The following is a 105,014-nucleotide window of genomic DNA, read 5'->3' on the forward strand; positions in this document are numbered from 1 at the left end:
CGAGGTGGATCCTCTTCGGCAGCTTGTCCCAGCCGAAGATCCACAGGCCGATGAAGGTGGACTCGAAGAAGAAGGCGATCAGCGCCTCGAAGGCGAGCGGCGCCCCGAAGATGTCACCGACGAACCGCGAGTAGTCGGACCAGTTCATGCCGAACTGGAACTCCTGGACGATGCCGGTGACGACACCCATCGCGATATTGATCAAGAAAAGCTTGCCCCAGAACTTCGTGGCCCTGAGGTACTTCTCCTTCTCGGTGCGCACCCACGCGGTCTGCAGGCCCGCCGTCAGCGCGGCGAGCGAGATCGTCAGGGGTACGAAGAGGAAGTGATAGACGGTGGTGATGCCGAACTGCCAGCGCGCCAGTGTCTCCGGCGCCAAAGCTAGGTCCACGTCCTCGTCTCCTTCGGGTCGCCGTGGTCGCAGCGGCAGCCCGCCCGCGCATCCCCCCATAGCGGGAGGAAACAGGCGAGCTTGTGAACGCGTTCACATTCACAAGCATTATGTCCTACCGCTTTCGGCCACCCGCATCCGGGGTACCCCCTGGTGAATCGATTCAACAGATTGTTGAATCTGGTCCATGAGAATCCGCATCAGCTGGCCCGCGGGCCAGCTCACCGCCACCCTCGAACCCACCCCGACCAGCAAGGCACTGGCCGAGGCCCTGCCGATCTCCGCCTCCGCGCACACCTGGGGGGAGGAGGTCTACTTCGACACCGGCGTCTCCGTGGCCCTCGAATCCGGCGCCCGGCAGGTCGTCGACCCGGGCACGGTCGCCTTCTGGACCGAGGGCGACGCCCTGGCCCTGCCCTACGGCCCCACCCCGATCTCGCGCGGGGACGAATGCCGCCTGGCCTCCCCGTGCAACGTGCTCGGCTCCTTCGACGGGGACCCCCGCCTGCTCTCCACCGTCCGCGACGGGGACCCCGTCCGCGTGGAACTCGCCTGACGGACCCGGCCCCGGGTAAAGGGCAGCAAAGCGGAAGGCGGCGGGCGCGGCCCGAAGCCGCCACCCACCGCCCTCATCCGGCAGAACCGGAACCTCACATCTCCTTGAAGAACGCTTCCGCCGTGTGCAGGAAGATGTCGTTCGCCTCGGGCTCACCGATCGTGATCCGCAGGCCCTCGCCCGCGAAGGGCCGGACCACCACACCGGCCTTCTCGCAGGCCGCCGCGAACTCCACCGTCCGCTCCCCCAGCCGCATCCACACGAAGTTCGCCTGGGTGTCCGGCACGGTCCAGCCCTGGGCGAGCAGCGCCGCGTGGACCCGCGCCCGCTCTCCCACCAGCGCCCCGACCCGGCCCATCAGCTCGTCCTCGGCGCGCAGCGAGGCCACCGCCGCGTCCTGCGCGAGCTGGCTCACGCCGAAGGGGACGGCCGTCTTCCGCAGCGCCGCGGCCACCCGCTCGTGGGCCACCGCGAAGCCGACCCGCAGGCCGGCGAGCCCGTACGCCTTGGAGAACGTACGCAGCACGGCGACGTTGGGGCGGTCGCGGTACAGCTCGATGCCGTCCGGGATCTCCGTGTCGCGCACGAACTCGCGGTACGCCTCGTCCAGCACCACCAGGACGTCCGAGGGCACCCGGTCCAGGAAGCGCTCCAGCTCGGCGCGGCGCACGGCGGTGCCGGTGGGGTTGTTGGGGTTGCAGACGAAGATCAGCCGGGTCCGGTCGGTGATCGCCGCGGCCATCGCGTCCAGGTCGTGCACATCGCCATCGGTCAGCGGGACCTGCACCGAGGTGGCGCCCGAGATCTGCGTGATGATCGGGTACGCCTCGAAGGAGCGCCAGGCGTACATGACCTCGTCACCCGGGCCCGCCGTGGACTGGATCAGCGACTGGGCCACGCCCACCGAGCCGGTGCCGGTGGCCACGTGCTCGACCGGGACGCCGAAGCGTTCCGCGATCTCGTTCACCAGGCCGGTGCAGGCCATGTCGGGGTACCGGTTGAAGTTCCCCGCCGCCGCGACCGCGCTGTCCAGCACACCCGGCAGCGGCGGGTACGGGTTCTCGTTCGAGGACAGCTTGTACGCGACGGGCCCGCCCGCGGCAGCCGGCTTGCCGGGCTTGTATGTCGGAATGCCGTCCAGCTCGGCGCGCAGCTTCGGGCTGTTCTCGCTCACCGCAGGTCCTCCTCGACCGTCCCGTCCGACGTCGCCGTCGACTCAATACTGCTCACCTTATGAGGATTCCGCCGTCCCGAGAATGGGGGCGCCTGGAATGAGGGGGAGCGCACGCATATATGCGCGCGCCGGTGGCCCGCGCCGTGGCGCGCATCCCTCGTGCAGGTGAGTTGATGCCGGCGCCGCACGGCCCCGTTTTGGCATGCCCGGTCCCGACGACAAGCCCCACCCTCGCCGACGACCAGCAAAAGTCTTTGTTTCCAAGGTCATTGACGGTGGCGAACCATGCAGAAACGTGCCTGTCAACGCCTGCATATGCACCCGGACCGACCACCCCACCGAGCCCTACTATCGGCTCGCCATGACAGCAGCAGGGAAGCATCAGGTGAGCCGGACCGAGACCACCCGGCGGGCCGCCGGCCGACAGGGCCGGGCCGGCATCAGGGACGTGGCCGCCGCGGCCGGCGTCTCCATCACGACCGTCTCCGACGCGCTCAATGGCAAGGGACGGCTGCCCGACGCCACCCGCCGCCACGTTCGCGAGGTGGCCGACCGGCTGGGCTACCGCCCCTCGGCCGCCGCCCGCACTCTCCGTACCGGCAAGTCCGGCCTCATCGGCCTGACCGTGACCACGTACGGGGATGAACCTTTCACCTTCACCGAATTCGCCTACTTCGCCGAGATGGCGAGGGCCGCCACCTCGGCCGCGCTCGCCCGCGGCTACGCCCTCGTCATCCTGCCCGCCACCTCCCGCCACGACGTGTGGTCCAACGTCGCCCTCGACGGCACCGTCGTCATCGACCCCTCCGACCACGATCCCGTGGTCACCGAGCTGGTCCGCCAGGGCCTGCCCGTGGTCTCCGACGGCCGCCCCGCGGGCTCGCTGCCCGTCACCGCCTGGGTGGACAACGACCACGAAGCGGCCGTGCTCGGCCTGCTCGACCACCTCGCCGCCGCCGGCGCCCGCCGGATCGGACTGCTCACCGGCACGACCACGGACACCTACACCCGGCTCTCCACCACCGCCTACCTCAGCTGGTGCGAGCGCGTGGGCCAGGACCCGGTCTACGAGTCCTACCCCGCGCACGACCCCTGCGCGGGCGCCGTCGCCGCCGACCGGCTCCTCGCCCGCCCCGACCGGCCCGACGCCGTCTACGGGCTGTTCGACCCCAACGGCACCGACCTCCTCGCCGCCGCCCGGCGCTACGGGCTACGCGTACCGGAGGACCTGCTGCTCGTCTGCTGCAGCGAGTCCACCGTCTACGCCAACACCGAGCCCCCGATCACCACCCTGTCCCTCAAGCCCCGCCGCATCGGCACCGCCGTGGTGCAGCTGCTGATCGACGCGATCGAGGGCGTGGACACCGGCCGCCCGGTCGAACAGGTGGTCCCGACCGAGCTGATCATCCGTACGTCCTCGCAGCGCAGGCAGGCCCGTACGACCGTCAGCCCGCCCCGATCTCCGGCCAAGGACTGACCGGCAGACCGTCCGGTCGGGCCGCTCCGCCGCCCGGCCGTGGATCTTAGGTACGCCTAAATCGGGAGGAAAAGGTAGGAACGATACGCTCCGCAAAGGATTCACCACCCCTGGTGCGTCACACAGCGCGAGCCGCATTCCTATGATGGGCGCACGACATCACGGACCCTCCTCACCGGAGGTCAGGAGGGTCCGCAGGTGTACGGCAGCGCGACGGTGGTGGAGGGGTCGATGACTCAGGGGGCCGGTCAGGGACCCGCGATGCGGACGGAGACGCTGCGGGACTTCCGGGTGCCAGTCACCGAACCCGCGGCCTACCCCGCGCCCACCGGACTGCCCGGCGAGGGCTCCGCGTACGGCGAGGCGCCGGTGTACGGCGAATACCCCGCCTACTACGAGGCCGGCACCCCCGGCGTACCGGCCCAACCCGGCGTGCCGGCCCAGCCCGGCGTGCCGCCGCAGCCCGGCTACGCGCCGCCGCCCGCCGCGCCGCCCGCGCCCCCCGCCCCTCACCGCGATCCGCGCCGCGAGGAGCACCCGCACGGGCACGCCCAGGACCCCGCGCACGGCCACCCGGCGCACGCGAGCGTCCAGGGCCCGGAGGAGGAAGAGCCCGAGGGCTACACGCCGACCTTCCGCGACCTGCCCGTCATCGGCCGCGGTGCCCTCGGCGGCCCCGGCGACACCGTCCAGGTCCAGTACGTCCCCCAGGACGCCGCGGCCTCCGGTCCGGGCCCGCTGTACGTCGTCGGTGACGTCCACGGCTACCTCGACGAGCTCGTCGCCGAACTGCACGCCCAGGGCCTGATCGACACCGAGGGCCGCTGGTCCGCGGGCAACGCCCGGCTGTGGTTCCTCGGCGACTTCACCGACCGCGGTCCGGACGGCATCGGCGTCATCGACCTCGTCATGCGGCTGTCCGCCGAGGCGGCGGCCGCCGGCGGCTACTGCAAGGCCCTGATGGGCAATCACGAGCTGCTGCTCATCGGCGCCAAGCGCTTCGGTGACACCCCCGTCGTCTCCGGTGCCGGCACCGCCACCTTCCAGGCCGCCTGGCTCCTCAACGGCGGCCAGCGCACCGACATGGAGCGCCTGCAGGACGTCCACCTCCAGTGGATGTCCCGCCTGGACGCGGCCGTCCTGGAGGAGGGCCACCTGCTGCTGCACTCCGACACCACGGCCTACCTCGACTACGGCGACTCCGTCGAGGACGTCAACGACACCATCCACGAGCTCCTCAACCGCGGTGACGTCGACATCACCTGGGACCTCTTCCGCAAGTTCACCAAGCGGTTCGCCTTCCGCGACGAGGAGACCGGCCCGCAGGCGGTGCGCGAACTGCTCGACACCTACGGCGGCAGTCGCGTCGTGCACGGCCACAGCCCCATCCCGTACCTGCTGGGCGAGGTGGGCACCGAGGACGGCGACGACGCGCGCGGACCCGAGGCGGTGGACGGCCCGCACGTGTACGCCGACGGGCTCGCCATCGCCATGGACGGCGGCGTGACGATGGCCGGCAAACTGCTTGTCGTACAACTCCCGCTGAGCGACTGAGGGCTCACGGAGCGGGGTATTTCCGGAAAGCCCCTGTCACCGCGTGGTGGGGGCGCTCTACCATCGCTCTATCCGTAGCAGGCTCTCCTCCGTTCAGGCCGGTCGCCCGGGGTCTACGCGGGCATACCGGCTTCCACGGAGCATCGGGGGATGCACATGACCAGCGCTCCGCACCTGCTGACCGAAGACCGACCGGAATTCGACCGGCTGCTCGACGAGGCCCTGCGCGCCGCGAGTGAACGGCCCGAGCTCGCCACCCTCGGCGAGCGGCTGAACGCCGAGCAGCTGCGCACCATGGCCCAGGGCGCCAGCGCCCTGCTGGTGGCCGCGGCCGCCGCCGAGTACGGGCACTACGTGAAGATCCGCGGGGAGCGGCGCGAGGAACTGCTCCTGGGGCCCGCCGCGGCCTCCGCCGGCGGGGACGAGGACGAGGAGCGGGGCGGTGGCGGAGGGGCGGGGATCAGCGCCGTGGTCGCGGTGCTGGCGCCGGTCCTGGCCGGGACCGCCATGCTCATCTTCCTGCTGGTGGGCTACATCCTGAAGATGATCGAGCCCGAACCGGCCTTCGCGGAGACGATGCTGACGGCGGGTTGGCTGTTCGGCGCGCTGACGGCCGCGGCCCTGCTCTGCGCGGTCATCGGGCTGCTGGTGACGGCGGTCCGCAACAGCGCGACCGAGGTGGCGGCGGACGAGACCGAGGCCGTACCGGACGAGGTGGCGCGGGCCCGCGAGGCATGGCGGCACGCGCTGCTCGAACGCGGCATCATCCCCTTCCTGCGAGACGCCCTGGCCGACCCGAGCGCGGGCCCGGGCTTCCCGACCCCGCGCACCCCGGAGGCCGGGCGCATCCCGAGCCTGGGCTACACCCGCCCCGACTTCACCAGCCCGGGCTCCGCCTCGGAAAGCCCCCGCCCGGGCTACACCCCGCCGGACTTCACCAGCCCGGACTTCGGCGGCCCGGAACGCGAACCCCAGTAGGAGAACAGGGCTCCGGGGGGCGTGGCCTCCCGGAGCCCCGCCCCCCGTCGGCCGTGCTCAGTCCGCCAGGGGCAGGTAGACGCGGTTGCCCGAGGCGGCGAATTCCGCGGACTTCTCCGCCATGCCCGCCTGGATCTCGTCCGCCTTCAGGTCGCCGCCGTGTTCGCGGCGGATGTCCTGGGAGATCTTCATCGAGCAGAACTTCGGGCCGCACATCGAGCAGAAGTGCGCCGTCTTGGCCGGCTCGGCGGGCAGGGTCTCGTCGTGGAACTCACGGGCCGTGTCCGGGTCGAGGGCCAGGTTGAACTGGTCCTCCCAGCGGAACTCGAAGCGGGCGTCGGAGAGCGCGTCGTCCCACTCCTGGGCGCCCGGGTGGCCCTTGGCGAGGTCCGCCGCGTGCGCCGCGATCTTGTAGGTGATCACGCCGGTCTTGACGTCGTCCCGGTTCGGCAGGCCCAGGTGCTCCTTGGGCGTGACGTAGCAGAGCATCGCCGTGCCCCACCAGGCGATCATCGCGGCGCCGATGCCCGAGGTGATGTGGTCGTAGGCGGGCGCGACGTCCGTGGTCAGCGGGCCGAGGGTGTAGAACGGCGCCTCCTCGCAGATCTCCTGCTGGAGGTCGATGTTCTCCTTGATCTTGTGCATCGGGACATGCCCCGGGCCCTCGATCATCGTCTGCACGTTGTGGCGCTTGGCGATCGTGTTCAGCTCGCCCAGCGTCTTCAGCTCCGCGAACTGAGCCGCGTCGTTGGCGTCCGCGATGGAGCCGGGCCGCAGCCCGTCACCCAGCGAGTACGTGACGTCGTACGCCGCGAGGATCTCGCACAGCTCCTCGAAGTTCGTGTAGAGGAAGTTCTCCTTGTGGTGCGCGAGGCACCACGCGGCCATGATCGAGCCGCCGCGCGAGACGATGCCGGTCTTGCGGCGGGCGGTCAGCGGCACGTACGGCAGCAGCACGCCCGCGTGGACGGTCATGTAGTCGACGCCCTGCTCGGCCTGCTCGATGACCGTGTCCTTGTAGATCTCCCAGGTCAGGTCCTCGGCGCGGCCGTCGACCTTTTCGAGTGCCTGGTAGAGCGGCACGGTGCCGATCGGGACCGGGGAGTTGCGCAGCACCCACTCGCGCGTGGTGTGGATGTTGCGGCCCGTGGACAGGTCCATGACCGTGTCGGCGCCCCACTTGGTCGCCCAGGTCATCTTGTCCACTTCCTCCTCGATGGAGGAGGTGACGGCGGAGTTGCCGATGTTGGCGTTGACCTTCACCAGGAAGCGCTTGCCGATGATCATCGGCTCGATCTCCGGGTGGTTCACGTTCGCCGGAAGCACCGCGCGACCTGCGGCGATCTCCTCGCGCACGACCTCGGGGGAGACGTTCTCGCGGATCGCGACGTACTCCATCTCCGGGGTGATCTCGCCCCGGCGCGCGTACGCGAGCTGCGTGACGGCGGCGCCGCCCCGGCCCCGGCGGGGCAGCCGCGGCCGGCCCGGGAAGACCGCGTCGAGGTTCTTGAGGCCGCCGCGCGGCGAGGTGTGCTTGATGCCGTCGTCCTCGGGGCGCACGGGACGGCCCGCGTACTCCTCGGTGTCGCCGCGGCTGATGATCCAGTTCTCGCGCAGCGGGGCGAGGCCGCGCCGTACGTCGGTCTCGATCTGCGGGTCGGTGTACGGACCTGACGTGTCGTAGAGCGTCACGTCCTTGCCGTTGGTGAGGTGGACCTGGCGGACGGGCACCCGGAGGTCGGGCCGGGAACCCGCCAGGTAGCCCTTGTGCCAGCCCGGCTGGCGCTCGGTGCGGTCGTCGGCTTCCGTGCCGACGGCAGGCGTGCGTGCGTCCTGAATGGTCATAAGACCTGATCTCCCTACGCCGGCATTACCCGGTAACAGGTTCGGCGGTCGACGCAGCCTCCTCCCGTACGCATCCGTGATGCCCGTACGGTGATCAGCGCCCTCTCAGCCCGGTGCTCCGAGCTCCCGCGTTGTGCAAAGTAGCCCCCACGCTAGCGTCATCCATGGCGTGCTGAACAGTGGGCCCCCTCATCTCTTGCGATGATCTGCTGGTGACGCCCTCCCCGCAGCCTCCCATCGAGCCCACGGAACACAGCGACCACTCCGGTCACGCACACGCGGACCACGGCCCTTCCCCCGGCCCCGTCCCCGCCCCCGCGCAGCCCCACGGACACAGCCACGGGCACGGGCACAGCCACGGCCCCGCCGCCCCCGTCTCGAAGCACCTGCGCAAGGTGATCGCGGCCGTGCTGATCCCCTTCGCCACCGCCGTCTTCGTCGGCATGGCCGTGCTCTGGCCCGGCGGCGCCCCCGGCCACGAGCGCACGGGAGTCGGCTTCGACCGGCAGACCCAGCAGGCCAAGGTGGTCGCGCTGGAGCAGGTCGACTGCAAGTCCGTGAACGCCGCGCAGGTCCCGCCCACGAGCGAGGTGTCCACGCCCTCCGGCCGCGAGGCCCGCGCCGCGCAGACCGGCGACTGCAAGAAGGCGACGGTCGAGATCGGCACCGGCCCGGACAAGGGCCGCACCTTCGTGGAGATCGTCCAGCCGGGCGCGCCGCGGCAGTTGGCGGACGGCCAGGAGGTGGTGGTGGCGTACGCCCCCGACGCGCCCCGCGACCTCCAGTACTCGGTCATCGACGTGAACCGGAAGCTGCCCCTCGCCGTCCTCGCCGGCATCTTCGCGCTGGCGGTGGTCCTCGTCGGCCGGATGCGCGGGGTGTTCGCGCTGATCGCGCTGGTGGTCAGCTTCGGCGTGCTGACCCTCTTCATCCTGCCCGCCATCCTCCAGGGTTCGAACCCGCTGGTGGTGGCGGTGGTCGGGGCGAGCGCCATCATGCTGATCGCGCTCTACATGTGCCATGGGCTGACGGCCCGTACCTCCGTGGCGGTCCTCGGCACGCTCGTCTCGCTGCTGCTCATCGGGCTGCTGGGCTCGGTGTTCATCGACTGGGCGTTCCTCACCGGCAACACCGACGACAACACCGGTCTCATCCACGGGCTCTACCCGGAGATCGACATGAGCGGCCTGCTGCTCGCGGGTGTGATCATCGGATCGCTCGGTGTGCTGGACGATGTGACGGTCACCCAGACCTCGGCCGTCTGGGAGCTGCACCAGGCCGATTCCACACTGGGGCCCCGCGGCCTCTACCGGGCGGCCATCCGGATCGGGCGCGACCACATCGCCTCGGTGGTCAACACCCTGGTGCTGGCCTACGCGGGCGCCGCGCTGCCGCTGCTCCTGCTCTTCTCCATCGCCAACAGCAGCATGGGGGCCGTCGCGAACAGCGAGCTGGTCGCGGTGGAGATCGTACGGACCCTCGTGGGCTCGATCGGCCTGGTCGCCTCGGTCCCGGTGACGACGGCGCTGGCCGCGCTGGTGGTCTCGGCCGACCGGCCGGAGTCCCGGACCGCCGCTCCGGCCGCGGGACCGGTGCGCGGCGGCCGGGGCCGGCGGCGCAAGCGCTGAGCGCTCTCCTCAGGGGTGTTCTGCTCAGCCGGCGTTCTACCGGTCGGCGTTCTCGCCAGCCGGCGTTCTCGCCAGCCGGTGTTCTCGCCAACCGGTGTTCTCGCCAACCGGCCTTCTGCTCAGCCGGCGTTCTGCTCGTTCTGCCGCGCCTCGGCGAGGATCTTGCCCAGCGCCTCGTCGAGGTTCTCCTCGAAGTCGCCGGTGTTGCGCTCCTGTCCGAGCGGAACGATCCGGTCGGTGCGGTCGAGGAACGCGACGAGCGGCGCGGCGCTGGCGCGGAACAGCGCCCGGTCGCCGCCGACCTGAAGTCTGATGTGGACGTCGGACAGCTCCTCGGGATCGGTGGGCGCGATGTGCACATCGCCGTCACCGCAGGGCTTGTTGATGCCGTCGAGCAGCAGCTCGCGGCCGAACGCCCAGGTCACGGGCGCGTCTCCGGGAAGGTGGAAGGTCAGGCGGACTGCGTAGGGATCACGGGCGTCGTACCGGAGTTCCACCGGAATCCGGAACGAGAGCTCCTCGGAAACGAGGAAACTCATCATGACTTCTGCCTGTACCGACTCGCGCATTGCCTACCCCGCTGTAGTGGAAGTGGCCAGGAATGATCCCCCAGGCTCCTCTTGACAAGAGTGGTGTAAGTGGATGCAGATCACAAGGAGTGAGTTTTCAGATACTGATAGAGAAGGAGAGGGTGCTCAACAGCGCGCCTACTTCACTCTGTAGTCGTTTGACTACATAGGGCAACCGCTCTTGCTGGTGCAGGGGTAGGGAAATGGCCATGGTCGCGGCCGCGTCCCCCGCTGTGATGGGAAGCGCGGCGCATACCGTGCCCAGGGCATATTCCTGGCGTTCGGTCACTGTCTGCATCGGCCCGAGGCTCCCGATCCGGTTTTCCAGGGCCCGCAGATCCCGCACCGTATAAGGGGTGATCGCCTCGACCGGATGACGGTCGAAATACTCCCTGCGCGTCTTCTCGTCGAGCTGTCCGAGCAGGCACTGCCCGATGGCGTGCGCGTGGCCGGTCTCGCGGAAGTCGGCCCACTCCTCGCAGGCGGGGGTGGCCGGGGTGTCGGAGACGCCGACCACCTCGATCTCACCCTCGCGGTAGACCGCGAAGTAGACGGGCGCCCCGACCGCGTCGCGGAAGTGCGCGAGGGAGTCGAGGATCATGCTGCGACGTTTCTGCTGTAGTCCCCCATGGGCCAGCCGGGCCGCGGCCTCGCCGAGGACGAAGACCCCGCCCTCCCTGCGCAGATAGCCCTCGTGCGTCAGGGTGCGCAGCAGGTGGTAGGCGGTGGGCAGCGGAAGCCCGGCCTCGCGCGCCAGCTGCTTCGCCGGGGCTCCCCCGGTGTGCGCCACGGCGGCTTCGAGCAGTCTCAGCGCTCTCTGCACCGAACCGATCAGCGTCGGCACACCGGCATTGTGAAGCGGATCCACAGCTCACCCCCAGGCATGGCGGCGGGCTTCGGGGGAGGCCCGCCCTGCGGGGGCCGCCCCCGCGCGCGCCACCGCTCCTGGGGCTCGTGCTCGGCGGGTCGTCAACAGCGCCGCGGCTCAGGGCGGGCAGTACCGGCTTCCGGTGCCCAGGGGAGCGGCACTGCTCGGCACTCTATCGGCCTCTTCCGGAGGTGCGAGCGGCCGAGAGCGCCGCCTTCCCTCACATGGCTCAATCGGCCGGCGACCGGCTCCGGCCGGCCGGTCTGGCCCCGCTCGCTACCAGTCGGAGGAGGACTTCGTCCGTCCGCCGCCGGCCTTCTTCACCACGAAGACCAGGCCGGCGACCAGGGCGACGAAGAGGAGCAGCTTGAAGACGAGCGAGATCAGCGCGCCCAGCACGCTGGTGATGACGCCGCCGAAGACGAACAGCGCGATGAGCGGGACGGCGACCCACTTCACCCACCAGGGCATGCCTGCGAATATCTTCCGGATCCCGTCCATGTCCTCGACCTCTTCCTCGGCTTCCCCGTACCTGACCTTCCGCTTCCGATGCTAGGAGGGCGCGGGCGCCGAGCGGGGCCCGCGAGCCCCCGGAGTCCCCTGATCCGCCCCTTAGGGGGATCAGGGGAACGACCCTCATCCGAGGGCCCGCTCACGCCTCCGGCGGGGAGAACACCACCATCACCCGGAGGTCCTCGGTGATGTGGTGGAACCTGTGCGGGACGCCGGCCGGGACATAGACCACGCTGCCGCGCGCCACGGTGGTGGTCTCCTCGCCGACCGTGATCGAGGCCCGCCCGCTGACGACGAAGTACACCTCGTCCTGCCGGTGGGGCTGCTGCGGATCGGTCCGCCCGGCGTCGAGCGCGTACAGCCCGACCGACATGTTCCGTTCGCGCAGGAACTGCAGATAGGCGCCGTCGTTGGCGGCCCGCTCCGCTTCGAGCTCGTCAAGCCGGAACGCTTTCATCGTCGTTGTGCCCCTTGTACTCGGTCGTGCCCGCGCATCCGCTGCTCCCGCGGATGTCCCACCGGGATCTTCTCTGCCACGATCAGACACATGACGAATTTTGTAGTCAAGACGCTCGCCAACGCGGCCGCACTGGCCGTCGCCATCTGGCTGGTCGCCGGCATCACGCTGGACGACGGCAGCAGCACGGGCCGCCGGACCCTGACCCTGATCCTGGTCGCCCTGCTCTTCGGACTGGTCAACCTGATCGTCAAGCCGCTGGTGAAGCTGCTCTCGCTGCCGCTGTTCATCCTCACGCTCGGCCTGTTCACCCTCGTCGTGAACGCGCTGATGCTGCTGCTGACCTCGTGGCTGGCCGACCAGTTCGACCTCAGCTTCCATGTGGACAACTTCTGGTCGGCGCTGATCGGCGGCCTGATCATCTCCATCGTCTCCTGGGCCCTGAACCTGGTCCTCCCCGACAACGACTGAGCGCGGCCGCCCTCCGGCCGAGGCGGCGCACGCCCCGGCCCGCCGGATGTCCGTACGCGAGGCAGTGAAGGAGCCCCACCGCGTGAACCAGTACGACGGCCTCGGCGACGGCACCCGCGCCGTCCGGGCCGGGCTGCCCGAGCCCGTCAAGAACGAACCGCCGCTGCCCGGACCGGTGTTCGCCGCCCACTTCCATCTGCCGGGCGAGGTCGAGGGCCCGTACGCCTACGGCCGCGACACCAACCCGACGTGGACCCTCCTGGAGCGGGCGATCGGGGAGCTGGAGGCCCCGGGCCAGGAGGTGGACACCGTCGTCTTCGCCTCGGGCATGGCCGCGATCTCCGCGGTCCTGCTCTCCCAGGCGCGCGGCGGCGACACCGTCGTCCTGCCCGACGACGGCTACCAGGCCCTGCCGCTGCTGCGCGAGCAGCTGGAGGCGTACGGGATCCACGTCCGCACCGCCCCGACCGGCGGGGACGCCCAGCTCGGGCAGCTCGACGGGGCCCGGCTGCTGTGGATCGAGACCCCGTCCAACCCGGGGCTCGACGTGTGCGACGTACGGCGGCTGGTGGCCGCCGCGCACGCCGGCGGGACCCTGGTCGCCGTCGACAACACCCTCGCCACCCCGCTCGGGCAGCGCCCCCTGGAGCTCGGCGCGGACTTCTCCGTGGCCAGCGGCACCAAGGGCCTCACCGGCCACGGCGACCTGCTGCTCGGCTACGTCGTCTGCCGCGACCCGGAGACGGCGGCGCGGGTCCGCCGGTGGCGCAAGATCGTCGGCGCGATCCCGGGCCCCATGGAGGCATGGCTCGCCCACCGCTCGCTGGCCACGATCCAGCTGCGCGCCCAGCGCCAGTGGACCAACGCCCTGGCCGTGGCCGAGGCGCTGACCGGCCGCGCCGAGGTGACCGGGCTGCGCTACCCGGGGCTGGCCACGGACCCCTCGCACCCGACGGCGGCCCGCCAGATGCGCGGATTCGGCTCGGTGGTCTCCTTCACCCTGCCCGACCGGGCCCACGCGGAGCGGTTCATGACCGCCCTGCACCTCGTCGAGGACGCCACGAGCTTCGGCGGGGTACGGTCCACCGCCGAGCGGCGCGGGCGCTGGGGCGGCGACGCCGTGCCGGAGGGCTTCATCCGCTTCTCCGCAGGCGCCGAGGACACCGCCGACCTCGTCGCGGACGTGCTGCGCGCCCTGGACTCCGCCCGCTGATCCGCCTCCGGCGACCGCCGGACGGATCGCGGCGGGAGCGGTCCGAGCCTCCCCCCAAGTGGCTCGGACCGCCCTGGGTTCCGCTCGCGAAGAACCACGCCACAAGGCTAATTGACTCCGTGTCAGAGTCCAATCACGGTAACGACAGGGACCTATCGGGAAATTTATAGTGGTAGGCCCCCATCGAGAGGTGCCGCTATGGATCTGGCCCTGCTGCGCACCTTCGTCACCGTCCACCGGGCCGGTTCCTTCACCCGCGCCGCCGCCCTGCTGGGGCTCTCCCAGCCCGCGGTGACCTCGCAGATCCGCACCCTGGAGCGGCAGTTGGGGCGCCCGCTCTTCCACCGCCGGGCCCGCGGGGTCACGCCCACGGCCGTCGGCGACGAACTCGCCCACAAGGCGGCCCCTCACCTCGACGCCCTGCTGCGGATCACCGAGGCCGAGCGGGAGGACGCCGGCGCGCTGCGGTCCCTGCACATCGCCGGGCCGCCCGAGATCCTGTCCCTGCGCGTGCTGCCCGCGCTGGCACCGCTCGTGGGCCAGGGCCACACCCTGCGCGCCACGCTGCTGGCCGACTCCGGGACCGCCCTGGACGGGCTCGCCTCCGGCCACCACGACCTCGTCGTCACCACCGCCCGCCCGCGCGGCGGCCCCTTCACCGCCACCGCCCTGTGCGACGAGGAGCACGTGCTGGTCGCCGCGCCCTACTGGGCCGCCCTCGTGGACACCGGCCGGCTGCGGGAGGAGGGGCCCGCCGCGCTGGACGGCATGCCGCTCGTGGAGATCCACGAGACCCTGCCCCTCGTCACCCGCTACTGGTGCGCCGTCTTCGACACCCCGCCGGACGCCCGCTCCCTGGCCGCCACCGTCGTCGTCCCCGATCTGCGGGCCGTCCGGGAATGCGTGCTCGGCGGTGCGGGGATCGCCGTCCTGCCGCGCTATCTCTGCCAGGACGCCCTCGACGCCGGGCGGCTCGTGGCCCTGGCCGAGCCGTCCGTACCGCCGCTGCGCACCTGGTTCCTCGTCGTACGGACCGGCAGCCCCGCGCTGGCCCATCTCGGCCGGGCGCGCGACCGGCTGCTGAGTGCCGCCGCGCACTGGTGAGCCCCCGCTTTCCGCGCGTGCCGCGTTTCAGAAGCGGAGCGGTGGGCCACTCTTCTCCCATGACCGAACGTCCCGTGGTCAAACGCACCGCCCGCGCGATCCTGCTCGACGGTGACGACCTGATCCTCATCAAGCGCACCAAGCCCGGCGTCGACCCGTACTGGCTCACCCCCGGCGGGGGCGTGGAGCCCTCGGACACCACCGTCGTCGACGCCCTCCACCGGGAGGTCCACGAAGAGCTCGGCGCGAAGATCACCGATGTCGTGCCCTGCTTCGTCGACACCGTGGAGCACATCGCCGAGCAGGGGGTGACCGGCGTGAAGGTGCAGCACTTCTTCGTCTGCCGCCTCGAATCGATGGACCCGAGCCAGCGGCACGGCCCCGAGGTGGACGAGCCGGCGGGCGAGTACGAGATCGTCCGGGTGCCGTTCAGCCGGGTGGGCATCGCCGCCGTCCACCTCGTCCCGCTCTCCCTGCGGCACTACCTCGACGGGAACATCGAGGGCGTACGCGCCATGCACGCGCCCGACCTGGGCTGAGATCCGGCCGGCCTCGGCTGAGAGCCGGCGCCGGCCTCGGCCGAGTGCCGGCCGGCCGGTCCGGGAGCCGGCCGGAGGCAGCGCGGGCCGAGCCGGGCGGGGCGCCGTACCCCGCTCAGCTCGCGATGCCCGCCAGTTCCTCCACGGCGTCGTGCCGGATCCGCTCCCCGGGGATGCCGATCCGCAGCAGCTCGTGCACCCCGTTGCGGATCATCGCCGGGGGCCCCGAGACGAAGGCGTCGTACGAGCTCCACGGGCCGTGCTCGCCCACCGCGTGCGGCAGCTGCCCGGCCAGCCCGTCACCGACCACCGGCCGCACCGACAGCCAGGGGTGGGAGCGCTGGAGGCCCAGCAGGGTGTCCTTGTCGTACAGGTCGCTGTCGCTGCGCGCCCCGAAGAACACCTCCACCGGCCGCCGTTCGCCGTGCTCGGCCACGTCCTCGATCAGCGCCTTGATCGGGGCGATGCCGGTACCGCCGCCCAGGCAGAGCATCCCGTTGTCCGTGCTGTGGTCCACCACCATCGACCCCGCTGGGGGTCCGAGGCGCAGGACGTCGCCCGGCCGGGCGTGCCGGACCAGCGCGTTGGAGACCCAGCCGGCCGGGACGGCCTTGACGTGGAAGGACAGCAACCCGTCGGCGCGCGGGGCCGAGGCGAAGGAGTAGTGCCGCCAGACCCGCGGCCACCACGGGGTCTCCAGGGTCGTGTACTGGCCGGCCACGAAGGGGTAGGGCTGGTCGGGGCGGACCGTCAGCACCGCGATGTCGGGGGTGCGCAGTTCGTGGGAGACCACCTCGGCATGCCACCAGGCAGGGGCCCGGGCCTCGTCCTGCGCCGCCGCGTCGATCATGATCTGGGAGATCGCGGTGTACGCCCGTACCCACGCGGCCTGGGTCTCCGGCCCCCAGCTCTCCGAGGCGTACCGGGCCAGCGCGCCCACCAGGGCCTCACCGACGGCCGGGTAGTGGGCGGCCATGGTTCCGTACTTGCGGTGCCCGGCGCCCAGGCGGCACAGGTAGGGGGTGAGCACGGCCGGGTCGTCGATGTGCTCGGCGGCGGTCAGCAGCGCCTTGAGCAGCCGGTCGCGCTGCGTGTCCATGGCCACGGGGAACATGTCCCGCACCTCGGGGTGCCCGGTGAAGACCAGGGCGTAGAAATAGGAGGTCACCTTGTCGGCGACGGGGGCGATCTCCGCGAGGGTCCGGCGGATGAGCACGGCGTCCGGTGAGGGGCCGGTGGCACCGCCCTCGGACGGTATCCGGCCCGCGTCGGGTCTGGCCGGTCTGCTGGGCGGAGCGTCCATGCGTGCCTCGCTTCGAGCATCTCGTCGGTCTGCACACGCCACGGCCTGTGAATCCGTGGTTCCAGGATTCACAGCGTGCCAGCCGCCCCAGGAGGCTGCGGGGAAACGGGGAAAATCCGCGATTCGAACCCACTTTCCTCCTAAGATGTCCCCACTCCCGGGCGTGCCACCTCCAGCAGCTGGTATGCCTCGCGCAGATCCCGGCCCTCGTAGACGTGTGTCGCGCGTTCGGCCAGGTAGGGCCGTGCGTTGACCGCCACCGACACCGCGACCGCCTCGAAGAGGTGCGCGTCGGACACCGAGTCCCCATATGCGACGCAGTCCTCCCGGGTCACCCCGAACCGCGCCCGCAGCTGCTCGGCCACCGTGACCTTGCCCAGCGGGGTGAGGATTCCGGCGGCTTCCACGGGCCGGGTGAAGGGCACCTCCGGGAACACCGAGCCGTGCGCGGCGTCGGCGCCCCATTCGAGGAGCAGTTCCACGAAGAAGGAGGGCGAGAGGGAGATCACCGCGCAGTAGTCCCCGCGCCGGCGGATCTCCTGCCAGACCTCCCGGATGCCCGCGAGCCAGGGCGCCCCGTCGAACGCGGCCCGGACATGCGCGGCGGTGAGCCCCGCCCACAGCTCGTGAACGGCCACCGAGAACTGGTGCGGGCCGATCTCCTGCGCGATGAAGGCCCGGTCCAGGGCGGCCAGCTCGGCGCTCACGCCGAGCTGTCGGGAGATTTCCGCCGGCGACGAGGAGCCGTACATCAGCGTTCCGTCGAGGTCGAAGAGGTGCAGGAGCGGCATAGCCCCTGAGGTTAGTGGCTCGGTTTCACGTGAAACAGCGTGTTTCACGTGAAACATCGGCCGTGAGCGCGCGAGCGGGGCGGGCATGTTTCACGTGAAACATCCAACTCGGCAATCCCCTGGACGGAGCCCGATCCATGATCCAGTCTGGCCCGGTGACACCACCACACATCACCGATCTACCGATCCGGGCGCTGACCGTGGACGATCTCCACTACTGCGCCGACCTCTCCGAAGATCGTGGCTGGCTCCGCGAGGACCACAAGTGGGGGCTGCTGCTGGCCGCCGGGAACGGCTACGGAGTCGACGCACCGGACGGCCGGGGACTGGCCGCCGCCTGCGTCGTCACCCGGTACGGCAGTGCCCCCGCCGGACCCGATCTCGCCGCCATCGGCATGGTCCTCGTCGCCGACCGCTACGCCCGCCAGGGGCTGGGCCGCGCCGTGATGAGCCATATCTGCGACGAGGTCCTCAAGGGCCACCCGCTCACCCTGCACGCCACCCCCTTCGGCCGCCCCCTCTACGAGGAGCTGGGCTTCGAGGTGACCGGCCGCGCGGAGATGCTGGTGGGCACCTTCCGGCCCGCGCCCGAGGACACCCCGGCCGCCGACGGCGGCATCCGGATCCGGCCCGCCGTCGCCGAGGACATCCCCCGCATCCTGCGCCTGGACGCCGAGATCTTCGGCGCCGACCGGACGCACATGATCACCCGGCTGCCGGCCTTCGCCGACCGGCTGGTCGTCGCGGAGGACCCCGCCGCGGAGGGCTCGCTCACCGGCTACGCGGCCGCCTGGCCCAATATGCACACCCACGTCATCGGCCCGCTGATCGCCCACGACACCGCGACCGCCCGGGCCCTGGTCACCGCGCTCGCCCTGACCACGGACCGCCCGCTGCGCACCGACATCGACGTGCGCCACGAGGAACTTCTCGGCTGGCTCAAGGGCCGCGGTCTGGAGTCCGTGGCCTTCAACGCCGTCATGACGCGCGGTATCCCGGGCCTGCCCGGCGACTGGACCCGGCGCTGGGCGCCCCTGACCGTGGCCGCGGGCTGAGAGAGGACCTTCGTGGACCTTCGCATGACCGACCCCTCCGAGCTGACGATCCGGCCGGCCACCGAGGCCGACGTCCCCGCGATCGTGGCCCTGCTGGCCGACGACCCGCTGGGGGCCACCCGCGAGTCCCCGGACGACCTCACCCCGTACCTCGCGGCCCTGGAACGCCTCACCGGAGACCCGAACCAGCACCTCGTCGTCGCCGTCCGCGACGGCCGGGTGGTGGGGACGCTCCAGCTGACGATCGTCCCGGGCCTCTCCCGCAAGGGAGCCACCCGCTCGATCATCGAGGGCGTCCGCGTCCACGCGGACGAACGCGGCAGCGGCCTCGGCACCCGGTTCGTCGAATGGGCCATCGAGACCTCCCGCGCCGAGAACTGCTCGCTGGTCCAGCTGACCTCGGACGTGACCCGCACCGACGCCCACCGCTTCTACGAGCGGCTGGGGTTCACCGCCTCCCACGTCGGGTTCAAGCTCCCGCTCTGACCCGGCGGCCGGATCTGCCGGACCGGGCCGCGATGTCGGCGGCCCGGCCTACGATCGGGAGGATGAGCCCCCTTCCCCTCATCACCACCGCCGAGCGCCGCGGCCGGCTCGGCCTGCGCCACCGGCTGGCCCCCTCGGCCCGCGCCACGACGGTCGACGAGGCGGCGGACTCCGTCGTCGCCCTCCATGCCACCGACGCCGCCACCGTCTTCCTCTCCGCGCGCGCCCGGCTGGCCGGGGGCGGCCCCGGGGCCGTCGAGCAGGCGCTCTACGAGGACGTGGGCGTCGTACGGCTGCTCAGCATGCGCAACACCCTCTTCGCGGTCTCCACCGCGCTCGCCCCGTACGTGGACGCGTCGACGGCGCGGGGGATCGCCGTGAAGGAGCGCCGCACCTTCCTCAAGCACCTCGACGAGGACGGGCAGGGACTGGACGCGGCCTGGCTGGCGGAGGCCGAAGCCGCCGCACTCGCCACTCTCGACGTACAAGGTCCGCTCACCGGAAGCCAGTTGTCCGCCGCCGTCCCCGCGCTGCGGCAGAAGATCACCATCGGCCGGGGCAAGAAGTACGAGACCGAGACCGGCGTCGCCACCCGCGTGATCCGCCTGCTGGCCGCCGACGGCCGGATCCGCCGGGACCGGCCGCGCGGCTCGTGGACCTCCAGCCAGTTCCGCTGGGTGCACACCGCGCCCTGGCCCGCCGTGCCCGCCGCCGAGGCCCGCGCGGAGATCGCCCGCCGCTGGCTGTACGCGTACGGCCCGGCCACCGAGGCGGACCTCAAGTGGTGGACCGGCTGGAGCCTCACGGACGTCCGCAAGGCGCTGGCCGCCGTCGGCCCGGACCAGGTGCGGCTCGACGACGGCGGCACCGCCCTCGTCGCCCCGGGGGACACCGCCCCCGTCCCCGCGCCGGAGCCCTGGGCCGCGCTGCTGCCCGGCCTGGACCCGGCGGGCATGGGCTGGGCCGACCGCGGCTTCCACCTCGACCCCGCGCACCGGCCCGCGCTCTTCGACTACGCCGGCAACATCGGGCCCACCGTGTGGTGGAACGGCGAGATCGTCGGCGGCTGGGCCCAGCGCCCCGACGGCGAGATCGTCTGGCGGCTGCTGGCCGACCACGGCCGCGCCGCCGAGGAGGCCGTCGCCGCCGAGGCCGCCCGGCTCGCCGCGTGGGTGGGAGCGGCCCGGATCACCCCGCGCTTCCGCACCCCGCTGGAGCGCGAACTCGTCTCCTGAGCCCGGGGCTTCGGCCCGGCGGCGGTCAGCCGATGCCGCGCCAGCCCCGCGGGTCCACCCCGCCGGGCACCGGCGCCTGGGCCTCGTACGGCTCCCGCGTGAACACGAAGGACGCCAGGTCCAGATGGCTCACCGAGCCGTCCTCGCGCCGCACCGCCCGCAGGGTCTCCCCCGTGTAGTAGCCGGAGAGCCCCGTCCAGCTGCCGTCGGGCTCGGCGCGGAAGCGGGCCGTACGCCCCGTCGCGGCGACCGGAGCCAGCTCCAGCGCGCCGTCCGCGAGCAGCCGGACCGCATGGGCGGCGGTCCCCCAGTACCAGGGGCCGCACAGCTCCAGCGGCAGCCGCGCGGCCTCGGCCTCCGTGAACGGCCGCCACGGCTGCGGGAAGCGGGGCTCGGCGTCCGCGACGATCGCCACCAGGTCCACGGCCACTCCCGAAGCGGGCACCCCCGAGGTGCAGTTGGCCAGGACCACGGCGGCCACATCGTCCGCCTCACTCAGCCACAGCCCCGCGACGAACCCCGGCAGCGAACCGCCGTGCCCGGCGAGCCTGCGCTCGCCGTGGGCCGCCAGCTGCATGCCCAGCCCGTAGCCGAGATCGGCGAGGCCCGGCTCGGGCGGTGCGGACGGCCGGCGCATCTCCCGTACCGACTCCGCGCCCAGGACCCGCTCGTCACCGCGCAGCAGGAAGCCCGCGAAACGGGCCAGGTCCCGCGTCGTGGACCACAGCTGGCCGGCGGCGGCCATCAGCCCCAGGTCCTCCAGCGGCTCCGGCATCATGACGTCCGCCCACGGATGCACCGCCCAGCCCCCGGCATGCGGGGCCAGCGGCGCGGCGCTCGTACGGTCCAGGCCCAGCGGCTCCAGCACCTCCGCGCGCAGGACCTCCTCCCAGGGCCTGCCGCGCAGCGCCTCCACCAGCGAACCCAGCAGGGTGTAGCCCGGGTTGGAGTAGTGGTGCCTGCTGCCCGGGGTGAGCTTGAAGGGCTCCTCACCCAGCACATCGGCGAGCGCAGGACGCAGCGCGCCGGGGGTGCGCTCCCACCACGGGCCGGGGGTCTCCGCGGCCAGCCCGCCGGTGTGGGAGAGCAGCTGGGCCACGGTCACCCGGCCCACGCCGGTCCCCGGCAGATGCTTCTCCAGCGGGTCGTCGAGGCTCAGCAGCCCCTCGTCCCGCAGCCGCATCACCATGACCGCGGTGAACGTCTTGCTGATCGACCCGATCCGGTACTGCACGTTCCCGTCCGGGCCGTGCCCCTCCACCGAGGTCCGGGCCCCCTCCCACACCACCTCGCCCCCGCGCAGGACGGCCGCCACCACCGACGGGGCGCGCCCCGCGCTCTGCGCGACGGCGATCCGGTGCCTCAGCGCACGACGGGTCGCGGGAAGGAGTTCGAGGTCCTCGGCAAGCTCATCCATGATCTGTAGGTTCTCACTTTCGATGTCACTTCCTCAGACGGTCCGGCGGTCTGGACCATCGCCCAGGAGCATCACGAACCTGCTTCGGCACCCGTCCGTTCCATCCACTCGCGGACGGTTACTGCCCGCTCGATGTGGCTGACGATGTCCTTCTTGAGCCGTGTCCAGGGTCTCCGGGATCTTGTCGAAGGCCGGGCCGGGATGCAATCCGGCAACGGGCAGGACCCCAGACTTCCTCGAACTGCTCCAAGGTGAGTTGTTCGGGCTCGTGGCCTTCCCACTCCGAGACGGGCGACTCGGCTGTGATCCCGAACCTGCTGTCGTACTCATCGAGGCGGCCTGCATCGCGGGCCCCCTGCCACTCGGCGAGGGAGGCAGCTGCGATCGGGATCAGCTCAGGCCCTTCGAGTTCGACCTGCCGGGTCACCCAGCCGTCGGCGTCGACCTCGAAGTAGAACCAGGTGTCTTCCTCGTCCCAGTAACAGCGCATCCATGTCTTCACGAGCCCATGATGGCGGCGGCCTGCGCGCCAGCCGCTGCGGTGTCCCATTCCAGTGGATCGTCATCTGGACTGCTGGGATGCTCATGCTGTGACCACCACGACGAGCGAACCACAGACCGGCGGCGGATGGGACGGCCCCTATTACCGCGTCCTCGCCGCAGGCTTCGAGGCCCTGTTCCTCCCAAACCCTGACGAGGTGCTCGATGAGGTGTGCAATGTGGATGTCGAGGTCCACCTTCCCGATGGCTCTCGCTGGAGTGCGACGATCTTCACCCTCGCCGAGGTGGACCGGCTGATGAGGAGATGGGAGGGGACCGGAGAAGCCGCAGGAGGCCGGTGCTTCTGGTGCTCGGACGGGCTGATCGTCCGAGAACCTGGCATCCGAGGCATGGTGAGCGTGATCGCCAAGCTGCTGGCGTCGGACGAGTTCGACGGAGCCTTTCATCGCCTGTCCGACCCGGAGTGAACTCCGGATTCATGACGCCGCACCATCTTGAGACGTTCGAATAGCCCTGAGCACCCTCCTGAGGGTCTTGACCTGCCAGTCTCAGACCCGTGTCAGGTATGCCATCGCTCGGCCATCGCTCGTGAGATGTGGCCACGCAAGCTGAGGCCCTGCATGATCGGATGCTACGTGTTGGCCATGTCCACGAAGCGCGAGTAGTGGCCCTGGAAGGCCACGGTGATGGTGGCCGTGGGGCCGTTGCGGTGCTTGGCGACGATCAGGTCGGCCTCGCCGGCGCGGGGGGACTCCTTCTCGTAGGCGTCCTCGCGGTGCAGCAGGATCACCATGTCCGCGTCCTGCTCGATGGAGCCGGATTCACGCAGGTCGGAGACCATCGGCTTCTTGTCGGTGCGCTGCTCGGGGCCACGGTTCAGCTGGGAGAGCGCGATCACCGGGACCTCCAGCTCCTTCGCCAGCAGCTTGAGGTTTCGGGACATGTCCGAGACCTCCTGCTGGCGGCTCTCGGGACGGCGCGAGCCGCCCGACTGCATCAGCTGGAGGTAGTCGATGACCACGAGCGAGAGGTCGTTGCGCTGCTTGAGCCGGCGGCACTTGGCGCGGATCTCCATCATCGACAGGTTGGGGGAGTCGTCGATGTAGAGGGGGGCGGCGGACACGTCGGGCATCCGGCGGGCGAGCCGGGTCCAGTCGTCGTCCGTCATCGTGCCCGACCGCATGTGGTGCAGCGCCACCCGGGCCTCCGCCGAGAGCAGGCGCATGGCGATCTCGTTGCGCCCCATTTCGAGGGAGAAGATCACGCTCGGCAGGTTGCTCTTGATGGAGCAGGCCCGCGCGAAGTCCAGCGCGAGCGTGGACTTACCCATCGCGGGACGGGCGGCGATGACGATCATCTGGCCGGGGTGCAGGCCGTTGGTCAGGGAGTCCAGGTCCGTGAAGCCCGTCGGGACGCCGGACATCTGGCCGCTGCGCGAGCCGATGGCCTCGATCTCGTCGAGCGCGCCCTCCATGATGTCGCCGAGCGGCAGGTAGTCCTCGGAGGTCCGCTGCTCGGTGACGGCGTAGATCTCCGCCTGGGCGCTGTTGACGATCTCGTCGACGTCCCCGTCGGCGGCGTACCCCATCTGTGTGATCTTCGTACCGGCGGCGACGAGGCGGCGCAGGACGGCCCGCTCGTGGACGATCTCCGCGTAGTACTCGGCGTTCGCCGCGGTCGGCACGGACTGCACCAGGGTGTGCAGGTACGAGGCCCCGCCCACCTTGCTGATCTCGCCGCGGCGGGTGAGCTCGGCGCCCACGGTGATGGGGTCGGCCGGCTCGCCCTTGGCGTACAGGTCGAGGATGGCCTGGTAGATCGTCTCGTGCGAGGGCCGGTAGAAGTCGTGGCCCTTGATGACCTCGACGACATCGGCGATGGCGTCCTTCGAGAGCAGCATGCCGCCCAGGACGGACTGCTCGGCGTCCAGGTCCTGCGGGGGGACGCGCTCGAAGCCGCCGCCGTCGCCGCCCTCCCAGGAACCGCCCTCGCGGCCCCGGTCGTGCTGCTCGTCGCCGCGGCCGCGGCCCTCGCCCTTGCGGCGCGGACGGGCGGGCAGACGGTCGCTCGGACCGCTGTCGGCCCAGGGGTCGTCCATGGGCTCGGCCATGCTCACCGGGCCGCCTCCTCCCGTCCGCAAAGCGGACCTTGCCGTGCCACTCTTTCTACGACACGGCTCTGACATATGGGGCACCCGAACCGGCTCTCGGCGAGTCGGGCAACGCACCACGGTAGGGCCGCGGGCGGCGTCAGCCAATCTTGTTATCCACAGGGTCTGTGGATGAGATGTGGATGACGGCGCCAATGCTGTGGGTAACTCCCCGGAAGCTGTGTACGGACCGGGGGAGGACGCTGTGGACAAAATCACCCGGGGCACCCCCGCACCCCATCTGAGCTGCACTTTTGCTGTCCACGGGGCTGGGGGAAGAAATTTCTTCGGCGGCTTCGCGAGATCCCTCCCAACGAGGTGGGAGGAACGTGCAAGTCAGCGCCTTGGTAAGGACTCAAAGACAGTTGCGTCCATTACCTGTGGAAGATTAGATTGAGCACATGACACAGGCCCTCACAGCACCGCCGGCAGGGCCGAGACGGCACGACCGGGAGATCCTCGCCCTCGCGGTCCCCGCCTTCGGCGCCCTCGTGGCCGAGCCGCTCTTCGTCCTGGCCGACAGCGCCATCGTGGGACACCTCGGCACCCCCCAGCTGGCCGGTCTCGGCATCGCCGCCGCCCTGCTCACCACCGCCGTGAGCGTCTTCGTCTTCCTCGCCTACGCCACCACCGCGGCCGTCGCCCGCCGGGTCGGCGCGGGCGATCTCCCCGCGGCCATCCGGCAGGGCATGGACGGCATCTGGCTCGCCCTCCTGCTGGGCGCCGCCGTGGTCGCGGTGGTCCTGCCCGCCGCGCCCTGGCTGGTCTCCCTCTTCGGCGCCTCCGACGTGGTGGCCCCGCACGCGATCACCTACCTGCGGATCTCCTCGCTCGGCATCCCGGCGATGCTCGTGGTGCTCGCCGCCACCGGTGTCATCCGCGGCCTCCAGGACACCCGTACCCCGCTCTACGTAGCCATCGGCGGCTTCGCCCTCAACGGAGCCCTGAACCTCGCCCTCGTCTACGGCGCCGGCCTCGGCATCGCCGGCTCCGCCTGGGGCACGGTGATGGCCCAGTGCGCCATGGCCGCCGCCTACCTCTTCGTCGTCGTCCGCGGGGCCCGGCGGCACGGGGCCTCCCTGCGCCCCGACGCCGCGGGCATCCGGGCCTGCGCCCAGGCCGGTGCTCCCCTGCTGGTCCGGACGCTGTCGCTGCGCGCCATCCTGATGATCGCGACCGTGGTCGCGGCCCGGCTCGGCGACGCCGACATCGCCGCCCACCAGATCCTGCTCTCCCTGTGGAGCCTGCTCGCCTTCGCCCTGGACGCCATCGCGATCGCCGGGCAGGCGATCATCGGCCGGTACCTCGGGGCGGGGGACACCGACGGCGCCAAGGCCGTCTGGCGCCGCATGGTCCGGTGGGGCATCGTCACCGGCCTCGTCCTGGGCCTGCTCGTGGCCCTGTCCCGGCCCGTCTTCATCCCGCTGTTCACCAGCGACCCGGCGGTCGAGAGCGCCCTGCTGCCGGCCCTGCTGGTCGTGGCCCTCTCCCAGCCCGTCTCCGGGATCGTCTTCGTGCTCGACGGGGTGCTGATGGGCGCGGGTGACGGGCCCTACCTGGCCCGGGCCATGCTCGTGACCCTCGCGGCGTTCACCCCGGTCGCCCTGCTCGTACCGGCCCTGGGCGGGGGCCTGACGGCCCTCTGGGGCGCCATGACGCTGATGATGCTGGTCCGGATGGTCACCCTCCAGCTGCGGGCCCGCTCGGGCCGCTGGGCGGTCGCGGGCGCCACCCGCTAGCTGTTTCACGTGAAACATGCGGGCGGGCCGCGCGGTGTTTCACGTGAAACCAGGAGCGGTGTTTCACGTGAAACACCGCCCCGAGTCCCGGAACCCGTAGCCCGGACACGACGAAGGGCCGCACCCCGGAGGGTGCGGCCCTTCGCTGTGCAGCCCTTAGGCGGCGACGACCTCGAGGCCCACGTTCGCGGACACGTCGGCGTGCAGACGCACGGAGACCTGGTACGAACCGAGGGTCTTGATCGGGGAGCCCAGCTCGACGCGGCGCTTGTCGACCTTCGGGCCACCCGAAGCCTCGATCGCCGTGGCGATGTCGGCCGGGGTCACGGAACCGAAGAGACGACCGGCGTCACCCGCGCGGGTGGCCAGACGGACCTTCACGCCCTCGAGCTTGGCCTTGACCTCGTTGGCCTGCTCGATGGTCGCGATCTCGTGGATCTTGCGGGCGCGGCGGATCTGCGCCACGTCCTTCTCGCCACCCTTGGTCCAGCGGATCGCGAAACCACGCGGGACCAGGTAGTTGCGAGCGTAACCGTCCTTGACGTCGACGACATCGCCGGCGGCACCGAGGCCAGAGACCTCGTGGGTCAGGATGATCTTCATTATTCGGTCACCCTTTCCTTATCGCGCGGTGGACGTGTAGGGCAGCAGCGCCATCTCACGGCTGTTCTTCACGGCCGTGGCGACGTCACGCTGGTGCTGCGTGCAGTTGCCGGTGACGCGGCGGGCACGGATCTTGCCGCGGTCGGAAATGAACTTCCGCAGCATGTTCGTGTCCTTGTAGTCCACGTACGCGGTCTTGTCCTTGCAGAACGCGCAGACCTTCTTCTTAGGCTTGCGCACAGGCGGCTTCGCCATTGTGTCTCTCCTGTGTGATCAAGAAGTGTGAGGGGAGCTGCCCTTAGAAGGGCGGCTCGTCCGAGTAGCCACCGCCGGAGCCGCCGGAGCTTCCGCCCCAGCCGCCCCCGCCGCCGCCCTGCTGCTGGCCACCGGCCGGCGCGCTGGACGCCCACGGGTCGTCGGAGGGAGCTCCGCCGCCCTGCTGGCCCTGGCCGCCGCCGGAGCTTCCGCCCCAGCCGCCGCCACCGCCGCCGCCCTGCTGCTGGCCGCCGCCGTACCCGCCCTGGCCACCGCGACCGGTGGTCTTGGCGACCTTGGCCGTGGCGTTCTTCAGGCTGGGGCCGACTTCCTCGACGTCCAGCTCGTAGACCGTGCGCTTGACACCCTCACGGTCCTCGTACGACCGCTGCTTCAGCCGGCCCTGCACGATGACGCGCATGCCCCGCTGAAGGGACTCGGCGACGTTCTCCGCCGCCTGCCGCCACACCGAGCAGGTCAGGAACAGGCTCTCGCCGTCCTTCCACTCGTTGGTCTGGCGGTCGAAGGTGCGGGGGGTGGACGCGACACGGAACTTCGCGACCGCCGCACCCGAGGGGGTGAAGCGCAGCTCGGGGTCGTCGACGAGATTGCCGACGACCGTGATGACGGTCTCGCCTGCCATGGATGAACCTCTCGGCGGGGATTGCTGCTGGGCTGCTGTGCTACTCGGTCCCGATTACCGCTGAACCGGAGTTCAGTGGGTCTCGGGGCGAAGGACCTTGGTCCGGAGAACCGACTCGTTCAGGTTCATCTGTCGGTCAAGCTCCTTGACGACCGCAGGCTCGGCCTGGAGGTCGATGACCGAGTAGATGCCCTCGGGCTTCTTCTTGATCTCGTAAGCGAGACGACGACGGCCCCAGGTGTCGACCTTCTCGACCTTTCCGTTGCCCTCACGGACGACGGAGAGGAAGTTCTCGATCAGCGGGGAGACAGCGCGCTCCTCGAGATCGGGGTCGAGGATGACCATCACTTCGTAGTGACGCATGTGGAACCCACCTCCTTTGGACTCAGCGGCCACGGTCGTTCCGTGGCAGGAGGGTCGTGATGCGTAGAGCACGGCGTCCGCAGAGCAGACACCGCGCAGCTGTACAGACTACCTGCTCGACTCCTTCCGGTTGAAATCCGCCGGGGAGGGGACACAATCGGTATCCATCGGGTGTGCTCGGTGTGCTAGGTCCCCGGCTCCGCCGGAGACGGCTCCCCGCAGCACCGCCGCTCCGCTTCACCCAGGAGGTGCCTTCCGATGGCACAGGCATTCCGGCCCCAGGCGTCCATCTCGCTCCTCGCGACCGACGGCAAGCCCCACCCGCTGCAGGACACGCTGATGGTGGTCACCGTCGTCCTCGGCGCCGTGGCGTTCGTCACGGCTTTCTTCCACAACCTCCACCTGCTCACCTCGTGGGCGGGGCTGATCGGAATCCTCACCGGCGCGTACGGACAGTTCATCTCCGTCACGACACGCGAGCGCTTCGCGCTGATCATCGGCCTTGGCGCGTCTGCCATCGGCTTCTACCTCGGCATGGCGCACGGCGGCCTCTTCGGCGCCTGAGCGGGCCGGCCGGGACATCTCCGCGGCAGGGCGCCGGCCGGATACCGGTCCGGGCCCACGGCCCGTCCCCCAGAAGGGTGGCGCCCTTGTCGCAGTAGGCTTCGCGCCATAGCCAGCGAAGCCGCCGGAGGAGACGCCCCGCATGAGCCTGTCCCTGAGGACCATCAGCCGAGAGCAGCATCTGGGTTACCTCCAGAGCCTGCCCTCGGCGAGCCACTGCCAGGTCCCGGCGTGGGCCGACGTGAAGAACGAGTGGCGCTCCGAGAACCTCGGATGGTTCAACGAGTCCGACGAGCTGGTCGGCGCCGCCCTCGTGCTGTACCGGCAGCTGCCCAAGGTGAAGCGGTACCTCGCCTACCTCCCCGAGGGCCCGGTCATCAACTGGTACGCCCCCAACCTGGAGGAATGGCTCCAGCCGATGCTGGCCCACCTCAAGCAGCAGGGCGCCTTCACCGTGAAGATGGGCCCGCCGGTCGTCATCCGGCGCTGGAACTCGGCCGCCATCAAGGCGGGCATCCAGGACCCGGACGTCAAGCGCCTGCGCGACGTGGAGGCGTCGGTCATCGAGCCCCGCGCCTTCGAGGTCTCCGACAAGCTGCGCCGCATGGGCTGGCAGCAGGCCGAGGACGGCGGCGCCGGCTTCGGTGACGTGCAGCCCCGCTACGTCTTCCAGGTGCCGCTGGCCAACCGCTCGCTCGACGACGTCCTCAAGGGCTTCAACCAGCTGTGGCGCCGCAACATCAAGAAGGCCGAGAAGGCCGGCGTCGAGGTCGTCCAGGGCGGCTACGAGGACCTGCCGACCTGGCAGCACCTCTACGAGATCACCGCCGAGCGCGACAAGTTCCGCCCGCGCCCCCTCAGCTACTTCCAGCGCCAGTGGACGGCCCTCAACGCCGAGGACCCCAACCGCATGCGCCTCTACATCGCCACGCACGAGGGGGAGCCGCTGGCCGCCGCCACGATGCTCACCGTCGGCCAGCACGTCTGGTACTCGTACGGCGCCTCCGCCAACCACAAGCGCGAGGTCCGGCCGTCCAACGCGATGCAATGGCGGATGCTGCGCGACGCCTACGCCCTGGGCGCCAGCGTCTACGACCTCCGCGGAATCTCTGACACGCTGGACGAGAACGATCACCTGTTCGGTCTGATCCAGTTCAAGGTCGGTACGGGCGGCGAGGCCGTGGAGTACGTCGGCGAATGGGACTTCCCGCTGAACAAGGTGCTGCACAAGGCGCTCGACATCTACATGTCGCGTCGCTGACCCACCGATCACCCCGCATCCCCCACACACAGTCCCGCTGCACCACGCAGCTCCACAGGAGAGGTTCCGGACGGGCATGGCGCTCACGCTCTACGTCGACACCGCGCGCTGGCGTGCGCACCAGAAGCAGGTTCAGGACCAGTTCCCCGGGATGATCCCGGTCTGCAAGGGCAACGGTTACGGCTTCGGACACGAGCGGCTGTGCGAGGAGGCCACCCGGATGGGCGCCGACGTGCTCGCCGTGGGCACCACGTACGAGGCCGCGAGCATCAAGGACTGGTTCAGCGGCGACCTGCTCGTCCTCACCCCGTTCCGGCGGGGCGAGGAGCCGGTGCCGCTGCCGGACCGGGTCATCCGCTCGGTGTCCTCGCTGGAGGGTGTCCGCAGCCTGGTGGGCGCGCGCGTGGTCATCGAGTGCATGAGCTCGATGCGCCGCCACGGGATCTCCGAGCAGGACCTCGGCCAGCTCCAGGGGGCCATCGAGGACGTACGGCTGGAGGGCTTCGCCCTGCACCTGCCGCTGGACCGCCCCGACGGCTCGGACGCCGTCGAGGAGGTCATCGGCTGGATGGACCGGCTGCGCGCGGCCCGGCTGCCGCTGCACACCATGTTCGTCAGCCACCTGCGGGCCGAGGAACTGGTGCGGCTCCAGCAGCAGTTCCCGCAGACCCGCTTCCGGGCCCGCATCGGCACCCGGCTGTGGCTGGGCGACCATGAGGCGACCGCGTACCGCGGCTCGGTGCTCGACGTCACCCGCGTGGCCAAGGGCGACCGGTTCGGCTACCGCCAGCAGAAGGCCGCCTCCGACGGCTGGCTGGTCGTGGTCGCTGGCGGCACCTCGCACGGCGTCGGGCTGGAGGCGCCGAAGGCGCTGCACGGCGTGATGCCGCGGGCCAAGGGCGTCGCCCGGGCCGGCCTGGCCACGGTCAACCGGAACCTTTCGCCGTTCGTGTGGGCGGGCAAGCAGCGCTGGTTCGCCGAGCCGCCGCACATGCAGGTGTCGATCCTGTTCGTGCCCTCGGACTCGACGGAGCCCAAGGTGGGCGACGAGCTGGTGGCGCACCTGCGGCACACCACCACGCAGTTCGACCGGATGCTCGACTCCTGATCCCGCCCGGTCAGTCCTGGGGCCCGGAGCCCCAGGCGACCCGCTGTCCCTCCGAGGGCGCCGCGTCCTGCGGCGCCCTCGCCGCGTCCGACAGCACGAACACGTCCTCGGCCCCGTCCAGGACACCGCCCGAGGGGTCGTCCGAGCCGTCCCGGCGGACGACGTCGTGCTCGGGCAGCAGGATGTCCCGGACGACGACGGCGCACAGGTACAGGGTGGCCAGCAGGTGCGCGGCGATCGCCACCTGGTAGCCCTCCACGGGCAGGCCCTGGTGCTTGTCACCGCTGTTGATGTAGGCGAGGTAGGACCAGATCCCGAGGAAGTAGACGACCTCGCCGGCCTGCCAGATCAGGAAGTCCCGCCAGCGCGGCCGGGCCAGCACGGCCAGCGGGATGAGCCACAGCACGTACTGCGGCGAGTAGACCTTGTTGCAGAGGATGAAGGCGGCGACGACCAGGAAGGCCAGCTGGGCGAAACGGGGGCGCCGGGGGGCCGTCAGGGCGAGCAGGCCGATGGCCCCGCACAGCAGGAGCGTCAGGCCGGTCGCGTACGTGTTGGCGTCGTGCAGGGGGTTGCCCGAGCGCTGGGAGATCAGCAGCCAGACGGAGCCGAAGTCGATCGGCCGCTCCTGGCTGAAGGTGTAGAACTTCGTCCAGCCCTCCCAGGCGAAGAGCATGACGGGCAGGTTCGCCACCAGCCAGGCCCCGGCCGCGCCCAGGACGGCCCCGCCGAAGGCCCGCCATTTCCCGGCCCGCCAGCACAGCACGAACAGCACCCCGAGCAGCAGGACGGGGTAGAGCTTGGCGGCGGTGGCCAGGCCGATGAAGACGCCGAAGAGGACGCTCCGGCCGCGGGACCACAGGAGCATGCCGGCGGCCGTGAGGGCGATGGCCAGCAGGTCCCAGTTGATCGTCGCCGTCAGGGCGAAGGCGGGGGCCAGGGCGAAGAGCAGGGCGTCCCAGGGGCGGCGGCGGTGGGTGCGCGCCACGCAGACGGCGATGACGGCGGCGCAGGCCATCAGCATGCCGGCGTTGACCATCCAGTACATCTGCTCGCGGTGCTGCATGGTGCCGCCGCCGGGCGTGAGCCAGGAGGCGATCTCCATGAAGAGCCCGGTGAGGACCGGGTACTCCAGGTACTCCATGTCGCCGGGGATCCGGTCGAAGTACGGGGTCAGGTTGTCGGCGAAGCCGCGTACGGCGTACAGGTGCGGGATGTCGGAGTAGCAGGCGTGGGCGTACTGCGAGGTGGCGCCCTGGAACCAGGCCCAGTCGTAGCAGGGCAGCTTCTGCACCATGCCGAGCGCGAACATGCCGATGGCGACGAGGGCCACGACGCGCACCGGGCCGAGCCAGTGCCCGCCGAGCCGGGCGTAGCGGCCGAGCGGGCCGCCGAGGAGCTCACTGCCCGCTGCGGCGACCTCGTCCTGCTGCGTGGGCGGTACGGGGTGGTCCTCGTGCACCTTCGTCATGGGGGTCATCCTGCCGTACGGGGCCCGGCACGCGGGAAGGCCGCCGCACCAGGGGTGCGACGGCCTTCCTCGGACGGCCTTCCTCGGACGGCCTTCCTCGGACGGCCTTCCCGGAAACCGGGGGCGGCGGAGCGGGTCAGTCGCCGCCGGTGCCGCTGTTGCTGCTGCTGAATCCTCCGTTGATGCCGCCCGGACGGCCCGGCCTGCCGGTGCCCGTGGGCGACGGCGGTCCGCTGGGGCCGCCGTTCGTGCCGGTGATGGTGCCGGTGTTGGCGCCGCCGTCCTGGCCGCCGTTGTTGTTCCCGCGCACGGTCTCGGGGTCGCAGTACAGCTTCCACGGCGGGCAGGACGGCTTGCCGCCCTTCGACGGGGAGGGCGACGGCGACGGCGAGGTGGTCGGCGGGAGCGTCGACGGGGACGGGGAGGGCGAGGCGGGCGCCGCGGGGGAGGGGCTGGGAGCGCCCGCGCCGTCCGCGACGACGCCGATGTCCTCCGCCGCCGGGAACTTCGTGACGGGCACGTCCTTGAGCGCATCGCGCATGTACTCGGTCCAGATCTCCGCCGGGATGTCACCACCGTGGATGGACGGGATGTCTCCGACGCCCTTCATGGACTTGAGCTTCTTGTCCGCCGAGTTGGGGTCGGTGCGGAAGAGGGCCACGGCGGTGGACAGCTCCGGGGTGTAGCCCACGTACCACGCGGACTTGTTCTCGTCCGTGGTACCGGTCTTGCCCGCGGCCGGCCGGCCGAGCTTCTTGACCTTGGTCGCGGTGCCGTTCTGGACCACGTTCTGCAGCACCTTGGTGATGTTGTCCGCGATGGAGTCGTCCATGACCCGCTGGTCCTTGGGCCGCTCGAAGCCGGTCAGCTTGTCGCCGTCCTTCATGACCTCGGTCACGGAGAAGGGCTCGCGGTGCGTGCCGGAGGCGGCGAAGGTGGCGTACGAGTCGGCCATGCGGATGGCGCTGGGGGTGGAGGTGCCGAGCGCGAAGGAGGCGTCGTTGTTCGGGTTCAGCGACTCCTCCAGGAGGCCCGTGGACTTGGCCACCGTACGGACCTTGTCGTGGCCCACGTCGAAGACGAGCTGGGCGAACGGCACGTTGATGGACTTCTCCATCGCCTCGTTGAGGGTCACGTAGCCGAAGGGGGTGGGGCTCTCGTTCTTCTGCTGGAACGGCTTGCCCGCGGCGTCGCGCAGCGGCTTGCCCTCCCGGTTGTTGATCACGGTGAGGTCGTTCGCCATGTACTTGCTGTCGGCCGAGATGCCCTTGCCGTTGGAGTTCTGGGTGCCGTACTCCATCGCCGCCGCCAGGACATAGGGCTTCCAGGTCGAGCCGACCGGGACACCGCTGGTGTTGGCGTTGTTGCTGAAGTACTTCTTGTCCCAGCCCGGACCGCCGTACAGGGCCACCAGCGCGCCCGTCTTGACGTCCACCGAGGCCGCGCCGAACTGCACGAAGGAGTCGGTGTCGGGGCGCTTCTTCTCGTCGATGAACCCGTCGCGGGTGTCCTCGACCGCCTTGGCCAGGGCGTCCACCCGCGGCTTCTCGAAGGTGGTCCGGATCCGGTAGCCGCCCATGGCCATCTGCTCGACGGTGATGCCCTTGGTCTTCATCACGTACGCCTTGGCCGTGTCGACCAGGTAGCCGATCTGGCCGGTCATGCCGCGGGCCTGCGCCGACTCCACGCGCGGGGGGAAGTCGGTGTCCTTGTACTTCGCCCGCTCGGCCTTGTCCATCCGGCCGACCGTGACCTGCCGGTCCAGGACCCAGGACCAGCGCTCCCGCGCCCGCTGCTCGTTGAGCTCGGGGGTGGCCGCGGCGCCGATGCCGCCGTCCGGGTTGTAGAGGTTGGGGCCCTTGAGCACGGAGGCGAGGAAGGCGCACTCGGCCGGGTTCAGGTTCTGGCTGTCCTTGCCGAAGTAGGCGCGGGCCGCGGCCTGGATCCCGTACGCGTCGCGTCCGTAGTAGGCGGTGTTGAGGTAGCCCGCGAGGACGAGGTCCTTCTCCTCGGTGACGCCCAGCCTTATCGCGATGAAGAGCTCGGTGGCCTTGCGCTTGAGGGTCTGGTCGGAGTCGAGGTAGGTGTTCTTCACGTACTGCTGGGTGATGGTCGAACCGCCCTGGGTGGAACCGCCCGTGGCCATGTTCCACACGGCGCGGGCGATGCCCATCGGGTCGACGCCCTTGTCCGTCTCGAAGGACTCGTTCTCCGCCGCGATGACGGCGTCCCTCATCGACCGGGGGATGCTGGAGATGGGCACGATCTGCCGGTTCATCGAACCGCCCGTGGCCACCATCTGGCTGCCGTCGGCCCAGTAGAAGACGTTGTTCTGCGCCTCGGCCGCCTTGTTCGGGTCGGGCGTGCTCACCATGGCGATGCCGATGCCGGTGCCCGCCACGATCACCGCGAAGAAGCCGAGGGCCGTGCCGGCGACGAACTTCCAGGAGGGCACGAAGCGCTTCCAGCCGTCCTTGTCGGACCGCGGGTAGTTGATGAGCCGCTTGTCCGGGCGGCCCGCGGCGGCACCGGCACCCGCGCCGGCACCGCGTCCGCTGCCTCTGCCTCTGCCCGCCGGGCCTCTCTGGGCGGCCCGGCGGGCGTCTGCGCGGCTTCCCTTGCCGGGCTGCGGTGCGTACGGGCCGCTGTAGGAAGCGGTAGGGACGTCGCGTCCGTCCGGCGCGCCCCGGTGGGGACGCTGCTGGGCGGCGCGTCGGGCCGACGCCCGCCCGCCGTCCTGGGGCTGCGGCGGTTTACGGCGGTGCTCGCTCATCGAACGACTACTCCTCGGGCAGGCGAGTGGCCTGGAAGCGGCAGATGAATTCCGGTTCCCCCCGGTGTCATGGCGCACAGACTACGCACGCTCAAAACCCGCCCAGTGCCGAAGTTCACCCCAAATCAGGCAACCTGGCTGGTGCGAATCGGTGATGTGACGCCGGTCACCACGTCTCCCCTTGTCGATGGAGGACGCCCGTTCTATCGTCTGGATGTATCGAGTCGATACATCAGCTCGGCATAAAGACTCAGGGGTGGAGGCGAGGCAGGCGGTGAGCAGACGCTCCGGCATCCTCGAATTCGCCGTCCTCGGACTGCTCCGGGAATCCCCCATGCACGGCTACGAGCTGCGCAAGCGGCTCAACACCTCGCTGGGGGTCTTCCGGGCGTTCAGTTACGGCACTCTCTACCCCTGCCTCAAGACGCTGGTCGCAAACGGCTGGTTGATCGAAGAACCGGGGAGTGCCCCGGAAGACGCTCTCGCCGCTTCACTCGCAGGGCGCCGCGCCAAGATCGTCTACCGGTTGACGGCCGCGGGGAAGGAGCACTTCGAAGAGCTCCTGTCCCACACGGGCCCCGAGACCTGGGAGGACGAGTCCTTCGCCGCCCGTTTCGCCTTCTTCGGCCAGACCGAGCGAGAAGTGCGGATGAGGGTGCTGGAGGGCCGCCGCAGCCGGCTGGAGGAGCGCCTGGAGAAGATGCGCGCCTCCCTCACCCGGACCAGGGAGCGCCTCGACGACTACACGCTCGAGCTGCAACGGCACGGCATGGAGTCCGTGGAGCGCGAAGTCCGCTGGCTGAACGAGCTCATCGAGAGTGAGCGGGCGGGACGGGATCTGAGACGACCCGGTCCGTCCGACGAAACCGAAAAATGAGGACTGCGTCGTGCAGACCTCGTCCGAGAACAAACAGGGAGCAACCGGAATGGGTTCGGTTCGCGTAGCCATCGTCGGCGTGGGCAACTGCGCCGCCTCGCTGGTGCAGGGCGTCGAGTACTACAAGGACGCCGACCCGGCGTCCAAGGTCCCCGGGCTGATGCACGTCCAGTTCGGCGACTACCACGTGCGTGACATCGAGTTCGTCGCCGCGTTCGACGTCGACGCGAAGAAGGTCGGCCTCGACCTCTCGGACGCCATCGGCGCCAGCGAGAACAACACCATCAAGATCTGCGACGTCCCGAACGCGGGTGTGACCGTCCAGCGCGGCCACACCTACGACGGTCTGGGCAAGTACTACCGCCAGACGATCGAGGAGTCCGCCGAGGCCCCGGTCGACATCGTCCAGGTCCTCAAGGACCGCGAGGTCGACGTCCTGATCTGCTACCTGCCGGTCGGTTCCGAGGACGCGGCGAAGTTCTACGCCCAGTGCGCCATCGACGCCAAGGTCGCCTTCGTCAACGCCCTCCCGGTCTTCATCGCCGGCACCAAGGAGTGGGCGGACAAGTTCACCGAGGCCGGTGTCCCGATCGTCGGCGACGACATCAAGTCGCAGGTCGGCGCCACCATCACGCACCGCGTGATGGCGAAGCTGTTCGAGGACCGCGGTGTCCGTCTCGAGCGCACCATGCAGCTCAACGTGGGCGGCAACATGGACTTCAAGAACATGCTGGAGCGCGACCGCCTGGAGTCGAAGAAGATCTCCAAGACGCAGGCCGTCACCTCGCAGATCCCCGACCGCGAGCTGGGCGAGAAGAACGTCCACATCGGCCCGTCCGACTACGTCGCGTGGCTCGACGACCGCAAGTGGGCCTACGTCCGCCTCGAGGGCCGCGCCTTCGGTGACGTCCCGCTGAACCTCGAGTACAAGCTCGAGGTGTGGGACTCCCCGAACTCCGCGGGTGTCATCATCGACGCCCTGCGCGCCGCGAAGATCGCCAAGGACCGCGGCATCGGCGGCCCGATCCTGTCGGCGTCGAGCTACTTCATGAAGTCCCCGCCGGTGCAGTACTTCGACGACGAGGCCCTGGCCAACGTCGAGAAGTTCATCAAGGGCGAGGTCGAGCGCTAGTCCGGAGCCCGGTTCTTCCGGACACCTGGACTTCGGCTGTTCTTCCGCGGAGGGTCCCCGGGCAATGTGCCCGGGGACCCTCCGCGTGTGTGACCCTTGCCCTCATGCCTGTCGTACGTGATCTGCGCGTACTCCTGCGCCTGAGGGACTTCCGCAACCTGCTCGCCGTACGGCTGCTCTCGCAGGCGGCGGACGGGGTCTACCAGGTCGCGCTGGCCACCTATGTCGTCTTCTCCCCGGAGAAGCAGACCTCGCCCGCGGCCATCGCCTCCGCCATGGCGGTACTGCTGCTGCCCTATTCGGTGATCGGCCCCTTCGCCGGGGTGCTGCTCGACCGCTGGCGCCGCCGCCAGGTCTTCCTCTACGGCAACCTGCTGCGGGCCCTCCTCGCCTGCGTCACCGGGATGCTGATCGTCGCGCACGTCCCCGACTGGCTGTTCTACGCCTCGGCCCTGTCCGTGACCGCCGTGAACCGCTTCGTCCTGGCCGGGCTGGCCGCCTCGCTGCCCCATGTGGCCGGTCCCGGGCAGCTCGTCACCGCGAACGCCCTGTCCCCCACCGCCGGGACCCTCGCCGCGGTGGCCGGCGGCGGGCTCGCCTTCCTCGTCCGGCTCCTGGCCTCCGGCTCCAACGCCCTGGTGGTGCTGCTCGGGGCGGGGCTGTACCTGTGCGCCGCCCTCGTCTCCCTGCGGCTGGCCATCGGCCTCCTGGGACCCGACCATCCCCCGGGCCGGGTCCGCCCCTCGGTGGCCGAGGGGATCGCGCTCACCGTGCGCGGCATGGCCGAGGGCCTGCGGCATCTCGCCGCCCGGCGCGAGGCGGCCCGGGCGCTCACCGCGATGACCATGATGCGGTTCTGCTACGGGGCCCTGTTCGTCATGCTGCTGATGCTCTGCCGCTACGCCTGGTCGGGGAGCGAGGCCGAGGGGCTGGCGCTGCTGGGCATCGCCGTCGGCACCTCGGGGGCGGGATTCTTCGCGGCCGCCGTGGTGACCCCGTGGATGGTGGGGCGGCTGGGCACCCTCGGCTGGATCACCGCCTGCGCGGCGGGCGCCGCGGTGCTGGTGCCGGCGCTCGGCCTGTTCTTCGCCCCCGGTCCGATGCTGGTCGCGGCCTTCGTCCTCGGCCTCGCCACCCAGGGCGCGAAGATCTCCACCGATACGGAGATCCAGTCCCAGGTGGACGACGACTACCGCGGGCGGGTGTTCTCCGTCTACGACGTGCTCTTCAACGTGGCCTTCGTCGGCGCGGCGGCGGTGGCCGCCCTGGTGCTCCCGGCCGACGGGCGGTCCGTGGTCCTGCTGGTCTGCGTATCCGCCCTCTACGCGGGCACCGCGGTGCTCCTCGGCCGGCGCCGGCGATGTTTCACGTGAAACATGCCTCCCTGAGCCGGACGCCGGGGACGGTGTTTCACGTGAAACACCGTCCCCGTCCGGGCCTCACGCCTGGGCGGTCCACCACTCCTTGAGCGCGGCGACGGCGGCCTCGTGCTCCATCGGCCCGTGCTCCAGCCGCTGGTCCAGCAGGAAGGCGTACGCCTTGCCGATCACCGGACCCGGACCGACGTCCAGGATCCGCATGATCTCGTTGCCGTCCAGGTCGGGCCGGATCGCGTCCAGCTCCTCCTGCTCCTGGAGCTGGGCGATGCGCTGCTCCAGCCCGTCGTAGGTCCGCGAGAGGGCATTGGCCTTGCGCTTGTTCCGGGTGGTGCAGTCGGACCGGGTCAGCTTGTGCAGCCGCTCCAGCAGCGGCCCGGCGTCGCGGACGTAGCGCCGCACGGCGGAGTCGGTCCACTCGCCGTCCCCGTAGCCGTGGAAGCGCAGGTGCAGCTCCACCAGCCGGGACACGTCCTTGATCATGTCGTTGGAGTACTTGAGAGCGGTCAGCCGCTTCTTGGTCATCTTCGCGCCCACCACCTCGTGGTGGTGGAAGGAGACCCGGCCGTCGCTCTCGAAGCGGCGGGTGCGGGGCTTGCCGATGTCGTGCAGCAGCGCCGCGAGCCGCAGCACGAGGTCCGGCCCGTCCTGCTCCAGGGCGATCGCCTGCTCCAGCACGATCAGCGAGTGGTCGTAGACGTCCTTGTGGCGGTGGTGCTCGTCACGCTCCAGCCGCAGCGCCGGCAGCTCGGGCAGCACCCGGTCGGCCAGCCCGGTGTCCACCAGCAGGCCCAGACCGCGCCGGGGGTTCGCGGAGAGGATCAGCTTGTTCAGCTCCGCCTGCACCCGCTCCGCCGAGACGATCTCGATCCGGTCGGACATGGCCTTCATGGCCGCCACGACCTCCGGGGCCACCTCGAAGTCCAGCTGCGCCGAGAACCGCGCCGCCCGCAGCATCCGCAGCGGATCGTCCGAGAAGGAGTCCTCCGGGGTGCCGGGGGTGCGCAGCACTCCGGCGGCCAGGTCCTCCAGACCGCCGTGCGGGTCGATGAACCGCTGCTCGGGCAGGGCGAGGGCCATGGCGTTGACCGTGAAGTCGCGCCGCACCAGGTCCTCGTCGATGGAGTCGCCGTAGGAGACCTCGGGCTTGCGCGAGGTGCGGTCGTACGCCTCCGAGCGGTAGGTCGTGATCTCGATCTGGAAGTTCCGCACCGTGCCGTCGCCGCGGGCGTTCTTCTGGGCGCCGACGGTGCCGAAGGCGATGCCGACGTCCCAGACGGAGTCGGCCCAGGGCCGGACGATCTTCAGGACGTCCTCGGGGCGGGCGTCGGTGGTGAAGTCGAGGTCGTTGCCGAGACGCCCGAGCAGCGCATCGCGGACCGAGCCGCCGACCAGGGCGAGGCGGAAGCCCGCCTCCTGGAACCGGCGGCCGAGCTCGTCGGCGACAGGAGCCACCCGCAGCAGTTCACTGACCGCGCGGCGCTGCACCTGACTCAGGGCACTGGGGTTGTCTTCATTGGCGTTCGGCACAACAGAAAAGGGTACGTGCCCGGCCCGGCGGCGGCCGCCCCGTTTAACGGCCACCCCGGTACCCGGCCGGGCCGGGGCGGAGCCGATCATGTGGACCAAGGTGCGGCACTCGCACACAGCGCACCTCGTTACCATGCGTGGACGCAGAAAAGACGACCACTGACACTTCTAGGGACGGGCTAGCGCGTGGCCGAGGCGGCAGACATCCAGGGGGCTTCACCTGCTCCTGTCCGGCGCCGGTGGCTGCGGCGCGCGATCGTGCTGCTCGCCGGGACCCCGGTGCTGGCCGGTCTCGTCTACGCCCCCGCCCCGGAGGCCGAGGCGGCCGCCGCCTCCTCCGCCGACGTCCAGCTGATCTCCATGAGCCCGAACGCCCCGGTGAAGGGCGACACCCTCACCATCGAGGGCACCGTCAGCAACACCGGCTCCGAGACGATCACCGACGCGCACGTGGGCCTGCGGGTCGGCCCCGCCCTCGCGGACCGCTCGTCCATCGACGAGGCGGCCGAGCGCAACGGCTTCCGGGCCGGCGCGGACCCGGGCGAGATCGACCCGGCCCACGCGGTGAAGATCGACTCCCTGCCGTCGAAGGCCAGCAAGCCCTTCACCCTGTCCGTCCCGGTGAACAAGCTCGAACTCGACAAGGACGGGGTCTACCAGCTGGGCGTCTCGCTCTCCGGGGCCACCGAGAGCCGCCCGTCCGAGCAGGTCCTGGGCATCAAGCGGACCTTCCTTCCCTGGCAGCCGGAGGCCGCCTCCAAGCGCTCCCAGCTGACCTACGCCTGGCCGCTGATCTCCGGCACCCGGGTCACGGCGGAGACCGGCTCCGACGAGCTCCAGACCCCGGTCTTCCTGAACGAGTCGCTCGCCGACGAGCTGCGGGCTGGCGGCCGGCTGGAGCAGATGGTCACCCTCGGCAAGGACCTGCCGATCACCTGGGTCATCGACCCCGACCTGCTGTACACGGTCGACGCGATGACCAAGGGCTACCGGGTGCGCGGTCCGAACGGGAAGACCGTCCCGGGCAAGAACAAGGCGCTCGCCGAGCAGTGGCTGAGCTCGCTGGAGACGGCCGTCCAGGGCAAGAAGGTCGTCGCCCTGCCCTTCGCCGACCCCGACCTCGCCTCCCTCGCCCACCACGGCAAGGACGTCTCGGGCACCCTGGGGCAGCTGCGGCCCGCCACCGACAAGGCCAAGCAGGCCGTCGAGACGGTCCTGCACGTCCCCGCGTCCACCGACTTCTCCTGGCCCGTGGACGGCGCCATCGACCCCTCGATCGTGAACGTGGCCACCTCGGCCGGCGCGCACAACGTCCTCACCCGCAGCGACAGCCTGGTGGAGACCGGCGCCCTCGGCTACACGCCCTCGGCCGCCCGGCCCATCGGCTCCGGCACCACGGCCGTCGTGGCGGACGCCGAGCTGTCCACCGCCTTCGAGGGCGACATGGTGAACGCGGGCAGCTCCACCCTCGCCGTGCAGAGGTTCCTCGCCCACACCCTGGCCCTGAACCTGCAGCGGACCGACGAGCAGCGCAGCTTCGTCGTGGCCCCGCAGCGGATGCCCTCGGTCAGCCAGGCCCGCTCGATGGCCGCCGCCGTACGCGGACTCCAGGCGGGCCGCTGGACGCAGCCCGCGGACCTGGAAGCGGCGGCCGCCGCGAAGCCCGACCCCGGTGCCGCCACCCAGGTGCCGGGCGCCGGGCAGTACCCCGACGGCCTGCGCAAGCAGGAGCTGCCGGTGGCCGCCTTCGAGAAGATCCGCACCACCCAGAACACGCTCGACCGCTTCAAGGTCATCCTCGCCGCGCCCGACCGCGTCGAGATCCCCTTCGGCAACACGATCAACCGCGAGATGTCCACCTCGTGGCGGGGCCACGCCGAGGAGGCCGGCCTCTACCGGGACCAGGCGCAGGAGTACCTGACGGGTCTCACGGAGAAGGTCAAGGTCGTCCCCAAGTCCGACGCGACCCTGTCGGGACACAGCGCGACCATCCCGGTCAGCGTCCAGAACAGCCTGGTCCAGGACGTGCACGGGCTGGTGCTGCGGGTGGAGTCCGCCAACCGGACGCGCCTGATGTTCAGCGACAGCGAGCAGCCGGTCACGGTCCAGGGCGACCACACGCAGACGGTGAAGTTCACGGCCAACGCCAGCGCGAGCGGCCCCGTGGAGGTCACGGCGCAGCTGTTCACCAAGGACGGCGTCCCCTACGGCAAGAAGCGCACCTTCACCGTGGAGGCCACCGAGATCACCCCCACCGTGATGCTGGTCATCGCGGGCGGTGTGCTCCTGCTGGTCCTCGCGGGGATCAAGATGTACGCGAGCCGCAAGCGCGTCGCCGCCCGCGCGGCCGCCGAGGAGAGCACGCAGCCGAGTGACGAGTCCCCGGACACCGGACCGCAAAGCACCGAGGGGTCCGGCACGAGTGAGACAGTGGACCGTTGAGCGATGCCGTGGCCGGTCGGCCTGGGGACGATGAGGTGGGGTTTCGATGAACGCGCCGTACGACGGTGACCGCGCGCAGGGCACTGGCGGGCCCACGCCCTCCCAGGGCACTGCCCCGGGCACTCCGGTGCCCGGGCAGGTTCCCGCGCCCGCGCCCGCGCCGGACCACGACCCGTATGTCCAGGACGCCTACGACTACGACCCGTACCGGTCCCAGGACCTGTCGGCGCAGGACCCGGTCGCCGAGGTCCTGTACGACCGCGCCTCGCACCCCCCGCCGCCGCCCGGCACCTACCAGGAGCCCGGTCCGCTGTACGCGGCGCCGGCCGCGCCCTCGTACGCCCCCGACCCGCACGTCTGGGCCCAGACCCCGCCGCCCGAGCCGGACGGTCCCTCGCGGCACCTGCCGTACGGCGACAGCCCCGCGACCACCGAGTTCGTCGGTGTGGACTCCCTGGTGACCCGCGCCACGGAGGAGCAGCCCGAGCCGGACGCCTTCGCGCACCTGTACCGGGACCAGGAGGCGGCTCCCCGTACGGCCGTCGAGGACGCCCCCGTGGCAGCCCCGGCGCCGGCCAAGCCCGCCGGGCGCGCCGCGAGCCTGCTCAAGTCCAGCGCGCTCATGGCCGCGGGCACGATCGTCTCGCGCATCACCGGCTTCCTGCGGACCCTGGTGATCGCCGGCGCGATCGGCGTCGGCACCTTCAACGACACGTACCAGATCGCCAACACGCTGCCCACGATGATCTACGTGCTGGTCGGCGGCGGCGCCCTGAACGCCGTCTTCATCCCGCAGCTGGTCCGGGCCATGAAGAACGACGACGACGGGGGCGAGGCGTACGCCAACCGGCTGCTGACCCTCGTCGTCGTCCTGCTCGCCGCGATCACCACCATCTGCGTGCTGGCCGCACCGGTGTTCATCACGATGATGTCGCCGAAGATCGCCTCCGACCCGCAGCAGATGGACGTGGCGGTCGCCTTCGCCCGCTACTGCCTGCCCACGATGTTCTTCATGGGCATCCACGTGGTGCTCGGTCAGATCCTCAACGCCCGCGGCCGCTTCGGCGCGATGATGTGGACCCCGGTCCTCAACAACATCGTGGTCATCGCCACGTTCGGCGCCTTCATCTGGGCCTTCGGCGGCTTCACCACCTCCGGCGTCAGCGCCGCCACCGTCACCTCCGACGGGGTGCGCCTGCTGGGTCTGGGCACCCTGCTCGGCCTGACCGTCCAGGCCCTCGCGATGCTGCCGTACCTGCGCGACGCCGGCTTCACGCCGCGGCTGCGCTTCGACTGGAAGGGCCACGGCCTCGGCAAGGCCGCCCGCCTGGCCAAGTGGACGTTCTTCTTCGTCCTCGCCAACCAGGTCGGCCTGGTCATCGTCACCCAGCTCGCCACCTGGGCGGGCGCGGTCGCCGAGAAGCAGGGCCACCCCGGTACCGGCATCACCGCCTACAACTACGCGCTGCTGCTCTGGCAGATGCCGCAGGCCATCATCACCGTCTCCGTCATGACGGCCGTCCTGCCCCGCATTTCGCGCTCCGCCCACGACGGGGACGCCGCCGCGGTCCGCGACGACATCTCCTACGGGCTGCGCACCTCGGCCGTCGCGATCGTGCCCTGCGCCTTCGCGTTCCTCGCGCTGGGCGTCCCGATGGCCACCCTGCTGTACGCGGGCTCCGGCGCCGGCGCCCAGAACATCGGCTACGTGCTGATGGCCTTCGGCCTCGGACTCATCCCGTACTCCGTCCAGTACGTGGTCCTGCGCGGGTTCTACGCCTACGAGGACACGCGCACGCCCTTCTACAACACCGTCATCGTCGCCGCGGTCAACGCCTCCGTCTCCGTGGCCGCGTTCTTCGTCCTGCCCGCCCGCTGGGCGGTCGTCGGCATGGCCGCCGCCTACGGCCTCGGCTACGCCGTGGGTGTCGGCGTGGCCTGGCGCCGCCTGCGCACCCGGCTCGGCGGCGACCTGGACGGCGCCCACGTGATGCGCACCTACGCCCGCCTCACCGGCGCCTGCGTCCCGGCCGCGGCCGTGGCCGGGGGAGCCGCCTATGGCATCACCCAGTGGCTCGGCAGTGGAGTCCTCGGTTCCGCCGCCGCGCTGGCGGGTGGCGGCATCGCCCTGGCGGCCGTCTTCCTCATCGCGGCCAAGCGGATGCGGATCGAGGAGCTCAACGCGATGGTCGGGATGGTCCGCGGACGTTTGGGGCGCTGATGCGCACAACCGTCGCCCCCTTTCGTGTGTCGTGCATAGCGTCGGACTGTGGGCACAATTGGCTTGGCTTCGCAGACTGACCCGGAGCGCGCAACGGATGGGGAGGCAGGAACGACGGTGGCGGAACGTAGCACGGCTGCCGTCGACGTGGCCGACAGCAGCGGCGACCAGCCGCTGGCCGCAGCAGCGGCACAGGCCACGTCCGACGGGGTGGACACCCAGAACGGACGAGCCGCGGACGGACCCATGCCCGACAAGGACGGCGAACGCAAGAGCGCGGCCCCCGCGGCCGCGCCCGAACTCCACAGCGGCCACAAGCTGGCCCGGCGCTACCGGCTGGAGGAGTGCGTCACCCGTGTGGACGGCTTCAGCAGCTGGCGCGCCATGGACGAGAAGCTGCGCCGGGCGGTCGGCGTCCACCTCATGCCCGCGGACCACGCACGGGCCCGTTCCGTCCTCGCCGCCGCCCGCTCCTCCGCGCTGCTCGGCGACCCCCGGTTCGTCCAGGTCCTCGACGCCGTCGAGGAGAACGACCTCGTCTACGTCGTCCACGAGTGGCTGCCCGACGCCACCGAGCTCACCGCCCTGCTCGCCGCCGGCCCGCTGGAGGCCCACGAGGCGTACCAGCTCGTCAGCCAGGTCTCCCAGGCGATGGCCGCCGCGCACCGCGAGGGCCTGGCCCATCTGCGGCTGACGCCCAGCGCCATACTCCGCACGTCGAGCGGCCAGTACCGGATCCGCGGCCTCGCCGTGAACGCCGCCCTGCGCGGCATCACCAGCGAGACCCCGCAGCGGGCCGACACCGAGGCCATCGGCGCCCTGCTGTACTCCGCGCTCACCCAGCGCTGGCCGTACGAGAACGACGCGTACGGCCTGACCGGCCTGCCCAAGGGTGTCGGCCTCATCGCCCCCGACCAGGTCCGCGCCGGTGTCCACCGCGGTCTGGGCGAGCTGGCGATGCGCGCCCTGGCCAACGACGGGGCCACCGCCTCCCGTCAGGAGCCGGCCTGCACCACCCCCGACGAGCTGGCCAAGGCCGTCGCCGCGATGCCGCGCATCCGGCCGCCGGAGCCCGCCTTCACGGCCCCGCCGGAGTACCAGCACACCACCTACCAGCAGGGCAGCTACGGCCGCCCCGCGCAGCCCGGTGTGACCACCGTCCTGCCCCACCCCGTCGTGCCCCCGCCGCCGCCGCTCCAGAGCCGCACCGGCCGCGCCCTCAAGTGGGGCGTCGCCGCCCTGCTCATCGCCGCCCTCGGCCTGGGCAGCTGGCAGCTGGCCGACACCCTCCTGGACCGCGTCAACCAGAAGGGCAGCAGCGGCACCAGCAACAACACGAAGACGGGCCCGGAGGACAACCCGAAGGCGCCCGAGCGGGTGACGGTGCCGATCAAGGCGGCCGCCGAGTACTACCCGGACGGCAAGCCCCAGGACATCGACGGCGTCCCCAAGAGCCACGACGACGACCCGAACTCGTTCTGGCGGACCTACCGCTACGACGACGGCCCGGTCATGGGCGCCTACAAGGACGGCCTCGGCCTCGTCTTCGACCTGGGCGAGGAGCAGGAGGTGAGCGCCGCCTCGATAGCGTTCCGCTACAACGGCGACCACACCACCGCGACCCTCTACGCGGCCCCGAGCATGTCCTCCTCGACCCCGGTCAAGAGCCTCCAGCAGATCGCCACGGGGACCACCTCCGACAAGCGGATGGAACTCACCGCGGCCAAGCCGGTCAAGGCGCGGTACGTGGTCCTGTGGCTCACGGCCATGCCGAAGGCGGGGGCCTCCGAGTTCAGCACCGCCGGATACAAGCAGGGCATCTCGAACGTGGTCTTCTCGCGGAACTCCTAGCGCTTCCGGCCCGCCCGGCGGGGCAGGCGGCATGCGGGGAGGCCGTGCCTCCCGGGACGGACCCGCAGGTACGACACGTGCACGGCTTCCGACAGGAGGGGAATCATGAGGCCCGCGGCTGACGACCCCGCCCCCGCCTCGGACCGGGAGCTCCTGGCGCGGCATGTCGCCGGGGATCCGGAGGCGTTCGGGGAGATCGTCCGGCGGCACCGGGACCGGCTGTGGGCCGTGGCGCTGCGGACGCTCCGGGACCGGGAGGAGGCCGCCGACGCGGTGCAGGACGCCCTCGTCTCGGCCTACCGGGCGGCGGGCGGCTTCCGCGGGGAGTCCGCCGTCACCACCTGGCTGCACCGGATCACCGTCAACGCCTGCCTGGACCGCGCCCGCAAGGCGTCCTCCCGCAGGACCGCGCCGCTCGACGACACCGAGCGGCTGGAGAGCCTGCTGGAGCCCCACGAGTCCGCCGAGGCCCCCGCGGAGCGCGAGGAGCTGCACCGCCAGCTCATCGCCGCCCTCGGCACCCTGCCCGCCGAGCAGCGCGCCGCGCTCGTCCTCGTCGACATGCAGGGCTACCCCGTGGCCGAGGCCGCCCGGATCCTCGACGTGCCCCCCGGCACCGTGAAGAGCCGCTGCGCCCGCGGGCGGGCGAAACTCGTGCCGCTGCTCATGCATCTGCGCTCGAATGCCGTGGATAACACCGCCGCGGAGCGGGGAAGGAACCGGACGCCGGGGACGTCCGTCCCACCAGCGGCAGACCCCAGGCATCCAGACCCAGACGCAGTGAAGGGCGGAGGTGGACGCACATGACCCCGGCGACCGGCACGCACGGCACGATCCGGCACCCGGAGGTCTCCGAGATCTCCGACCTGACCGAAGGTCTTCTCTCCCCGGCCCGTTCCGCCGAGATCCGCCGGCACCTCGACGACTGCGCCCTGTGCGCGGACGTACGGACCTCGCTGGAGGAGATCCGCGGCCTCCTCGGCACCCTGCCGGGACCGGCCCGGATGCCCTCCGACATCGCCGGCCGCATCGACGCGGCCCTCGCCGCCGAGGCCCTGCTCGACGCCACCCAGCCCGCGCCCCCCGCCGCTCCGGAACCGCGGCCCCGCGCCGGCGAGCGCGCTGTTTCACGTGAAACATCGCCCGCGGGTCACCCGAGCGGCCCAACGGGTCCCGGCCGGCGCCGCGCCCGCCGCCGGATCGCGGTCCTCGGCGGCCTGGCCGGAGCCGCGGCCTGCGCCGCGGGCCTCTTCCTCTTCGGCGGCATCTCCGGCAGCCCGGCCCACGACAGCGCCGCCCGTACGGAGGCCCCGGCCTCCGCCGACCAGCACTCGGCCGGGACGGCGGGCGGCCCGGACTACACCGGGCAGGGCCTCCGCGAGGGCGTCGGCCGTCTCCTCGCCCTCGCCCCCGGCGCCCGGACCGCCCCCGGTGAGGAGAACAGCACCTTCGGCACGGAGGACGCCGGCACCGAGGCACCCGGGGTCGCCCCCCGGGACAAGTCCGCCGCGGCGGAGGTGCCCGCCTGCGTGCGGGAGGCGACCGGCCGCACCGAGGCCCTGCTCGGCGCCGAGCGCGGCACCTACCAGAAGGCGGGTGTCCACCTCCTGGTCCTCCCGCACCCGAACGATTCCTCCCGCGTGGACGCGTACGTCGTCGACAGCGGCTGCGAGAACTCCGGCGCGGGCACACCGGGAAAGGTGCTCGTGAAGAACACCTATCCCCGGAGCTGACCCCTTCCGGGCGGCGGCGGGCCGGGGCGGGAATGCACGCGCCGTAGGATCCGTTGGGTGGGGTGAGAGTCCGCACCGGCCCCCGGTAGGCAGCACGCAGTCCGCAGAAACGAGGAAGCAACCCGTGAGCGACGTCCGAAACGTGATCATCATCGGCTCCGGGCCGGCCGGTTACACCGCCGCCCTGTACACCGCACGCGCTTCGCTCAAGCCGCTGGTCTTCGAAGGCGCCGTCACCGCCGGTGGCGCCCTGATGAACACCACCGACGTGGAGAACTTCCCGGGCTTCCAGGACGGCATCATGGGCCCGGACCTCATGGACAACATGCGCGCCCAGGCCGAGCGCTTCGGCGCCGAACTGGTCCCGGACGACATCGTGTCGGTGGACCTCACCGGTGAGATCAAGACCGTCACCGACACCGCCGGCACCGTGCACCGCGCGAAGGCCGTCATCGTCACCACCGGTTCGCAGCACCGCAAGCTCGGCCTGCCGAACGAGGACGCCCTCTCGGGCCGTGGCGTCTCCTGGTGCGCCACCTGCGACGGCTTCTTCTTCAAGGACCACGACATCGCCGTGGTCGGCGGCGGCGACACCGCGATCGAGGAGGCAACCTTCCTCTCCCGGTTCGCCAAGTCCGTCACGATCGTCCACCGCCGCGACAGCCTGCGCGCCTCCAAGGCCATGCAGGACCGCGCCTTCGCCGACCCGAAGATCACCTTCGCCTGGGACAGCGAGGTCGCCGAGATCCACGGCGACCAGAAGCTCTCCGGCCTCACCCTGCGCAACACCAAGACCGGTGAGACCTCCGCGCTGCCCGTGACCGGCCTGTTCATCGCCGTCGGCCACGACCCGCGCACCGAGCTGTTCAAGGACCAGCTGGACCTCGACGACGAGGGCTACCTCAAGGTCGAGGCGCCCTCCACCCGGACCAGCGTCACCGGCGTCTTCGGCGCCGGCGACGTCGTGGACCACACGTACCGTCAGGCCATCACCGCCGCCGGCACCGGCTGCTCCGCGGCCCTGGACGCCGAGCGCTTCCTCGCCGCCCTCGCGGACGCCGAGAAGGCCACCGCGGCGGTCTGACCGGCCCGACATCCCGCACCAGCCCCACACCCCACCCCGCAGGAAAGAAGGAGGCCGCTGTGGCCGGCACTCTCAAGACCGTGACCGACGCCGATTTCGAGGCCGAGGTCCTCAAGAGCGACAAGCCCGTCCTGGTGGACTTCTGGGCCGCCTGGTGCGGACCGTGCCGCCAGATCGCGCCCTCGCTGGAGGCCATCGCCGCCGAGTACGGCGACCAGATCGAGATCGTCAAGCTCAACATCGACGAGAACCCGGCCACGGCCGCCAAGTACGGCGTCATGTCCATCCCGACGCTGAACGTCTACCAGGGCGGCGAGGTCGCCAAGACCATCGTCGGTGCCAAGCCGAAGGCCGCCATCCTGCGTGACCTCTCCGACTTCGTCGAGGTCAAGACCGCCTGACGGCCGTTCTGTTCCACGTCGCACGGGCCCGCCCCTCCCCGGGGGCGGGCCCGTCGCCGTACGTCAGCCCGTCGCTCAGAGCGGGCGCAGCGCGGGCTCCTTGCGCGCCCCGCCCAGGAGCCGGTCCAGTGCCAGCTCCACGTCTTCCTTCCACGACAGGGTCGAGCGCAGCTCCAGCCGCAGCCGCGGATGCACGGGGTGCGGCCGTACGGTCTTGAAGCCCACCGCGAGGAGATGGTCCGCGGGCAGCAGGCACGCGGGCCCCTCCCAGCGCGCGTCCCCGAACGCCTCGATGGCCCGGAAGCCCCGCCGCAGCAGGTCCTTCGCCACCGTCTGCACCATGACCCGCCCGAGGCCCTGCCCCTGGTAGCCGGGCATGATCCACGCGGTGATCAGCTGGACGGCGTCCGGCGACACCGGGCTGGTGGGGAAGGCCGTGGCCCGGGGGACGTAGGCCGGGGGTGCGTAGAGCACGAAGCCCACGGGGACCTCGTCCACCAGCACCACACGGCCGCAGGACCCCCACTCCAGGAGGACGGCGGAGATCCACGCCTCCTTCTCCGTCGCCGCGGTGCCCGCCTTCACGGCCGCCTCACCGCTGACCGGATCCAGTTCCCAGAAGACGCAGGACCGGCAACGCCGCGGCAGATCCTGGAGGTTGTCCAGCGTGAGCGGTACCAGCCGACGACCCATGACCGCATCGTATCCACTGGCCCCTCGATCTTCGACAGCAAAGCGAAGGGGCGGACCGCGCCGGTTTTTCACCGGTACGGTCCGCCCCTTCGTACGCCTCGGAGCTCAGTCCGCGGACTGCCCCTGCTCCAGCACCCGGCCCTCGCCCGGCGCCAGCGTGCCCAGGATGCGCTCCAGATCCTCCATCGAGGCGAACTCGACGGTGATCTTGCCCTTCTTCTGGCCCAGGTCCACCTTCACCCGGGTCTCGAAGCGGTCCGACAGCCGCGTCGCCAGCTCGCTCAGCGCCGGCGAGACCCGTGCTCCCGCACGCGGGCCCTTGGGCTTCACCCCGCTCGACGGCTCCGAGGCCATCAGCTGCACGATCTCCTCGACCGCACGCACCGACAGCCCCTCGGCCACGATCCGGTACGCCAGCCGGTCCTGCTCCGCGGAGTCCTCCACCGGCAGCAGCGCCCGCGCGTGCCCGGCCGAGAGCACACCCGCGGCCACCCGGCGCTGCACCTGCGGGGACAGCTTGAGCAGGCGCAGCGTGTTGGACACCTGCGGGCGCGAGCGGCCGATGCGGTCGGCCAGCTGGTCGTGCGTGCAGTGGAAGTCCTGGAGCAGCTGGTCGTACGCCGCGGCCTCTTCGAGCGGGTTGAGCTGTGCCCGGTGCAGGTTCTCCAGCAGGGCGTCCAGCAGCAGCTTCTCGTCGTCCGTCGCGCGGATGATCGCGGGGATGGCATCGAGACCGGCCTCGCGGCAGGCCCGCCAGCGCCGTTCACCCATGATCAGCTCATAGCGGCCGGGGGCCACCTGGCGCACCACGACCGGCTGGAGCAGACCCACCTCCTGGATGGAGGTCACCAGCTCGGCGAGCGCGTCCTCGTCGAACACCTCGCGCGGCTGCCGCGGGTTCGGGGTGATCGCGTCCATCGGCAGCTCGGCGAAGCTCGCCCCCGCCACCGCTCCCGCCGCACCCTCGGCCTCGGCCACAGGCTCGGGCTCCGCGGCCGGAGCCGCCGCGAGCGATGTTTCACGTGAAAGATCGGCCTGCGCCAGCGAGGCGAGCTTCGCCGCCGCCACCCCGCGCTCCGCGGGAAGGACCGGCACCGCCGAGGGCGAAGCCGACCCGGGGCTGACCACCGGGGCCGGCACCTTCTCCTGCGTGGCCGCGGGGATCAGCGCGGCGAGCCCTCGTCCCAGACCTCTACGTCGATCGCTCATTGGATCCCCTCCGCCACACTCTGCGTGCTGTTCATGCCCGGGCCCAGATGGGCGTGCCGGGATTCGTAGTGCATTCCGACCCCCCGGAACGCGATCTCGCGGGCCGCCTCCAGGTAGGAGAGGGAGCCGCTGGAACCCGGGTCGTACGTGAGCACCGTCTGCCCGTAGCTCGGCGCCTCGGAGATGCGCACCGACCGGGGGATGCTCGTCCGCAGCACCTCCTTGCCGAAGTGGCTGCGCACCTCCTCCGCCACCTGCGAGGCCAGCCGGGTCCTGCCGTCGTACATCGTCAGCAGGATGGTGGACACGTGGAGCGCCGGGTTGAGGTGGGCGCGGACCAGATCCACATTGCGCAGCAGCTGGCCCAGGCCCTCCAGCGCGTAGTACTCGCACTGGATCGGGATCAGTACCTCCGCGCCGGCCACCATCGCGTTCACCGTCAGGAGACCGAGCGAGGGCGGGCAGTCGATGAGGATGTAGTCGAGGGGCTGGTCGTACGCCTGGATCGCGCGCTGGAGGCGGCTCTCCCGCGCCACCAGCGAGACCAGCTCGATCTCCGCGCCGGCCAGGTCGATCGTGGCGGGCGCGCAGAACAGGCCCTCCACGTCCACCACCGGCTGCACGACCTCCAGCAGGGGCCGGCTGTCCACGAGCACGTCGTAGATGGACGGCACCTCGGCGTGGTGGTCGATGCCAAGGGCGGTGGAGGCGTTGCCCTGCGGGTCGAGGTCGACCACGAGGACGCGGGACCCGTTCAGGGCCAGCGAGGCCGCCAGGTTCACGGTGGTCGTGGTCTTGCCCACGCCGCCCTTCTGGTTGGCGACCACGATGACCCGGGTCTGCTCCGGCCGGGGCAGCGGCTCACCGGAGCGCCCCAGGGCGTCCGCCGCCGGCTGGGCGGCCCGGCCGAGAGGGGTCTCGTTGTCCACGAGGGGTGGGGACGATGTTTCACGTGAAACATCGTCGCCCGCCGATTCAGAGCGGGGACCGGGGACCGGGTCGGCCATCGGCCCCGCGAGGTTGGCGTCGGACCGCACGGTGTCACTCTCCTCGACATCAGGCTCGCGATGAACAGAGCCTGCCATGTCCCCAGGGTCGCGAACCAGCGGGGCCCTTACTCCTGTGGATGAATCCACCGTTGTGGACAACTCCGTCCCCCTCGCGTCCTTGCGCGGGAGGGGGGACGCGGCCGCACGGCCGCGGCTGATGATTCCGTGCAGCAGAGAGCGACGTTTCACGTGAAACACGATGCCCGGACGGACTGTTCAGCTCTCCACGACACTCCGACATCCCTCCCTGGAGGGCCCAACGCGGACAGCGTCCACGCCGGGCCCCCGGGACGGCGGGCCGGTCAGCGGCGCCGGCGGACCCGTCCGACCCTGGCCGCCTTGGCCCGCTTGGCCGCGAACCTCACACCGCCGGGACTCTCCCCGACCTCGACCCGGACCACCGTCGACAGCGGATCCACCAGACCCTCGCCCACCTGGAGCACCGAGGTCTTCACCACGCCCAGCTTCGTGAGGGCGGTCTTCGCCGAGACCAGCTCCTCCTCGGCGGTGTCACCCTTGAGCGCCAGCATCTCCCCGTACGGACGCAGCAGGGGAACGCCCCAGCCGGCCAGCCGGTCCAGCGGGGCCACCGCACGCGCGGTGACCACGTGCACCGGCTGCATCTTGCCCAGGACCTCCTCGGCACGGCCGCGCATCACCGTGACATGGTCCAGCCCCAGCAGCTCCACGGCCTCCTGGAGGAAGGTGGTCCGCCGCAGCAGGGGCTCCAGCAGGGTGATCCTGAGGTCCCGGCGCACCAGGGCCAGCGGGATACCGGGCAGCCCGGCGCCCGAGCCCACGTCGCACACGCTGACATTCTGGGGCACCACTTCCGACAGCACCGCGCAGTTCAGCAGGTGCCGTTCCCACAGCCGCGGCACCTCACGCGGCCCGATCAGGCCCCGCTTGACTCCCGCGTCCGCCAGCAGCTCCGCATACCGCACCGCCTCGGGAAAAAACTCACCGAACACCGCGCGTGCCTCTTCGGGCGCCGGGGGAAGCTCAGCTGCCTCCGTCACGGGGACCGTCCTTCCGTACCTCGTGGCTCCGAGGACCACGTCCTCAGGATGCCGCGTCCTTCACATGCCAGGCTGACAAACATCGGCCCCGCCTGCGATACAGACGGGGCCGAAGACTCATGCGTGCGGTCAGGCGGGGAGCACAACGACGAAGCGCTGCGGCTCCTCGCCCTCGGACTCGCTCCGCAGACCCGCGGCCGCCACGGCGTCGTGGACGACCTTCCGCTCGAACGGGGTCATCGGGGCCAGCTTCAGCGGCTCGCCGGACGCCTTCACGTCCGCCGCGGCCTTGGCACCCAGCTCCGCCAGCTCCTCGCGCTTCTTCGCACGGAACCCGGCGATGTCCAGCATCAGCCGGCTGCGGTCCCCGGTCTCCCGGTGCACGGCGAGGCGGGTCAGCTCCTGCAGGGCCTCCAGGACCTCACCGTCGCGGCCCACGAGCTTCTGCAGGTCGCGGCCGGAGGAGTCACTGACGATCGACACCGCGGCACGGTCGGCCTCGACGTCCATGTCGATGTCCCCGTCCAGGTCCGCGATGTCGAGCAGACCCTCCAGGTAGTCGGCCGCGATCTCACCCTCCTGCTCGAGGCGGGTCAGGGTGTCGCCACTCTCAGCGGCGGCGGTGGTGGTGCCTTCCGTCACGGGAGGGACTCCTTCTTACTTCTTGGAAGAGGGCTTGCTGGGCGTCTGACGCTGCGACTTGGTCTGCCGCTTCGGCTGCTGCCGCTTCGCGGCACCGCCGCTCGCCGCATCCGAGTCTGCCGTGGCCTCGGCGCTCTTGATCACGGAGCCGTCGGCCTGGGCGGCCATCCCCTGCTTCGAGAGAGCCGCGATGAACTTGCGCTCGTTGTCGTTGCGGTCCGGGCCCTTGGCGACGATCGCCGCGACGACCTTCTTCTTGCCCCGGCCCTTGAGCTCGCCGTGCGAGCCGACGTGCTTGAGCAGGCGGGTCAGGTACTGGTCCTGCGCCTTGCTGCCCGGGGTCGGGTTCTGGTTGATCACGTACATCTGCTGACCCATGGTCCAGACGTTCGTGGTGAGCCAGTACACGAGGACACCGACGGGGAAGTTGATGCCCATGACGGCGAAGATCAGCGGGAAGATGTACATCAGCATCTTCTGCTGCTGCATGAACGGCGTCTTGACCGAGAGGTCGACGTTCTTCTGCATCAGCTGACGCTGGGTGTAGAACTGCGACAGCGACATCATGACGATCATGACGGCGGTCACGACGCGCACATCGGTCAGGGTGGCGCCGAGCGCCGCGACCTTCTCCGAGCTGTCCATGAACTTCGCGGCGATCGGCGCACCGAAGATCTTGGCTTCACGGGCGCTGTCGACGAGCTGCTGGTTCAGGACGCCGATGGTCTTGCCGTCGGCGATGTTCGCCAGCACGTGGTAGAGCGCGAAGAAGAACGGGGACTGCGCCAGGATGGGAAGGCACGAGGAGAGCGGGTTGGTACCCGTCTCCTTGTACAGCTTCATCATCTCTTCGGACTGACGCTGCTTGTCGTTCTTGTAGCGCTCCTGGATCGCCTTCATCTTCGGCTGGAGCGCCTGCATGCCACGCGTCGCCTTGATCTGCTTCACGAACAGCGGGATCAGGCAGATACGGATCAAGATCACCAGAGACACGATGGACAGGCCCCAGGCCCACCCACTGTCCGCACCGAAGATCGCGCCGTACAGGCTGTGGAACTGGACGATGATCCACGAGACGGGTGTGGTGATAAAGCTGAACAGACTGGCAATCGTGTCCACTAATCAGGCTCCTTGAGCATTGCGAGATCTACGCAACGCACTGCGCAGCTGCTCGTGCCAACGCGGGCGTTTACGAGGTGGGACATGGTCCACACCACCCGGGGACCACGGATTGCACCGCAGGATCCGCCAGGCGGTCAGTGCTGTCCCCTTCACCGCACCATGCCGGTCGATGGCCGTGTACCCGTAGTGCGAGCACGAGGGGTAGTAACGGCACACCGGCCCGAGCAGCGGACTGATCGTCCACTGGTACAGCTTGATCAAAGCGAGCAGCGGGTACTTCATCGAGCCACGCCTCCCAGGAGCCGCGCCAGAGCGGCATCCAGGTCCCGGGCCAGTTCCTCGGGGCCGGCATCGCCCGCTCCGGGCAATGCGCGTACCACCACCAGGCTACCGGCGGGCAGCCTCGGGAGCCGCTCGCGGACCAGATGCCGGAGACGGCGCTTGACCCGGTTGCGCACGACGGCGTTGCCGACGGCCTTGCTGACGACGAAACCCGCACGCGACGAGGGAGCTTCCTCCCCCGACTCGTGCGGGTCCGTTGCACCGCTTGTACGTAGGTGGACGACGAGGAGCGGGCGACCGGCCCGACGGCCTCGGCGCACCGCGCCCGCGAAGTCCTCGCGCCGCCTCAGCCGATTTTCGGGAGACAGCACGACGTCACGACCTGCGCGTTGTTACGCGGAAAGGGCGGCGCGGCCCTTGGAACGGCGGTTCGCCAGGATCGCGCGGCCGGCACGGGTACGCATCCGCAGGCGGAAGCCGTGGGTCTTGGCACGACGGCGGTTGTTCGGCTGGAAGGTGCGCTTGCTCACTCGGGGGCTCCAGAGAATGAATCGTTGTGGCGGGACATCGCCTGGCTGTCACCGTGCGCCCACGAGGAAACTCGCGTGTTCGCCCGAGTGGCACCGCTAATTGATCACTATCAGTGACCTTCGCCCATCGGTAGGCAGGCGGCAGCAGCCATCGACAACTCGACCTCGTTACGGTACGCGCGGCTACGCCATCCGGTCAAACCGAGCCGACCCGGCCCCGCTCTGTGCACAGGCTGTGGACAACGACTTGAACCGCAGGCTCCGGCCTGACTACCGTTGCTCGACCCTGGATTTTTTGTCCCGACCGTCCCAAAGAACCACACATTCGTGGGACCCCTGTGAGAGAGCGTGCTCTGTGGCTGACGTACCTGCCGATCTTGCCGCAGTGTGGCCAAGGGTGCTGGAGAAGCTCCTCGGGGAAGGACAGCCGGGCATCGAGCCCAAGGACAAGCAGTGGGTCGAGCGGTGCCAGCCCCTGGCGCTGGTCGCCGACACCGCCCTCCTCGCCGTCCCCAATGAATGGGGCAAGCGGGTACTGGAGGGCCGGCTGGCCCCGCTGATCAGCGACGCGCTCAGCCGCGAGTGCGGCCGCCCGATCCGGATCGCCATCACCGTGGACGACTCCGCCGGCGAGCCCGCGCCCTCCGCCCCGCCCGCCCAGCAGCCCGGCGGGTACGAGCCGTACGGCGGCCAGCGCCAGGGCGGCGGCTCCTCCGAGGACCAGCTCCCCGCGGCCCGCCCCGCCTACCCGGACTACCAGCAGCCGCGCTCCGAGCCCGGCGCCTGGCCCCGCGGCGGCCAGCAGGACGACTACGGCTGGCAGCAGCCCCGCCTCGGCGGCTTCCCCGAGCGCGACCCCTACGCCTCCCCGCAGCCGGGCTACCTCCAGCAGTCCGAGCCCCCGGCCTACGAGCAGGGTTCCTACGACCAGAGCTCCTACGAGCAGCAGCCGTACGAGCAGTCCCCGTACGAGTCCCAGCAGAACCACGCGTCCCACCAGTACGAGCAGCCGTCCTACGAGCAGCCCTCCCCGCGCCCCGCGCCCGGCCGCCCCCCGGCCGCGCCCCCGGCCCCCTCCGGCGGCTCCAGCTCGGGCCCGCCGGAGCCGACCGCCCGGCTGAACCCCAAGTACCTCTTCGACACCTTCGTCATCGGCGCCTCCAACCGCTTCGCGCACGCCGCCGCGGTGGCCGTGGCCGAGGCGCCGGCGAAGGCGTACAACCCCCTCTTCATCTACGGGGAGTCGGGTCTCGGCAAGACGCACCTGCTGCACGCCATCGGGCACTACGCGCGGAGCCTGTACCCCGGCACCCGCGTGCGGTACGTGAGCTCCGAGGAGTTCACCAACGAGTTCATCAACTCCATCCGCGACGGCAAGGGCGACGCCTTCCGCAAGCGCTACCGCGAGATGGACATCCTGCTCGTCGACGACATCCAGTTCCTCGCGAGCAAGGAGTCGACGCAGGAGGAGTTCTTCCACACCTTCAATACGCTCCACAACGCGAACAAGCAGATCGTCCTCTCCTCCGACCGGCCGCCCAAGCAGCTGGTGACCCTGGAGGACCGGCTCCGCAACCGCTTCGAGTGGGGCCTGATCACGGACGTCCAGCCGCCCGAGCTGGAGACGCGTATCGCGATCCTGCGCAAGAAGGCCGTCCAGGAGCAGCTCAACGCCCCTCCGGAGGTACTGGAGTTCATCGCCTCCCGCATCTCGCGCAACATCCGCGAGCTGGAGGGGGCGCTGATCCGCGTCACGGCCTTCGCGAGCCTCAACCGGCAGCCGGTCGACCTGGGGCTCACCGAGGACGTCCTCAAGAACCTGATCCCGGGCGGCGAGGACAGCGCCCCGGAGATCACCGCCTCGGACATCATGGCGGCCACCGCCGACTACTTCGGGCTCACGGTGGACGACCTGTGCGGATCCTCGCGCAGCCGCGTCCTGGTGACGGCCCGCCAGATCGCCATGTACCTGTGCCGGGAGCTCACCGACCTCTCGCTGCCCAAGATCGGGGCGCAGTTCGGCGGCCGCGACCACACCACCGTCATGCACGCGGACCGGAAGATCCGCGCCCTGATGGCCGAGCGGCGCTCCATCTACAACCAGGTCACCGAGCTCACCAACCGCATCAAGAACGGCTGACAGACCCCCTTCACGGCACCTCCAGAGGGCGCTCCCGGTCCACATCGGGGGCGCCTTTCGGCGTTGAGAGGGGCGTCCTTCGGCGTTGAAGGGGGCGCTCTTCGCCGTTGAGGGGGGCGCTCGTCTTCGTCCGTGCGCCTCTTGTCTGTTCGAATACGCCCCCTGAGGAGCAACTCATCCACAGATTCGGTGACTTTCTTCCGTCCACACCCTGGGGACCGGCTCCGTCACCCACAATCTGTCCACAGGGCCGTCGGGTGAGGAACCATCAGACCAGGTCAGACCCCTGTGGATTTGTGCACAAACGTTATCCACAGGCTGTGGACGACGACTTCCTCCACAGGGCTGTGCACGAGGTTTTCCACCGTCGGCCCACAGGTTCCCGCATCCTGTGCACAGGTTCTGCAGGGTTCTCCACACCCTTGTCCACTGTTCGGCAACGCGCCACCCCCTCTCACCGCCCGGAGTGAAAGCCGTCACACGGATGTAGACGTTTGGGCTGTGGAGTACCGGGGGAAAGCTGGGGACACACCTGTGGACTAATCGGGGTCTCCTGGGGACAGCCTGTGCAGAACTTTTGTTTCTCCACAGGGACCTCGGGTTGTCCACCGGTGTCATACACAGGGTCGGTGGATAAAAAACGCGGGCTGAGCTGCGCAAACGGAGTTATCCACCGTTTCCACAGGCCCTACTACTACTCCCATGGACAGTTAGCTCGGATTCGGTTTTCAAGCGGGTCCTGTGCACAACTCGTCGATCGGCCGTCCCGCCGCCCAGGTCCCGACTTGACCGGCGGCCGCAGCGAGTGTCGGCGCCGTACGTCAGACTGGTCCCCGGCATCGGTCGAGGCATCGACGGGCCGACGACGAAGGCCGACGGACGAGCGAGCAACAGCAGGAGGCGGTTCCGGTGAAGATCCGGGTGGAGCGCGACGTACTCGCGGAGGCGGTGGCCTGGGCGGCCCGTAGCCTCCCGGCCCGGCCGCCGGTGCCCGTTCTCGCGGGCCTGCTGCTCAAGGCCGAGGACGGCACGCTGAGCCTGTCCGGCTTCGACTACGAGGTCTCGGCGCGGGTCTCCGTCGAGGCGGACGTCGAGGAGGACGGCACCGTCCTGGTCTCCGGCCGGCTGCTGGCCGACATCTGCCGCGCCCTCCCCAACCGCCCGGTGGAGATTTCCACAGACGGTGTACGGGCGACCGTGGTCTGCGGCTCCTCCCGGTTCACCCTCCACACCCTGCCTGTGGAGGAGTACCCGGCGCTGCCGCAGATGCCGACCGCGACCGGCACCGTGCCCGGCGAGGTCTTCGCCGCCGCCGCCAAGCAGGTGGCCACCGCCGCCGGCCGTGACGACACGCTGCCCGTGCTGACCGGTGTCCGCATCGAGATCGAGGGCGACCGCGTCACCCTGGCCTCCACCGACCGCTACCGCTTCGCGGTCCGCGAGTTCCTGTGGAAGCCGGAGAACCCGGACGCCTCGGCCGTGGCCCTGGTGCCCGCCAAGACGCTCCAGGAGATCGCCAACTCGCTGACCAGCGGTGACACCGTCACCCTGGCGCTCTCCGGCTCCGGTGCCGGTGAGGGCCTGATCGGCTTCGAGGGCGCCGGCCGCCGCACCACCACCCGGCTGCTGGAGGGCGACCTGCCCAAGTACCGGACGCTGTTCCCGACCGAGTTCAACTCCGTCGCCGTGATCGAGACCGCGCCCTTCGTCGAGGCCGTCAAGCGCGTGGCCCTGGTGGCCGAGCGCAACACCCCGGTCCGCCTGAGCTTCGAGCAGGGCGTGCTGATCCTGGAGGCCGGCTCCTCCGACGACGCACAGGCTGTGGAGCGCGTCGACGCGCAGCTGGAGGGCGACGACATCTCGATCGCCTTCAACCCGACCTTCCTGCTGGACGGCCTGAGCGCGATCGCCTCCCCGGTGGCCCAGCTGAGCTTCACCACCTCGACCAAGCCCGCGCTGCTCAGCGGCCGCCCGGCGCTCGACGCCGAGGCGGACGAGGCGTACAAGTACCTGATCATGCCGGTGCGCCTGTCCGGCTGACCCACCGCCGCCGACGTCGGGCCCGGTCTCGCGCGCTGCGGGGCCGGGCCCGGCGTCGTCCACAGCCTGGGGACACCGGGCGGACCTCCTGGGGACACCGGGAAGGCGCAAAGCCGGGAGCGCCCGCGGGGCCCGCCGCCGCGGCCGGGCGTAGGCTCGGATCCGGTGGGCGCCCCCGCCGCGTCCCAGCGGACCCGGCCCCGGGAGCCCCGGCAAAGACGGCCACAACGCTTAAGGAACCACCTGATGGAGCTTGGTCTCGTCGGTCTCGGCAAGATGGGCGGCAACATGCGCGAGCGCATCCGCCGCGCAGGCCACACCGTCATCGGATACGACCGCAACCCGGACCTCGCCGATGTCCACAGCCTGCGGGAACTTGTGGACAGCCTGCAGGCCCCCCGCGTGGTGTGGGTGATGGTCCCGGCGGGCGCGGCGACCCAGTCCACCGTCGACGAGCTGGCGGAACTGCTCTCGATCGGCGACATCGTCGTCGACGGCGGCAACTCCCGCTGGACCGACGACGAGAAGCACGCCGCCGAGCTGGCGGCCAAGGGCATCGGCTTCGTCGACTGCGGCGTCTCCGGCGGTGTCTGGGGCCTGGAGAACGGCTACGCGCTGATGTACGGCGGCGAGAAGGACCACGTCGCGCGCGTCCAGCCGGTCTTCGACGCCCTCAAGCCGGAGGGCGACTTCGGCGCCGTGCACGCCGGCAAGGTCGGTGCGGGCCACTTCGCGAAGATGGTCCATAACGGCATCGAGTACGCCATGATGCAGGCGTACGCCGAGGGCTGGGAGCTCCTGGAGAAGGTGGACTCGGTCACCGACGTCCGCGAGATCTTCCGCTCCTGGCAGGAAGGGACCGTCATCCGCTCCTGGCTGCTGGACCTGGCCGTGAACGCCCTCGACGAGGACGAGCACCTGGAGAAGCTGCGCGGCTTCGCGCAGGACTCGGGCGAGGGCCGCTGGACGGTGGAGGCGGCCATCGACCACGCCGTACCGCTGCCCGCGATCACCGCCTCGCTGTTCGCGCGGTTCGCCTCGCGGCAGGACGACTCCCCGCAGATGAAGATGATCGCCGCGCTGCGCAACCAGTTCGGCGGCCACGCGGTCGAGAAGAAGTAGCAGCTCAGCAGCACAGCAGTACGAACGAGCAGTGGGAAGCCGGGGGAGGTCGGCGCCGTATGCATGTCTCGCATCTCTCGTTGGCCGACTTCCGCTCGTACGCCCGGGCCGAGGTTCCCCTCGACCCGGGCGTCACCGCTTTTGTAGGACCCAACGGCCAGGGCAAGACCAACCTCGTCGAGGCGATCGGCTATCTGGCCACCCTGGGCAGCCACCGGGTCTCCTCGGACGCCCCGCTCGTGCGGATGGGCGCGGACCGCGCGGTGATCCGCGCCGCCGTCACCCAGGGCGAGCGGCAGCAGCTGGTGGAGCTGGAGCTCAATCCGGGCCGGGCGAACCGGGCCCGCATCAACCGCTCCTCGCAGGTCAGGCCGCGGGACGTGCTGGGCATCGTACGGACGGTGCTGTTCGCGCCGGAGGACCTGGCGCTGGTCAAGGGGGACCCCGGCGAGCGGCGCCGGTTCCTGGACGAGCTGGTCACGGCGCGCTCGCCGCGCATGGCCGGAGTGCGCTCGGACTACGAGCGGGTGCTCAAGCAGCGCAACACCCTGCTGAAATCCGCGGCGATGGCCCGCCGGCACGGCGGGCGCTCGATGGACCTGTCCACCCTCGACGTGTGGGACCAGCACCTGGCGCGGGCGGGCGCCGAGCTGCTGGCCCAGCGGCTGGACCTGCTCGCGACCCTGCTCCCGCTCGCCGACAAGGCGTACGAGCAGCTCGCGCCCGGCGGCGGCCCGCTCGGCCTCGCCTACCGCTCCTCGGCCGGCGAGCCGGTGGACAGCGGCGCGGCCCGCACCCGGGAGGCGCTCCACGAGGTGCTGCTGGCCGCGCTCGGCGGGGTCCGCAAGCAGGAGATCGAGCGCGGCGTGACCCTGGTCGGCCCGCACCGCGACGACGTGCTCCTCAGCCTGGGGGAGCTCCCGGCCAAGGGCTACGCGAGCCATGGCGAGTCCTGGTCGTACGCGCTGGCGCTGCGGCTGGCCTCCTACGAGCTGCTGCGCTCCGAGGGCAGCGAGCCCGTGCTGGTCCTGGACGACGTCTTCGCGGAACTGGACGCGCGGCGCCGGGAGCGGCTGGCCGAGCTGGTGGCGCCGGGCGAGCAGGTGCTCGTGACGGCGGCGGTCGACGACGACGTCCCCGGCGTGCTGGTGGGAGCGCGGTACGGGGTGTCCGGTGGTGAGGTGACCCGGCTGTGAACGAGCAGGGCGAGAACGCGCCGCAGGGCCGCAGGGCCCCCGAGCCCTCCGGGGTGGACCTGGCCCGCCAGGCGCTGGCGGCCGCGCGGGAGCAGGCGCGGGCCCGGGGCAACGCGGCGAGCGCGCGCAAGGGCCGCCAGCCGGGGCTGCGCTCGGGTGCCCGCGCGGACGGCCGGGACCCGATGCCGCTGATGGCGGCGCTGGACCGGCTGCGCACCGAGCACGGCTGGGAGATGCCGATGGCGGTGGCGGGCGTGATGGAGCGCTGGCCGGAGATCGTCGGCCCGGAGATCGCGGCCCACTGTGAACCGCAGCGCTACGAGAACCGTGAACTGGTCGTGCGCTGCGATTCCTCGGCCTGGGCGGCGCAGCTCAAGCTGCTCGCCCCGCAGCTGGTGGCCCGGCTCAACGCGGACCTGGGGCAGGGCACCGTACGGCTGATCAAGGTGCAGGGGCCGGGCGGACGGCCGAAGGGGTACGGGCCCTGGCGGGCTCCCGGGAGCACCGGACCGGGCGATACCTACGGGTGAGTAGCCCCCGATGCGGGTGGCGTCCCTCACGGTAGCCGGAGGTTGACAGCCCGAAGCGCTGGGTGCCCGTGTGAGCCACTTTGAGCCCCTGCCCGGATGTGGGGAGTCGGAGAGAGGAGGTTCAGGGCGGCACATGCGTACTCAGGTACCGGCAAACCCCCATTCATGTCAGTGGTACCGGTAGACTGGAGCAAATCCCGCCCGTTTGCGGGATCAGGCAGACAACGCAGATCGACGCGGCCGCTCCCGCCGGTGCACTTGCTGGTCCGGAGTACGGGCTGCGCTGTGCCAGAAAGGGCGCTTCGTGGCCGATTCCGGCGACTCCAACGAGAAGAATTACGACGCCAGTGCGATCCAGGTCCTCGAGGGCCTGGACGCCGTGCGCAAGCGGCCGGGTATGTACATCGGCTCGACCGGTGAGCGTGGTCTGCACCACCTCGTCTACGAGGTCGTCGACAACTCGGTCGACGAGGCCCTGGCCGGGCACGCGGACACCATCGACGTCACGATCCTCGCCGACGGCGGGGTGCGCGTGGTCGACAACGGCCGCGGCATCCCCGTCGGCATCGTGCCGTCCGAGGGCAAGCCGGCCGTCGAGGTCGTCCTCACCGTCCTGCACGCGGGCGGCAAGTTCGGCGGCGGCGGCTACGCCGTCTCCGGTGGTCTGCACGGCGTGGGTGTCTCCGTCGTGAACGCCCTGTCGACCAAGGTCGCGGTCGAGGTCCGGACGGACGGCCACCGCTGGACCCAGGACTACAAGCTCGGCGTGCCGACGGCTCCGCTGGCCAAGAACGAGGAGACGGCCGAGACCGGCACCTCGGTGACCTTCTGGGCCGACGGCGACATCTTCGAGACCACCGAGTACTCCTTCGAGACGCTGTCGCGGCGCTTCCAGGAGATGGCCTTCCTCAACAAGGGCCTGACCCTGTCGCTGACCGACGAGCGCGAGTCGGCGAAGGCCACGGTCGGCGCGGACGACCCCGACGCGGACATCGCCGAGCCCGCCGCGCGCACGGTGAAGTACTACTACGAGGGCGGCATCGTCGACTTCGTGAAGTACCTCAACTCGCGCAAGGGCGAGCTGATCCACCCGACCGTCATCGACGTCGAGGCCGAGGACAAGGAGCGCATGCTCTCGGTCGAGATCGCGATGCAGTGGAACTCGCAGTACACCGAGGGGGTCTACTCCTTCGCGAACACGATCCACACGCACGAGGGCGGCACCCACGAGGAGGGCTTCCGCGCGGCGCTGACCGGCCTGGTCAACCGCTACGCGCGGGACAAGAAGCTGCTCCGCGAGAAGGACGACAACCTCGCCGGCGAGGACATCCGCGAGGGTCTGACGGCGATCATCTCGGTGAAGCTGGGCGAGCCCCAGTTCGAGGGCCAGACGAAGACCAAGCTGGGCAACACGGAGGCCAAGACCTTCGTGCAGAAGGTGGTCCACGAGCACCTGAACGACTGGTTCGACCGCAACCCGGTCGAGGCCGCGGACATCATCCGCAAGTCGATCCAGGCGGCCACCGCGCGCGTCGCGGCCCGCAAGGCCCGCGACCTCACGCGCCGCAAGGGCCTGCTGGAGAGCGCGTCCCTGCCGGGCAAGCTGTCCGACTGCCAGTCGAACGACCCGACCAAGTGCGAGATCTTCATCGTCGAGGGCGACTCCGCCGGCGGCTCGGCGAAGTCCGGCCGCAACCCGATGTACCAGGCCATCCTGCCGATCCGCGGCAAGATCCTGAACGTCGAGAAGGCCCGTATCGACAAGATCCTCCAGAACACCGAGGTCCAGGCGCTGATCAGCGCCTTCGGCACCGGGGTGCACGAGGACTTCGACATCGAGAAGCTGCGCTATCACAAGATCATCCTGATGGCGGACGCCGACGTCGACGGCCAGCACATCAACACCCTGCTGCTGACCTTCCTCTTCCGCTTCATGCGCCCGCTGGTCGAGGCCGGTCACGTGTACCTGTCCCGCCCGCCGCTCTACAAGATCAAGTGGGGCCGCGACGACTTCGAGTACGCGTACTCGGACCGCGAGCGCGACGCCCTGGTGGAGCTCGGCAAGCAGAACGGCAAGCGCATCAAGGAGGACTCGATCCAGCGTTTCAAGGGTCTGGGCGAGATGAACGCGGAGGAGCTGCGCGTCACCACCATGGACGTGGACCACCGGGTGCTCGGCCAGGTGACCCTCGACGACGCGGCGCAGGCCGACGACCTGTTCTCGGTGCTGATGGGTGAGGACGTCGAGGCCCGGCGCTCCTTCATCCAGCGCAACGCCAAGGACGTCCGCTTCCTCGACATCTGAGTCGGCCCGACGCTGACCGCCGCCTGAAAGGACTTCTGACCAGCAATGGCCGACGAGACCACCCAGCCCGCCCAGAACGCAGAGAATCCCGCCGAGGAGGAGCAGCAGCTGCGCATCGAGCCCGTCGGGCTCGAGACGGAGATGCAGCGCTCCTACCTCGACTACGCGATGTCCGTCATCGTCTCGCGTGCGCTGCCCGACGTCCGGGACGGCCTCAAGCCCGTCCACCGCCGGGTGCTGTACGCGATGTACGACGGCGGCTACCGGCCCGAGAAGGGCTTCTACAAGTGCGCCCGCGTCGTCGGCGACGTCATGGGCACCTACCACCCGCACGGCGACAGCTCCATCTACGACGCCCTGGTCCGTCTGGCCCAGCCGTGGTCGATGCGCATGCCGCTGGTGGACTCCAACGGCAACTTCGGCTCCCCGGGCAACGACCCGGCGGCCGCCATGCGCTACACCGAGTGCAAGCTGATGCCGCTGGCCATGGAGATGCTCCGGGACATCGACGAGGAGACCGTCGACTTCCAGGACAACTACGACGGCCGCAACCAGGAGCCGACCGTGCTCCCGGCCCGCTTCCCGAACCTGCTGGTCAACGGCAGCGCCGGCATCGCGGTCGGTATGGCCACCAACATCCCGCCGCACAACCTGCGCGAGGTCGCGGCCGGCGCCCAGTGGGCGCTGGAGCACCCGGACGCCTCGCACGAGGAGCTGCAGGACGCGCTCATCGAGCGCATCAAGGGCCCGGACTTCCCCACCGGCGCGCTCGTCGTCGGCCGCAAGGGCATCGAGGAGGCGTACCGGACCGGGCGCGGCTCCATCACCATGCGCGCGGTGGTCGCCGTCGAGGAGATCCAGAACCGCCAGTGCCTGGTGGTCACGGAGCTGCCGTACCAGACCAACCCGGACAATCTCGCGCAGAAGATTGCCGACCTGGTCAAGGACGGCAGGGTCGGCGGCATCGCCGACGTCCGCGACGAGACCTCCTCGCGCACCGGCCAGCGCCTGGTGATCGTGCTCAAGCGCGACGCCGTGGCCAAGGTGGTGCTGAACAACCTCTACAAGCACACCGACCTGCAGACGAACTTCGGCGCGAACATGCTGGCGCTGGTGGACGGGGTGCCGCGCACCCTGTCGATCGACGCCTTCATCCGCCACTGGGTGACCCACCAGATCGAGGTCATCGTCCGGCGCACCCGCTTCCGCCTGCGCAAGGCGGAGGAGCGCGCCCACATCCTGCGCGGCCTGCTCAAGGCGCTGGACGCGATCGACGAGGTCATCGCGCTCATCCGGCGCAGCAACACGGTCGAGATCGCGCGCGAGGGCCTGATGGGCCTGCTGGAGATCGACGAGATCCAGGCGAACGCGATCCTGGAGATGCAGCTCCGCCGCCTCGCGGCCCTGGAGCGGCAGAAGATCGTCGCTGAGCACGACGAACTCCAGGCCAAGATCAACGAGTACAACGCGATCCTGGCCTCCGAGTCCCGCCAGCGCTCCATCGTCAGCGAGGAACTGGCCGCGCTCGTCGAGAAGTTCGGCGACGACCGGCGCTCCAAGCTGGTGCCCTTCGACGGTGACATGTCCATCGAGGACCTGATCGCCGAGGAGGACATCGTCGTCACCATCACCCACGGCGGGTACGTCAAGCGCACCAAGACCGAGGACTACCGCTCGCAGAAGCGCGGCGGCAAGGGCGTGCGCGGCACCAAGCTGAAGCAGGACGACCTGGTCGACCACTTCTTCGTCTCCACCACGCACCACTGGCTGCTGTTCTTCACGAACAAGGGCCGCGTCTACCGCTCCAAGGCGTACGAGCTCCCCGACGCCGGACGCGACGCGCGCGGGCAGCACGTCGCGAACCTGCTGGCCTTCCAGCCGGACGAGAAGATCGCGCAGATCCTCGCGATCCGCGACTACGACGCGGCGCCCTACCTGATCCTGGCCACCAAGGGCGGCCTGGTGAAGAAGACGGCGCTCAAGGACTACGACTCGCCGCGCTCGGGCGGTGTCATCGCGATCAACCTCCGGGAGACCGAGGACGGCAGCGACGACGAGCTGATCGGTGCCGAGCTGGTGTCCGCCGAGGACGACCTGCTGCTGATCAGCAAGAAGGCGCAGTCGATCCGCTTCACGGCCACCGACGACGCGCTGCGCCCGATGGGCCGCGCGACCTCGGGTGTGAAGGGCATGAGTTTCCGTGAAGGGGACGAGCTGCTCTCGATGAGCGTGGTCCGGCCCGGTACGTTCGTCTTCACCGCGACCGACGGCGGTTACGCCAAGCGGACGGCGGTCGACGAGTACCGCGTCCAGGGCCGTGGTGGTCTGGGCATCAAGGCCGCCAAGATCGTGGAGGACCGCGGTTCCCTCGTCGGGGCGCTCGTGGTGGACGAAACGGACGAGATTCTCGCCATCACGCTCAGCGGTGGTGTGATTCGTACGCGCGTCAATGAAGTCAGGGAGACCGGTCGTGACACCATGGGCGTCCAGCTGATCAACCTGGGCAAGCGCGATGCCGTGGTCGGCATCGCCCGCAACGCCGAAGCCGGTCAGGAAGCCGACGAGGCCGAGGCGGACGAGATCGAGACCGAGGGGGCCGACGCACCGGCCGCCGAGGCAGCCGAGGGCACGCAGCCTTCGGCCGGGGAGCACGAGGAGTAAGTCGTGAGTGGAGCCACGGGCGCCGGACCGGCCAAGACTGGAGCGAAAGGTGCCCGTGGCCCCGCCGCGGACTCCCAGGGGGGAACCGTGACGGACACCCGAGGAACGAAGGCAGGGGCCGAGGCGAACACCGCCGAGGGCCGTCCCGCCGAGCCCTACCAGCCCCCGCAGGCGTACGCGTCGCCCGCGGGCCCGGGCGGGCCGCGGGGCGCCGGGGCGGCCGGCACGCAGCGCAAGCCGCGTACGCCGGTCCGTACGACCCCCCGCACGCGCAAGGCACGGCTGCGGGTGGCCAAGGCCGACCCGTGGTCGGTGATGAAGGTCAGCTTCCTGCTGTCGATCGCGCTCGGCATCTGCACGATCGTGGCGGCGGCGGTGCTGTGGATGGTCATGGACGCGATGGGCGTCTTCTCGACCGTCGGCGGCACCATCAGCGAGGCCACCGGCTCGAACGAGGGCAACGGCTTCGACCTGCAGTCCTTCATGTCGCTGCCGCGCGTGCTGATCTTCACCTCGGTGATCGCGGTCATCGACGTGGTGCTGGCGACGGCGCTGGCGACCCTGGGCGCGTTCATCTACAACCTGTCGGCGGGATTCGTCGGCGGTGTGGAGCTGACGCTCGCCGAGGACGAGTAGTCCTCCCGGAGAAGCGCCGGTGACGGGTCGGATGACCTGCGCAGACGCCCCCGGGGAACCGATTTTGGCCTGACCGGGTCTGTGCGCTAATCTTCAGGAGTCAGCGCGCAGCGCGGAGGGGCTATAGCTCAGTTGGTTAGAGCGCATCCCTGATAAGGATGAGGCCACAGGTTCAAATCCTGTTAGCCCCACAGTGAGAAGGACCCCGGCCGGGAACGGCCGGGGTCCTTCTGCGTGACGGGGGTCCGTCGTTGGGCCGGGCGGGGGACGGGGAGGTCACCGATCGGTATCGGTCGGTGTGTATTGTTGGGCGACAGAAGTCCCCCTACGTCAACGAAAGACGAGGTCGCGCGGTGAAGAAGCTGCTCCTGGTCGCACTGGCCGCCATCGGCGGGCTCCTCGTGTACCGCCAGATCCAGGCGGACCGCGCCGAGCAGGACCTGTGGACGGAGGCTACCGACTCCGTGCCCTCTGGTTCCGGTGTGTGAGACCGAAGGCTGAGTTCATGAAGCCCCGGCTGCCGCTGCGGCCGGGGCTTCGTGCTGTTCTGTGGCGATAAATTCCGATATGCAAAGATTCGGCTTGCGTTAGCAACTCGGGGTGGGCGCGTGATGGATCGGGTACGGACGACCGTGGGGGCGGTGGCCCTGGGCCTGCTGGCGGTCCCGCCCGCCACCGCGTACGCCGAGGGGGCCGCGCCGCAGCCGCCGCCCGTCTACCGGGCCGCCGAGGGCTCGCAGGCCGTACAGGGCAAGCCCTCCACGGCGGACGCCCCGCTCGTCGAGGCCGGGCACAGCTACCAGGACACCCTCGGGCCCGGGGACCGGTACTACCGGCTCGTCCTGGAGAAGGACGGCTCCAACGCCTATGTCTCCGCCGTGGTCCGGCCCCCGGCCGGGGCCAGGGTGTCGGGCAGTGACAGCATCGAGGTCGAGCTGATGACCACCGCCGGGACCTCCTGCGAGGACAGCACCGGCCGGTCGAACTTCGGCTACGACGCCGTGCCGCTGGCCGCCGCGGGCGTCCGCTGGGGCTCCGAGGACCGGACGTGCGCTGCCGCCGGGGTGTACTACGCCAAGGTCACCCGGACCGCGGCCAAGGACTCCGACCAGAGCCCCTGGCCGCTCGAACTCACCGTCCAGCGCGAACCGGGGCGCGGTCCGGGCCAGCCCACCACCGCGCCGAAAGCCTGGCCCTCCGGGGCGCCCGCGCTGCCCGGCTCCGAGCCGGCGGGCCGCGCCGGCGGCACCGGCTTCAACGACGCGCGGGCCCTCGGCGCCGGGGTCTGGCGCGACGAGCTGCGGCCCGGCCAGACCCGCTGGTACCGGGTGCCGCTCGACTGGGGACAGCAACTGGGCGTCGGGGCCGAGCTGTCGGCCGCCCGCCTCACCAAGAAGTACGCCTCCGCCTCGGGCGGACTGGCCGTGACCCTCTACAACCCCTACCGGGGGCAGGTCTCCCGCGAGGAGACCTCCTACAACGGGGTGCAGGCCGGGATCACCCTCGACAAGACCGCGCCCGTCGGCTACGAGAACCGCTTCTCCGGGGACCGCGAGGTGCGGGCCGCGGGGGTCGCGGGCTGGTACTACCTCGCCGTCACCATGGGAGGGAAGGTCGCGGACTTCACCGAGGACGCGGTGCCCGTCCCCCTCACCCTGCGGCTGGAGCTGGCCGGGACCCCGGGCAAGGCGCCCGCCTACCAGGAGGACCCGGCACGCGGCGGCTTCGCCGTGGGCGCGCGGGACCGTACGGCGGCCGCGGACGGGCTCACCGCCCCGGAGGCGGCGGAGGCGGCGCGGACCCGGTCGGTGATGACGGTGGTGGCCGGGGCCGGCTTCGGCACCGGGACCGTCCTGCTGCTCGTGCTGGGCGGCTGGATCCTGCTCGGGCGGCGGGGGCGCGGCACTACACCTGCGTGAGGGCCCAGACCCCGATCGCGAACCCGAGCAGGGCGGCGGCGAGCAGCGCGGCCACGGCCTTGGGCGAGGGCGGGGCGATCCCGCCCGCGCGGCGGGCCGCGGCGGCGGGCGCCGCGGGCGGAGGCAGAGGGAAGCCGCCGGTCTGCGGGGCGCCGGGCGGCGGCAGAGGGAAGCTCCCGGTCTCCGGGGCGCCGGGCGCGGGCCCGAGGACACCGGGCGCGGGCACCGGTGCGGGGGGCGCCGCGGGCTGCGGGGGCGGCGCGGCGCGGGGATCCGTACGGGTGGGCTCGGCGGCCAGGGCGGCCGGACCGGCGGGTGTGCCCGCCCGCTCCGCCGGGGCGCCCGCCCCCGTCGGGCCCTCCGGGCCGAACCCCGGGGGCAGGGGGCCGAGTTGGTCGGCGATCTGTACCGCGGGCTCGTCCGGGGCGGGCGGCGGCAGGAGCTGCGCGGCCTCGGCAAGGGCTCTGCGCGCCCCCGTGGCCGTCCTGAACCGGCTGTCGGGGACGGGCTGCAGCAGCGTGGCGACGACGTCCCACAGCGGGGCGGGAACGCCCTCGGGCGCGGGCGGGGTGCCGTGGGCGCGGAAGTGCTCCACCAGCGCACGGGAGTCGGGCTTGGTGCCCTTGAGGAGGTAGAGGGCGAGCAGTCCCACGGCGAACAGGTCGGCGGGGAAGTCGGGTTCGGCGCCGGCCAGTTGCTCGGGCGCGAAATAGCCGGGGGTGCCGACCACGAAGTCGGTCCCGGTCAGCCGGGGCTCGTCCTTGCGCATGGAGATGCCGAAGTCGGACAGCCGCAGGTGCGGCCGCCCGGTTCCGGTGGCCTCCATCAGGATGTTGGCCGGCTTGATGTCGCGGTGGACGACGCCCTCCGCGTGGACCGCCGCCAGTCCCGACAGGAGCTGGTCGAGCAGGGTGCACACGAACCGCGGCGGGAGGGGGCCGTGGTCCCCGATCACATGGCCGAGCGAGCCGCCCGCGACCAGGTCCATGGTGAAGAGGACCTTGTCGTCGTCGGCCGCCCAGCTGGCGGGCGCGAGCACATGCGGGTGGTCGATGCGCAGGGCCTGCTCCCGCACGAACCGCAGGAGCATGTGCGCGTCGCCCTGGAGGAGGACCTTCGCGGCGACGTAGCGGCGGCGGCGGTGGTCCCAGGCCCGCCACACGGCGCCCGCGCCCCCGCGCCCGACCGGATCGATCAGCTCGTACCGACCGGCGAAGACCTCACCCATCGCTGCGCCCGTCCCCCGTCACCCTCGGCCCGTTCCCGCGTCTCAGTTCTGGTGCGCCTCGTAGTGGGCGACCGCGTCCGCGGTGCGGCCCGCTCCGTACACCTTGAGGAACTCTGCCAGTTCCGGGTGGGTGGGGGCGAGCGTGTCGGCCGCGTCGATGATGTCCCCGGCGGCGGAGACCGAGCGCAGCAGGGACTGGATCTCGCGGACCACCCGCTTGACGGTCGGTGCGCCGGAACCGACGGTGGCCTGGCCGCCGCCGCTCAGGACGGAGCCCCCCTGGGTCTTCTTGATCTCGTCCATCCGGTCCGTGGCCTCCACCGCGCTGACGCTGCCGTCGGCCACCTGGCCGGCGAGGTCCTGGAGGGCCTGGACGCGCTGCACCACGGCGGGGTTGCCGATCTTGGCGCGCTGGCCGCTCATCAGCTGGGACAGCATGGGCGCCGACAGTCCGAGGACGGCAGCGAGGCGGGCCTGGTTCAGGCCGAGATCATCTATGAGCCGGCGGAAGAGGGCTCCGAGCGGCTCCCCGTACCAACTGCGCTGGAGCTCTCTGGCTCTGGCGGTGGCATCTTGCTGGACTGCGTCCACTCTTGCTACTCCCCTTCGCTGGTGCGAACCTCGCGAGCATCTTACGGAGAGTGGTCGCGGGGCGGGAGTCCCTATCATTTTGCGAGATGAGGGGGTACACCCGGTACTCTGTTCTGCGGAACGTCCACCTATCTCCCAGGGGACCGGTGCGTCCAGTTCCTCGGGGCCTTAGCTCAGTTGGTAGAGCGCTGCCTTTGCAAGGCAGATGTCAGGAGTTCGAATCTCCTAGGCTCCACACCACATACCCTCCGACCTGCGGAAACGCCGGGCGGGGGGTATTTTGCGTGCGCTTGGGGCGGTCGTCTGTATGGTGGATACATCTATGCATCGGGGGGTGTGTTCGAGATGTCCGTCCACAAGTCGGCCCGGGGGGCGCCGGTTTGGCGGGGTGATTCCGGCCGCGGGGCGCGAGGCCCGGCCGGTCCGCGCGAGAGCCGGCCGCGGGGCTTCCGTTAGTCCCTGACGGCTGTTTCCGGCCTTGGGTGGAAGGCCCGTCGAGGGCATTCCGGTAAGGGCGGCGGAGGGCTGAACTCCGCCCGCTCCCGAAACGCAGTGTTCACACGGATCAAGCCGGTGGAGTGGCGTACGCCACGGTGGCCGGGCGCTTGATCAAGGTACGGTCGCATGCGTACCTCCGGTCGGAGACGTACCTGCATGCAATGAGGGGGAACTCAGCCATGTCCGCCATGTCCGCGATCCTGGACACCGAACTCAGCTATGCGAGCACCGTGACCCGGGCTCTCGTCCACCGCGCCGCGGTCTGTGAGGTCTTCCTCACCGACTCGGTCCGGCTGGCCGACGACGCCTACCTCATCGCCGCCCAACTCCCGCGCGTCCACAGCTACTACAGCGACCAGCTGGCCACGCCCGCCGTCTACGACCCGCTGCTCCTGGTCGAGGTGTTCCGCCAGGCGTCGATCTACACCGCGCACACCTTCCTCGACGCGGCCGTCGACGAGAAGTTCATCTTCAACAGCGGCGAGATGATCGTCACCGACGCCGCCGCGCTGCAGATCGGCGTCCGGCCCGGCCACGCGCTGATCCACGCCCGCCAGGCGGGCCTGAGACACCGGGACGGCGTCGTCACCGGCAGCACGCTCGACCTGGTCCTCACCGTCGACGGGCGCGAGGCCGCGACCATGCGCACCACCTGCCAGTGGATGCCCGGCGCCGCCTGGAACCGGATGCGCGAGAAGGGCCGGGCCTCGCTCGCGCCCGGCGCCGCCCGGCCGCACCCCACCGGCCGCCGGGTCGCCCCCGGCGCCGTCGGCCGGATCTCCCCGCACAACGTGGTGCTGTCCGAGACCGCGGTCCGCGAGCGCGAGGTGCTGACCCAGGTGGTCGTGGACCAGGCCAACCCGGCCCTCTTCGACCACCCGCTGGACCACATCCCGGGCGCGCTGATCTTCGAGGCGTTCCGGCAGTCCGCGGTGCACGCCGCGCACGAGCTGTTCGGGCTGTCCCCGCAGGGGCTGCTGCTCACGCGCGTCGAGACGGACTTCACGCGCTTCGGCGAGTTCGAGCTGCCCACCGACTGCCTGGTGCGCGTGGTGGAGTCCCCCGACCCCGACTCGGTGGCCTTCGAGATCGACATGAGCCAGGAGGAGCGGATCGCCCGCGCCCGCGTGCACCTCGCCCTCACCCGCCCCATCGGCGGCGCGCTGCTGCAGCGCCTCGTGCCCGCCGGCGCCGGTGCCTGAGCGTCCGTACCCTTCCGTCCGGGACACCCGAGGAGACAGCGCAGTGCCCCAGCCCATGATCTGGTTCGACTTCGGCGGCGTGCTCTCGCCGCCGCTCGACGACCTCTTCGACTCCTACCACGCGCGCGCCGGCATCAGCCCGCGCCAGATGAAGACCGCCCTCGCCGCCGTCGCGGCCGAGCTGGGCCACGAACCGCTGGCCCCGCTGGAACTGGCCCTGCTCACCGAGGAGGAGTGGGGCGCGGCCATGGCCCGGGTCCTGGCCGAGGCCAACCCCGGCATCGACCTCTCCCGGGCCCGCCTGCGGAGCTTCGGCGAGCAGTGGTTCGAGGGGGTCAGCGCCAATCCGGTGATGGTCTCCACGGCCCGGCACGCCAAGGAGCACGGCTACCGGGTGGGCATCCTCAGCAACAACGTCGTCGAGTGGGAGGCCCACTGGCGCGCGATCGTCGCCCCCGTCGGCGAGGTCGACTGCGTCGTCGACTCCTGCAAGGTCGGCGTCCGCAAGCCCGATCCGGAGATCTTCCGGCGGGCCGAGAAGGAGGCCGGGGTCCCGGCCGCGGAGTGCGTGCTCGTCGACGACCTCGCCGAGAACTGCGCGGCCGCCCGCTCGGTCGGCTGGCGCGCGGTCCACTTCCGCAACAACGCCCAGGCCGTCCGCGATCTGGCCGGACTGACCGGGCTGCCCGCCCTCGTCTGACGTACCCCACCTCCCACGGAGCACCCATGACCAGCACCGTCACGTCCGCCGCCGTCACCGTCGCGGACATCCCGCACCTCGACCCCGTCCCGGCCTTCACCCCGCTCGCCGGGCGCGGGCCCGGGGGTGTGCCGCTCATCCGGCTGCCGAGCGGCCATGACGTCGTCCACCTGACCCGCTACGCCGATGTGCACAAGGTGCTCACCGACCCGGCGTCCGGCCGTACCGCCACCAACGTCGAGGACGGGCCGAGCTTCCTGCCGACCGTGATGCCGAAGGAGCTGCTGCTCAACCTGGACGCCCCGCACCACGCCCGGGTCCGCGGCTTCGTCGCCGCCGACTACAGCGCCGCGGGGACCGAGCGGCTGCGCCCGGTCCTGGACCGGGTGGTGGACGAGGGCATCGCGCGGCTGCGCGCCTCGGACGCGCCGGACCTTTTCACCGACCTCGTCGACCGGGTGCCGATCGAGGTGAACTGCGCCTTCCTCGGGGTCCCGGTGGAGGACATCCCGTACTTCCGGCCCTCGGCGCGGATCGTGCAGATCGCCTCGCACGAGGACGTGCCGGACCTGGTCGGGCACTTCTACCGGGTGTACGGCTACGTCCAGGACCTGGTCACCGGGGTCCGGCCGGTGGTGCCCGGCGGGCTGATCGACCGCTTCCGGGCCGGCCGGGACCGGGCCGAACCGCCGCTGGACGACGCCGAGCTGACCGGGATCTTCTTCGGCTCGCTGCTGGGCGCCGACCAGAACGTGGTGTCCGTCCTGGCCAAGTCGCTGTACGCGCTGCTCGCGGCGCCGGCCCTGTGGCGGCGGCTCGCCGACGACCCGGACATGGCCCCGCGGCTGGCGGAGGAGCTGATCCGGCTGATCCCGCTGGGCACCATCTCGGCCTTCCCGCGCATCGCGGGCCGGGACCTGGAGACGAGCGAGGGGACCGTGCCCGCGGGCACCGTGGTCTACCCGGACGCCTTCGCCGCCAACCGCGACCCGGACGCCTTCCCGGACCCCCTGGTCATCGACCCGGACCGCACGTCGGCCAAGCGGCACCTGCAGTTCGGCTACGGCATGCACCACTGCATGGGGGCGGCGCTGGCCCGCATGGAGATCGTGACCGTACTGACGCGCCTGGCACGGGAGTTCCCGGATCTGGCCCCGGCCGTCGACCCGGCCGCGATGCCCTGGGACAACGGCACCGTGCTGCGCCGGCCCACCTCGCTGCCCGTGCGCTGGTGAGCCGGCGGCCGGGCGGGCCGCGCGGCGGTCCCGTCCGGCCGGTGCGGGAAGGGCGGGAGGGGCGGGTCCGGCGCTGCCGGGCCCGCCCTCCGGCGTGTGCCTCAACGGGCCTCGCCGAACCACCGGCGCAGGGCGTCGGCCAGCGGCTCCCCGTCCGCCGCCCAGGCGATGTAACCGTCGGGCCGGACGAGGACGGCCTCCCAGGGCAGCGGGTTCGCGGAGGTGGCGGCCACGGTGCGCAGCACGTGGTCCCAGCCCCGCGCGGGACCGCGGTGGGCGGCGGCGCCCGCCCCGCCGATCAGCAGCAGGAGGGGGCGGCCGGGCAGCAGCAGCCGGGTCAGGTCGGCCGGGCCGTCCTCCGTGGTGAGCGGCAGGTTGGGCAGGAAGCGGCCCTCCCAGGGGGAACCGCCCCCGGTGCGGGCCGGGTACGCCGTCTCCTGGGCGCTGATCATCTGGCCCAGGCGGGTGGTGACCTCCTCCAGCCCGAGCAGTTCGGTGACGAGCTCGCGCAGCGGGTCCAGGCCCGGGTCCGGGCGCATCAGGGCGAGCTGGGCCCGGGTGTTGTCGATGACGCGCCGTCCGGCGGGCCGGCGTTCGGCGTCGTAGGTGTCGAGCAGGTCCTTGCCGGCGGTGCCCGCGAGGGTGTGGGCCAGTTTCCAGGAGAGGTTGAGGGCGTCCTGCAGACCGAGGTTGAGCCCCTGCCCGCCCACGGGGAAGTGCACGTGCGCGGCGTCCCCGGCGAGGAAGACCCGGCCCTTGCGGTAGTCGCGCACCAGGCGGGCGAAGTCGCTGAACCGGGAGAAGAAGACCGGGTCGGTCATCGGCACGGGGCGGCCGAGGATGCGCTCGCCCTCCCGGCTCAGCTCCTCGGTGGTGAGCGCGGAGTGCCGGTCGGGGTGCGGGCCGCGGAAGTCGATGGTGATGAAGCGGCTGTGCCCGTACGGATTGACGCCCGCGACCGTCCAGCCGCGCGGGGTGCGGTGCCAGCCGTAGGGCACGGAGTCCGGATCGGTCAGCCGGACGAGGCCCAGCAGGGCGGAGACGGTCGCCGGGTGGACGTCCTCGGCGAAGCCCAGCAGGGAGCGGACCGTGCTGCGGGCGCCGTCCGCGCCGACGGCGTACTCGGCGGTGAACCTCCGTGGGCCGTGCGGTCCTTCGGCGGTGACCTCGACGGTCTCCGGCCCCTGGGTGATCGCGGTGACCCGGTGGCCGCGCAGGACGGTGACACCGCGCTCGCGGGCCAGGCGCTCGAAGTCCCGTTCCAGATCGGCCTGGGAACGGCCGACGATCGGGCCGGGCTCCGTGGCCGGGGCGGTGATCACGAGCCCCGGCATGCCCGCGAAGTGGAAGGCGTCGGCGGAGCCGCGCCGCAGCCGGTCCTCGGTGGCGGCGGGCGAGGGCAGATGGCCGCGGCGGGCCAGCCCCTGCGCGGTACGGGCGTGCAGGGTGCCCGCCTTGGGCTGGTCCACGGTGTGCGGGGCGGCTTCGAGGACGACGGTGGAGACGCCGTGGTGGCCGAGCTCGGCGGCGGTGAGCATGCCGACGGGTCCGCCCCCGACGACCAGGACCTGCGCGTGCAGGGGGCGGGGGTCCTCGTGGGGGTGGTTCATGGGGCGCGGGTCCTCTCCTGGGGACGCGGGTGGCCCGGCGCCACGGGGGAAGGGGGCGCCGGGCCGGTCTCGGGTGGTGTCGCACGGGCCGGGCGGGGGGCGCGGTGGGCGCTCCCCGGGCTCACGGGCCCGGCGGGCGGGCCGTCAGGCCGCGCGCTCGGCGGATCCGCCGCGCAGCAGGGCGGCGACCACGGCGCAGAGCACGACGCAGACCGCGGCGAGGCCCCAGAGCACGGTGTGGAAGGCGGAGTCGTAGGACTGGGCCAGGAAGTGGCCGAACGCCTCGGTGTCCACGGCGCCGGACACCTCGGTGGCGCGGGCGAAGTCCCCGCCCGCGGCCTGGTCGGCGACCTGGTCCGCGTGCGAGGCGCCGGCGTGGCCGCCGATGCCGTCGGAGATGCGGTTGCCGAGCACGGTGGCCAGCGCCGAGCCGTAGACGGCGACGGCGATGGCCTCGCTGCCCAGGCGCAGGGTGTTGAGGAAGCCGGCGGCCATGCCCGCCTTGGCCGGGTCGATCAGCTCCAGGGCCTGGCCGTCGACGAGGCCCGCCGAGAGGCCCATGCCGGCGCCGGTGACCAGCATCGGGAGGGCGACGACGAGGATCTTCACATCGGGGGAGAAGAGGGTGAGGGCCAGGTCGCCGGCGACGAGGCAGGCGAGGCTGACGTAGATGAGGGTGAGCGCGGAGACCCCGCGGGTGACGAGCTTCGCGGCGAGCATCGGGCAGATCAGCACGGGCGCGGTGAGCAGCAGCATGGTCAGGCCCGCGGCGCCGCTGTCGCGTCCGGTGACGGCGGTCAGGTAGCTGGGCAGGTAGGTGAGCATGGTGACGAAGCCGAAGGAGGCGGCGACGGGCACCAGGCACAGGCCCACGAAGCGCCGGTTGCGCAGCACGCTCAGGTCCAGCATGGGGTGTTCGCGGCGGTTCTCGACCACGGCGAAGAGGCCGAGGACCACGACCGCGCCGGCGAACAGCGACAGCACCCCGGCGCTGCCCCAGCCCCACTGCGAGCCCTGCACGATGGCGGTGGTCAGCAGCACCATGGCGACGACGAAGAGCGCGCTGCCCGGGAGGTCGATGCCGGCGCCGCTGCCGCTGTCGGAGGGCATCGACCTGGCGATGGCGGGCACGGCCAGCAGGACGAGGAGCAGCGCGACGGCGTGCACCGCGAACACCCAGCGCCAGCCCAGGCCCTGGACGAGTACGCCGGCCAGCGAGGGGCCGATGGCCACGCCGACGCCCGCCACGGTGCCGAAGAGGGCGAACGCCTTGGCGCGGGCGGGGCCGTCGAAGACGGTGGCGACGATCGCGGCGCCGCAGGAGAAGATCGCCGCGCCGCCGATGCCGGCGAGGGCGCGGGCGGCGTCCAGCCACAGCACGTCGGTGGCGACGGCGCTGGCCAGGGAGGCCACGGCGTAGACGGCGGCGCCGGCGGCGAACGCCTTGACGCGGCCGACGATGTCGGCGACGGAGCCCCAGACGAGGGTGAAGCAGGCGAAGGCGACGTTGAAGGCGTTGACCACCCACTGGAGGGGGGCGAGCCCGGCGGCGGTGTCGGCGCCGATGCCGGGCAGGGCGACGGCGGTGCCGGAGATCGACATGGGGACGACGAACACGGCGAGGAGCACGGCGGCCAGGGTCAGGTTGCGGCCCGGCTGCCCTTCCGCCGGCACCGGTGGCGCGGCCGACGAGGTGGTCTGCGTACTCATGGGGGCACTACTCCAGGCTCGGTCCGGCCGTCTGGCGACCAGGTACGGTTTCCGTCGAACCTAAAGCTGGCACAGGGGAGAGGTATGATGCAACCCGTACCTCAGGAAGGAGGGCGACGATGCCCGACGAGGATGGCCACCCCTCGGCCGAGGAGATGAGCCTGCTGACCGTGCTCGGCGCGCTCGCCGACCCCTTGCGCTACTCGGTCGTCTCCGCCCTGGTGCGGGAACCGGAGGGCACCGCGCGCACCTGCGCCTCCTTCAACCTCCCGGTCTCGAAGTCGACGATCACCCACCACTTCCGGATCCTGCGCGAGGCCGGACTGGTGCGGCAGGTGGACCGCGGCAACAGCCGGGCCGCCACCCTGCGCCGGGAGGACCTGGAGCAGCGCTTCCCCGGGCTGCTGGAGCTGATCCGCGCCAACCTCTGACCGCGCGGGGCCCCGTACGGCAAGAGACCCCTCCCGGGCCCGTGGAGTACGGGCCGGAAGGGGTCTCTCATGAAGCTCCCGGGGCGCGAGGCGCTCAGCGGTCGCGCAGCTCCAGCGTGCAGCACTTCACGCTGCCGCCCGCCTTCAGCAGCTCGGACAGCTCCACGCCGATCGGCTCGAAGCCGCGCGCCCGCAGCTTGGCGTGCAGGCCCGTGGCCGCGGCGGGCAGCAGCACATGGCGGCCGTCGGAGAAGGCGTTGAGGCCGAAGACGGCCGCGTCCTGCGCGCAGGCCAGGATCGCGTTGGGGAACATGGCGCGCAGCACCGCCTGGCTGCCCTGGGAGAAGGCCGCCGGGTAGTACATGATCTCGTCGTCCGAGAGCACGGACAGCGCCGTGTCCAGGTGGTAGTAGTCCGGGTTGACCAGCGTCAGCGAGGTGACGGGCAGCCCGAAGAACTCCTGCGCCTCCGCGTGCGAGCGCGGGTCGGTGCGGAAGCCGGTGCCGGCCAGCAGGCGCCGTCCCACGGTGAGGATGTCGCCCTCGCCCTCGTTGACGAACTCCGGCCACAGCGTGTCCGTGTAGCCGCGGGACTCCAGCCACCGCAGGTACGCCGGGCCCTCCGCCGTGCGCTCCGCGTGGCGGAAGCGGGCGCCGTAGACCTTGCCGTCCACGACGGTGGCGCCGTTGGCGGCGAACACCATGTCGGGCAGGCCCTCCAGCGGATCTATCTCCTCGACCACGTGCCCGAGTTCGAGGTACAGGTCGCGCAAGCCCTCCCACTGCCGGACCGCGAGCGCGTTGTCCGTGCTGTGCTGCGGGTTCATCCACGGGTTGATCGAGTACGTGACGTCGTAGTGGCGGGGCCGGCACATCAGCAGGCGGCGGCGCGTGGCGACGCGGGCGGTGCTCTCGGAACGGTGCAGGGCGCCGGCGGGGGTGATGGGCTCGGTGAGCGGCACGGAGGGCTCCTTCTCATGGGGTGGCGATGGAAGCCCGGGGGCCGGGGGATGGTCCGGCCCGCCGGATACGTGTGACGCAACTGATCACGTGGGTCAACTGATCACTCGGCCCCATGGAAAGGCCGCCCCGTATTGACCGGAAGGCCCCCGGAACACCGGCCAATCAACGGCCCCGCCAGGTCCGCCGCCGAGTTGATTGTCCGTGCCCGTCATCTGTTCCGGGCAATCGCGCCTACCCCTGGAATGAGGTCATCAACCGGTTTCGCAAGGCAAGAAAGGGACGCCGCACAACGGCCCGGACCGTCCTGCCTGACCGTACCAACCTGTCCACCTGTTCCATCTGGAGGTACTTCCATGGCGCATCGCAACGTCGAACTGCTCGCAGTCGGTGCAGGTCCGGCGAACCTCGCGCTGGCGATCGCCGTCGAGGAGCTCGCCCCCGAGCTGGCCGGCGACACCCTGCTCATCGAGCGCGAGCACGACATCGTGTGGCAGCGCGGCATGCTCCTGCCCGACGCGCTCAGCCAGGTCTCCTTCCTCAAGGACCTGGTCACCCTGCGCAACCCGACCAGCCGCTTCTCCTTCGTCAACTTCCTTCATTCGCAGGAGCGCCTGGACGCCTTTGTCAACCTGGCCAGCTTCGTCCCCTATCGCAGCGAGATATCCGAATACCTGCAATGGGTCGCGAACGAGCTGGAGACCGTCAAGGTCGAATACGGCCGCGAGTGCACCTCCGTCGAGCCGGTCACCGGCGAGGACGGCGAGCTCTCCGGCTGGGTGGTCTCGCTGTCGAACGGCGACACCATCGGCTGCCGTTACCTGGTCATCGGCGCGGGCCGCGACGCCCACATCCCCGAGGTCTTCGCCGGGCTGCCGGCCGACCGCGTCATCCACAGCACCCAGTACAGCCAGCGCATCGGCGAGGTGCGGGCGGACCTGCCGCACCGCGTCGCGGTGATCGGCGGCGCGCAGAGCGCGGCCGAGCTGTTCGGCGCGGCCCTGCGGGACCTGCCCGAGTGCAAGCCCACGATGATCATGCGCTCGATCGGCCTCAACGGCTACGAGAGCAGCAAGTTCACCAACGAGCTGTACTACTCCTCCTTCATCGACGAGTTCTACGAGTCCTCGCCCGAGGCCCGCCAGCAGCTGCTCGCCGAGATGTACCGCTCCAACTACGGCGGTCTGGCCCCGGCCACCCTCGACGGCCTCTACCGGCAGTTCTACCAGGACCGCCGCAGCGGCGGGGAGCGCCTGGGCATGCAGCCCATGACCGATGTGGCCGCCGCCCGGATGGAGGGCGAGGAGGTCGTCCTGACCCTCGTCGACCGCAAGTCCGGCACCGAGCGCGAGATGCGCACGGACCTGGTCCTGCTCGGCACCGGCTTCGTCCGCGCGATGCCGTGGGCGGTCAAGACCCTCGCCGCGTCCATCGGGCTCGACGAGATCAACGTCAGCCGGGCCTACCGGCTCGACCTCGGCCGCCCCGCGGCCGCCGCCGTCTACCTGCAGGGCGTCAACGAGGCCACCCACGGCATCGCGGACTCGCTGCTCAGCGTCCTGGCCGGCCGTTCCGCCGAGATCACCCAGGACATCCTCGCCCACCGCCGGTCCCGGTCGGTGGAGTTCCAGGCCGAGGAGCGCGAACTCGCCCTCGCCGGCGCGGTCTGAGGACCGCACCCCCCACGAGCCGACACCGCATGACGAGGAGAGACCGAAGCACATGCTCACCAAGCAACTCGACCGCGACGGACTGACGCACGAGAACGGGCTCGACGCCCAGCGCCTGCTGCCCTGGCCCGAGCTCAACGCCCCCTTCGAGGGCTCCTGGTGCGTGATCCGCCCCGGAACCGCCTCGACGGCCCACGCCCACCACGAGTACGAGATCTTCATCGCCGTCGCCGGCTCCGCGGTCCTGGAGTCGGAGGGAGTGCGCAAGCCCTTCGTGACGGGCGACATCGTCCACTTCACCCCCGGCACCGCCCACCGCGTGATCAACGAGTCCGACGCGGACTTCGAGATGTATTCGGTCTGGTGGGACCTCGACATGACGCAGCGGTTCGCGGCACGCCACGAAGGAGCCCAGGCATGACACCCCGTACGGTCATCATCGCGCCGCCGCCCACCCCCAACGGGGACCTGCACACCGGGCACCTGGCCGGCCCGTACATCGCGGGTGACGTCTACGCCCGCTACCTGCGGGCCTCCCGCCGCCCGGTGATCTTCACCAGCGGCACCGACGACAGCCAGACCTACGTGGTCTCCAGCGCCGCCCGCGCCGGCCTGACCCCGGAGGAGCTGGCGCTGCGCTCGGCGCAGCAGATCCGCGCCACCCTGGAGGCGGCCGGGATCTCCGTCGACGGCTTCGCGCCCTTCGACAAGGGCTACCGGCAGACCGTCATCGACTTCGTCACCGACCTCCACACCGACGGCGCCTTCCGCCTCAAGACGGTCCGGCTGCCCTATGTGGAGGCCACCGGCGAATACCTCATGGAGGGCCTGGTCGCGGGCGACTGCCCGGTCTGCCTGGTGGAGAGCCGCGGCGGGCTCTGCGAGTCCTGCGGCCACCCGAACAACTTCGACGAGCTGCTGCGCCCGCGCTCCACCGTCGACCCGGACGCCGTCGTCACCCACCACGAGGCGCAGATCCTCGTGCTGCCGATGGAGGAGTACCGCGACCGGCTCGCGGACTACTACGTCCGCCACCGCGACGTGCTGCGCCCGCACACCGCGCAGCTCATCCGCGAGGCCCTGGACCGCCCGCTGCCGGACTTCCCGATCACCTACCCGACCGGCTGGGGCATCCCGGCGCCGTTCACCGAGACCCCGGGCCAGGTGCTCAACGCCTGGGCCGAGGGCATGGCCGCCTCGATGTACTGCACCTGGTGGGCGGCCGAGCAGCTCGGTGAGCACGCCGACCGCTACGACGAGCACTGGCTCTCCGAGCACGGCATCGAGCTCGTCTACTTCCTCGGATTCGACAACGTCTACTTCTGGGGAATGACGCACCTGGCGCTGCTGATGGCGCACGGCGACCGCTACGTCGAGCCGCACGCCATCGTCTCGAACGAGTTCTACGAGCTGGAGAACCAGAAGTTCTCCACCAGCAAGGGCCACGTGGTCTGGGCCGCCGACCTGGTGGCCGAGGTCCCCCGCGACCTGGTCCGCTTCTACCTGGCGCTGACCGCCCCGGAGCACTCCCGGACGAACTTCAGCCGCGAGGCGCTGGAGCAGCTGGCCGCCGACCGCCTGGTCGAGCCGTGGAACCGGCTCGCGGGCCGCCTGGAGGAGATGCTGGCCGGCGTACCGGCCGACGCGGCCCTCCCGGTGTCCGCGACCGGCGCCGAGCACGCCGCCATCCTCGTCGAGCGCTTCCGCTCGCACTACGAGCTGGAGAGCTTCAGCCTGCACCGGGCCGCCGACCTGCTGGTCGTGCACCTGGACCGGCTGCTCAAGCAGGCCGACCGCGTCGCGGTGGACGTGCCCTCCGACCTCGGCGACCTGGTCCTGGCCGTCCGCACGCTCATCGCCTGCGGCGCGCCGCTGCTCGTCGACCTCGCGGCCCGCGCCGAGCGCGCCGGCGCCGATCTGACCCTCCCGGCCGGTCCCGTCACGGCCACCACCACCCTGCCCCTGCGACTCCCCCTCCTGTCCACCGCCGTGGGGGCCTTCGAGCCCCTGTCCGTGCCGGTCGACGTCCGCGCCTGACCCCCCGAGGAGCCTTCGTGTCCACCCTTGCCGCGCCCCGGTCCAATCGGGCCGAGCGCCTGCTCATCCCCGCCACCTTCATCACCAACCTCGGTAACGGCATCCAGCTGACCGCCGCCTCGTACCTGGTGTTCACCGAGGCCAACACCATGCTCGCGGTGAGCTGGCTGATGATCGCCGTCACCATCCCGCAGGTGGCGCTGTCCCTCTTCTTCGGCAAGCTCGCCGACCGCTTCGACCGCCGTACGCTGGCGATGATCTCGGACCTGTCCAGCGCGGCGGCCGCGATCGCCCTGCCGGTCTGGCTGGCCCTCGGCGGCGACCCCTCCACCGTCAGCTACGTCGCCAGCTTCGTCCTGTCGATCTCCGCGGCCCTGTTCTTCCCGGCCAGCAACGCCCTGATCAAGGAGCGCATCCCGGAGTCCCGGCTCGCGCAGTTCAACGGCAACGCCGAGATCGCCATCCAGGCCGGCACGCTCGCCTCGGCGGCCCTCGGCGGCTGGGTGATCGTCTGGGTCGGCACCACGTCGCTCTTCTACTTCAACGCGATCACGTTCCTGCTCTCCGCCGCCCTGCTCTTCTTCATGGGCCGCCGCCCCGCCGGTACGGGCACCAGCGCCCCGGAGGCCGCCGCCAAGGCCGCCGCCGCGGTCGCCGCCTCGGGCACCCGCCCGCCGCTGGCCCGCCTGGCGCTGCTCTACATCATCGGCAACATCGTCATCATCGTCGGCAACAGCATCATGCTGGTCCTGGTCATCGACGGCTTCAAGTCCAACGCCGGCTACCTCGGCATCGTCGACGCCCTGTTCGGTATCGGCGCCCTCTTCGCGGCCTGGGCCTTCAAGAAGATCAGCTCCAGGGCCACCGTGCTCAAGACCGCCCTCATCGGCTACCTCGCCTTCGCGGTGCTGCTGTCCATGGAGTCCCTGCACCTCTACGCGATGATGGCCGTCATCCCCTTCGCCGCCATCGCCTTCTGCGTGGCCCGCATCTCGGCCCGTACCGCCCTGATGAGCGCCGCCCCCGAGGAGAAGACCGGCTTCGTCTTCGGCGCCACCAACGCCTTCGGCCTCGCGGCCGGCACCGCCGCCGTGGTCCTGATCTCGCTCCTGGTCGACTCCACCAACGTCAAGAACGGCTTCTACGCCCTCTCGGTCCTGGTCGTGGTCATCGCCTCCCTGACCGTCCTCTCCCTGCGCAAGCACGACCGTGAGGTCGCCGCCGCCGAAGCCGCCGCCAAGGCCGCCGAGTCCATCGCCCCGGCCGCCGCGGCCACCGAGGTCACCGAGCCCGCCGCGGCCGGTACCGAGGCCCGCGAGACCGTCCCGGCCAAGGTCTGAGGGGGGAGACGGACATGAAGCTGCTCGCCGTCGAAGCCAGCCAGAACGCCACCTACTACATCTCCCGCTACCAGCAGATCGAGGAGCGCGGCGCCGAGGTCTTCGTCCTGAACGGCCTGGGGACCGAGGACTTCTGGGACGCCGGCCGCTACCGGATCGCCGGCTCCAAGCACATCGAGGACATCGTCACCGCCGCCAAGCAGTGGCACGCGGAGGAGGAGTTCGAGGGGGTCCTGACCTTCTCGGAGTCCGGGGTCGTCACCGTGGCCGTCGTCGCCGAGGCGCTGGGACTGCCCAGCATCGGCTTCGAGGCCGCCCGCACCAGCCGCAACAAGCTGCTCATGCGCCAGGCGCACGAGCGGGGCAACGCGGCCCACCCCGGCTTCCGCCACGCCCCCGACGTCGAGGCGGCCCTGGCCGCCGGCGAGGAGCTGGGCTACCCGCTGATCCTCAAGCCGACCCTCGGCGCCGCCAGCAACTTCGTCTTCAAGGTGGACGACCCGCAGGAGATGCGGGCCCGCTTCGAGGACGCCACCCGCGGCATCGAGACCATGACCTGGGCCCTGATGGAGGCCGACGGCCTCGACCTCGGCCCGCACGGGATCATCGTCGAGGGCTACCTCGACGGGCACGAGCACCTGATCGAGGCGCTGGCCTGGGACGAGGAGGTCTACCTCGGCTCCATCGTGGACCGCATCACCGTCGAGAGCGGCACCTTCGACGACGACGTCCACCACGCCCCCAGCTCCCTGACCGCCGAGCAGATCGCCGCCGTCCACGCGGTGGTCCGGGACGCGGCCCACGCCCAGGGGCTGCGCCGCTCGGTCCTGCACGCCGAGGTCCGCTTCCACCAGGGCAAGCCCTTCATCCTGGAGATCGCGATCCGCCCCGGCGGCGGCGGTCTCGACCACATGGCGCGCATCAGCGCCGGCCACGACCCCATCCAGTGCGTCTCGGACGTGGCCCGCGGCCTGCGCCCCGACGTCTCGCACTACTCCCCGACCGAGGTGCACACCGCCGCGATGTGCCTGATCAGCGGCGCCGGCACCGTCGAGTCCATCGAGGTGCCCACCGAGGTGGCCGAGGACCCGGCGCTGTTCTTCCTCAAGATCACGGCCACTCCGGGCAGCGTCATCAAGCGCCCGCCGGCGGGCAACAACATCCTCGGCTTCATCGGTGCCACCGGCACCTCCCTCACCGAGGCGCTGACCACCGCCCACGTGGCGGCGGGCCGCATCCGCACCGAGATGAGGCCGGAGCATGCCTGACACCCTCCGGCGCACCGCCACCCGGCGCCACTACCTGATGTGCCGGCCCACCCACTTCGAGGTGAGCTACGCGATCAACCCGTGGATGGACCCGGACAAGCCGATGGACGCCGGTCTGGCGCTGGCCCAGTGGGAACGGGTCCGGGACCTCTTCCTCGGCTTCGGCCACGAGGTCTCGTACATCGAGCCGGTCCCGGGCCTGCCGGACATGGTCTTCTCGGCCAACGGCGCCACCGTGGTCGACGGCAAGGTCCTCATCGCGAAGTTCCGCCACCAGGAGCGGGCGGCCGAGGCCGACGCCTACCGCGCCTGGTTCGCGGAGCACGGCTACACCGGCATCAAGGTCCCGGAGTACGTCAACGAGGGCGAGGGGGACTTCGCCCCCGCGGGCCGGCGGATCCTCGCCGGCGCGGGATTCCGCAGCGACCCCGGCGCGTTCGACGAGCTCCGCGAGTTCTTCGGCCTGCCGGTGGTCGGCCTGACCCTGACCGACCCCCGCTTCTACCACCTGGACACCGCGCTGTGCGTCCTCGACGACGAACTGGTGATGTACTACCCCGCCGCCTTCTCCGACGAGAGCCGGGCCGTGCTGCGGGAGCTGTACCCGGACGCGATCCTCGCCACCCGGGAGGATGCCCTGGCCTTCGGCCTGAACGCGGTGAGCGACGGACTGAACGTGGTCCTGACGGAGACCGCGACCGACCTGATCGATGAGCTGCGGGCGCGCGGGTTCGAGCCCCACGGCGTGGACATGTCGGAGCTCCTGAAGGCCGGCGGCGCCGTCAAGTGCTGCAGTCAGGAGATACGAGACACGTGATCGACTACGACGGCAGGAGTTTCCGGAACACCGGTTACCCCAAGGACGAGGACGCCCCCGTCGGCCACTACCGGCAGGAAGGCGACCTGCTCTGGGCCGAGTTCGACGGGGGCCCCGTCCGCCGGGGCTCGCTGAACGGGCGCGTGGAGCCCGACGGCAATCTCGAATTCGCCTACACCATGGTCCTCGCGAGCGGCGAAGTGATCGCCGGCCGGTGCTGGAGCACCCCCGAGTTCCTGGACGACGGACGGATCCGGCTCAACGAGCGCTGGGAGCGCTACGGAGAGCACTCGGACAGCGGTGAATCCGCATTGGAGGAGGTACGGACATGACCCCGCCCACGACCCCGCTCCGCGGGGGGAGCGTGACCTGGGCCTGCACCAGCGGCTTCAGCCCGGTCTTCATCTTCCCGTTCACCCCCGGCGAGTACTACGGGGTGGCCAATCTGCACGAGTTCCAGACGCTCATGTACCGCCCGCTCTACTGGTACGGCTCCGGCGGCCAGCCCACCGTGGACTACGAGCGCAGCCTCGCCGAGCCCCCGGTGTGGAGCGAGGACGGCCGCACCGCGACGATCACCGTCAAGCCCTACCGGTGGTCGAACGGCGAGACGGTCAACGCCGACAACGTGATGCTGTGGATGCACCTCCTGGAGGCGGAGAAGGACAGCTTCGGCGGCTACACGCCGGGCTTCTTCCCCGACAACCTGACCGGCTACGAGAAGGTCGCCGAGGACCGGGTCAGCTTCACCTTCGACCGTGCCTACTCCCACAACTGGGTGCTGATGAACCAGTTCAGCACCATCACCCCGCTGCCGAAGGCGTGGGACCGCACCGGCGACGACCGCCCGGCCGACGCCACCCACGACCCCTCCCAGGCGTCGGCGGTCTACGCCTACCTGCGGGCCTGCAACGACGAGCGCAAGAGCTGGGACACCAGCCCCGTCTGGAGTGTTGTCAACGGCCCCTGGAAGCTGAGCAGTTACACCATCGACGGGGTCTCGGGCGAAGCCGTCCTGACCCCCAACGAGAGCTACTCCGGCCCCAACAAGCCCTATCTGGACGAGTTCCGCCTGATACCCACCGGCTCGGACACCGAGCAGTACGAGATGCTGCGCCGCGGCCCCGGCGCCGTCGACGGGGTGCAGATCGGCTTCCTGCCCTTCGACGAGGTCACGGAGCCGGCCGAGGACCCGCTCGTCGGCGGCCCCAATCCGCTCGGCGCCGCCTACGACCTCGTCCCCCAGCTCACTTACAAAATCCATTACTTCCCGATCAACTTCAACAACCCCACCGTCGCCGGAAAGATCTTCAAGCAGCTCTACTTCCGCCAGGCACTGCAGTCCTGCCTCGACTCGCGCGGCGCCATCCGCGACGTCTACAAGGGCTACGGCTACCCCACCACCGGGCCCATCCCGGCCCTGCCCGACAGCCCGCTGCTCTCCCCCGCCGCGCACGAGGACCCGTACCCCTTCGACGTCGAGGCCGCCCGCGCCTACCTGACGGACCACGGCTGGGACATCAGCTCCACCCCCGGCGTCTGCGTCCGCGAGGGCACCGGACCCGGGGAGGCGGGCGAGGGCATCCCGGCCGGCACCCCGCTGCGGTTCTCGATGCGCTACGCCCAGGGGCACGAGACGCTGACCGCGGTCATGCGGAAGTTCGCCGCCGACGCCGCCCGGGCCGGCATCGAGATCGAGCTGACCGAGGTCGAGGCCAGCGTGCTGGTCCTGGAGGACACCACCTGCACCCCCGGCCCCGACAGCCCCTGCCTGTGGCAGTTCAGCGACTGGAACGGCGGCTGGGGCTACGGCCCGGGCTTCTACCCCACCGGCGAGGCCCTGTACTCCACCGGCTCCTCCGTCAACTTCGGCAGCTACAGCGACCCCGAGGCCGACGCGCTGATCGCCCGCACGGTGGTCAGCGACGATCTGGAGGACCTGTACGCCTACCAGGACTTCATCGCGCGGCAGGTCCCCGTGATCTGGATGCCCAATTTCCCCTTCCGCCTGCTGGAGGTCGCCAAGGACCTCCGCGGCGTCGCCCCGATCAACCCCTTCGGGCTGATCAACCCCGAGGACTGGCACTACGTCGGCACGGCCGCGGAAGAGGCGGAGGCTCACTGATGTACACGACGCTGCTCGACCTGCTCGACCGGAACCAGGCCCGCTACCGGCTGATCGACCACCCGGCCGAGGGCCGCACGGACCTGGCCAGCGTGCTGCGCGGCCACCCGCTGGACCAGGCCGCGAAGTGCATCATCGTCCGCGTCAGCATCACCAAGCGGGTCGGCAAGTACGTACTCGCGGTCGTCCCCGGCGACCGCCAGGTCGACCTGGAGGCCGTCGGCGCGCTGTTCGGCGGCGGCCGCACCGCCTTCGCCACCCCCGAGATCGCCGAACGGCTGGCCGGCAGCGTCTGCGGCACCGTGATGCCGCTCAGCTTCCACCCCGACCTGCACCTCGTCGTCGACGAGGGCCTGGTCCTCACCGAAGAGATCTACTTCAACGCGGCCCGCCTGGACCGCTCCGTGGCCCTGTCCACCGCCGACTACCTCGCCATCGCCACGCCGCAGCTGGCCGCGATCGCGACGGCCGGCGACCGGGTCCTGACCCACTCCGCGAGGTGACGACATGACCGATGAGCCGAAGACGACCGAAGACGGCGTGGTGATCCTGGTCGGCAGCGGACAGCGCGCCTACCGCGAGTACCTGCTCGCGGGAGCCGCCCGCCGGCGCCCGATCTGGATCCTGGACGCGGCCGAACCGACCTGGCAGCAGGAGTACGTACGCGGCTCCACCACCGTGCCCCTGCTCGACCGGGAGCGCCTGGTCCCCGACACCGAGGGGCTGATAGCGGCCGCCGAGGCCGTCGCCGCCGAGCACACCGTGGTGGGCGTGTTCAGCTACGACGAGACGCTGGTGGTCAGCACCGCCCTGATAGCCGAGCGGCTCGGCCTGCCCGGACTGACCTTCCGCGGCGCCGACAACTGCCGCAACAAGCACAACACCCGGCAGCTTCTGACCGCCGCCGGACTGCCCCAGCCCCACTTCGCCTACGTGACCGGCGCCGACGAGGCCCTGGCGACGGCCGACTCCTTCGGCTACCCGGTGGTGCTCAAGCCCCGCGGCATGGGCGCGAGCATCGGCGTCATCAAGGTGGACGGGCCCGAAGGGGTCCGCGCCGCCTTCGAGGTCGCCGACGCCGCCAGCCGCGGAGGGAACAGCGACTACGAGGGCGGAGTGCTCGTCGAGGAATGCGTGATGGGCCCCGAGATCAGCATCGACGGCAGTGTCGTCGACGGGGACTGGAACCCGCTCTTCCTCGCCCGCAAGGAAGTGGGCCTCGCGCCCTACTTCGAGGAGACCGGGCACACGGTCGGTGCCACCGACCCGCTGCTCGCCGACGCGGAACTGCTGCGCGTCCTGCGCGCCGCCCACCGGGAGCTGGGCATCGGCCACGGCATCACCCACACCGAGGTGAAGCTCACCACCCGCGGCCCGGTGATCATCGAGGTCAACGCCCGCCTCGGCGGCGACCTCATCCCCTACCTCGGCAGCCTCGCCACCGGCGTGGAACCGGGCGAACTGGCCGCGGACATCGCCACCGGCACCCCGCCGCGCTGGGAGCCGACGCTCTCCCGCACGGTCGGCATCCGCTTCCTCTACCCGCCGCGCAACGGCACCGTCGGCTCCGTCGACGTACCCGCCGCGGCGGACGTGCCGGGGCTGCTGGAGGCCAATGTGATGGTCGCCCCCGGCACCACGCTGCTGCTGCCCCCGGAGGGCTACCTCAGCCGCTACGCCAACCTCATCTGCGCCGGCGAGGACCTCCTCGGCTGCGAGGAGTCCCTGGCCAAGGCCGAAGCGCTGACCACGATCGTCCTCGACAGCTGACGCGTCGGGGACCGGACACCACGAAAGGAGGTGGGTGATGCCGGCGAGGGTAACGGTCGTGGGCGCGGGCGTGATCGCGCTGCTGACGGCGGTCGAGTGCGTGCTCGACGGACACCGGGTCACGGTCGTCGACCAGGGGCCCATCCCGCACAGCCGGGCCACCTCTTTCGACCAGCACCGGATCCTGCGGGCCCTGCACCCGGCCGACCCGCGGACCACCCGGGCCGCCCTGCGGGCGCACCGGCGCTGGATCGAACTGGAGGAGCTCTTCCTGACCCGCTTCTACGAGCAGGTCGGCTCCCTCACCGTCCTGCCGCCCCCGGCGGCCGCCGACGGGGCGGCCCTGGTCACGGCCGCCGGGGGCCGCGCGACGGAACTGACCGCGGCCGGGCTCGCCGGCCGCTATCCGCACCTGCACCTGGACGGCGGCCTCGGCGCGGTACTGGAGACCGAGGCGGGCGTCCTGCTCGCCGAACGGGTCCTCGCCGCCTGCGTCGGCTGGCTCAAGTGGCAGCCGGGCATCGAGCTGATCGAGCACCGGGCCGTGACCGCCGTCGACGCCGACAGCGGCACCGTACGGCTGGTGGACGGGCGGGTGCTGCACGGGGACGCCGTCCTCATGGCGGTCGGACCCTGGTCCCGGGACCTGCTCCCGGAGGGGATCGCCGAGCAGCTCACCCTCTACCGGCAGTCCCTGCTGTACTGCCGGGTGCCGCGGCAGCAGGCCACCGCCTGGGCGGCCACCCCGGCCGTCCCCGCGCTCGGCACCGCGGGCGGCGCCTGGCTGATACCGCCGGTGGCGGGCACGGCCCTCAAGCTCACCTCGGCCACCGCCTGCCGGGTGGTCGACTCGATCACCGACTGGGCCACCGACCCGTACTGGCAGCGCCGGCTGGAGAAGGAGTTCGGGGACATCCTCCCCGGCTTCGGCCCGGCCTGGGTCACCGCCGCCAAGGACGCCTACTACTCGTCCTTCGCGCCGACCGGCGGACCCCTGGTGGTCGCGCTCGGCGGCGCGGGATTCGCGTACGCGGCCTGCGGTGGGACATCCTTCAAGTTCGCGCCGCTCATCGCCCGGTCGCTCGCCGACCGGCTGGGCGGCCGCGATCCCTCGCCGATCGGCGTCGGCGCGCTCGACGGCCCGCTGGACGTGCACGCCCCGCAGCTGGCGGGCCGGTGAGCGGGGGACCGGGTGTGCGGACGGAGGAGGTGCGGGCGGTGGCCACGGTGGACGACGTACGCAGGCTGGCGCTCGCCCTCCCGAGGACGGAGGAGCACCTGATCCGGGACCGGGTGAAGTTCCGGATCGGGCGGATCGTCTACCTGGCGCTCTCCCGGGACGAGACCGAACTGGGCTTCGCCTTCCCCAAGGAGGAGCGGGCGGCGCTGATCGCCGCCGAACCCGCGAAGTTCTTCCTCCCGCGCGCCTCCGACCTGCGCTTCCACTGGGCGGAGGCGCGCCTGGCCGCCCTCGGCCCCGAGGAGCTGGCCGAGCTGGTGACCGAGGCGTGGCGGATGGTGGTCCCGGCGAAGGTGGCCCGCGCCCACCTGGACGGACCCCCGCCGGGCGCGCCCGCGCCCCCGCCGGCGCCCACCCTCGCCCGGCTGCACCGGGCGGCCGAGGTGTTCAACGGCTTCGCGGGCGTGGACCGCAGCTGGCTGGCGCTGCGCGCGGAGACCGGCGCGCTCGACCTCTCCCTCGCGGAGCACCGCGGCGCCCTGCACCGCTGGCTCAACTCCTGGGGCTGCCGCATTCGCTACCCGCGCGAGGGCGAGCCCGACGCCTTCGGGGCGGGGCTCGCGGACTGGTGGGAGCGCCATCACACGCTGCCCGGCGCGCCCCTGGCCGCGCTGGGCCCGCGGGAGATCTCCCGGCTCGCCAAGGCGTACGCCGAGCTGGCCGCCGTACCGGTCGGGCGCCGCACCCTGGGCCCGACGGCCGCGTCCAAGGCGCTGTACGCGCTGCGCCCCGCCTCGGTCATGCCGTGGGACGCGGCCATCGCCGACCGGCTGTACGGGGTACGGGACGGCGACGCCTTCGCCCGGCACCTGCGGACCGGCGGGATCTGGGCGCGCGCGGTGCTCGCCGAGGCCGGGGGCCTGCACGAGGCGGCGCTGTGCGCCTGGCTGGGCCGGCCGGAGGTCTCCCTGGCCAAGGTGCTCGACGAGTACCTGTACGTCACCATCACCCACGGCGGACGCACCGCGCAGGCGGCGGGGGGCTGAGCCCTACCGGCCGGCCTGGGCGGGCAGCGGGGCGGCGGAGCGCCGCGCCCCGGCCGGGGACTCCTCCGTCGGGTCCGGCTGGGTCAGCGCGAAGGCCCGCGCCAGCGGCGTCAGCCCGTACTGGCCGGGCAGGTCGGAGTGGTCGAGCAGGCCCGCGTCCAGGAGCCGTTCGAGCAGGTCCTCCACCGGCTGGGCGGAGCGCTCCACCAGCACGGCGAGCGCGTCGGCGGACTCGTAGACGAGGTTGTCCACCGAGGGCGGGCTGTCCGAGGCGGCGAACTGCCGCAGCACGAGCCGGGCCCACGGGGTCAGCTGCCGGTAGGCGCCGTCCAGGCGGGTGCCCACGGCGTCGTCGCCCGCGCGCAGCCGGCCCAGGAAGCGGCCGGGTTCGCGCATCCCCTCGCCGAGCAGGTCGGAGACCGCGTCCTGGAGCATCCACTCCGGGCGGGCGGCGAGCCGGCGCCCGGCCAGGTTCAGAGCCAGCGGCAGGTCCCCGCAGGCGTCGGCGAGGAGCAGGCAGGCGCGGGGCTCGGTGCCGACGCGGTCGCCGCCCAGCAGCTGGGCGAGCAGTTCCATGGACTCGTCGCGGTCCAGGGCGGGCACGCGCAGGCGGGAGACCCCGTCGAGGCCGAGGAGCCGGGAGCGGCCGGTGATGAGGATGCGGCTCTCGGGGGCGGCGGTCAGCAGCTCGCGCACCTGGCGCTCGTGCTGCACGTTGTCGAGGAGGACCAGGACCCGGCGGCGGTGCAGAAGGGACCGATACAAGCCAATTCTCTGCCCGGGATCGCCGGGGATCCGGTCGGCCGGGATGCCCAGGGCCTCCAGGAAGCCGCCCGCGATCCCGGCGGCGTCCTTGCGGCCGTCGGCGGCCGGGTCGAGGTTCGCGTAGAGCTGTCCGTCGGTGAGGCCCGGGGCCAGTTCGTGGGCCAGCCGCAGGGCGAAGGCCGAGCTGCCCGCGCCGACCTGACCACTGATCACCAGGGGGGCGGCGGGGCGCTGGTCGCCGTAGGAGGGGGCGGTCAGGGACCGGGCCCGCTGGAGCAGCCCGGCCCGGCCCACCAGGGGGCGGGGCTCCATCGGGAGCTGGGCCGGCGGGGGCAGTACGGCTCGTACGTCGGCGGCGCGCAGTTCGTTCTCCTGGTGCTGCTGTACGGCCTTCGCCGCAGGTCGGGGGGTGCCGTCCTCGGGCTCGGCGCGCGCCGCCTCGTGCCAGCGGCGCTCCCAGGTGGCGCGGTCGCCGCCGCACGCCTCGGCGAAGGCGAGGGCCACCTGGAGGGTGGGGAGCCGGTATCCGGCGGCCGCGTCGGAGAGCACCGACGCGGAGAACATGGCCCGGGTGGCCATGTCCCGGTAGCCGGGACTGCCCGCCGCGCTCCGCAGCCGGCGCAACTCCCGGGCGAACGCGGTGACTGGTCCGGCATCGGGGGCCAGCGGTCGCTCCAGTCTTCCCACGTGCGTCTCCTTATGCACTCGCTCTGTCCGCCGCCCGGTGGGGCCGCCCATGAACTGTCCGTGTCGTGCTTCCTGATCTGCTACCGGATGCTTACCGCCAGCTAGGAGGACCGCCTATGATCCCGTTGACATGGCCTGGCCAGGGGTCTGTTTAGTGGGGGTGGATGTCCGATGCCGGGGGCGGATACGGAGTCCGGTGAGAGACGTACGGAGGAATCGGACGGGAACCGACTGCGGTTCCACGTCCTGGGGTCGCTGGAAGGCTGGTTCGGGGGAGCACGGCTGAGGCTGGGGGGAGCGATTCAGGAACGCGTCCTCTGCATGCTGCTGCTCGAATCCGGCCGGGTGGTGCCGGTGGCCCGGCTCGTCGAGGCGACCTGGGAGAAGGATCCGCCGGTGACCGCCGCGCACCAGGTGCGCAAGGCCGTCGCGGACCTGCGCCGGCGCATACCGGCGGGCACCCAGGTGATCGCGACCGACGGGCCCGGCTACCGGATGGTGGTGACGGACAGCCAGGTCGACCTCCTGGAGTTCGGCGCACTGACCCGGGATGCGGGCCAGGCCCTGCGGGAGGGCCGCCGCCAGGCGGCCGCCGAGGGGCTGCGGACCGCGCTCGCGCTGTGGCGGGGCGCCGTCCTGTCCGGCACGGGCGGTCCGGTGATCGAGGCCGCGGCCACCGCGCTGGAGGAGCGCAGGCTCGCCGCGTCGGAGCAGTTCTTCGAACTGAGCCTCGCGCTCGGGGAGTCGGGCGAGCTGATCTCCGGCCTGCGCGGGCTGATCACGCAGCATCCGCTGCGGGAGACGCTGCGGGGCCAGCTGATGCTGGCCCTGTACCGCTCGGGCCGGCAGGCGGAGGCGCTCAAGGAGTACGGCGAGGTCCGCGAACTGCTCGTCGACGAGCTCGGGATCGATCCGGGCCCGCGGCTGGCGAAGCTGTACGAGGCGATCCTGCGGGACAGCCCCGAACTGGCCCCGCCCGAGCGGCCGGCCGCCGGGGACGTGGCGCCCGTACGCGCGGAACCGGAACCGGAGGTGCCCGTACCGGTGGCTTCGGTGCGGGCGGCCTCCGCGGTTCCCGTACCGCTGATGCCGGAAGCGGTGGTCCCGGTACCGGCGCTGCCGGTGGGGGCCGTGGCCGTACGGGACGATCCCGGGCCGCCGCGCTCCGCGGAGCCGGTGCCCGAGCAGCCGCAGCCGCCTCCGCACACCGCCGGGACCTCGGACGAGGCCCCCTGCACCCTTCCCTACGACCTGCCGGACTTCACCGGCCGGGCCCGGGAGCTGGCGGAGCTCTTCGCCTACGTACGGGGCCCCGGTCGCGGGGGCGACCGGCACTCCCGGATCGTCGCCATCGACGGCATGGGCGGCATGGGCAAGACCACCCTGGCGGTCCGGGCCGCCCACCAGCTGGCCGACCGGTACCCCGACGGGCAGCTCCACATCGACCTGCACGGTTTCACCCCGGGCGGCCCGCCCGTCTCGCCGGCCGCCGCGCTCGACAGCCTGCTGCGGACCCTCGGCACCCCGGGCGACCGCATCCCGGAGGACCTGGAGGGGCGCACCGCCCTGTGGCGCTCCCGGCTGGACGGCCGCCGGGTCCTGCTCCTGCTCGACAACGCCGTCGACGCCACGCAGATCCGGCCGCTGCTGCCGGCCTCGCCGGGCTGCCTGGTGCTGATCACGAGCCGCGGGCGGCTGCTGGACCTGGACGGCGTGGAGTGGGTGTCCATCGGGATGATGGACCCCGAGGACAGCACCGTCCTGATGACCGAGACCCTGGGCGGGAACCGGGTGGCGGCCGAGCCGGAGGCGTCCGCGGAACTGGCGGCGCTCTGCGGCCATCTGCCGCTCGCCCTGCGCATCGCGACGGCGCGGCTGCGCAACAGGCCGCGCTGGACGGTGCGTTACCTCGTCGAGCGGCTGCGCGACGAGACGCGCCGGATGGACGAGCTGAGCTCCGGGGAGCGCAGTGTCGCGGCCACCCTGCGCCTGTCGTACCTGGCCATGGACGAGGAGTACCGGACGGCGTTCCGCATCCTCAGCCTCTATCCGTGCGCCGGGATCGACGTGCACGCGGCGGCCGCGCTCCTGGGCACGGCCGTCCGCGACGCCGAGGACGCGCTGGAGTTCCTGCTCGACGTCCATCTCGTCCAGCAGCCCGACATCGGCCTCTACACCTTCCACGACCTGGTCCGCAGCTTCGCGCAGAGCCTGCGGGGCCCGGCGACGGCCGAGGACGACGCGGCGGCGGTCGAGCGGCTGCTCGGCTACTACATGACCACCTCCGACGCGGCCTGCGAGGTGCTGTTCCCGGGCCGGGAGCAGCGCCCCACCGGCATCCCGCCCTACGAGGGCGAGCGGCCGGCCTTCCGGGACACCGAGCAGGCCGCGGCCTGGTTCGACCGGGAGCAGGCCGGGCTGCTCGCCACCGCCGCCCTCGCCGAGCGCTGCGGTCACGACCGGTACGCGGCCTGCCTCAGCCGCAATGTGGGCTTCCACCTGCACGCGCAGGGCCAGCTCGACGAGTTCTGGAGCATCGGGCGGCTGGCGGTGGCCGCCGCCCGCAGGCTCGACGACCCGGCGCTGCTGGGCATCAGCCTGGCCAACCTGGGGGCGGCCTGCTGGAAGCTCGGCCGCTTCGAGGAGGGGCTGGAGGTGGCCAAGGAGGCGCGCGACACCGCGGTGCGCGCCGGGGACCGGCACACCGAGGCGCACAGCGAGTCGACCATCGGCCTGCTGATGTCCATGCTGGGCCGGTACGGGGAGGCGCTGCCGCTGCTGGAGCTGTCCGTGGCCATGGCCACGGAGCTGGGCAATCCGCGCGCGGAGGCGGAGAGCCTGAGCACCCTCAGCACCCTGTACGAGCGCTGGGGACGCTATCCGGAGGCGGCGGCCGCGGCCCGCCGGGCGATCGGGATCGACCGGGAGCTGGGCTACCGCAGCAACGAGATCGCGGCCCTGACCGACCTGGCCTTCGCCCAGGTGGGGCTGTACGAGTACGCCGACGCGGACGCCAGTCTGAAACGGGCCCGGGACCTGTGCGACGAGACCCGGTCCCCGGGCGATGTCGCCCTGGTCCTGGCCCTGTCCGCGCGGGTCGCCCAGGAACGCGGGGACGGCGGCGCGGCCCGTTCCTTCGCCGAGCGGGCGATGGTGCTGGGGCGGGCGAGCGGGGCGCCCATCCGGCTCGCCAAGGTGGAGAACGTGCTGGGGCGGCTGCACTCGATCTGGGGGGAGCACGAGGAGGCCCTGGCCCTGCACACCCACGCCCACCGGATCGCCTCGCCCATGAGCTTCCGGGCCGAGGAGGCGTCCGCGCTGCTGGGGCTCGCCCGGGCGGCCGAGGCGCTGGGGGACGCCACCGCCGCGGCGGGGCACCGTACGGCGGCCGAGGCGCTGTTCGAGTCGATGGGGCTGCCGCCGCACCGCCGGACGTACTGATCCCGCCGACGACCGTGCCCCCGTACCGGAGTTCCGGTGCGGGGGCACGGTCATGTGTGAGCGGCAGGGGGTTACTTGCCGGTCGGACCCGGGGAGGGGGCGCCGGGGCCCTTGTCATCCGCGAGCACCTGGTACCCGGAGGGCTGACCGGCGTCCGCCGTCTGGACCGTCACACCGGCTCCGATGACCAGGGCCGCCGCGATGATTCCGATCAGTCCGACCAGCTTGCTGCGCATTTCTGAACCCCCTGGATTGTGGTGCCCGGTGAGCGGTTCCCGTGTGGTGCGGTGGCCGCTTTCGACAGGACAAAGACTCGTCGAGTCGCTTACCGGTCCGTTCCCCTCTCGATACCGCTCGTGACGGGGTCGCGGGAACGGCCGTTCCCGTGCCGTTCCCGGTCGGGTTCCCGGGCCGCCGCGATCCGCGATCCCCGGGCGCTGACCAGCACATCTGTCCGCGTGGTGCCGCGTTCGTACCCGGCGAGGTCGAGGAGGGCGCGCACGGTCGCGCGGATCCCGGCCTGCTCCCCCTCGGGCAGCGGCGGGGCGTTCCCCTCCGGGGTGATCCCGGCGACCAGGTGCATACCGTCCACGGAGAGGGTGTCCACGCGGAACTTGGCCCCGGTCAGCAGCTCTTCGACGAGGTACGGGGCCGAGTGCCGTGAGGTCACGGCCTGTTCGGCCCACCGGTCGAGCCCGGGGCGGTCATGGACCGGTACGGTCCACCAACAGCCCGCCTTGTCGGCGGACTTGATGACCACCGGCAGCGGGAAGTCCTCCGCCAGGGCTCGCGCCTCGGCGATGGACCGGGCCTCCTCGGCGCGTACCGCCGAGGTCCGGCTCTGGTTGAGGATGCGCCGGACGGAGACCGCGTCCGGGAGCCGGCAGGGCCGTTCCCCGGTGGCCGCGGCGAGGTCCCGCAGCACGTTCTCGGCGGCGGCCGCGGAACCGGTCCCCAGCCCCTCGCCCAGGTCGCCCGCGAGGTAGAGCACGTGGCCGATGCCGTGCGCGCCGACCGTGTCCGCCAGCAGGGTGCGCAGGGCGGCCGGATCGTCGAAGTCCACCCGCAGGAGCCGCTGCGGCGCCAGGCCGGCCGGGGGTTCCGTACCGGGGGGCCACGCCCCGGTGTCCGACACCACCCAGACGTCCAGGCCCGCCACGAGCGCGGCGTCCAGGAGCCCGGGTCCGGGCCTGACCAGCACTACCCGTTCCGCGGTCTGTCTGATGATCACAGAATTCTCCTCCATCGTGTCCCACGATGTTCGCGGTCCGCCTTCCCGCTCCCTTCCCGGCGTGTTCCCATGAAGAGGTACGGCACCACATCCCCCGGACGGCTCGGCCGCAGGGCCGCCCGCCGCCCGGTGGCGGACAGTGGGAGGGCACCGATCCAGGGGGGCCGGCACGCCGGAGGCGTAAGCGATGGGACTCTTCGACTTCCTGAAGTCCGACAGGCGCAAGGCGGACGAGGCCGCCGCGAGGGCGCGCGAACACCCCGAACGTACGACGGCCGCGCCCGCGCGGCCCCGGCCCGTCCCCGCGTCCCCGACGCCGGGCTCGGCGGCCCACAAGGCCGTCCCGGCCGCCCCGAAGCCGGCCGCCCGGCCCCGGCCGGGGCCGCTCGCGGAGGAGCGCGGAGCCGCCCACACCCCGACCCCGCACTCGGCGGCGCACAAGGCCGTTCCCGCGGCCCCCGTCGCGCGGCCGGCGGTCTCCACCGGGAACCGGACCTACACCGTCCGCGAGGGCGAGTCGCTGACCGCGATCGCCGCCCGCGAGCTGGGCAACGAGGCCCGCTGGCGCGAGCTGTACGCGATGAACCGGGGCGTCATCGGCAGCAGCCCGGACCTGGTCCGGCCGGGCATGGTGCTCACCCTGCCCACCTGAGGCCGCCCGGCCCAGGGCATGCGGAAGGGGCGGGGAACCGGGCAGCTGCTCCGGTTCCCCGCCCCTTCCGCGCGGCATCGGCCGCTAGGCGATCGGGTCCTGGCCCGACTCCGCCTCACGCTCCTTGGCCGCCAGCTCGTCGTCGAAGCTCGCCGGGGAGGCGTCGCGGTCCGTCAGCTCGGTGGCCGCGGGCGGCTCCACGAGCCAGTCCGGGTTCGACTGCTGGTCCCACCACTTCCACGCCAGGTAGGCGCCGACCGCCACCACGCCCACCAGGGCCGCACCGCGCAGCACCTTGCCGCGGCGCTCGCGCCGCTGGTGGCGGCGTACCAGCTTCTGCACCTCCTTGGCGGTCACCTGGCCGCGCAGGGCCGCCAGGGCCGCCACCGACCGGGAAGCGGCCTCCTCGGCCACCGGGGTGGCCACCGCGAGGGCGCTCTCGATCCGCGGCTGCGTGTAGTCGGCGGCCTGCCGCGCCGCGTGGCGGGTCTGCTTGACCGCCCGGGTGGCCGCGCGGTCCACGTTCGGCGGAACATGGGCCCGGGCCGCCTTGAGCCTCGGGTGCAGGTGGCTGTCGTAGGTCGTCTTCGCCTGGCGGGCGGCGCCGTGCGCCGCGCTGGAGACCATGGGGGTGAGTCGTTCGTTGGCCTCGTGCGCGTAGTGCACCGCGGCGTCCCTGGCGGACTCCGCGTACGGCGCCACCACTTCCGCCGCGTGCCGCACACTCTCCCTGGCGCTCTCGGCTGCCAGGCGCGCACTGTCCTTGCCGGTCACGGGATCCTCCTCCTCGGTGGCGGTCACAGTTCACCTTTCCACCCTTTGTCGGATCATGCATGCCGCCTCGCCACCGGGCATGCGTACCGGGCATACGGGTGGCCGAATCTCCGTGCCGCGGAGCGCTCCGTGGGACTATCTGGACCGACAGTGATGACTATGGAAGGCAGATCCGTGGCCGAGAAGCTCTACGCCACCCTCAAGACCACCCACGGCGACATCGAGATCGAGCTGCTGGAGAACTTCGCCCCGAAGACCGTCCGGAACTTCACCGAGCTCGCCACGGGCGCCCGCGAGTGGACCCGCCCGACCGACGGCCAGAAGACCACGGAGCCGCTGTACGACGGCACCGTCTTCCACCGCGTCATCAGCGGCTTCATGATCCAGGGCGGCGACCCGCTCGGCAACGGCACCGGCGGCCCCGGCTACCGCTTCGCCGACGAGTTCCACCCCGACCTGGCCTTCACCAAGCCGTACCTGCTCGCGATGGCCAACGCCGGGCCGGGCACCAACGGCTCGCAGTTCTTCATCACCGTCGCCCCCACCGCCTGGCTGACCCGCAAGCACACGATCTTCGGCGAGGTCACCGACCCGGCCAGCCAGAAGGTCGTCGATGCCATCGCGGGCGGCGCCACCAACCCGCGCACGGAGCGCCCGCTGGAGGACGTGATCATCCAGTCCGTCCTCGTCGAGCGCCGCTGAGGGCCGCCCCGCCTCTCTCTCCCCTCTCTCCCACACCGGGAACCTTTCCGCCCCGCCCGTCCGTACTCGATACGTACCGGACCGGCGGGGTGCGCGCACCGCCCGCACCCGCCGACCTGCCGCCGTCATTGACCGAGCCGACCGAGCCGACCGAGCACCGAGGGGACCGATGGACCGGATGGACACCGAGCGCCTGCCGGGCTGCTACCGCCACCCGGACCGCGACACGGGGATCAGCTGCACCCGCTGCGAGCGCCCCATCTGCCCCGAGTGCATGATCAGCGCCTCGGTCGGCTTCCAGTGCCCCGAATGCGTCCGGGCCGGCTCCGGCACCGGGCACCGCCCGGCCGCCAACGCCCCGCGCACCCTCGCCGGCGGGGTGGTGGCCGCCGATCCGCACCTGGCCACCAAGGTGTTGATCGGCATCAACGCCGCCGTGTTCCTCCTCGGGCTGCTGCTCCCGGGGCTGGTGGTGGAGCTGCAACTGCTCGGCCGCTATGTCGCGGACTACGGGGCGCCCGTCCAGGGCGTCTCCACCGGCGAGTACTACCGGCTGCTGACCTCGGTCTTCCTGCACACCGAGTGGTGGCACATCATCGGCAACATGATCGCCCTGTGGGTGATCGGCGGCCCGCTGGAAGCGGCCCTCGGCCGGGCCCGCTACCTCGCCGTCTACCTGCTCTCGGGCCTCGGCGGCAGCGCCCTCGTCTATCTGCTGACCGCGCCGAACACCCCGACCCTGGGCGCCTCGGGCGCCGTTTTCGGACTGCTCGGCGCCACCGTGGTGCTGGCCCGCCGGATGCGGTACGAGATGCGGCCGGTGATCGTCATGGTCGTGCTGATGCTGGTCCTGACCTTCGTCCGGATCGGCGACGTCGAGGTGTCCTGGCAGGCGCACATCGGCGGGCTGGTCACGGGCGCGCTGGTCGCCCTGGGCATGCTCACGCCCACCACCGGACGCCACCGCGCGCTGATCCAATGGGGCACCTGTGCGGTGGTGTTCCTGCTGGCAGGAGCCATGATCATGCTCCGTACGGCCGAACTCACCTGATCACACCGGCGTCAACTCTCCACAGAGTTATCCACAGATCTTCTGTCTTTTCCTCAGGTGTGGATGACGCTGTGGATAACTCCTGGGGAGAGCTTCCGTCAGCGGCGCGGAAGTGCTACTTCCACTGCGTGGAGACGCCGAATCCGGCCGCGATGAAGCCGAAGCCGACCACGATGTTCCAGTTCCCGAGGGCTTCGACCGGGAGCTGGGTCTCGGTCACGTAGAAGACGACGATCCACGCGAGACCGATCAGGAAGAACGCCAGCATGACCGGGGCGACCCAGCTGCGGTTCGTCAGCCGGATGCTCTGCGGCTGCCGCGTGGGCGGCGGCGTGTAGTCGTCCTTCTTGCGGATACGTGACTTCGGCACGAGGGGCTCTCCTGTCGATGCGCTGGGGACTCTGCCTGCCCCGGGCGTCCGTTAGCGTAGTGGACCTGTGGCGTTGAAGGAGAAGGGTACGTTGAGCAATTCCGACGACTCCTCCGCGGGTCCCCGTCGCCGGGCCAGGCCGGTCCGGCTGCTGACCGCCGCCGTCTTCGCCCTGGCCGGGCTGCTCTTCGTCACCAGTTTCAACACCTCCAAGGGTACGAACATCAGGACGGACGCCTCCCTCCTGAAGCTGTCCGACCTCATCAAGGAGCGCAGCGACGACAACGCGGAGCTGGAGGCGAGCACCGGCGCGGCGCGCCGCCGCGTGGAGGCCCTGGCCGACCGCGACGACGGCAGCACCACGGCCGAGGACGCCCGGCAGGCCGCCCTGCGCGCCGCATCCGGCACCCAGGAGCTCTCCGGCAAGGGGCTCACGGTCACCCTCAACGACGCCCCGCCGAACGCCACCGCCCGCATCCCCAACGTGCCCGAGCCCCAGCCCAACGACCTGGTCATCCACCAGCAGGACCTCCAGGCCGTGGTCAACGCCCTGTGGAAGGGCGGCGCCGAGGGCATCCAGGTCATGGACCAGCGGCTCATCTCCACCAGCGCCGTGCGCTGCGTGGGCAACACCCTGATCCTCCAGGGCCGGGTCTACTCCCCGCCCTACAAGATCTCCGCCGTCGGCGACCCCGCCGCCCTCAAGAAGGCCCTCGCCGCCTCCCCGGCCCTGCAGAACTACCAGCTGTACGTCAACGCGTACGGACTCGGCTGGAAAGTGGACGAGCACAAGGCGCTGACACTGCCCGCCTACTCCGGCACAGTGGACCTCCACTATGCGAAGCCGGTGGGCGCCACCCCGTGACCGGGCCTGTCCCGGGGCCGTCCTGCGCCTCGCGGTACGGACGCTCAGCGAGCTCTGCCTGACCGCCGGCACCCTCATCCTGCTTTTCGTGGCCTACGTGCTCCTGTGGACCGGGGTCGAGGCCGGCCGGGCCATGGACGGCGAGCGCGCCCGGCTGCGCGACGACTGGGCGGCCGCCATGCTCGATCCGGTGTCCCGGCCGTGCATCCGCACCGCCTACGTGCTCTACGGGGGCATCCTCGACGCCGTCGCCCGGGACGGCT

At 71.3% G+C, this 105,014-nt stretch carries 95 protein-coding genes, 2 tRNA genes, 2 pseudogenes and 1 riboswitch (1 of these 100 running past the window's edge); of the genes and pseudogenes, 61 read left to right on the forward strand and 38 right to left on the reverse strand.

Annotated elements, in window-relative coordinates; translation table 11 throughout:
• Positions 1-391, reverse strand: the start of a protein-coding gene (locus tag ABZ873_RS05115) for a cytochrome ubiquinol oxidase subunit I (RefSeq protein ID WP_360865344.1). Its footprint begins 1,115 nt before the window's first position; the window shows 391 of its 1,506 coding nt (coding positions 1-391); the start codon lies at positions 389-391; the stop codon falls past the left edge of the window.
• A 187-nt stretch (positions 392-578) separates the two neighbouring features.
• Here ABZ873_RS05115 and ABZ873_RS05120 point away from each other — a divergent pair, with 187 nt between their 5' ends.
• A complete protein-coding gene (locus ABZ873_RS05120) occupies positions 579-947 on the forward strand; it encodes a cyclophilin-like fold protein (RefSeq protein ID WP_360865347.1) in 369 nt (122 codons plus the stop codon).
• A gap of 94 nt (positions 948-1,041) precedes the next feature.
• Here ABZ873_RS05120 and hisC read toward each other — a convergent pair whose 3' ends face one another.
• Complete coding sequence (gene hisC, locus ABZ873_RS05125) at positions 1,042-2,121, reverse strand: histidinol-phosphate transaminase (protein ID WP_360865350.1); 1,080 nt, start codon at positions 2,119-2,121, stop codon at positions 1,042-1,044.
• A 361-nt stretch (positions 2,122-2,482) separates the two neighbouring features.
• Between hisC and ABZ873_RS05130 the strand changes: the two genes are divergently transcribed.
• The 3 genes from ABZ873_RS05130 to ABZ873_RS05140 all read left to right on the forward strand — a co-directional run bounded on the left by ABZ873_RS05130 (position 2,483) and on the right by ABZ873_RS05140 (position 6,130).
• On the forward strand, positions 2,483-3,598 hold the full coding sequence (locus tag ABZ873_RS05130; protein ID WP_360865353.1) for a LacI family DNA-binding transcriptional regulator: 1,116 nt from the start codon (positions 2,483-2,485) through the stop codon (positions 3,596-3,598).
• Positions 3,599-3,829: 231 nt separating this feature from the next.
• A complete protein-coding gene (locus tag ABZ873_RS05135; RefSeq protein ID WP_360865355.1) occupies positions 3,830-5,152 on the forward strand; it encodes a metallophosphoesterase in 1,323 nt (440 codons plus the stop codon).
• 150 nt (positions 5,153-5,302) lie between these two features.
• Entirely contained in the window at positions 5,303-6,130 is an 828-nt protein-coding gene (locus ABZ873_RS05140) for a hypothetical protein (RefSeq protein ID WP_360865358.1), read from the forward strand.
• Positions 6,131-6,187: 57 nt separating this feature from the next.
• Here the strand turns inward: ABZ873_RS05140 and thiC are convergent, their stop codons facing one another.
• A complete protein-coding gene (thiC, locus tag ABZ873_RS05145; protein WP_360865361.1) occupies positions 6,188-7,975 on the reverse strand; it encodes a phosphomethylpyrimidine synthase ThiC in 1,788 nt (595 codons plus the stop codon).
• Positions 7,970-8,115, reverse strand: a riboswitch (TPP riboswitch). (Overlaps the previous gene by 6 nt.)
• 39 nt (positions 8,116-8,154) lie before the next feature.
• On the opposite strand from thiC, the gene ABZ873_RS05150 reads away from it, so the two are divergent.
• On the forward strand, positions 8,155-9,603 hold the full coding sequence (locus tag ABZ873_RS05150; protein WP_360865365.1) for a YibE/F family protein: 1,449 nt from the start codon (positions 8,155-8,157) through the stop codon (positions 9,601-9,603).
• Between the two features lie 119 nt (positions 9,604-9,722).
• On the opposite strand, the gene ABZ873_RS05155 is transcribed toward ABZ873_RS05150, so the two are convergent.
• From ABZ873_RS05155 to ABZ873_RS05170, 4 genes are all read right to left on the reverse strand, one after another.
• Complete coding sequence (locus tag ABZ873_RS05155; RefSeq protein ID WP_360865368.1) at positions 9,723-10,172, reverse strand: SsgA family sporulation/cell division regulator; 450 nt, start codon at positions 10,170-10,172, stop codon at positions 9,723-9,725.
• Positions 10,173-10,269: 97 nt separating this feature from the next.
• Positions 10,270-11,016, reverse strand: coding sequence for a helix-turn-helix domain-containing protein (locus tag ABZ873_RS05160; protein WP_360865371.1), 747 nt, complete (start codon positions 11,014-11,016; stop codon positions 10,270-10,272).
• A gap of 300 nt (positions 11,017-11,316) precedes the next feature.
• A complete protein-coding gene (locus ABZ873_RS05165) occupies positions 11,317-11,532 on the reverse strand; it encodes a DUF5326 family protein (protein WP_360865612.1) in 216 nt (71 codons plus the stop codon).
• A 160-nt stretch (positions 11,533-11,692) separates the two neighbouring features.
• The gene (locus ABZ873_RS05170) at positions 11,693-12,010 is read right to left on the reverse strand and encodes a cupin domain-containing protein (protein ID WP_360865374.1); all 318 of its coding nucleotides are present in this window, start codon (positions 12,008-12,010) and stop codon (positions 11,693-11,695) included.
• Positions 12,011-12,100: 90 nt separating this feature from the next.
• Between ABZ873_RS05170 and ABZ873_RS05175 the strand changes: the two genes are divergently transcribed.
• The 4 genes from ABZ873_RS05175 (at position 12,101) to ABZ873_RS05190 (ending at position 15,337) form a co-directional block, all read left to right on the forward strand.
• Positions 12,101-12,481: a phage holin family protein gene (locus ABZ873_RS05175; protein WP_360865376.1), complete on the forward strand. Its 381-nt coding sequence runs from the start codon at positions 12,101-12,103 to the stop codon at positions 12,479-12,481.
• 82 nt (positions 12,482-12,563) lie between these two features.
• The gene (locus ABZ873_RS05180) at positions 12,564-13,694 is read left to right on the forward strand and encodes a cystathionine gamma-lyase (RefSeq protein ID WP_360865379.1); all 1,131 of its coding nucleotides are present in this window, start codon (positions 12,564-12,566) and stop codon (positions 13,692-13,694) included.
• A 198-nt stretch (positions 13,695-13,892) separates the two neighbouring features.
• Entirely contained in the window at positions 13,893-14,798 is a 906-nt protein-coding gene (locus tag ABZ873_RS05185; RefSeq protein WP_360865382.1) for a LysR family transcriptional regulator, read from the forward strand.
• 59 nt (positions 14,799-14,857) lie between these two features.
• A complete protein-coding gene (locus tag ABZ873_RS05190; protein ID WP_360865385.1) occupies positions 14,858-15,337 on the forward strand; it encodes an NUDIX hydrolase in 480 nt (159 codons plus the stop codon).
• A gap of 115 nt (positions 15,338-15,452) precedes the next feature.
• Here ABZ873_RS05190 and ABZ873_RS05195 read toward each other — a convergent pair whose 3' ends face one another.
• Both ABZ873_RS05195 and ABZ873_RS05200 read right to left on the reverse strand, forming a co-directional pair.
• Entirely contained in the window at positions 15,453-16,640 is a 1,188-nt protein-coding gene (locus ABZ873_RS05195) for a globin domain-containing protein (protein ID WP_360865388.1), read from the reverse strand.
• Positions 16,641-16,780: 140 nt separating this feature from the next.
• Positions 16,781-17,431: an HAD-IB family phosphatase gene (locus tag ABZ873_RS05200; RefSeq protein WP_360865391.1), complete on the reverse strand. Its 651-nt coding sequence runs from the start codon at positions 17,429-17,431 to the stop codon at positions 16,781-16,783.
• Between the two features lie 137 nt (positions 17,432-17,568).
• On the opposite strand from ABZ873_RS05200, the gene ABZ873_RS05205 reads away from it, so the two are divergent.
• The 3 genes from ABZ873_RS05205 (at position 17,569) to ABZ873_RS05215 (ending at position 20,207) form a co-directional block, all read left to right on the forward strand.
• Complete coding sequence (locus ABZ873_RS05205) at positions 17,569-18,486, forward strand: GNAT family N-acetyltransferase (RefSeq protein WP_360865394.1); 918 nt, start codon at positions 17,569-17,571, stop codon at positions 18,484-18,486.
• Between the two features lie 24 nt (positions 18,487-18,510).
• Entirely contained in the window at positions 18,511-18,972 is a 462-nt protein-coding gene (locus ABZ873_RS05210; protein WP_360865397.1) for a GNAT family N-acetyltransferase, read from the forward strand.
• Positions 18,973-19,034: 62 nt separating this feature from the next.
• Positions 19,035-20,207 (forward strand): winged helix DNA-binding domain-containing protein, encoded by a 1,173-nt coding sequence (locus ABZ873_RS05215; protein WP_360865400.1) that lies wholly within the window; start codon positions 19,035-19,037, stop codon positions 20,205-20,207.
• 25 nt (positions 20,208-20,232) lie between these two features.
• Here ABZ873_RS05215 and ABZ873_RS05220 read toward each other — a convergent pair whose 3' ends face one another.
• Positions 20,233-21,624, reverse strand: coding sequence for a serine hydrolase domain-containing protein (locus ABZ873_RS05220; RefSeq protein WP_360865403.1), 1,392 nt, complete (start codon positions 21,622-21,624; stop codon positions 20,233-20,235).
• 118 nt (positions 21,625-21,742) lie between these two features.
• Entirely contained in the window at positions 21,743-22,114 is a 372-nt protein-coding gene (locus tag ABZ873_RS05225; protein WP_360865615.1) for a hypothetical protein, read from the reverse strand.
• 100 nt (positions 22,115-22,214) lie between these two features.
• Here ABZ873_RS05225 and ABZ873_RS05230 point away from each other — a divergent pair, with 100 nt between their 5' ends.
• Positions 22,215-22,592, forward strand: coding sequence for a hypothetical protein (locus tag ABZ873_RS05230; RefSeq protein ID WP_360865406.1), 378 nt, complete (start codon positions 22,215-22,217; stop codon positions 22,590-22,592).
• A 164-nt stretch (positions 22,593-22,756) separates the two neighbouring features.
• Here the strand turns inward: ABZ873_RS05230 and dnaB are convergent, their stop codons facing one another.
• Entirely contained in the window at positions 22,757-24,223 is a 1,467-nt protein-coding gene (gene dnaB / locus ABZ873_RS05235) for a replicative DNA helicase (protein WP_360865618.1), read from the reverse strand.
• 452 nt (positions 24,224-24,675) lie between these two features.
• Here dnaB and ABZ873_RS05240 point away from each other — a divergent pair, with 452 nt between their 5' ends.
• Complete coding sequence (locus tag ABZ873_RS05240) at positions 24,676-26,013, forward strand: MATE family efflux transporter (RefSeq protein ID WP_360865409.1); 1,338 nt, start codon at positions 24,676-24,678, stop codon at positions 26,011-26,013.
• Between the two features lie 156 nt (positions 26,014-26,169).
• Here ABZ873_RS05240 and rplI read toward each other — a convergent pair whose 3' ends face one another.
• The 4 genes from rplI to rpsF form a co-directional block, all read right to left on the reverse strand.
• A complete protein-coding gene (rplI, locus tag ABZ873_RS05245) occupies positions 26,170-26,616 on the reverse strand; it encodes a 50S ribosomal protein L9 (protein ID WP_360865412.1) in 447 nt (148 codons plus the stop codon).
• Between the two features lie 18 nt (positions 26,617-26,634).
• Positions 26,635-26,871 (reverse strand): 30S ribosomal protein S18, encoded by a 237-nt coding sequence (gene rpsR, locus ABZ873_RS05250; protein WP_005315025.1) that lies wholly within the window; start codon positions 26,869-26,871, stop codon positions 26,635-26,637.
• 43 nt (positions 26,872-26,914) lie between these two features.
• Positions 26,915-27,514, reverse strand: a complete 600-nt coding sequence (locus tag ABZ873_RS05255) for a single-stranded DNA-binding protein (RefSeq protein WP_360865416.1) — start codon at positions 27,512-27,514, stop codon at positions 26,915-26,917.
• 72 nt (positions 27,515-27,586) lie between these two features.
• Entirely contained in the window at positions 27,587-27,877 is a 291-nt protein-coding gene (gene rpsF, locus ABZ873_RS05260; protein ID WP_004950685.1) for a 30S ribosomal protein S6, read from the reverse strand.
• 258 nt (positions 27,878-28,135) lie between these two features.
• Between rpsF and ABZ873_RS05265 the strand changes: the two genes are divergently transcribed.
• From ABZ873_RS05265 to ABZ873_RS05275, 3 genes are all read left to right on the forward strand, one after another.
• Entirely contained in the window at positions 28,136-28,441 is a 306-nt protein-coding gene (locus ABZ873_RS05265; protein ID WP_360865421.1) for a hypothetical protein, read from the forward strand.
• A gap of 142 nt (positions 28,442-28,583) precedes the next feature.
• Complete coding sequence (locus ABZ873_RS05270; protein WP_360865424.1) at positions 28,584-29,702, forward strand: peptidoglycan bridge formation glycyltransferase FemA/FemB family protein; 1,119 nt, start codon at positions 28,584-28,586, stop codon at positions 29,700-29,702.
• A gap of 76 nt (positions 29,703-29,778) precedes the next feature.
• Positions 29,779-30,810, forward strand: coding sequence for an alanine racemase (locus ABZ873_RS05275; protein ID WP_360865427.1), 1,032 nt, complete (start codon positions 29,779-29,781; stop codon positions 30,808-30,810).
• Between the two features lie 10 nt (positions 30,811-30,820).
• On the opposite strand, the gene ABZ873_RS05280 is transcribed toward ABZ873_RS05275, so the two are convergent.
• Both ABZ873_RS05280 and ABZ873_RS05285 read right to left on the reverse strand, forming a co-directional pair.
• On the reverse strand, positions 30,821-32,281 hold the full coding sequence (locus ABZ873_RS05280) for a glycosyltransferase 87 family protein (RefSeq protein WP_360865430.1): 1,461 nt from the start codon (positions 32,279-32,281) through the stop codon (positions 30,821-30,823).
• A gap of 136 nt (positions 32,282-32,417) precedes the next feature.
• A complete protein-coding gene (locus ABZ873_RS05285) occupies positions 32,418-35,054 on the reverse strand; it encodes a transglycosylase domain-containing protein (protein WP_360865433.1) in 2,637 nt (878 codons plus the stop codon).
• Positions 35,055-35,328: 274 nt separating this feature from the next.
• On the opposite strand from ABZ873_RS05285, the gene ABZ873_RS05290 reads away from it, so the two are divergent.
• From ABZ873_RS05290 to ABZ873_RS05300, 3 genes are all read left to right on the forward strand, one after another.
• On the forward strand, positions 35,329-35,931 hold the full coding sequence (locus tag ABZ873_RS05290) for a PadR family transcriptional regulator (RefSeq protein WP_360865436.1): 603 nt from the start codon (positions 35,329-35,331) through the stop codon (positions 35,929-35,931).
• Between the two features lie 49 nt (positions 35,932-35,980).
• Positions 35,981-37,063: an inositol-3-phosphate synthase gene (locus ABZ873_RS05295; RefSeq protein ID WP_031156048.1), complete on the forward strand. Its 1,083-nt coding sequence runs from the start codon at positions 35,981-35,983 to the stop codon at positions 37,061-37,063.
• Positions 37,064-37,167: 104 nt separating this feature from the next.
• Positions 37,168-38,436: an MFS transporter gene (locus ABZ873_RS05300; RefSeq protein ID WP_360865441.1), complete on the forward strand. Its 1,269-nt coding sequence runs from the start codon at positions 37,168-37,170 to the stop codon at positions 38,434-38,436.
• Between the two features lie 66 nt (positions 38,437-38,502).
• Here ABZ873_RS05300 and ABZ873_RS05305 read toward each other — a convergent pair whose 3' ends face one another.
• A complete protein-coding gene (locus ABZ873_RS05305) occupies positions 38,503-39,969 on the reverse strand; it encodes a CCA tRNA nucleotidyltransferase (RefSeq protein ID WP_360865444.1) in 1,467 nt (488 codons plus the stop codon).
• A 186-nt stretch (positions 39,970-40,155) separates the two neighbouring features.
• Between ABZ873_RS05305 and ABZ873_RS05310 the strand changes: the two genes are divergently transcribed.
• From ABZ873_RS05310 to trxA, 7 genes are all read left to right on the forward strand, one after another.
• On the forward strand, positions 40,156-42,411 hold the full coding sequence (locus ABZ873_RS05310) for a DUF6049 family protein (protein ID WP_360865447.1): 2,256 nt from the start codon (positions 40,156-40,158) through the stop codon (positions 42,409-42,411).
• 46 nt (positions 42,412-42,457) lie between these two features.
• On the forward strand, positions 42,458-44,632 hold the full coding sequence (gene murJ / locus ABZ873_RS05315) for a murein biosynthesis integral membrane protein MurJ (protein ID WP_360865450.1): 2,175 nt from the start codon (positions 42,458-42,460) through the stop codon (positions 44,630-44,632).
• A 117-nt stretch (positions 44,633-44,749) separates the two neighbouring features.
• A complete protein-coding gene (locus ABZ873_RS05320) occupies positions 44,750-46,483 on the forward strand; it encodes a protein kinase family protein (RefSeq protein ID WP_360865454.1) in 1,734 nt (577 codons plus the stop codon).
• 105 nt (positions 46,484-46,588) lie between these two features.
• Positions 46,589-47,290, forward strand: coding sequence for an RNA polymerase sigma factor SigM (gene sigM / locus ABZ873_RS05325; protein WP_360865457.1), 702 nt, complete (start codon positions 46,589-46,591; stop codon positions 47,288-47,290).
• A complete protein-coding gene (locus ABZ873_RS05330) occupies positions 47,287-48,216 on the forward strand; it encodes a hypothetical protein (protein ID WP_360865460.1) in 930 nt (309 codons plus the stop codon). The genes sigM and ABZ873_RS05330 overlap by 4 nt, the downstream gene beginning before the upstream one ends.
• Before the next feature lie 124 nt (positions 48,217-48,340).
• Complete coding sequence (gene trxB, locus ABZ873_RS05335) at positions 48,341-49,300, forward strand: thioredoxin-disulfide reductase (RefSeq protein WP_360865463.1); 960 nt, start codon at positions 48,341-48,343, stop codon at positions 49,298-49,300.
• 59 nt (positions 49,301-49,359) lie between these two features.
• Complete coding sequence (gene trxA, locus ABZ873_RS05340; protein ID WP_360865466.1) at positions 49,360-49,701, forward strand: thioredoxin; 342 nt, start codon at positions 49,360-49,362, stop codon at positions 49,699-49,701.
• A 75-nt stretch (positions 49,702-49,776) separates the two neighbouring features.
• Here trxA and ABZ873_RS05345 read toward each other — a convergent pair whose 3' ends face one another.
• The 9 genes and pseudogenes from ABZ873_RS05345 to rpmH all read right to left on the reverse strand — a co-directional run bounded on the left by ABZ873_RS05345 (position 49,777) and on the right by rpmH (position 56,247).
• The gene (locus tag ABZ873_RS05345; RefSeq protein ID WP_360865469.1) at positions 49,777-50,394 is read right to left on the reverse strand and encodes a GNAT family N-acetyltransferase; all 618 of its coding nucleotides are present in this window, start codon (positions 50,392-50,394) and stop codon (positions 49,777-49,779) included.
• Between the two features lie 105 nt (positions 50,395-50,499).
• A complete protein-coding gene (locus ABZ873_RS05350) occupies positions 50,500-51,603 on the reverse strand; it encodes a ParB/RepB/Spo0J family partition protein (protein WP_360865472.1) in 1,104 nt (367 codons plus the stop codon).
• Positions 51,600-52,688 carry an AAA family ATPase gene (locus ABZ873_RS05355; protein WP_360865476.1) on the reverse strand — a complete coding sequence of 363 codons (1,089 nt, stop codon included), beginning with the start codon at positions 52,686-52,688 and terminating at the stop codon, positions 51,600-51,602. The genes ABZ873_RS05350 and ABZ873_RS05355 overlap by 4 nt, the downstream gene beginning before the upstream one ends.
• 266 nt (positions 52,689-52,954) lie before the next feature.
• Positions 52,955-53,671: a 16S rRNA (guanine(527)-N(7))-methyltransferase RsmG gene (gene rsmG, locus ABZ873_RS05360; protein ID WP_360865479.1), complete on the reverse strand. Its 717-nt coding sequence runs from the start codon at positions 53,669-53,671 to the stop codon at positions 52,955-52,957.
• A gap of 129 nt (positions 53,672-53,800) precedes the next feature.
• Positions 53,801-54,313, reverse strand: a complete 513-nt coding sequence (locus tag ABZ873_RS05365; protein ID WP_360865483.1) for a R3H domain-containing nucleic acid-binding protein — start codon at positions 54,311-54,313, stop codon at positions 53,801-53,803.
• A gap of 15 nt (positions 54,314-54,328) precedes the next feature.
• Positions 54,329-55,432, reverse strand: coding sequence for a membrane protein insertase YidC (yidC, locus tag ABZ873_RS05370; protein ID WP_360865486.1), 1,104 nt, complete (start codon positions 55,430-55,432; stop codon positions 54,329-54,331).
• A 30-nt stretch (positions 55,433-55,462) separates the two neighbouring features.
• Positions 55,463-55,717, reverse strand: a pseudogene (yidD, locus tag ABZ873_RS05375) (membrane protein insertion efficiency factor YidD); the annotation flags it as partial.
• The gene (rnpA, locus tag ABZ873_RS05380) at positions 55,714-56,088 is read right to left on the reverse strand and encodes a ribonuclease P protein component (protein ID WP_360865489.1); all 375 of its coding nucleotides are present in this window, start codon (positions 56,086-56,088) and stop codon (positions 55,714-55,716) included. The pseudogene yidD and the gene rnpA, both read right to left, overlap by 4 nt.
• A 21-nt stretch (positions 56,089-56,109) precedes the next feature.
• Positions 56,110-56,247: a 50S ribosomal protein L34 gene (gene rpmH, locus ABZ873_RS05385; protein WP_018547628.1), complete on the reverse strand. Its 138-nt coding sequence runs from the start codon at positions 56,245-56,247 to the stop codon at positions 56,110-56,112.
• A 355-nt stretch (positions 56,248-56,602) separates the two neighbouring features.
• On the opposite strand from rpmH, the gene dnaA reads away from it, so the two are divergent.
• From dnaA to ABZ873_RS05440, 11 genes are all read left to right on the forward strand, one after another.
• Positions 56,603-58,387 carry a chromosomal replication initiator protein DnaA gene (gene dnaA / locus ABZ873_RS05390; RefSeq protein ID WP_360865493.1) on the forward strand — a complete coding sequence of 595 codons (1,785 nt, stop codon included), beginning with the start codon at positions 56,603-56,605 and terminating at the stop codon, positions 58,385-58,387.
• Between the two features lie 909 nt (positions 58,388-59,296).
• Entirely contained in the window at positions 59,297-60,427 is a 1,131-nt protein-coding gene (dnaN, locus tag ABZ873_RS05395; protein WP_360865496.1) for a DNA polymerase III subunit beta, read from the forward strand.
• A gap of 165 nt (positions 60,428-60,592) precedes the next feature.
• Positions 60,593-61,549 (forward strand): phosphogluconate dehydrogenase (NAD(+)-dependent, decarboxylating), encoded by a 957-nt coding sequence (gene gnd / locus ABZ873_RS05400; RefSeq protein WP_360865500.1) that lies wholly within the window; start codon positions 60,593-60,595, stop codon positions 61,547-61,549.
• A gap of 59 nt (positions 61,550-61,608) precedes the next feature.
• Positions 61,609-62,745 carry a DNA replication/repair protein RecF gene (recF, locus tag ABZ873_RS05405; RefSeq protein WP_360865504.1) on the forward strand — a complete coding sequence of 379 codons (1,137 nt, stop codon included), beginning with the start codon at positions 61,609-61,611 and terminating at the stop codon, positions 62,743-62,745.
• Positions 62,742-63,275 (forward strand): DUF721 domain-containing protein, encoded by a 534-nt coding sequence (locus ABZ873_RS05410; RefSeq protein ID WP_360865507.1) that lies wholly within the window; start codon positions 62,742-62,744, stop codon positions 63,273-63,275. The genes recF and ABZ873_RS05410 overlap by 4 nt, the downstream gene beginning before the upstream one ends.
• 283 nt (positions 63,276-63,558) lie before the next feature.
• Positions 63,559-65,580 (forward strand): DNA topoisomerase (ATP-hydrolyzing) subunit B, encoded by a 2,022-nt coding sequence (gene gyrB, locus ABZ873_RS05415; protein WP_360865621.1) that lies wholly within the window; start codon positions 63,559-63,561, stop codon positions 65,578-65,580.
• 141 nt (positions 65,581-65,721) lie between these two features.
• Entirely contained in the window at positions 65,722-68,241 is a 2,520-nt protein-coding gene (gene gyrA, locus ABZ873_RS05420; RefSeq protein ID WP_360865623.1) for a DNA gyrase subunit A, read from the forward strand.
• A gap of 3 nt (positions 68,242-68,244) precedes the next feature.
• A complete protein-coding gene (locus tag ABZ873_RS05425) occupies positions 68,245-68,877 on the forward strand; it encodes a DUF3566 domain-containing protein (RefSeq protein ID WP_360865510.1) in 633 nt (210 codons plus the stop codon).
• 117 nt (positions 68,878-68,994) lie between these two features.
• Positions 68,995-69,068, forward strand: a tRNA-Ile gene (locus tag ABZ873_RS05430).
• Between the two features lie 162 nt (positions 69,069-69,230).
• Positions 69,231-69,365: a DLW-39 family protein gene (locus ABZ873_RS05435; protein WP_208809277.1), complete on the forward strand. Its 135-nt coding sequence runs from the start codon at positions 69,231-69,233 to the stop codon at positions 69,363-69,365.
• Between the two features lie 123 nt (positions 69,366-69,488).
• On the forward strand, positions 69,489-70,796 hold the full coding sequence (locus ABZ873_RS05440) for a hypothetical protein (protein ID WP_360865514.1): 1,308 nt from the start codon (positions 69,489-69,491) through the stop codon (positions 70,794-70,796).
• On the opposite strand, the gene ABZ873_RS05445 is transcribed toward ABZ873_RS05440, so the two are convergent.
• Together ABZ873_RS05445 and ABZ873_RS05450 are read right to left on the reverse strand one after the other, a co-directional pair.
• Positions 70,783-72,024, reverse strand: coding sequence for a protein kinase (locus ABZ873_RS05445; RefSeq protein ID WP_360865518.1), 1,242 nt, complete (start codon positions 72,022-72,024; stop codon positions 70,783-70,785). The genes ABZ873_RS05440 and ABZ873_RS05445 overlap by 14 nt on opposite strands.
• Positions 72,025-72,066: 42 nt before the next feature.
• The gene (locus ABZ873_RS05450) at positions 72,067-72,615 is read right to left on the reverse strand and encodes a helix-turn-helix domain-containing protein (protein WP_360865522.1); all 549 of its coding nucleotides are present in this window, start codon (positions 72,613-72,615) and stop codon (positions 72,067-72,069) included.
• A 162-nt stretch (positions 72,616-72,777) separates the two neighbouring features.
• Between ABZ873_RS05450 and ABZ873_RS05455 the strand changes: the two genes are divergently transcribed.
• The 4 genes from ABZ873_RS05455 (at position 72,778) to ABZ873_RS05470 (ending at position 76,250) form a co-directional block, all read left to right on the forward strand.
• A tRNA-Ala gene (locus ABZ873_RS05455) sits at positions 72,778-72,850 on the forward strand.
• Positions 72,851-73,292: 442 nt separating this feature from the next.
• Positions 73,293-74,315, forward strand: coding sequence for a ScbA/BarX family gamma-butyrolactone biosynthesis protein (locus ABZ873_RS05460; RefSeq protein ID WP_360865525.1), 1,023 nt, complete (start codon positions 73,293-73,295; stop codon positions 74,313-74,315).
• 43 nt (positions 74,316-74,358) lie between these two features.
• Positions 74,359-75,015 (forward strand): HAD family phosphatase, encoded by a 657-nt coding sequence (locus ABZ873_RS05465; protein ID WP_360865528.1) that lies wholly within the window; start codon positions 74,359-74,361, stop codon positions 75,013-75,015.
• A 26-nt stretch (positions 75,016-75,041) separates the two neighbouring features.
• Positions 75,042-76,250 (forward strand): cytochrome P450, encoded by a 1,209-nt coding sequence (locus ABZ873_RS05470; protein WP_360865531.1) that lies wholly within the window; start codon positions 75,042-75,044, stop codon positions 76,248-76,250.
• A 101-nt stretch (positions 76,251-76,351) separates the two neighbouring features.
• On the opposite strand, the gene ABZ873_RS05475 is transcribed toward ABZ873_RS05470, so the two are convergent.
• Positions 76,352-77,860 (reverse strand): FAD-dependent monooxygenase, encoded by a 1,509-nt coding sequence (locus tag ABZ873_RS05475; protein ID WP_360865533.1) that lies wholly within the window; start codon positions 77,858-77,860, stop codon positions 76,352-76,354.
• Between the two features lie 144 nt (positions 77,861-78,004).
• Positions 78,005-79,570 carry an MFS transporter gene (locus ABZ873_RS05480; protein WP_360865535.1) on the reverse strand — a complete coding sequence of 522 codons (1,566 nt, stop codon included), beginning with the start codon at positions 79,568-79,570 and terminating at the stop codon, positions 78,005-78,007.
• A 119-nt stretch (positions 79,571-79,689) separates the two neighbouring features.
• Between ABZ873_RS05480 and ABZ873_RS05485 the strand changes: the two genes are divergently transcribed.
• A complete protein-coding gene (locus ABZ873_RS05485) occupies positions 79,690-80,001 on the forward strand; it encodes a helix-turn-helix transcriptional regulator (protein ID WP_360865538.1) in 312 nt (103 codons plus the stop codon).
• Positions 80,002-80,095: 94 nt separating this feature from the next.
• Here the strand turns inward: ABZ873_RS05485 and ddaH (ABZ873_RS05490) are convergent, their stop codons facing one another.
• Positions 80,096-80,962: a dimethylargininase gene (gene ddaH / locus ABZ873_RS05490; protein WP_360865541.1), complete on the reverse strand. Its 867-nt coding sequence runs from the start codon at positions 80,960-80,962 to the stop codon at positions 80,096-80,098.
• A 354-nt stretch (positions 80,963-81,316) separates the two neighbouring features.
• On the opposite strand from ddaH (ABZ873_RS05490), the gene ABZ873_RS05495 reads away from it, so the two are divergent.
• The 12 genes from ABZ873_RS05495 to ABZ873_RS05550 are packed head-to-tail and all read left to right on the forward strand — an operon-like array spanning position 81,317 to position 94,213.
• A complete protein-coding gene (locus ABZ873_RS05495; protein ID WP_360865544.1) occupies positions 81,317-82,630 on the forward strand; it encodes a SidA/IucD/PvdA family monooxygenase in 1,314 nt (437 codons plus the stop codon).
• A gap of 52 nt (positions 82,631-82,682) precedes the next feature.
• Positions 82,683-83,051 carry a cupin domain-containing protein gene (locus ABZ873_RS05500; protein WP_360865547.1) on the forward strand — a complete coding sequence of 123 codons (369 nt, stop codon included), beginning with the start codon at positions 82,683-82,685 and terminating at the stop codon, positions 83,049-83,051.
• A complete protein-coding gene (locus tag ABZ873_RS05505; RefSeq protein WP_360865550.1) occupies positions 83,048-84,667 on the forward strand; it encodes a class I tRNA ligase family protein in 1,620 nt (539 codons plus the stop codon). The genes ABZ873_RS05500 and ABZ873_RS05505 overlap by 4 nt, the downstream gene beginning before the upstream one ends.
• Positions 84,668-84,684: 17 nt before the next feature.
• Positions 84,685-86,007, forward strand: coding sequence for an MFS transporter (locus ABZ873_RS05510; RefSeq protein WP_360865552.1), 1,323 nt, complete (start codon positions 84,685-84,687; stop codon positions 86,005-86,007).
• A gap of 14 nt (positions 86,008-86,021) precedes the next feature.
• The gene (locus ABZ873_RS05515) at positions 86,022-87,275 is read left to right on the forward strand and encodes an ATP-grasp domain-containing protein (protein ID WP_360865555.1); all 1,254 of its coding nucleotides are present in this window, start codon (positions 86,022-86,024) and stop codon (positions 87,273-87,275) included.
• Entirely contained in the window at positions 87,268-88,092 is an 825-nt protein-coding gene (gene ddaH, locus ABZ873_RS05520) for a dimethylargininase (protein WP_360865559.1), read from the forward strand. Before ABZ873_RS05515 ends, ddaH (ABZ873_RS05520) begins: the two co-directional genes overlap by 8 nt.
• The gene (locus ABZ873_RS05525; protein WP_360865562.1) at positions 88,089-88,424 is read left to right on the forward strand and encodes a hypothetical protein; all 336 of its coding nucleotides are present in this window, start codon (positions 88,089-88,091) and stop codon (positions 88,422-88,424) included. The genes ddaH (ABZ873_RS05520) and ABZ873_RS05525 overlap by 4 nt, the downstream gene beginning before the upstream one ends.
• Positions 88,421-90,217 (forward strand): ABC transporter substrate-binding protein, encoded by a 1,797-nt coding sequence (locus ABZ873_RS05530; protein ID WP_360865566.1) that lies wholly within the window; start codon positions 88,421-88,423, stop codon positions 90,215-90,217. Before ABZ873_RS05525 ends, ABZ873_RS05530 begins: the two co-directional genes overlap by 4 nt.
• Positions 90,217-90,720, forward strand: coding sequence for a YbaK/EbsC family protein (locus ABZ873_RS05535; protein WP_360865569.1), 504 nt, complete (start codon positions 90,217-90,219; stop codon positions 90,718-90,720). The genes ABZ873_RS05530 and ABZ873_RS05535 overlap by 1 nt, the downstream gene beginning before the upstream one ends.
• Before the next feature lie 4 nt (positions 90,721-90,724).
• Positions 90,725-91,987, forward strand: a complete 1,263-nt coding sequence (locus tag ABZ873_RS05540; RefSeq protein ID WP_360865573.1) for an ATP-grasp domain-containing protein — start codon at positions 90,725-90,727, stop codon at positions 91,985-91,987.
• 37 nt (positions 91,988-92,024) lie between these two features.
• Positions 92,025-93,167: an FAD-binding oxidoreductase gene (locus tag ABZ873_RS05545; protein ID WP_360865576.1), complete on the forward strand. Its 1,143-nt coding sequence runs from the start codon at positions 92,025-92,027 to the stop codon at positions 93,165-93,167.
• A gap of 38 nt (positions 93,168-93,205) precedes the next feature.
• Positions 93,206-94,213: an MmcQ/YjbR family DNA-binding protein gene (locus tag ABZ873_RS05550; protein WP_360865579.1), complete on the forward strand. Its 1,008-nt coding sequence runs from the start codon at positions 93,206-93,208 to the stop codon at positions 94,211-94,213.
• Positions 94,214-94,216: 3 nt separating this feature from the next.
• Here ABZ873_RS05550 and ABZ873_RS05555 read toward each other — a convergent pair whose 3' ends face one another.
• Positions 94,217-95,665, reverse strand: a complete 1,449-nt coding sequence (locus ABZ873_RS05555) for an NB-ARC domain-containing protein (RefSeq protein ID WP_360865581.1) — start codon at positions 95,663-95,665, stop codon at positions 94,217-94,219.
• A gap of 171 nt (positions 95,666-95,836) precedes the next feature.
• On the opposite strand from ABZ873_RS05555, the gene ABZ873_RS05560 reads away from it, so the two are divergent.
• On the forward strand, positions 95,837-99,106 hold the full coding sequence (locus ABZ873_RS05560) for a BTAD domain-containing putative transcriptional regulator (protein ID WP_360865584.1): 3,270 nt from the start codon (positions 95,837-95,839) through the stop codon (positions 99,104-99,106).
• Positions 99,107-99,177: 71 nt separating this feature from the next.
• Here the strand turns inward: ABZ873_RS05560 and ABZ873_RS05565 are convergent, their stop codons facing one another.
• A complete protein-coding gene (locus ABZ873_RS05565; RefSeq protein ID WP_360865587.1) occupies positions 99,178-99,342 on the reverse strand; it encodes a hypothetical protein in 165 nt (54 codons plus the stop codon).
• A gap of 89 nt (positions 99,343-99,431) precedes the next feature.
• Positions 99,432-100,337 (reverse strand): hypothetical protein, encoded by a 906-nt coding sequence (locus ABZ873_RS05570; RefSeq protein ID WP_360865590.1) that lies wholly within the window; start codon positions 100,335-100,337, stop codon positions 99,432-99,434.
• A 187-nt stretch (positions 100,338-100,524) separates the two neighbouring features.
• Here ABZ873_RS05570 and ABZ873_RS05575 point away from each other — a divergent pair, with 187 nt between their 5' ends.
• On the forward strand, positions 100,525-100,989 hold the full coding sequence (locus ABZ873_RS05575) for a LysM domain-containing protein (protein WP_360865593.1): 465 nt from the start codon (positions 100,525-100,527) through the stop codon (positions 100,987-100,989).
• Between the two features lie 84 nt (positions 100,990-101,073).
• On the opposite strand, the gene ABZ873_RS05580 is transcribed toward ABZ873_RS05575, so the two are convergent.
• The gene (locus ABZ873_RS05580; protein ID WP_360865596.1) at positions 101,074-101,790 is read right to left on the reverse strand and encodes a DUF5324 family protein; all 717 of its coding nucleotides are present in this window, start codon (positions 101,788-101,790) and stop codon (positions 101,074-101,076) included.
• Positions 101,791-101,937: 147 nt separating this feature from the next.
• On the opposite strand from ABZ873_RS05580, the gene ABZ873_RS05585 reads away from it, so the two are divergent.
• Both ABZ873_RS05585 and ABZ873_RS05590 read left to right on the forward strand, forming a co-directional pair.
• Positions 101,938-102,465, forward strand: a complete 528-nt coding sequence (locus ABZ873_RS05585; RefSeq protein ID WP_360865626.1) for a peptidylprolyl isomerase — start codon at positions 101,938-101,940, stop codon at positions 102,463-102,465.
• A gap of 178 nt (positions 102,466-102,643) precedes the next feature.
• Positions 102,644-103,516 carry a rhomboid family intramembrane serine protease gene (locus ABZ873_RS05590; protein WP_360865629.1) on the forward strand — a complete coding sequence of 291 codons (873 nt, stop codon included), beginning with the start codon at positions 102,644-102,646 and terminating at the stop codon, positions 103,514-103,516.
• A 115-nt stretch (positions 103,517-103,631) separates the two neighbouring features.
• Here ABZ873_RS05590 and crgA read toward each other — a convergent pair whose 3' ends face one another.
• On the reverse strand, positions 103,632-103,886 hold the full coding sequence (crgA, locus tag ABZ873_RS05595; protein WP_030762414.1) for a cell division protein CrgA: 255 nt from the start codon (positions 103,884-103,886) through the stop codon (positions 103,632-103,634).
• Between the two features lie 91 nt (positions 103,887-103,977).
• Between crgA and ABZ873_RS05600 the strand changes: the two genes are divergently transcribed.
• Positions 103,978-104,751 carry a DUF881 domain-containing protein gene (locus ABZ873_RS05600; RefSeq protein ID WP_360865599.1) on the forward strand — a complete coding sequence of 258 codons (774 nt, stop codon included), beginning with the start codon at positions 103,978-103,980 and terminating at the stop codon, positions 104,749-104,751.
• Positions 104,723-104,923: pseudogene (locus ABZ873_RS05605) on the forward strand (hypothetical protein); the annotation flags it as partial. The gene ABZ873_RS05600 and the pseudogene ABZ873_RS05605, both read left to right, overlap by 29 nt.
• Between the last annotated feature and the right edge of the window lie 91 nt (positions 104,924-105,014).

Source organism: Streptomyces sp. NPDC047014, from assembly GCF_040644195.1.
Taxonomy (GTDB): Bacteria; Actinomycetota; Actinomycetes; order Streptomycetales; family Streptomycetaceae; genus Streptomyces.

Bases quoted from the DNA above. Each gene is read 5' to 3' on its own strand.
- ABZ873_RS05120 (WP_360865347.1), top strand. From the start codon at position 579: ATGAGAATCCGCATCAGCTGGCCCGCGGGCCAGCTCACCGCCACCCTC.
- ABZ873_RS05130 (WP_360865353.1), top strand. From the start codon at position 2,483: ATGACAGCAGCAGGGAAGCATCAGGTGAGCCGGACCGAGACCACCCGG.
- ABZ873_RS05135 (WP_360865355.1), top strand. From the start codon at position 3,830: ATGACTCAGGGGGCCGGTCAGGGACCCGCGATGCGGACGGAGACGCTG.
- ABZ873_RS05140 (WP_360865358.1), top strand. From the start codon at position 5,303: ATGCACATGACCAGCGCTCCGCACCTGCTGACCGAAGACCGACCGGAA.
- thiC (WP_360865361.1), bottom strand. From the start codon at position 7,975: ATGACCATTCAGGACGCACGCACGCCTGCCGTCGGCACGGAAGCCGAC.
- ABZ873_RS05155 (WP_360865368.1), bottom strand. From the start codon at position 10,172: ATGCGCGAGTCGGTACAGGCAGAAGTCATGATGAGTTTCCTCGTTTCC.
- ABZ873_RS05170 (WP_360865374.1), bottom strand. From the start codon at position 12,010: ATGAAAGCGTTCCGGCTTGACGAGCTCGAAGCGGAGCGGGCCGCCAAC.
- ABZ873_RS05175 (WP_360865376.1), top strand. From the start codon at position 12,101: ATGACGAATTTTGTAGTCAAGACGCTCGCCAACGCGGCCGCACTGGCC.
- ABZ873_RS05185 (WP_360865382.1), top strand. From the start codon at position 13,893: ATGGATCTGGCCCTGCTGCGCACCTTCGTCACCGTCCACCGGGCCGGT.
- ABZ873_RS05190 (WP_360865385.1), top strand. From the start codon at position 14,858: ATGACCGAACGTCCCGTGGTCAAACGCACCGCCCGCGCGATCCTGCTC.
- ABZ873_RS05195 (WP_360865388.1), bottom strand. From the start codon at position 16,640: ATGGACGCTCCGCCCAGCAGACCGGCCAGACCCGACGCGGGCCGGATA.
- ABZ873_RS05200 (WP_360865391.1), bottom strand. From the start codon at position 17,431: ATGCCGCTCCTGCACCTCTTCGACCTCGACGGAACGCTGATGTACGGC.
- ABZ873_RS05205 (WP_360865394.1), top strand. From the start codon at position 17,569: ATGATCCAGTCTGGCCCGGTGACACCACCACACATCACCGATCTACCG.
- ABZ873_RS05210 (WP_360865397.1), top strand. From the start codon at position 18,511: ATGACCGACCCCTCCGAGCTGACGATCCGGCCGGCCACCGAGGCCGAC.
- ABZ873_RS05215 (WP_360865400.1), top strand. From the start codon at position 19,035: ATGAGCCCCCTTCCCCTCATCACCACCGCCGAGCGCCGCGGCCGGCTC.
- ABZ873_RS05220 (WP_360865403.1), bottom strand. From the start codon at position 21,624: ATGGATGAGCTTGCCGAGGACCTCGAACTCCTTCCCGCGACCCGTCGT.
- ABZ873_RS05225 (WP_360865615.1), bottom strand. From the start codon at position 22,114: ATGCGCTGTTACTGGGACGAGGAAGACACCTGGTTCTACTTCGAGGTC.
- dnaB (WP_360865618.1), bottom strand. From the start codon at position 24,223: ATGGACGACCCCTGGGCCGACAGCGGTCCGAGCGACCGTCTGCCCGCC.
- ABZ873_RS05240 (WP_360865409.1), top strand. From the start codon at position 24,676: ATGACACAGGCCCTCACAGCACCGCCGGCAGGGCCGAGACGGCACGAC.
- rplI (WP_360865412.1), bottom strand. From the start codon at position 26,616: ATGAAGATCATCCTGACCCACGAGGTCTCTGGCCTCGGTGCCGCCGGC.
- rpsR (WP_005315025.1), bottom strand. From the start codon at position 26,871: ATGGCGAAGCCGCCTGTGCGCAAGCCTAAGAAGAAGGTCTGCGCGTTC.
- ABZ873_RS05255 (WP_360865416.1), bottom strand. From the start codon at position 27,514: ATGGCAGGCGAGACCGTCATCACGGTCGTCGGCAATCTCGTCGACGAC.
- rpsF (WP_004950685.1), bottom strand. From the start codon at position 27,877: ATGCGTCACTACGAAGTGATGGTCATCCTCGACCCCGATCTCGAGGAG.
- ABZ873_RS05265 (WP_360865421.1), top strand. From the start codon at position 28,136: ATGGCACAGGCATTCCGGCCCCAGGCGTCCATCTCGCTCCTCGCGACC.
- ABZ873_RS05270 (WP_360865424.1), top strand. From the start codon at position 28,584: ATGAGCCTGTCCCTGAGGACCATCAGCCGAGAGCAGCATCTGGGTTAC.
- ABZ873_RS05275 (WP_360865427.1), top strand. From the start codon at position 29,779: ATGGCGCTCACGCTCTACGTCGACACCGCGCGCTGGCGTGCGCACCAG.
- ABZ873_RS05280 (WP_360865430.1), bottom strand. From the start codon at position 32,281: ATGACGAAGGTGCACGAGGACCACCCCGTACCGCCCACGCAGCAGGAC.
- ABZ873_RS05285 (WP_360865433.1), bottom strand. From the start codon at position 35,054: ATGAGCGAGCACCGCCGTAAACCGCCGCAGCCCCAGGACGGCGGGCGG.
- ABZ873_RS05295 (WP_031156048.1), top strand. From the start codon at position 35,981: ATGGGTTCGGTTCGCGTAGCCATCGTCGGCGTGGGCAACTGCGCCGCC.
- ABZ873_RS05300 (WP_360865441.1), top strand. From the start codon at position 37,168: ATGCCTGTCGTACGTGATCTGCGCGTACTCCTGCGCCTGAGGGACTTC.
- murJ (WP_360865450.1), top strand. From the start codon at position 42,458: ATGAACGCGCCGTACGACGGTGACCGCGCGCAGGGCACTGGCGGGCCC.
- sigM (WP_360865457.1), top strand. From the start codon at position 46,589: ATGAGGCCCGCGGCTGACGACCCCGCCCCCGCCTCGGACCGGGAGCTC.
- ABZ873_RS05330 (WP_360865460.1), top strand. From the start codon at position 47,287: ATGACCCCGGCGACCGGCACGCACGGCACGATCCGGCACCCGGAGGTC.
- ABZ873_RS05345 (WP_360865469.1), bottom strand. From the start codon at position 50,394: ATGGGTCGTCGGCTGGTACCGCTCACGCTGGACAACCTCCAGGATCTG.
- ABZ873_RS05350 (WP_360865472.1), bottom strand. From the start codon at position 51,603: ATGAGCGATCGACGTAGAGGTCTGGGACGAGGGCTCGCCGCGCTGATC.
- ABZ873_RS05355 (WP_360865476.1), bottom strand. From the start codon at position 52,688: ATGGCAGGCTCTGTTCATCGCGAGCCTGATGTCGAGGAGAGTGACACC.
- recF (WP_360865504.1), top strand. From the start codon at position 61,609: ATGCATGTCTCGCATCTCTCGTTGGCCGACTTCCGCTCGTACGCCCGG.
- gyrA (WP_360865623.1), top strand. From the start codon at position 65,722: ATGCAGCGCTCCTACCTCGACTACGCGATGTCCGTCATCGTCTCGCGT.
- ABZ873_RS05440 (WP_360865514.1), top strand. From the start codon at position 69,489: ATGGATCGGGTACGGACGACCGTGGGGGCGGTGGCCCTGGGCCTGCTG.
- ABZ873_RS05445 (WP_360865518.1), bottom strand. From the start codon at position 72,024: ATGGGTGAGGTCTTCGCCGGTCGGTACGAGCTGATCGATCCGGTCGGG.
- ABZ873_RS05460 (WP_360865525.1), top strand. From the start codon at position 73,293: ATGTCCGCCATGTCCGCGATCCTGGACACCGAACTCAGCTATGCGAGC.
- ABZ873_RS05470 (WP_360865531.1), top strand. From the start codon at position 75,042: ATGACCAGCACCGTCACGTCCGCCGCCGTCACCGTCGCGGACATCCCG.
- ABZ873_RS05475 (WP_360865533.1), bottom strand. From the start codon at position 77,860: ATGAACCACCCCCACGAGGACCCCCGCCCCCTGCACGCGCAGGTCCTG.
- ABZ873_RS05480 (WP_360865535.1), bottom strand. From the start codon at position 79,570: ATGAGTACGCAGACCACCTCGTCGGCCGCGCCACCGGTGCCGGCGGAA.
- ABZ873_RS05485 (WP_360865538.1), top strand. From the start codon at position 79,690: ATGCCCGACGAGGATGGCCACCCCTCGGCCGAGGAGATGAGCCTGCTG.
- ABZ873_RS05495 (WP_360865544.1), top strand. From the start codon at position 81,317: ATGGCGCATCGCAACGTCGAACTGCTCGCAGTCGGTGCAGGTCCGGCG.
- ABZ873_RS05500 (WP_360865547.1), top strand. From the start codon at position 82,683: ATGCTCACCAAGCAACTCGACCGCGACGGACTGACGCACGAGAACGGG.
- ABZ873_RS05505 (WP_360865550.1), top strand. From the start codon at position 83,048: ATGACACCCCGTACGGTCATCATCGCGCCGCCGCCCACCCCCAACGGG.
- ABZ873_RS05515 (WP_360865555.1), top strand. From the start codon at position 86,022: ATGAAGCTGCTCGCCGTCGAAGCCAGCCAGAACGCCACCTACTACATC.
- ddaH (WP_360865559.1), top strand. From the start codon at position 87,268: ATGCCTGACACCCTCCGGCGCACCGCCACCCGGCGCCACTACCTGATG.
- ABZ873_RS05530 (WP_360865566.1), top strand. From the start codon at position 88,421: ATGACCCCGCCCACGACCCCGCTCCGCGGGGGGAGCGTGACCTGGGCC.
- ABZ873_RS05535 (WP_360865569.1), top strand. From the start codon at position 90,217: ATGTACACGACGCTGCTCGACCTGCTCGACCGGAACCAGGCCCGCTAC.
- ABZ873_RS05540 (WP_360865573.1), top strand. From the start codon at position 90,725: ATGACCGATGAGCCGAAGACGACCGAAGACGGCGTGGTGATCCTGGTC.
- ABZ873_RS05545 (WP_360865576.1), top strand. From the start codon at position 92,025: ATGCCGGCGAGGGTAACGGTCGTGGGCGCGGGCGTGATCGCGCTGCTG.
- ABZ873_RS05560 (WP_360865584.1), top strand. From the start codon at position 95,837: ATGCCGGGGGCGGATACGGAGTCCGGTGAGAGACGTACGGAGGAATCG.
- ABZ873_RS05565 (WP_360865587.1), bottom strand. From the start codon at position 99,342: ATGCGCAGCAAGCTGGTCGGACTGATCGGAATCATCGCGGCGGCCCTG.
- ABZ873_RS05575 (WP_360865593.1), top strand. From the start codon at position 100,525: ATGGGACTCTTCGACTTCCTGAAGTCCGACAGGCGCAAGGCGGACGAG.
- ABZ873_RS05590 (WP_360865629.1), top strand. From the start codon at position 102,644: ATGGACACCGAGCGCCTGCCGGGCTGCTACCGCCACCCGGACCGCGAC.